Source organism: Bradyrhizobium sp. CSA112, assembly GCF_029051645.1.
Taxonomy (GTDB): Bacteria; Pseudomonadota; Alphaproteobacteria; order Rhizobiales; family Xanthobacteraceae; genus Bradyrhizobium.
On record NZ_JAACFS010000010.1, the window covers coordinates 113,726 to 200,283 of the forward strand.

The 86,558-nt window shown below is 61.7% G+C and carries 69 protein-coding genes, 1 tRNA gene and 1 other RNA gene; 35 read left to right on the forward strand and 36 right to left on the reverse strand.

The window, feature by feature from the left end:
* The first annotated feature begins 593 nt into the window (after window positions 1–593).
* Window positions 594–2,105 (forward strand): ABC transporter substrate-binding protein, encoded by a 1,512-nt coding sequence (locus tag GWE18_RS19265; RefSeq protein ID WP_275187284.1) that lies wholly within the window; start codon window positions 594–596, stop codon window positions 2,103–2,105.
* Window positions 2,106–2,773: 668 nt separating this feature from the next.
* Window positions 2,774–4,024, forward strand: coding sequence for an alpha/beta hydrolase (locus GWE18_RS19270; protein WP_275187285.1), 1,251 nt, complete (start codon window positions 2,774–2,776; stop codon window positions 4,022–4,024).
* Here GWE18_RS19270 and GWE18_RS19275 read toward each other — a convergent pair.
* On the reverse strand, window positions 3,988–7,263 hold the full coding sequence (locus GWE18_RS19275; RefSeq protein ID WP_275187286.1) for an adenylate/guanylate cyclase domain-containing protein: 3,276 nt from the start codon (window positions 7,261–7,263) through the stop codon (window positions 3,988–3,990). The two genes, GWE18_RS19270 and GWE18_RS19275, sit on opposite strands and share 37 nt — an antisense overlap.
* Before the next feature lie 273 nt (window positions 7,264–7,536).
* On the opposite strand from GWE18_RS19275, the gene GWE18_RS19280 reads away from it, so the two are divergent.
* Together GWE18_RS19280 and GWE18_RS19285 are read left to right on the forward strand one after the other, a co-directional pair.
* The gene (locus tag GWE18_RS19280) at window positions 7,537–7,788 is read left to right on the forward strand and encodes a hypothetical protein (RefSeq protein WP_275187287.1); all 252 of its coding nucleotides are present in this window, start codon (window positions 7,537–7,539) and stop codon (window positions 7,786–7,788) included.
* Window positions 7,789–7,812: 24 nt separating this feature from the next.
* On the forward strand, window positions 7,813–10,290 hold the full coding sequence (locus tag GWE18_RS19285; RefSeq protein WP_275187288.1) for a TOMM precursor leader peptide-binding protein: 2,478 nt from the start codon (window positions 7,813–7,815) through the stop codon (window positions 10,288–10,290).
* Between the two features lie 40 nt (window positions 10,291–10,330).
* Here the strand turns inward: GWE18_RS19285 and GWE18_RS19290 are convergent, their stop codons facing one another.
* The 7 genes from GWE18_RS19290 to zorA all read right to left on the reverse strand — a co-directional run bounded on the left by GWE18_RS19290 (window position 10,331) and on the right by zorA (window position 22,290).
* A complete protein-coding gene (locus GWE18_RS19290; protein WP_275187289.1) occupies window positions 10,331–11,320 on the reverse strand; it encodes an FAD-dependent monooxygenase in 990 nt (329 codons plus the stop codon).
* A gap of 2 nt (window positions 11,321–11,322) precedes the next feature.
* Entirely contained in the window at window positions 11,323–13,296 is a 1,974-nt protein-coding gene (locus GWE18_RS19295) for a LodA/GoxA family CTQ-dependent oxidase (protein ID WP_275187290.1), read from the reverse strand.
* Between the two features lie 474 nt (window positions 13,297–13,770).
* Window positions 13,771–14,028, reverse strand: coding sequence for a transposase (locus GWE18_RS42320; protein WP_342804275.1), 258 nt, complete (start codon window positions 14,026–14,028; stop codon window positions 13,771–13,773).
* Window positions 14,029–14,845: 817 nt separating this feature from the next.
* Window positions 14,846–17,758 (reverse strand): DEAD/DEAH box helicase, encoded by a 2,913-nt coding sequence (locus tag GWE18_RS19305; protein WP_275187291.1) that lies wholly within the window; start codon window positions 17,756–17,758, stop codon window positions 14,846–14,848.
* On the reverse strand, window positions 17,755–19,197 hold the full coding sequence (locus GWE18_RS19310; protein WP_275187292.1) for an EH signature domain-containing protein: 1,443 nt from the start codon (window positions 19,195–19,197) through the stop codon (window positions 17,755–17,757). The genes GWE18_RS19305 and GWE18_RS19310 overlap by 4 nt, the downstream gene beginning before the upstream one ends.
* Window positions 19,194–20,213: a hypothetical protein gene (locus GWE18_RS19315; protein ID WP_275187293.1), complete on the reverse strand. Its 1,020-nt coding sequence runs from the start codon at window positions 20,211–20,213 to the stop codon at window positions 19,194–19,196. The genes GWE18_RS19310 and GWE18_RS19315 overlap by 4 nt, the downstream gene beginning before the upstream one ends.
* A gap of 55 nt (window positions 20,214–20,268) precedes the next feature.
* The gene (gene zorA, locus GWE18_RS19320) at window positions 20,269–22,290 is read right to left on the reverse strand and encodes an anti-phage ZorAB system protein ZorA (protein ID WP_275187294.1); all 2,022 of its coding nucleotides are present in this window, start codon (window positions 22,288–22,290) and stop codon (window positions 20,269–20,271) included.
* Window positions 22,291–22,359: 69 nt separating this feature from the next.
* Here zorA and GWE18_RS19325 point away from each other — a divergent pair, with 69 nt between their 5' ends.
* Window positions 22,360–23,454: a hypothetical protein gene (locus tag GWE18_RS19325; protein WP_275187295.1), complete on the forward strand. Its 1,095-nt coding sequence runs from the start codon at window positions 22,360–22,362 to the stop codon at window positions 23,452–23,454.
* Window positions 23,455–23,459: 5 nt separating this feature from the next.
* On the opposite strand, the gene mcrC is transcribed toward GWE18_RS19325, so the two are convergent.
* From mcrC to GWE18_RS19365, 8 genes are all read right to left on the reverse strand, one after another.
* A complete protein-coding gene (gene mcrC / locus GWE18_RS19330) occupies window positions 23,460–24,563 on the reverse strand; it encodes a 5-methylcytosine-specific restriction endonuclease system specificity protein McrC (protein ID WP_275187297.1) in 1,104 nt (367 codons plus the stop codon).
* A complete protein-coding gene (locus GWE18_RS19335) occupies window positions 24,560–26,782 on the reverse strand; it encodes an AAA family ATPase (protein ID WP_275187298.1) in 2,223 nt (740 codons plus the stop codon). The genes mcrC and GWE18_RS19335 overlap by 4 nt, the downstream gene beginning before the upstream one ends.
* 105 nt (window positions 26,783–26,887) lie before the next feature.
* Window positions 26,888–28,342 carry a class I SAM-dependent DNA methyltransferase gene (locus GWE18_RS19340; protein WP_275187299.1) on the reverse strand — a complete coding sequence of 485 codons (1,455 nt, stop codon included), beginning with the start codon at window positions 28,340–28,342 and terminating at the stop codon, window positions 26,888–26,890.
* Window positions 28,339–29,286 carry a toll/interleukin-1 receptor domain-containing protein gene (locus GWE18_RS19345; protein WP_275187300.1) on the reverse strand — a complete coding sequence of 316 codons (948 nt, stop codon included), beginning with the start codon at window positions 29,284–29,286 and terminating at the stop codon, window positions 28,339–28,341. Before GWE18_RS19345 ends, GWE18_RS19340 begins: the two co-directional genes overlap by 4 nt.
* A 2-nt stretch (window positions 29,287–29,288) precedes the next feature.
* Entirely contained in the window at window positions 29,289–30,809 is a 1,521-nt protein-coding gene (locus GWE18_RS19350) for a restriction endonuclease subunit S (protein WP_275187301.1), read from the reverse strand.
* On the reverse strand, window positions 30,809–33,547 hold the full coding sequence (locus tag GWE18_RS19355; protein WP_275187302.1) for a DEAD/DEAH box helicase family protein: 2,739 nt from the start codon (window positions 33,545–33,547) through the stop codon (window positions 30,809–30,811). Before GWE18_RS19355 ends, GWE18_RS19350 begins: the two co-directional genes overlap by 1 nt.
* Window positions 33,548–33,940: 393 nt before the next feature.
* Window positions 33,941–34,017, reverse strand: a tRNA-Arg gene (locus tag GWE18_RS19360).
* Between the two features lie 263 nt (window positions 34,018–34,280).
* A complete protein-coding gene (locus tag GWE18_RS19365; protein WP_275187303.1) occupies window positions 34,281–35,753 on the reverse strand; it encodes a HAMP domain-containing sensor histidine kinase in 1,473 nt (490 codons plus the stop codon).
* 414 nt (window positions 35,754–36,167) lie between these two features.
* On the opposite strand from GWE18_RS19365, the gene rpmH reads away from it, so the two are divergent.
* The 11 genes from rpmH to dapE all read left to right on the forward strand — a co-directional run bounded on the left by rpmH (window position 36,168) and on the right by dapE (window position 45,987).
* A complete protein-coding gene (rpmH, locus tag GWE18_RS19370) occupies window positions 36,168–36,302 on the forward strand; it encodes a 50S ribosomal protein L34 (protein WP_008542748.1) in 135 nt (44 codons plus the stop codon).
* A gap of 25 nt (window positions 36,303–36,327) precedes the next feature.
* Window positions 36,328–36,672: a ribonuclease P protein component gene (rnpA, locus tag GWE18_RS19375; RefSeq protein ID WP_275187304.1), complete on the forward strand. Its 345-nt coding sequence runs from the start codon at window positions 36,328–36,330 to the stop codon at window positions 36,670–36,672.
* Window positions 36,673–36,692: 20 nt separating this feature from the next.
* The gene (gene yidC / locus GWE18_RS19380; protein WP_275187305.1) at window positions 36,693–38,570 is read left to right on the forward strand and encodes a membrane protein insertase YidC; all 1,878 of its coding nucleotides are present in this window, start codon (window positions 36,693–36,695) and stop codon (window positions 38,568–38,570) included.
* Window positions 38,571–38,708: 138 nt separating this feature from the next.
* Entirely contained in the window at window positions 38,709–39,359 is a 651-nt protein-coding gene (gene yihA, locus GWE18_RS19385) for a ribosome biogenesis GTP-binding protein YihA/YsxC (protein WP_275187306.1), read from the forward strand.
* The gene (locus GWE18_RS19390; RefSeq protein WP_275187307.1) at window positions 39,359–39,730 is read left to right on the forward strand and encodes a DUF423 domain-containing protein; all 372 of its coding nucleotides are present in this window, start codon (window positions 39,359–39,361) and stop codon (window positions 39,728–39,730) included. Before yihA ends, GWE18_RS19390 begins: the two co-directional genes overlap by 1 nt.
* Window positions 39,731–39,995: 265 nt before the next feature.
* On the forward strand, window positions 39,996–40,892 hold the full coding sequence (argB, locus tag GWE18_RS19395) for an acetylglutamate kinase (protein ID WP_057852525.1): 897 nt from the start codon (window positions 39,996–39,998) through the stop codon (window positions 40,890–40,892).
* Between the two features lie 203 nt (window positions 40,893–41,095).
* Window positions 41,096–42,082: a DUF1036 domain-containing protein gene (locus tag GWE18_RS19400; protein ID WP_275187347.1), complete on the forward strand. Its 987-nt coding sequence runs from the start codon at window positions 41,096–41,098 to the stop codon at window positions 42,080–42,082.
* A gap of 155 nt (window positions 42,083–42,237) precedes the next feature.
* The gene (locus tag GWE18_RS19405; RefSeq protein WP_275187308.1) at window positions 42,238–42,936 is read left to right on the forward strand and encodes a pyrimidine 5'-nucleotidase; all 699 of its coding nucleotides are present in this window, start codon (window positions 42,238–42,240) and stop codon (window positions 42,934–42,936) included.
* A 244-nt stretch (window positions 42,937–43,180) separates the two neighbouring features.
* Window positions 43,181–44,026, forward strand: a complete 846-nt coding sequence (gene dapD, locus GWE18_RS19410) for a 2,3,4,5-tetrahydropyridine-2,6-dicarboxylate N-succinyltransferase (RefSeq protein ID WP_275187309.1) — start codon at window positions 43,181–43,183, stop codon at window positions 44,024–44,026.
* 196 nt (window positions 44,027–44,222) lie between these two features.
* Window positions 44,223–44,840, forward strand: coding sequence for a DUF805 domain-containing protein (locus GWE18_RS19415; protein WP_275187310.1), 618 nt, complete (start codon window positions 44,223–44,225; stop codon window positions 44,838–44,840).
* Window positions 44,833–45,987, forward strand: a complete 1,155-nt coding sequence (gene dapE, locus GWE18_RS19420; RefSeq protein WP_275187311.1) for a succinyl-diaminopimelate desuccinylase — start codon at window positions 44,833–44,835, stop codon at window positions 45,985–45,987. Before GWE18_RS19415 ends, dapE begins: the two co-directional genes overlap by 8 nt.
* Window positions 45,988–46,143: 156 nt before the next feature.
* Here the strand turns inward: dapE and truA are convergent, their stop codons facing one another.
* The 3 genes from truA to def all read right to left on the reverse strand — a co-directional run bounded on the left by truA (window position 46,144) and on the right by def (window position 48,608).
* Window positions 46,144–46,881 carry a tRNA pseudouridine(38-40) synthase TruA gene (gene truA / locus GWE18_RS19425; protein WP_275187312.1) on the reverse strand — a complete coding sequence of 246 codons (738 nt, stop codon included), beginning with the start codon at window positions 46,879–46,881 and terminating at the stop codon, window positions 46,144–46,146.
* Window positions 46,882–47,002: 121 nt separating this feature from the next.
* Window positions 47,003–47,938 (reverse strand): methionyl-tRNA formyltransferase, encoded by a 936-nt coding sequence (gene fmt / locus GWE18_RS19430; protein WP_275187313.1) that lies wholly within the window; start codon window positions 47,936–47,938, stop codon window positions 47,003–47,005.
* 142 nt (window positions 47,939–48,080) lie between these two features.
* The gene (gene def, locus GWE18_RS19435; RefSeq protein ID WP_057852571.1) at window positions 48,081–48,608 is read right to left on the reverse strand and encodes a peptide deformylase; all 528 of its coding nucleotides are present in this window, start codon (window positions 48,606–48,608) and stop codon (window positions 48,081–48,083) included.
* Between the two features lie 280 nt (window positions 48,609–48,888).
* On the opposite strand from def, the gene rmuC reads away from it, so the two are divergent.
* Window positions 48,889–50,097, forward strand: a complete 1,209-nt coding sequence (gene rmuC / locus GWE18_RS19440; protein WP_275187314.1) for a DNA recombination protein RmuC — start codon at window positions 48,889–48,891, stop codon at window positions 50,095–50,097.
* Between the two features lie 175 nt (window positions 50,098–50,272).
* The gene (locus GWE18_RS19445; RefSeq protein ID WP_275187315.1) at window positions 50,273–51,634 is read left to right on the forward strand and encodes an MFS transporter; all 1,362 of its coding nucleotides are present in this window, start codon (window positions 50,273–50,275) and stop codon (window positions 51,632–51,634) included.
* Between the two features lie 153 nt (window positions 51,635–51,787).
* Here GWE18_RS19445 and GWE18_RS19450 read toward each other — a convergent pair whose 3' ends face one another.
* The 5 genes from GWE18_RS19450 to ffs all read right to left on the reverse strand — a co-directional run bounded on the left by GWE18_RS19450 (window position 51,788) and on the right by ffs (window position 55,240).
* Window positions 51,788–52,213: a hypothetical protein gene (locus GWE18_RS19450; RefSeq protein ID WP_275187316.1), complete on the reverse strand. Its 426-nt coding sequence runs from the start codon at window positions 52,211–52,213 to the stop codon at window positions 51,788–51,790.
* A 23-nt stretch (window positions 52,214–52,236) separates the two neighbouring features.
* Window positions 52,237–52,842 carry a recombination mediator RecR gene (recR, locus tag GWE18_RS19455; RefSeq protein ID WP_057852534.1) on the reverse strand — a complete coding sequence of 202 codons (606 nt, stop codon included), beginning with the start codon at window positions 52,840–52,842 and terminating at the stop codon, window positions 52,237–52,239.
* Window position 52,843: 1 nt separating this feature from the next.
* Window positions 52,844–53,164: a YbaB/EbfC family nucleoid-associated protein gene (locus GWE18_RS19460; RefSeq protein WP_275187317.1), complete on the reverse strand. Its 321-nt coding sequence runs from the start codon at window positions 53,162–53,164 to the stop codon at window positions 52,844–52,846.
* A 24-nt stretch (window positions 53,165–53,188) separates the two neighbouring features.
* Window positions 53,189–55,033, reverse strand: coding sequence for a DNA polymerase III subunit gamma/tau (locus GWE18_RS19465; RefSeq protein ID WP_275187318.1), 1,845 nt, complete (start codon window positions 55,031–55,033; stop codon window positions 53,189–53,191).
* A gap of 110 nt (window positions 55,034–55,143) precedes the next feature.
* Window positions 55,144–55,240, reverse strand: an RNA gene (gene ffs, locus GWE18_RS19470) — signal recognition particle sRNA small type.
* Between the two features lie 247 nt (window positions 55,241–55,487).
* Between ffs and GWE18_RS19475 the strand changes: the two genes are divergently transcribed.
* The 4 genes from GWE18_RS19475 (at window position 55,488) to GWE18_RS19490 (ending at window position 58,479) form a co-directional block, all read left to right on the forward strand.
* On the forward strand, window positions 55,488–55,913 hold the full coding sequence (locus tag GWE18_RS19475; RefSeq protein ID WP_057852536.1) for an HIT family protein: 426 nt from the start codon (window positions 55,488–55,490) through the stop codon (window positions 55,911–55,913).
* A 3-nt stretch (window positions 55,914–55,916) separates the two neighbouring features.
* Complete coding sequence (nudC, locus tag GWE18_RS19480; RefSeq protein WP_275187319.1) at window positions 55,917–56,867, forward strand: NAD(+) diphosphatase; 951 nt, start codon at window positions 55,917–55,919, stop codon at window positions 56,865–56,867.
* 80 nt (window positions 56,868–56,947) lie between these two features.
* Complete coding sequence (locus GWE18_RS19485) at window positions 56,948–57,910, forward strand: sugar kinase (RefSeq protein WP_275187320.1); 963 nt, start codon at window positions 56,948–56,950, stop codon at window positions 57,908–57,910.
* Between the two features lie 68 nt (window positions 57,911–57,978).
* The gene (locus tag GWE18_RS19490; protein ID WP_247834171.1) at window positions 57,979–58,479 is read left to right on the forward strand and encodes an Lrp/AsnC family transcriptional regulator; all 501 of its coding nucleotides are present in this window, start codon (window positions 57,979–57,981) and stop codon (window positions 58,477–58,479) included.
* Window positions 58,480–58,587: 108 nt separating this feature from the next.
* Here the strand turns inward: GWE18_RS19490 and GWE18_RS19495 are convergent, their stop codons facing one another.
* The 4 genes from GWE18_RS19495 to GWE18_RS19510 form a co-directional block, all read right to left on the reverse strand.
* Complete coding sequence (locus GWE18_RS19495) at window positions 58,588–60,087, reverse strand: phosphomannomutase/phosphoglucomutase (RefSeq protein WP_275187321.1); 1,500 nt, start codon at window positions 60,085–60,087, stop codon at window positions 58,588–58,590.
* A gap of 122 nt (window positions 60,088–60,209) precedes the next feature.
* Complete coding sequence (locus GWE18_RS19500) at window positions 60,210–60,716, reverse strand: TIGR02281 family clan AA aspartic protease (protein WP_275187348.1); 507 nt, start codon at window positions 60,714–60,716, stop codon at window positions 60,210–60,212.
* 237 nt (window positions 60,717–60,953) lie between these two features.
* Window positions 60,954–63,431 carry an ATP-dependent helicase HrpB gene (gene hrpB / locus GWE18_RS19505; RefSeq protein ID WP_275187322.1) on the reverse strand — a complete coding sequence of 826 codons (2,478 nt, stop codon included), beginning with the start codon at window positions 63,429–63,431 and terminating at the stop codon, window positions 60,954–60,956.
* A 173-nt stretch (window positions 63,432–63,604) separates the two neighbouring features.
* Window positions 63,605–64,915 (reverse strand): UDP-glucose/GDP-mannose dehydrogenase family protein, encoded by a 1,311-nt coding sequence (locus GWE18_RS19510; RefSeq protein ID WP_275187323.1) that lies wholly within the window; start codon window positions 64,913–64,915, stop codon window positions 63,605–63,607.
* 180 nt (window positions 64,916–65,095) lie between these two features.
* Here GWE18_RS19510 and GWE18_RS19515 point away from each other — a divergent pair, with 180 nt between their 5' ends.
* From GWE18_RS19515 to GWE18_RS19525, 3 genes are all read left to right on the forward strand, one after another.
* Window positions 65,096–66,148, forward strand: a complete 1,053-nt coding sequence (locus tag GWE18_RS19515; RefSeq protein WP_275187324.1) for an acyltransferase family protein — start codon at window positions 65,096–65,098, stop codon at window positions 66,146–66,148.
* 221 nt (window positions 66,149–66,369) lie between these two features.
* Window positions 66,370–69,441: a DNA polymerase I gene (gene polA, locus GWE18_RS19520; RefSeq protein WP_275187325.1), complete on the forward strand. Its 3,072-nt coding sequence runs from the start codon at window positions 66,370–66,372 to the stop codon at window positions 69,439–69,441.
* A 161-nt stretch (window positions 69,442–69,602) separates the two neighbouring features.
* Window positions 69,603–70,238 carry a LysE family translocator gene (locus GWE18_RS19525; protein ID WP_275187326.1) on the forward strand — a complete coding sequence of 212 codons (636 nt, stop codon included), beginning with the start codon at window positions 69,603–69,605 and terminating at the stop codon, window positions 70,236–70,238.
* 155 nt (window positions 70,239–70,393) lie between these two features.
* Here GWE18_RS19525 and GWE18_RS19530 read toward each other — a convergent pair whose 3' ends face one another.
* A complete protein-coding gene (locus GWE18_RS19530; protein WP_275187327.1) occupies window positions 70,394–71,020 on the reverse strand; it encodes a glutathione S-transferase family protein in 627 nt (208 codons plus the stop codon).
* Window positions 71,021–71,233: 213 nt separating this feature from the next.
* On the opposite strand from GWE18_RS19530, the gene pyrE reads away from it, so the two are divergent.
* Together pyrE and GWE18_RS19540 are read left to right on the forward strand one after the other, a co-directional pair.
* Window positions 71,234–71,797, forward strand: a complete 564-nt coding sequence (pyrE, locus tag GWE18_RS19535) for an orotate phosphoribosyltransferase (protein ID WP_275187328.1) — start codon at window positions 71,234–71,236, stop codon at window positions 71,795–71,797.
* 315 nt (window positions 71,798–72,112) lie between these two features.
* Window positions 72,113–72,922 carry a DUF2865 domain-containing protein gene (locus GWE18_RS19540; protein ID WP_275187329.1) on the forward strand — a complete coding sequence of 270 codons (810 nt, stop codon included), beginning with the start codon at window positions 72,113–72,115 and terminating at the stop codon, window positions 72,920–72,922.
* A gap of 105 nt (window positions 72,923–73,027) precedes the next feature.
* Here the strand turns inward: GWE18_RS19540 and GWE18_RS19545 are convergent, their stop codons facing one another.
* Together GWE18_RS19545 and GWE18_RS19550 are read right to left on the reverse strand one after the other, a co-directional pair.
* Window positions 73,028–73,459, reverse strand: a complete 432-nt coding sequence (locus GWE18_RS19545) for a hypothetical protein (RefSeq protein ID WP_108512329.1) — start codon at window positions 73,457–73,459, stop codon at window positions 73,028–73,030.
* A gap of 175 nt (window positions 73,460–73,634) precedes the next feature.
* Window positions 73,635–73,865, reverse strand: a complete 231-nt coding sequence (locus GWE18_RS19550) for a hypothetical protein (protein WP_275187330.1) — start codon at window positions 73,863–73,865, stop codon at window positions 73,635–73,637.
* A 243-nt stretch (window positions 73,866–74,108) separates the two neighbouring features.
* Between GWE18_RS19550 and GWE18_RS19555 the strand changes: the two genes are divergently transcribed.
* From GWE18_RS19555 to rocF, 3 genes are all read left to right on the forward strand, one after another.
* Complete coding sequence (locus GWE18_RS19555) at window positions 74,109–76,628, forward strand: glycogen/starch/alpha-glucan phosphorylase (RefSeq protein WP_275187331.1); 2,520 nt, start codon at window positions 74,109–74,111, stop codon at window positions 76,626–76,628.
* A gap of 177 nt (window positions 76,629–76,805) precedes the next feature.
* A complete protein-coding gene (locus GWE18_RS19560; protein WP_275187332.1) occupies window positions 76,806–77,621 on the forward strand; it encodes a thioesterase family protein in 816 nt (271 codons plus the stop codon).
* 107 nt (window positions 77,622–77,728) lie between these two features.
* Complete coding sequence (gene rocF, locus GWE18_RS19565; RefSeq protein WP_275187333.1) at window positions 77,729–78,703, forward strand: arginase; 975 nt, start codon at window positions 77,729–77,731, stop codon at window positions 78,701–78,703.
* Window positions 78,704–78,799: 96 nt separating this feature from the next.
* Here rocF and GWE18_RS19570 read toward each other — a convergent pair whose 3' ends face one another.
* The 5 genes from GWE18_RS19570 to GWE18_RS19590 form a co-directional block, all read right to left on the reverse strand.
* Window positions 78,800–80,416 carry a phosphoenolpyruvate carboxykinase gene (locus GWE18_RS19570; protein WP_275187334.1) on the reverse strand — a complete coding sequence of 539 codons (1,617 nt, stop codon included), beginning with the start codon at window positions 80,414–80,416 and terminating at the stop codon, window positions 78,800–78,802.
* Between the two features lie 282 nt (window positions 80,417–80,698).
* A complete protein-coding gene (locus GWE18_RS19575) occupies window positions 80,699–80,857 on the reverse strand; it encodes a hypothetical protein (protein ID WP_275187335.1) in 159 nt (52 codons plus the stop codon).
* Complete coding sequence (locus GWE18_RS19580; protein ID WP_275187336.1) at window positions 80,854–80,976, reverse strand: hypothetical protein; 123 nt, start codon at window positions 80,974–80,976, stop codon at window positions 80,854–80,856. Before GWE18_RS19580 ends, GWE18_RS19575 begins: the two co-directional genes overlap by 4 nt.
* A 42-nt stretch (window positions 80,977–81,018) precedes the next feature.
* Complete coding sequence (locus GWE18_RS19585; RefSeq protein WP_275187337.1) at window positions 81,019–81,168, reverse strand: hypothetical protein; 150 nt, start codon at window positions 81,166–81,168, stop codon at window positions 81,019–81,021.
* Between the two features lie 208 nt (window positions 81,169–81,376).
* A complete protein-coding gene (locus GWE18_RS19590) occupies window positions 81,377–82,111 on the reverse strand; it encodes a DUF2470 domain-containing protein (RefSeq protein ID WP_275187338.1) in 735 nt (244 codons plus the stop codon).
* Window positions 82,112–82,326: 215 nt separating this feature from the next.
* Between GWE18_RS19590 and GWE18_RS19595 the strand changes: the two genes are divergently transcribed.
* From GWE18_RS19595 to GWE18_RS19615, 5 genes are all read left to right on the forward strand, one after another.
* Entirely contained in the window at window positions 82,327–83,028 is a 702-nt protein-coding gene (locus tag GWE18_RS19595) for a response regulator transcription factor (RefSeq protein ID WP_027541437.1), read from the forward strand.
* A 100-nt stretch (window positions 83,029–83,128) separates the two neighbouring features.
* The gene (locus tag GWE18_RS19600) at window positions 83,129–84,946 is read left to right on the forward strand and encodes a sensor histidine kinase (RefSeq protein WP_275187339.1); all 1,818 of its coding nucleotides are present in this window, start codon (window positions 83,129–83,131) and stop codon (window positions 84,944–84,946) included.
* Entirely contained in the window at window positions 84,943–85,464 is a 522-nt protein-coding gene (locus GWE18_RS19605) for an HPr kinase/phosphatase C-terminal domain-containing protein (RefSeq protein ID WP_275187340.1), read from the forward strand. The genes GWE18_RS19600 and GWE18_RS19605 overlap by 4 nt, the downstream gene beginning before the upstream one ends.
* 132 nt (window positions 85,465–85,596) lie before the next feature.
* Window positions 85,597–85,998 carry a PTS sugar transporter subunit IIA gene (locus GWE18_RS19610; RefSeq protein ID WP_024339151.1) on the forward strand — a complete coding sequence of 134 codons (402 nt, stop codon included), beginning with the start codon at window positions 85,597–85,599 and terminating at the stop codon, window positions 85,996–85,998.
* Window positions 85,995–86,321 carry an HPr family phosphocarrier protein gene (locus tag GWE18_RS19615; protein ID WP_275187341.1) on the forward strand — a complete coding sequence of 109 codons (327 nt, stop codon included), beginning with the start codon at window positions 85,995–85,997 and terminating at the stop codon, window positions 86,319–86,321. The genes GWE18_RS19610 and GWE18_RS19615 overlap by 4 nt, the downstream gene beginning before the upstream one ends.
* The last annotated feature ends 237 nt before the right edge of the window (window positions 86,322–86,558 follow it).

An 86,558-nucleotide genomic window follows, 5' to 3' on the forward strand; every position in this document is an offset into this window, starting at 1 on the left:
AGTCCGCTGGGGTAGAGCGGACACGAGATAGACGATTAGCAACGCTCGCTGATGACCCATTGCGGGAGTTTGCCTTGGCCCAGAGCCGACCTATTCCGTCTACCTACTACCGCCATGGTCAAACGGACAAACCGAAGGTCATATGCCCTTAGGCTCGTCAGACGTCAAATGCGCGGCCGTGGCAAATGGATCTGCTTCAGGCCAGACTGATCGGCGCAGAATGACCGAGCTGCACCAAAAATTGTGTCAGTGCCAATTTTGCATGCCGAATGACAGCTACGGCCGGACCATGCATTAGCCGGCATTCGATTGCCAGATTGTAAAAGGAAGCCTTTCGAGCACAACTCAGCTTTATGTGCGCGGGCGTCTCGCAAGGAGGAAGGCCAGACCTCCTAGGACGCTCGATCCAGGCTTCGATGACTTTGGCTTGCCTACGCGGCAATTTAGAGTCGACTATAATTCTGTCTTCTTTTTTGCCCTTCGATTCCGGTCCGCCCGCCGAAGCAATGCAACCGCCTCCGAATGTTCCAGCCAAAGGTGGCTAGATGTGATATCATCTTCAGTACCTGCGGTGATCCGCGGAGGGACAGATCATGACACTGCTTCGGCTGGCAGCCATTGCCGCGACCGCCCTGCTCGCAACGAATGCCGCCTCGGCACAGACGACGCTGCGGATCGGACTTGCCGAGGACCCCGACATCCTCGATCCGACTCTCGCCCGCACCTATGTGGGCCGGATTGTATTTGCGTCTCTATGCGACAAGCTTTTCGACATCGACGAAAAGCTGAACATTGTTCCGCAACTCGCGCTTGGTCACGAGGTTTCCAGTGACGGCAAGACGGTCACCATCAAGCTACGGCCTGCAGTCAAGTTCCATGACGGCGAGCCGCTCGATGCAGAGGCCGTGAAGTTCTCACTAAACCGGCACCTGACCATGACGGGATCGTTCCGCAAACCTGAGATCTCCGTGATCGAGCGCATCGATGTCATCGAACCGCTCACGCTGCGCCTGACCCTCAAGGCTCCGTTCTCACCGTTGATCGCCCAACTGACCGATCGCGCCGGCATGATTGTGTCGCCCAAGGCAGCCAAAGCGGCCGGCGACAAGTTCGGGCTCAGGCCGGTCTGCGCCGGACCCTACAAGTTCGTCGAGCGCGTGCAGCTTGACCGCATAGTCGTGGAAAAATTTAAGGACTACTGGGACAAGGACAATGTCCATATCGATAGGATCGTCTACTTGCCAGTCATTGATTCCACGGCGCGGCTCGCCAACCTCAAGTCCGATGGGCTCGATCTGATCGAGCGCTTGCTTGCAACTGACATCAAGAATGTGCGCTCCGATTCTCGTCTCACGCTCACGGCTGTGCCGGACATCGGGTACCAGGGCATGACGATCAATGTCGCAAATGGTGAAAGAGCCAAGAATCCGCTTGGCGAATCGGCGAAGGTGCGACAGGCCCTGAGCCTCGCAATCGATCGTGAAGCCTTAACGCAGGTCGCATTCGACGGCGTGTACGTTCCAGGCAACCAATGGGTCAATCCGGAGCATCCCTATTTTCAGGAGAGCCTGCCGATACCCAAGCGCGACGTCGTCAAGGCCAAGGCGCTCCTCAAGGAGGCCGGCATCCGTGGACCTGTCGCGATCGACCTCATGGTGCCCCAGGGGCAAGCGGCACAGTCGGTCGCTGAAGTGATCCAGGCCATGGCGGGCGAGGCCGGCTTCGACATCAAGATCCGGATTGTTGAACTCGCGACATCGCTTAAGCAAGCTGAGGCTGGTGAATATCAAGCGTTCCTCCTGGGCTGGAGCGGCCGCATCGATCCGGATGGTAACCTTTACGTCTTCAACGCGTGCAAAGCGCCGCAGAACGTCAGCGGGTATTGCGACAAGGAGGTCGACAAACTGCTTGAAGAAGCTCGTGCTATCTCCGACCCGGCCGAGCGCAAGGCCATTTACCAGAAAGTGGCGCGGAGACTGCTGGACGAGGGTCCAATTCTCTATCTCTTCCATCGCCGGCTGCTAGTCGCGTATACCGTTCGGCTCGAGGGCTACAGGCAAATGCCCGACGGTCTTGTGCGGGTCGTGGGCTTGAGGCTGAAATGACGGCCGCCAAAGTTCGGCCGACTGCATACGCCGCCCATCGCCAGTCCCAATGTGTCTCTCCCTCCACAGCTCTTCTGTGCAGCCTAGCCGCCTTGTACGAGAGTTCTAGCGTTTCGAATCTTGCTCGCCCGGGCATATCCATAGCCGGAGTCGTGCGATGATTCCCACGTCACGATAGTGTCTCCTCTTGGCCCCGTCACGGACGTGTCGAGTACCTTGAGCAAGGTTTGGTATCGCGTGCAAACGAGCGAGCGCTTCGATAGCTTGCTGTAAGAAGATCTTCTGACTTCGGCGAGCTTGCGAGCACCGTCGCTCGCTGCCGCCCACGCTCGCACCGAGTTATCCAGGGCCGCCGCGTGCGCCAAAGTTTCCTGTGTGAGGCTGCGCGCCTTGCGATTGTTCGCCTTAGGCCTGACAATCATTTTTGAGCTATCTAAAGTGCGACCTGCGCCGACAGGATTCATCTGAAATTGTGAAGGCGAGGATTCGAAAATAACTTAAGGTTGAATGTGTGCGCTCTGGCGGAGAATTCAAAAATGCGAAAACTCACCAAAATTAGATCAGAGTCGATTTTCATTTCGCGCTTTTTTGACGTACATCTTCCCGATCGCTGCGCCACGATAGGCGAATCGCCGGTATTGCGATCGTTTAGGATGTGGGGGCCGTTGATGCGTGACCTTCTGCGCTGGCTGGTGGTCGGGCTAGTAATTCTGGCTGCGAAGGAAGCCTTTGCTGACCGCTACATCGATGGCGTGCCGATCCCTGACGACGCGGCGGTAATCGCTGCGGATCCACCCGCCGGGTTCTCTGCCGCATGGGTCGGTCGCTGGGGTGGCGAGCTTAAGCACATCCTGATCGTGGAGCGCATCAAAGACGGTGGTACGGCCGACGTGGTCTTCGCCTGGGGCGATGCCCCGCAACTGGGAATCAAGCGCGGCTGGGACCGGCCGAACGCCCGGATCGACGGCAATACGCTGACGCTCACCGGCAGCAACTACTCGGCCACCTATCGGAGGTCCGCGAGCTGGGTCGAGGCCTCCTACGAGCGCGGGCCACTGAACCGCCGCGCCGAATTGACTCGGATGAGCTTTGCCACGCTGCTCGCGCCCGACATGACGTTTGCCGCCGCCGGGGAGTCGATCATGATCGATTCCGGCCTGCTCGAGAATGGCCAGCCGATCCGGCTCCAAGTGGTCATCTCCAAGCCGGAAGGCGCGGGGCCGTTCCCGTTGCTGGTGTTCAATCACGCCTCGACCGGCAAAGGTACCAACTGCGAATCGTTCAAGCTGGTCACTTTCGACCGTGGGTTCGCAAAAATCTTCGTCAACAAGGGTTATCTCGTCGCCTTTCCGCAACGTCGCGGCCGCGGTAAATCGGACGGTCTCTATGATGAAGGCTTCTATGCTGACCGCACGCTGGGTTACACATGTGAACCGGAGCGCGCGCTCGCCGGTGCCGATCGGGCGCTTGTCGATATCGAGGCTGCTGTTGCGGCGTTGCGCCGGCGGCAGGACGTCAAGAACGAGCGGGTGCTGATGGCCGGGACTTCGCGCGGCGGTGCGCTTTCGATTGCTTACGCTGGGATGCATCCAAACGATGTCGCGGGCGTGATCAACTTCGTCGGCGGTTGGATCACCGAAGATTGTGGCTTGGCGGCAAGACAAATCAACAGCACGTTGCTGGCGCGCGGCGCGGCATTCCAGCGTTCGACGCTCTGGCTGTACGGACTTCATGATCGGTTTTACAGTCTTGGGCACAGCGGCCAGAATTTTGCGGTATTCCGGAGTGCGGGAGGGAAGGGCGTATTCCTCCCGTTCGACATGGACGGCAACGGTCATGAGGTGATCACTGAACCGGCGAAGTGGCGTTCCGATGTCAAACACTATCTCGATGAAATCGACGCGTCGGGCGGGAAGTAGCCGGGGTAGGACAGCGGAAGGCTGTCTCCATTGATCTCGAGCAAGGCTCGATCCGCGCGTTGCTTCCAGTACGGCATCTCATGGCTGACGTAGGTGACAAGCGCTTGCGCGATGTGTTCGCGCGCCTTTACGATGCAGCCGGTCCGTGCCAGCACCTCGCCCCACGACAGGTGACAATGGGCAATCTCCGGCGCCAGCTCGAGCTTTTCAGCCAGCTGGGCGGCTTCCGCGAGACTTTCCAGGGCGACTTCCGTATCGGCGGCATCCTGCAGGCCAACCGCCGCTCCGAGCAGTCGTAGCGCTCCGGGCTCCAGTGCCTTGAAGCGATGCGCGCGGGCCAAGTCGCGTGCCTCCCGGGCAAGCTGGATAGCTTCCGCGAAGGACCCATTTGCCAGACAGGCCCATCCGAGACTGATCGTCGACCAGGCGCTTGAGAACGCATTGTTATTCTGGCGTGCGAGCTGGACCGCTTGGTTTAGCAGCGTCAGAGCCTCAGCAACATTTCCATCCAGCGTGGCAACCTCGCCCATGTCGCGATAGAAGAATCCGGTCAGCGAGTTCAATTCATAGTCGCGGCAGATCTGGAATCCGTGCCGCAGCGAGCTGAGCGAAGCAGCACAGCTCCCGCGTTTGAGGTGGACAAATCCATGGTACCGGTAGGCGAAAGCGAGGTCATAGGCTCGCCTGGTTTCCTCGGCGATCTGGCACGCTTGCGTCGTGTGCGCCAGCGCGCTCTCGAACTCTCCCAACTGGGCCTCGCTGGACCCGAACATGCTGAGATAGATGGGTGAAAGGGTTCCCGTGGTTACCGGGGACCATTCATAGCGGAAGTCCTTGGTGAGCGTCTCGACGAACGGGGCGAACAACTCGACGCTCTTTTTGAGATTGCCCAAGGTGAAGTGGGCGAGCGCCATGTTGAATTGAGCGCCGATCATGACCGGCATATCGTTAGCCTCGCGGGCAATCTCGTAGGCCTGCTGGCATGATCGGAGCACTTGATCCATCGCACCCTGGTTCACCAGCGCGATGGCCTGCGACAGGTATACGTGGGCGAGCCTGGGGCGATCGTCGAGCGCACGCGCCAGCAGTTCGGCCGTCTTGAGATTGTCGTGCACTTCGCTCAGATTGCCCGTCACGACCAGCGCCGACCGCAGGCTCAACCGTATGTCCAGAAGTTGCGTCAGTTTGTCCGGCTCGTCCGGCAGTTCGCTCGCGACCGCCAAGGCCTTGCGGAAGTGCCGCAGCGCCGTCGCGTGTGCGGACTGATCGAGGGCTTTCTGCCCGGCTCTATGAAGATAGGTGACAGCCTGCTTCCACAACTTTCCCCTGATGGCGTGATGAGCCAGCGCTTCGACATGCGAGCTCATGTGGTCGCGGTGCATTTTCTCCAATTGGGTCACGATCTTTGAATGCAGCTTCTCACGTTCTGTCCGCAGCAAGGTCTCGTAGGCAACCTCCTGGATCAGCGCGTGCTTGAACGTCAGCGCACCGTCGGCCTGGCCGGGCGCGTCGCGCACGAAATCCGCGCCCCTCAACGTATCCATACGAGCCTGCAACTCCTGCTCGGCCAGTTGCGCAAGGGATGCCAACAGGTCCAGGGAAAACTCGTTCCCGATGACGCTTGCAATCTGCAGCAGCGACTTGTCCGCGCGCGAAAGCCGGTCGATGCGGGACGCGATGACGCCGTTGATCGTGGGAGGGACCTGTTGAGCGTAGTCCTCCGCAGTGCCCGAGGAGGCCTCGGTCTCCAGTAGGAAACGCGCCATTTCTTCCAGGAACAGCGGGGTTCCGGCAGAGCGCCGCACCAGCTCATTTTTGGCCGTATCGAGTGACGGATCGTTGCCTAGCAGAGCATTGAGTACCGCGTGGGCCGCAGCAGTATCGAGCGGCTCCACCACGATGCGCTGACGTTGCGGCCCGATACCAGCACCCTCCTCGTTGCGCGTGGTCCCGATGATGCAGATCCTGCCCGTACCGAGGTGGCTTGCCAGATCATCGAGGATTTCGCGCGACGCGTCGTCGATCCAGTGCAGGTCTTCGATGACAATTACCAGCGGTCGTGTGGATGCGATGGCCGACACGAAATCGCGGAACGCGTCCACAGCGCGCCGCCGCTTCGTTCTCGGCTCGAGATTGAGCCAATCCTCATCCGCGATGGTCGAGCCCAGAAGATAGGACAATGCAGCGAATGTGCTGGCGCCATTCTGGCTCAGCTCGGGTAGACGATGACGCAAGGCTGAAGCGAGGTCTGGATCTCCGCCTTGCGACATCCACTCGCGCAGCAGCTTACCGACCGCGAAATATTCCGAGTTTAGTTGGTTTGCCGCCGATCCTGTGCGTAGCGTGGTCCAGGTAGACATATCGATCGCCTGCAGCAGTTCGTGCAGCAGCCTCGATTTGCCGATGCCTGGCTCGCCGACGACCGTTACAATCTTGCTCGCGCCTGCGTTGGCCGCGTTGACCACTGCTTGCAACTGGGCTAGCTCTCGCTCGCGTCCGGTGAATGGGGTCAGGTGTCGGGCTACGCGCCCTTCCCATCGGGTCTCCGTGATCACGCTGATGAGCCGATGGACTACAACCGGCAACGGGGCTCCCTTAAAGGTCTGCCGGCCAAGCGGCTCTGTTTCGACGCAGCCTTCCACCTCGCGATAAGTGCTGTCGGAAATGATGGTGCTGCCCGGAGGCGCGAATTGCTCCATCCGGGCCGCCATGTGGACTGAAATGCCGATTGCGTCATAGTCCAGCGACAGGTCAAACCCGACCGATCGTACGAGCACCACCCCGGTGTTGATCCCAACGCGAATTTGGACTTGCCCCCGAGAGGCCGCGGCCACGGCGCCATGCATGGCCACGGCGGCGTTACAGGCCGCCAATGCATGCTCCTCACGTGCTTTTGGGGCTCCGAACAGGGCCATAATGCCGTCCCCTAGCACGCGCGTGATCGTTCCGTCGAACTGGCGGATCACCTCAACCATCGCCTTGATAGCGGGCTCGAGATATTGAAGCGCTTGCTCGGGGTCGATCTCTGCGATCATGCTGGTCGAGCTAACAATGTCGGCGAAGACGACTGTTACCCACTTGCGTTCCGGACGATAGGAGGCGGGCTCCTCCAGCGCCGAGGAAGCCTGCGCTGAAGGCGACTCTGCGTGGCTGGATGCTGGGACGGCGGTGGCACAGCCACCGCAGAATCGCGCCGCGACCAAATTTACGAAGCCGCACTTCGGGCAGACAATGGTCACGGGCTCACCGCACACGCGGCAGGAGCGCTCGCCGCTCGAAAATCTCGGATCCGCGCTACGTGCATGGCACCGCCTGCATTGCACCCGGGACGGAGATCGCCGCCTTTCCCATCGTGATTCCTGACACAAGAACGGGACCCTGTCACCACCGGCGTGCCGACTAGCCCTGGTACAGGAGGCGGTTGCCAGGGGCACGGGATTGTGTCACCGTGGACACATTGAACCGTGGCGGGCCTTGGAGACTTGGCTGTCTTGATGGGTGAGGAACCTTCGATGGCGGACGCGGACAACGAGGACAACGACAAGTTAAAGAAGGATTTTGAACTGCGGGCGTTTGCAGTGGAAAGGAAGATGAGGGGTAAGCGCGTATCCCCGTTGGATCTGACCGATGCGGACTATCTGGCTTGGGCTCGCGTAAAAAGGGCCGCCGAGACCTTGGGCGCCGGATGCACGCACAGCCCTTGTGACGAAGGTTGTGACGATGATGGGGAGGATGATGGGGACGAGCCGACGCCCGGGGGTTGAGAACCTAGGCAACAGAGATTCCTAGTGACCGTCGGCTCGGGACGATCCGCGGATCCCCGCTCGGTGTTTTTCTCAATTGCTCCTGACCTGGATTGGGTCGAACTGCGAGACGGCAGCGTTCTGTTTCGCGGCGACGGCCTGTCCGTTCGGGTTGACGGCGCTTCGGTGCGCGAGTTTGCAGGCTCGATTTTGCCCTTGCTCCGAACGCCGAAAGCCATATCCGAACTGACGAGTGCGCTGCCGCAATACGAGCCTGCCGGCCTGCTGTCGGCCCTTGATCGCTTCTCACAGCTCGGCGTGCTTCGACGCCACACGCAACCCGATAGCGACGCCATCGCACACAGCTCGGCTCCTTGGTTCGCGTTTCTCGAGCGATCAGGCGTCCCGGAATCGACGGCTAGGAAGTCACTCGCCGCACTCAGCATCGGGATCGTAGGACTCGAAGCGCACGGCGCGCACCTGGCCCTGCTGCTGGCGCATTGCGGGATCGGTACGCTGCATCTGATCGACCCCTATCCGTGTCGGACGGAACACATCGGGTGGTCGCCCGCACTGATCCCTGCGGCGCAGCCGTCGAGCCGGGCGGACGCTGTCGCGGCCGCGGTCACGCGGACCGCTCCATCGACGATGGTTGAGGTTCACGGCACCGGCGAGCTGACGAGCCGCGACATCGAAGCGATCGGTGCGCGCTGCACCATGCTAGTGGCATGCATGGATCGTGGCTTTTCCGCCGCGCACCACTGGGTCAATCAGACCGGCTTGTCGCGCAATATCCCGGCCATCTATTCAGACCTCAGCGGGGACGAGGCTGTGATCGGCCCGCTCGTCGTTCCCGGTAGGACGGGTTGCTTCATGTGCTATCGCATGCGGCGGTGGGCGTGCGAGCCCGATTTCGATGCAGCGATGAGCTTCGATAAGCATCTGGACGCGCTTAAGTGTCCCGCGTTGCATCAGCGTGCGCTGCTGCCGATGTTGCCATCGATGGCGGCTAATCTGCTCGGCTTGGAGATTCTCAAATTTTTCCTGCTGCCCGACGTGCCAGATTTGGCGGGCAGGATCCACGAATTCGATGCCCTCGGTCCCAAATTGGAAGGCCATGCATTCATGGAACGATCCGATTGTCCTGCCTGCGGGGGCAAGTTCGAACGCCGGCACCACGGCTATCGCCAGCTGGTCGCAGACTATGAGTTCCGCGGCAATCTGCAGAGCATTGCCGGCGAGCTGGTGAGCGCTCGCACGGGCTTGGTCGTCAGCTGCGAGCCGATCATGGAGGAGGACGCCGACCCGGGCTGGCCCCACCTGTATGCAGCACGCTTGAGCAATCACCGGTTCGGCCATCAACGCGATCGTGGGGGCACGACGACCGGGAAAGGACTTAGCGCCGCAGACGCTTTTCTGACTGCTCTGGGCGAGATTATCGAACGATACGCCGCGTCGGCTTGGAGAGCCGAGGACATCCGGTACGCGCGTCGCGGCGAGCTGGACTCACCTTCGCTCGACCCGCGCGACCTTGTTCTTTATGCGGCCGAACAGTACGGCCAAGTTCCGTACGCGCCCTACTCGGAAGATGCCGTGCTCGGCTGGACTGCCGGCCACTCGCTGGTACGGGACGCGCCAATCCTCGTGCCGGCCATTGCGACGTTCTTCAACTATCGAGCGCGGCGTCCTGACGAGCATCTGTGCCGAGCGACGTCCAACGGTCTCGCGGTGGGACCTTCGCTAATCGAGGCTATTCTCGCCGCCGCCTTCGAGGTGATCGAGCGCGACGCCTATATGATCGCGTGGTTCAACCGGCTCGCCGGTCAAGCCGTAAAGGTTCACGACCACCCGGACGATGGGATTGTGCATATGGCGCGACTGCTGCAGCGCCGCGGCGTCGAGCTGAGGTTGTTCCGCCTGCCCACCGACCAGCCGTGCCACGTCTTTCTCGCGCTCGGTCTCGGCAGTGACGCAAATGGTCCTGCCGCCGTGGTCGCCGTGGCCGCGGATCCTGATCCCGCCCAGGCCGCGCGCAAGGCCGTCCTCGAGCTGGGGCAGATCCGGCCGGGACTGTGCCGCCGATTGCGTGACGAGGCAGAACGCCAGCGTCTTGCCCACCTTCTGGCTACCCGGCGCCCGCAACATCTGTTGGACCACAACTTGCTCTATGCCAGTCACCAGATGCTTCCGGCCCTGGACTTCCTGCGGAAGCAGAGCCCGACGCCCTTCGACTGGTCGTCCGGGAGGCCGGTTGCACCGGCCGAACGCCTTGCATCGCTGCTGGGTTGGCTATCGGAAAACCGCATGGATCTGATCTACGTGAACCTTACGCCGCCCGAGCTGGAGCGCCGTCGCCTGTTTGCCGCGCGCGTGATCATCCCCGGCTGCCAGCCCATCGCTTTCGGTGCAGGCGAGCGGCGCTTTGGTGGAAGCAGGCTCTACGAGCTTCCGGTCAAGCTCAATCTCGCGAAACGTCCCCTGGAAGTCGCCGAGCTGAATCCAGACCCGCATCCGATGGCATGAGTATCCGCCGCCGCGAGCGCGGTGAAACTCCAGGGCTCGGCTACGCGCCGTTCTGGCCGACCGTTAGGGCCTGGTAGACCTCCCTGCGGCCCCGTTCAGAATTCTGCGCCGTCGCGGTCACAGATTGTGAGAAGGCGTCCGCCGTCTCCGCATCGAGTCCGCGCGAGGACATCACCGTGTCTCCCGCCGCAAGCGCGGTCGTGAAAGCGCTGACGAGCCCCTGAGAGGTTATCGGGTCGAACGACATTGCGGCGTCCCCGACAGCGATCCACCGGACACCGGCCGCGGGTGACAGGCGGACCGAAGATGCATTGATGGATCGCCCTACCGAACGTCGCGATCGATCCTCGCCGCGGCGTACGCTCCAGGTCTCGAGGCGCCCGTCGGGGCCGGAAACGCGGTAGGACCAATTGGGTCCGAGGCTCTCTACCTCGAGCCAGGTCGGCTCATCATCAGCATTGTTGGCGTGACTGTTTTCACTGCGTACGGCAACGAGTCGCTCCATGACGCGGCGCCTGGCACCCAGGCGGCGAGCCAGCACTGCGGGCCGTCCGGTTGCATCAACGGCCACGCCCGCCGCGAGGATCAAGTCGCCGGCGCAGGTCCTGATCGAGGCCCGAATCCTTTCGCCCTCGCATTGCGCAGCGACGACCCGGCCGCGCATAATGCGCACGCCGGCTTCACTCGCTGCGGCCCGCAGCCGCACGTCAAATCGCGCCCTGTCTACGACATAGCCGGCGCTGCCGGGGCGACGAAGGAAATCGTCAAACTCTGGCGCCATGGCACCCCAGCGGCGGCGGATGCCAAGGCATGGGCGTACAACCTGCGGATCATGGAGGATATCGACGAGATCCAGCGCCTGTAGTACGAGACAGCCGCTCGGCGGCAGGACCTCAAGCCGGTCGGTCGCGCAACTGCCGGGATCGACCAGCGTGACTTGGCGACCATGACGGGCCAGCAGTCTCGCTGCGATTGCTCCCGCCGGCCCGGCGCCGGCAACGAGCACGTCGGTTTCCTTGATATCGGCCATGATCAGATCTCACCATGGCGGTAGCCCCGCTTCGGCGGTGTGCGAATTGAGGCTTGCGGCTCAAGCGGCGACGGCGAGCTGGAAGGCGCATCGAGCCGCTCTACAGCTTCCACCAACTTCCTTTTCAGATCGGAGCCGGCTGCTTCCGAGGTTCGGCCCTGCTCGTATCGGATGTCTGCAGGAAGGTGCGGCGGTGGAGTCTTTGTCGGGAGGACCATCCCAAGATCAGACCACTCGTCGACCGAATTTCTAATTCGATTGTAGAAATCAAATCCGCGCAGATCGCGAAGCCAGTCGACTCGCAACATGAAGTGTTTGTGCATTTGCGCGGTCAATTTGTCTTTAGCCGGATCGAGCAATTTGGACGGATCAAGTGCCGCCGCGCGCTCGAAATTTGCTTCAGACAGAACCTGGTCGGGATAGCGGGCTCCCCAAAAAGTCGGCATCGAAAGAAAGGTTGCCGGAAAATAAATGTCCGAGGAATTGCAGGAGACGCCATCCGTCTGCCAGGGCAGGCCAAGAAAACGAGTCAGCGCCCCAGCCGCAACGCCGTCGAACGGGCCGCCAGCGCCGATGCATTCGGCCGGCGTAAGGACCGGACCGTAATTCTGCTCGGCCGCCCCGTTCGTCGAGAGGACCTTCAGCCGATACGGGCGTTCCCACACTGAAGCGAGCCGCATCACCCAGGTCATCTCGATTCCGGGATGGAATGGTCCACCCATGCAGTGGTGCAGCGGCGCGCGCTCCAGGTGAGTAACCTGCTGGGCGGGAGTGAGGCTCGAGAAGCTGGGCGGCTGCGGCGGGCCGGACCAGGCGTTCTCGAAGTCTCCCGCGGCCCAACGCTGCAGATGCGCGAATTGTGTCGGCGTGACGGTAAGATGTGCAGTCGCGTGCGGCGATTCGCTAAAGAGTGTGTCGATCCCGTCACCATAGATTTGTGGCAGAACAGGCTCGTTCAGGGTTCCGGGCAGGTTGGGCTCCCGAAACAGCTTGAAAACGTCATGCCGCCATGTCGCCCCCGCTGAGGTCTTGTCGCGCATCCGTTCGATGACGGCGGGGTCGCGTGCATCGAGCGGCGATCCGTGGCCGTGAATGATGAAGAACCCGTGATTGACCCATTGGTGACCTGTGAGCCGATCGAAGATCGGCCAGATGTCTTCGGCAAAGCGGGTCGAGTCTGGTGCCTTGATCCATTTCAGCTTCTGGTAAGTCTCGCGCACGGCGTCGTCCATCGTCACCAGCGCGGTCAGGCCCGGCGCAAAGTTGGGTGGAGCCACGACGACATAGCCCGCCTCGGCTTCCATGGGTGGTCCGTCGTTGAAGGTGACGGTCGCTAGCACCGGACCATCGGAGACATCGTCGTGCCAGCCCACATTATTTGCGTGGGTGATGGGCTTTGCTCCAGTCTGAAATGATTTCGACTTGCCGCACCCGCCGAGGAACAGCAGCCGCCCCTCGGAATCGGTACGCAGTTCTCCGAGATAGACCGGCTTTCCCCAGAAGGCACCAGTGTCGAATTTGACAGCAGCGGCACTCGGTCCCGCGATCTCTTGCGGTGCGGGGACGATATCGAGGCTCTGGCGGCCGGCGGGAACAAAAAGGTCTCTGTTGCGGCGCTTGGCGGGTTTGCTCAATCCGTTCGGCAGGTCCATAGCCTCCTGGAAGTCGTACCAACCGGCCTTGAGATTGGCGATTGCGACGCTCCACGTGACCCTTCCGTTCTTGGCTGTGATTTCCTTGACACTTCCATCTTTCAGGTGCGCGTAGACCCGAAATCGGGCGGCTTGCCGCTTAATGCGGCCATCTTTCGTGCGAAAATCGGCGACAAATCGCGCAAGGCTTCCGTCCGGCAGCATCGGTGGGCCGCCGATAACTTCAGGGCCTATGATGTAGTCATCGTCTCCGACCGCGTTCCCCACACGGGCAATCCCGATTGGAGGATACACCGAGAGTCTCTCTATCGATGCCGGGTCCATCACGTCCTCCCGCTTGTGTAATGCCTCACGCGGTGTGCCGTCCGGGGGGCCCACCTTGGTCTTTGGCGCGGACGTCTCATGTTTGCTGTCCGGCCGTCATGTCAGAACAAGAGGATAGTCGTCTTCGCGTGCCGACCGTTCAAACTAAGAGAATGAAGGAGACGCCGGCCGCTGGCACCAACACCACCCATTCAAAATGGCCGCGATCCGGCACGCCCCCCTGGCAGCTAGGATGCAAGGCTACCTTGGCTATCTATCGACGCGAAAGGGGGGCGATGTCGGTTATTGGCAGATTTTGTTGTAAAAGTCGGCTGCTACCGGTGGGCGGTCGGCCACGTCATTAAGAACAGCTGGCTTTGATCTGCCGGTCGCCTCTACGCAACTACGCAGGTCCCCAGCGGTGGCGGCGTGCGGCCAGCGAGGCGAGCCGTCGCAGGATTTGATCGATAGCGGCCAGAACTCATCCTGGGCGCTTCATGGACCGCGTAGTCGAAGCCGACCGAGCTTCAGGACACGCTTCAGGTGTGCGAACCGCATCTCAATCTTCTTGCGCTCGCGGCGTGACTGCTCGAAGGCTTCAGTGTCCGCAGGCGAGCAGGCAACGTCTCGGGCGCGTTCGTGGATGTCGCGCGGGATCTGGCGCGATGGGTCCTTCGGACAGCACTGGGGTTTGAGCGGTACGTAGCAGTCGAGCTTGCTGGCGCGATACAGAAGCGGCCTGCCTTCGTGCACGCGGAAGTCGCCACGCGAGAACGTGCCGTCGTCACTCTTCGATTTAAGGAATACAGGAATATGTGGCGAGATATCCTTCTCAGCGAATGAAGAGGAGGACTCGATGTCAACGATAACGCCGAACTTTACGTCGATAGGATAGTTGTCGCAATAAGCGAAGAATGCCGATCCCTTTGTGAGCGCCGGTCCGTGGAGCGGTCGCGTGGATGGTCGTTAAGAAGCGAGGATTGTGGGTTAAGTATAACGGCGGCTTATGTCTGCATATTGCTCGCTGCACTTGCTTCCGCGTAACGTCTCATAGTTAGCGCCGCTTCGCTTCCCGTTGCTTCTGCGCGACGGAAAATAGAGCCACCTAGCACATCTGCTACTAGGCCCCTGGTAGACATCTCAGACACGCACACTGACGACCGCTTTCGGAGCAAAAGCGGACGTCGACTATCGCACGATTGCGGTCGCCCTCACTTCCGATCGCTCCCCCGGTGCTCCCCTAAACAAATTCAAAGGCCAGTTTGGACCGTAATTCAACGACTATCCGTAGGCGGACTTAACCTTGAGAGGGTTGAGTTCTTTCACAAGAGTTCGCCAGAGCCCGCCCGAGATTGCGAACGCGAGGAGAACAGGAAGTCATCATTAGAAGTCATCATTATTCGTCCATCAGATGTTATGGAAGAAGCCGGCCAATGACCGACTAGAGCTTGTGGTGGCGACTGCGACGACTTTGCGGTGGTCGCCTCGAAGTTTGCGAAGCGGCGGATGTTCGCCGCTGCCTTGGACGGGTGAGCCTGGAGTTGCGGCTATGAGCTTACGTGCGGAGGGGTTAGATCTTCTGGTTAACGGTAGCCTGAAAAAGTTCGTTCCGATCCGCTTCCGTCGCACTAGGGGGCAAGAGCGCGTCTCTCATCAAGCGTCGCTTCCGCTCCAAGAGCGAATGCAAATTTTGATCGAACGATGCATTTCCTCGCGGCAACAAAGAGATAGGAATGTGAACCTCCACATCGCGCGTCTGACCAATACGCACCACTCGACCGGTGCATTGGTCTTCTACCGCTGGATTCCACCACCGAGACAAGTGAATTACGTGATTGGCGTGGGTAAGCGTCAGCCCTACCCCACCGGCACGGGGCGAAAGGATCATCGCGTCGAACACTTCCGGGCCAACCTGGAAACGATCAACTCGCGCCTGGCGAGTGACACCAGCGACACTGCCGTTGATAATCATCGGCGGAGCAGCCATGCCATATCGCCGCTGGATAATCCCCGCTATACGGGCCTGTAGATCTAGGTCGTCCAAAAACACCAATGCCCGCTCACGACGCGAAGCAATAGAATCGAGCGCATCAAATGCAATTTGCATTCTTGCGGAAGCAGCGATGAAGTCGCTATCCGACATCAGCGAATTTCCACCCGGATGAAGCGATATGGCCCTCATACGCTGAAGTATCTCTAGAACCGCTCCGGGTTTGTTGATTTTGCGCGCATCTTCGATAGTCGCTTCGTATTGAGCCAATTGCGCGCCTGACATGACTGCTTCGGACACACGTTGCACCGGTCGCGGCAAATCGGGAAGCTTATCTTCCTTGAGACGACGCAGCAAAAGGGGCGCCCTGCCGCCATGCCAAACATCAAGAAATGATTTTAAGAGACGGAGGCGCTCTAGATCAGGATCCTTCTCATACGACGCACTAAAGGTTTTCAGGTCACCTAGGCACGCTGGATGAACAGCGTCAGTAATGCACCAGAGATCGGCCAAACGATTCTCAACTGGTGTCCCAGTCATGGCAAGCCGAAACTCTGCGTTCATAGCCTTCGCAGCGTCGGTGACTCGAACTCCGGGCGTTTTGATCTTTTGAGCTTCATCTAATAGCAAGGCTGAAAATCGCACTTGGCCGAAATCGCGATCGTAATCTCGCAGTGTTTCATAGGTTGTGAGCACCCAATCAGTTTTTCGAAGTGCTTCAACATCGACACCAGGACGCCCGTCAGATGAAACCTTGCGGATACCCGCAAGCGCTCGTCCGTAGGCCTGAACACAATGACCGAGACCCGGCGCCGAGAGGTGACGATCGTGTTCCGCTCGCCAGTTCTCGAGAAGACCCGTAGGCGCTACGACAAGTATCGGCGCACGCTCGATGGCACCCGATGCCATCCCATCACGCAACCAGGCGAGAAACGCTAGACTCTGAAAGGTTTTTCCAAGGCCCATGTCGTCCGCGAGAAGAACTCCCGGGCGACCCGAGGCCCACGCCTTCTGAAGCCAGTCAAGGCCTTCAACTTGGTGATGCTTAAGTCGTGAGGCAAGGCCAGACGGCAATCCGAGAGGGGGAGAAGACCTTTTTGCAAAATTACCTTCAACCTGGATCTCTTGCTCGTTCGGCTTGATAACCAGAGCTTTTTTGTCGGGACTTGGCTTGGCAGCCTTTCCCGAACGTGAGGTAACATCATTCGATTGATCAGGCGACGATCGGGCCCTCTTTAGAGCTTCCAGCGATGCAAGCGCTTCGTAGGAAGCCGGGACGTCGATCGTTCGTCCCTCAATATCTATCGATACATTTTTTTGATCCGCACCGATCGCATTCTCGATACGCGTCTTGAGCTGATCCGCTTGGTCATCCGATAGAGGAATAGTCTCTGCGCCGATAATTATCCCGGCTGCGTTTTCTGGTGCGCTCGGCCGTTCTGTATCTCCGATGCGATCGATTTCAGGACCAAACCAGCTGGTTGTTCCTAACTTTATCCAAGGAAGAACACGAGGCTGCCAAAGCCCCAGTCCAATAACCCGTTCCGAATAGTTTGAGGTCTCGCGGAACACTGACTCAACAACCGTCTCGTCAGTTTCCTCTCCCAATGCCTCCCGCAAAAATGCCCTAGGAGACGCTAGAAGGGCTCGTTTTGTCGCGATTGGCGAAGATTGGACTCTCCGGACTTCCGCAAGCGCCTTCCGCAGCGGTGGGGAGAGAACAAGGTATTTGCCGTTACCGAGCGCGTAAACCGCTCGAGCTGTCCCAAAACGATTGAATTGATCTCGGCCAAAAGCAACTTGCTCGTCAGTCGACAAAAGCAGATCTTCGGGATTTCCACCCGCTCGATGAAGGATGGGCTCAAGCTTAGCGTCGTTTCCACTGCCTACCAAATCCAATGAAAATGCGTCTGCGACCGCGATGGTTATTTCGCCGATAAGTCCAGTCGTCTCGACTGAAGCCGATGAAATAGCAGCGGGAAGGACCTCGCGTAGCGAGGCGATCGCCTTAAGGCGCTCTCCCAAATCGTCATCAGCGAGCACATTCAGCCGATCTACCCCTTCAGCAATCTCAAATAGCGCATCGGGTAGACGCTGCCACTCATTGCCGACCCGTAGCCAAGCACCCGTTCGTTTGGCGCCTACTATTGGCTGCCGACCTCCACGCCGCCAATTTAGCTTGATACGAAAATCCGGACGAGCAATTATTCCTGTCATTTCGAGGTGAGCAACCACATCAGAAATCGGCGGCAGCCCTAGACTCTTGGCTTCGCTAACCGACAGAGATGAAACCGCTCGATGCTCAATAAAAACTGTGTCATCTTCCGATATCGCAGCGCCAGCAGCAATGAGACGCTGAGCGAGGTCGACGCCAGGCAGTAGAGACGATGGTGCTTCGATCGACCATGAATCCGCGGGAAGAATACCGCGAGGACTGCCCATGCGGAGTTCAGTCGCTTCGGGTGTCACCTGATACTCGAAACGACAGCTCATCGAGGCCGCCAGTCCGCAGGGGAAAGCACTATCTGCGTTCGTCGCGCAAGCAGTTCAGCGGCGCTCGCCTGCCATAGATTGCGGTCAGAGCCTATGTGACTGAGACCCATTCCATCAGTCGAACCGTTCGATCTAAACCTAGCGCTAGGCGGGAAAGGAAGGCCCTTTCCCGTCAATTCGGTGCGTGTGTATCTCGCATTGCCAAGACGGGGTGCGTTCGACCAATCAGCCGGCCAAGCGCGCAGTTTCCCGTTATGACTCCACTCGCAAAATACTAGATTTTTCACCCGCAGGAGCAATACGGCTTGATCACCACTCGCTCCATCAAGGCGAGCATATGCTCCTTTCAGATCTTCGACTGCACGGGCGGAGGCGTGAACCCGATTTCCCAACGCAAGCCATGCCTCGACGGTCGCGTCTTTCTCCAGGCACGCGGACCAAAACGCCTCTCGATATCGCCAATGAGTATCCAATGCGTGGTCAGATATGAGGCTAAAGAATGCCCTCAGTGACGCTCGAGTTAACCACCGGCGCATCAGATTGATCGCTGGCTCGCCTGCCTCCTGCCAGCGTTGCGGCTTCAAACGAGGATCATCGAGATGTTCTAGTAGGAAGTTTTGGATCTGAAAGCGAATTGATTCCTCTGGTTCATTTCCTGCCTCTAGCCATGGCCGCAACAATCCCCGCGCCATTTGACCGCGAGATTTTGGCTCCGCAAAGCGAAGGGCCCCTTTTGGCGCGAGAAACGCTAAGGTACGCTTCAGAGATCGATCAGCATCCGATCCCGTCAGAAAGCCTGAAGCCTTCATAACGATCTCTTGCTGCACCGTGCGCATATAGTTGCCGGCTGCGCGCAACGGATCGTGAAAACCGGCGGCGGATAATTCTGCATCGAGCGCTTCTGAACTCACAATTAGCCGGCTAGCAAGTTTTTGTGGTCCCTCATCGGCATTGAATATCTCGAATCTTCGATCGGTGGCTCGCCAAAACTCCAAGCGTGGATTTGGCCGCAAAATCAAAAGCTGTCGTATCGCCATTCCTGTGCGCTTAATAGTAGGATTGTCACGCGAGAACGCCCTTAGCCACGCTTCAATCAGAGCGCGCGCGGTCGCATTCGACTTGTAGGCTTGCGCCCAGACTGCTTGTAGCAGGCCGGGAAGATCTGCAAGAGGCTGCTTCTCGGTCCAAAGGAGCCACACCGAAGTGCGCAAATCACTCTGTAGATAGTGACCCGCACCTGCGGAGGAGGAGGATTTGATAAGGCGATTACGAACGACGTCCAAAATCGCATCCGCTGGCAGCGAGATTGCGGAATCAGACGCGTTCAGTGCATCAACCGCTTTTGCGCTCTCCGATTTTACCGGAAGCCTCGAAGAGGCCCGTGGAAGGAGCTTTGCGAACGCGTTCAATCGATCGATTGCCTGCAAGGCGTGTGTCATTGGCCATTGCCCAACGCATGTTGGATCTGTTCACGTAACCGCATCAATTCGTCAGATGTGCGGGAAGAAAGAACGAATCGAAGATCGATGCGACGATTTTTTTTAAAGTCGGCCTGCGAGGATCCCAAAGCATCGGGCAGCGGGCGGCGTTGCCCATAGCCCGAAAAACCCAACAGAGGCTGTTGGTCAGAATTTCGTAGTGTATCCAGGGCTGGCTGGGCCTGTCTAAGCTCCTTGAAGACATTCAGCGCTCTGTCCGTCGACAACCTATCGTTTCGGAGTTCGGAGTCTTTCGCAACAATGAATCGAGCCGGCGACGGCGGCACCGGCTGAGCGGGGAGCGTGCCCCCGGTTGGGGCTGGGGTAGCGGATGGGGCAACAGTGCTTTTGTACGCCTGTCGATCCGTGTGCCCTTCCACCAAGACAGTTTCTAGGATTGGCGCTACGGTGCCGCATACGGAGGCATCTCCTCCATGGACGTAGCAAGGTAGGGTGCTTGCCATTACCGCGGCGAGCGTTTGCAACTTCGAGAAGTTTTCCTTTCCGATTGTTGAATCTCCTGTCTTAAAAAGGAGGTCTTCGGGAAGGCGGAGAATGCCAGATGTCGGATCAATCGAAACCGAAACTCCTCTATTACTAAGGGACTGCTGCAATGAGATCAGCAGTTGACCGCGTGCGGTCTCGCGATCCCTTATGTCTTTCTCCAATTGAGCAACAGCAGCGAACAACAGCGTTCTGAATCGATCATTTTCGGCTTTGCTCGCTTCCGCGCGCGCCGCCTCCCGATGGGCGATCAATTTAGCTTCCGTGGCGAGTTCCTCGGCCACTGCGGCGCGTTTTTGCGCCTCAATTAAGTCCGCTAACTTAGCCTTTTGTTCTTGTTCAGCATCTCGGAAGTTTAATGCAAAGACCGTTAGCAAGAGCAGGAAGATAAAAAGGATGCCGACCATCATGTCGCTGACAGACGCGAAATAGCCCTCTCCGCCGCCTTCCTCGGCTATATCCATCACTGCCACTTGAATGCTCCGAAATTTGCCACTCGACCATCAATCACGGCCGGACCGAGCATAATCAGGCCCTCAATCTGTTGCCGACCGGATCGAAGTCATCGAGCGTGTCCTGGAGGCCCTTAACCAGATTTCCAAGTTGAGTTGCTGCCTTTGCAAGGTTCTCATCGGTTCCAGTCACAAATTCCTGTACCTCACGCGTGAAGCCCTGCAGCCCATTCTGCAAAGCGACTAGCGTCTTCGATAGCTCTTGATCGACGCCCTCGAACCGCTGAGACGCAGCCGCCAAACTTTCGATCAGACGCCCAGCGGCGGTGTGGGTGACATCCAGCCGTTGAGCTACGCCGGCAATTTGATCTACCGAACGGCCGATAATTTGAGCGACCTGGTTCAATGGCTCAGCAGCATTCCTCGCGGCTTGCCCCGCGAGTTTCATTTCGTTTGCTGTCGCGGCCAACGGGGTTACGGCCTCTTGCGTAGCGCGCTGTAGATCGGTCATTTTGTCGACCATCGCGTTGGTGGCGGCGCCTATATCAGAGACACGGCCCGCCAGACTTTCTGACGCGCTCACGATACGGAGAGCCGATTGTTCGGCCTCTCGCTCCCATGTCTTGCTTGTGTTGGTAGCGGCATCACCAAGTTCGCCCGCGACCCTTGAGGCGGTCGACTCGAACGTAGCCGCGGCGGCTCCAACTCGCTCCGCCAGAGCGGTCAAGGCTTCCGTGCCAGTAGTTCGACTATTTTCAGCGAGCAACCGCAGTTCTTCCACAACGGCTTCGAGCTGCGTAGAGAGGCGCGCGGAGCTCTGTGTTGCCTGCTCTCCGATACGCTCTTCCATGCCGACGGCAGCGGCAGTGAGGCTCTCGGAAACGCCTCGAGCAGCCTGCTCAAACATTTTGGCAGCTGCTTCGATTCGTTCCGACATATCACGACCGGCATTGGTCCCCGCCGCACTTGTTTGATCGACGATATTCCTTAGTCCATCCGCTAGTCCGCCAATCTGGTCCGTAATCCGCGAAAGCGCGGCTTCGGCACCTTCGCCCATCCGACTAGCCATCGCATCAGCGGATTGCGCCATTCGCTCGGCGGCATCTCCAAGGCCTGACTGAAGACCTTCGAGCCGTGAGCTTAGACCCCCGAGGCTTTCCGCAACCTCTTGCATCCGATCGCCGGTTCCGCCTTGGAGCCGTTGAACGAAGGTGTCCAGCATGGCTTTCAGCGCGTCTTCATTTTTTGAGCCGACGCTATCAGCAAGACGTTGCATGGCGCTTGTCAGGGGCGCGATGTGCTCGCCCAACCGATCATTGAACGCGCTATCAAAAGCTGCGCCAAGGTTGACCGCGAGATCGGTCGAAAAAGTCTCTAATTGGGTCGACTGGCGCTTGAGAAGTTCGTTCGCCTCTTGCTGCAGGGCGACAGGAGTTAGGAGAGGAACCCTCGTTTCTAAGACCGTCAAAAATCCATCGATCGCTCGCTCAATTCGCTTCAAACAGCCCTTGCGAAATAGCGCGTACCAAATGGAGAGCAGCAAGCCGATGAGTGACGTGATGAACTTGAAGGATGCTGTATCGAGTAAGACCTTCAAGGCATTATTTCTGCCTGCCTGATCTCCTCCTCCAATGATCCCCCCCGCTGTTCCAAGCGCGGCAGCCAAGCCGAGAAAGGTGAACAGCAGGCCGGCTCCAACCAAAAGATTCGGAAGGGCAGCATGATATCTTGCATCTACTCCAATAGCCGGAACCCGCAGAAGACCCGTGTCGAACCACGCTGCTGCCCGTGTAGTAGCGCGTATTGGCCGATTGCCTTCCTGAGGCAAGACTAGAGACTCGGTATACTCGCGCCAGCGCGAGCCCAGAACCGGGTCGGCGCCAATTTTGGGCGAGATGGCCTCGTAATTCTCGGCAAACTCCGTAGGATTACGGGCTTTTTCAATCACGCTTTTGGCGACGCCAAGCGCGCCAATTAATCGGTTCGTACCCCGCGAAAGTGACACCCCCGATGCGAAAGCCCATAGCACCAGCACTATGCCTACGCCGAAAACCGTCTCTCTATGAGAGACGAATTCGGCGACAACCTGCATTTCCATTGATATTCAGGCCCCAATAACTAACCCTAGGGCAACCGGTTTACGTCGGCTGACCTTTTCAAAATACGTGTGTTATCTAACAGCACAATCATGATGATAGCAATTTTTAATGGCAGCCAAGTTTTCGAGACTCGCGAGTGCGCGCTTGTCCGTCTTCCCGATGGAAGGGAAGGAGCAATCTGGCGCGGGCTAGCATATCCTTTGGAACTTCCGGATGGACGTATTGATATAGGTAGCGAAGCTTTTCCTCCGGGCGATTGCGTGCACCGGGAAGCAAGCATTGGAGCGACTCAGCCAAATTTCGCGGTAATCGAAGGGATCGAAGAAGCGTACGTATTGCTCTCAGGGCCCGGCATAGCTTGTGAAACTGCCGCGGGGACGCTTAAGGACTCCGGGTACGATGTTATCAGAACGGGAAGGTATCTCGGCGATCCGGTTGACGGCCTGGAGGCTGACTGGTTCATCCGCGTCACCAAGCCCAAAGGACAAGAATCACTGTCGGCGCTCCTTACAGAGGTGGCCGGCGGTCAACCTATTAACGTTCCGAGCCACGGGACTTTAGACGAATATCGCGTTCGGCTGATCACCGGTGAACTTGCTTCCGCTAAGGCGCGCGAGGCTGCGTTGCGGGCCGAGGTCACTCGCCTAAGACTGGAGCAAAGCAATGTTGGCCAAACACAAACAGAGATCGATGAGCTAAGGGCGGCAATCGAACTCGAACGAAGTTTGCGCCAGGAGGCCGACTTAGCCGCGCTTGCGGCTGCACAACTCGCAAATGAAACCCGTGTGGATCGGCCAATTGCTCCGCCAGGAAAACTAAAAAGCGAAATTGAGGTGGTGTTCGAAACTCTGCTTCCTGGGGTGCGATTGATACGCGACAGCCTCATCGTGATTGCTGCTGAATTCTCCAACCGAAGGGCACTTTATCGCGGTCTTTCTGAGTTACGCATCGCAAATGGCCGCCTCCCCCCGACTTGGAAGAAGCTCAAAGGCCTAGATGACTGGTGGGAGCGACATATGAGCGACGGCCAAGACGACGCTGGTAGAGTATACGCGCGCCTTGAACCTTCAGACCGTGTTTGGGACGTGCTGATTTCTCACAAGAGTGAGCAATCGCGCGACATTGCGTGGCTCGGTCGCCGGTGGACGACACACCTAGCCTAAACCAATTAATTCAAAGCCGGAACAGCGCGAAGAAGCGCCAGTATTTCAGACGATTGGCGTGCAAGATTGACCGTCAAAAACCGAATGCGATGTCCCTGGATTGTGATGTACTCGTCGACATCAACGTCGATGGCAGGGTGCAAGAGGATGCCTTCCGCGTTATCGCAAAGAGGATCGCCGATATTCTCCTGCGAACGCAGGTAGGCGTACATTTGATAGAGGTAGCCGCTCTTCAAGACGGTGTCCCGATAGGCTGTGCTTGAGAAGATAGACGTAAATTTGGTGTCGATCACAATGCGTCGCCCTGCCGACGGATTCTCAAGAATTATGTCGGTCTGCATATTTGGCAGGACCATATCGATCCCGGACGACGCGTCTTTGTATTGCCATTGGAATCTGCGTCCTTGCTGCACGCGCCACCCTGACGCTGCACCTAGCTCCACTGCGTAAAAATTCCCGATGGCCTTCTCGAACAGCTTCCAAATTATCATTTCATCACGATCTAGTTGTACTAGTGCATGATCTCCTTCATTTTCTAAAGGCAAGACGAGATCGAATACGATCCGGGCCAACGTAATCATAAGAAGGTCTTCGGCGTCGTTGCGTCCAAGCCGGTCGGCAGACATTGCCGCTCGTGATGGGCGGACGCCGGGCACACCAAGCCTGCCGAGATCGCCAGCGAGGCGACGACAGCGATGCGAGAGATCTGCGTCGCTGACGCGCCCAGCGACCGCGTCGAGCGCTGCACGGACGAAGCGGTTTCGCGGCGTGTCAATGGTGTGGTCGTCGAAGCGTACCGCCACTCGACCAACCGACAGCAGGTCGCGCGCATAGGTCTTCCGGATATCGATACGGCCTCGTATCCGGGAAAGGATGGCTTCCTTGCGCATATATCCGCGACTGAGGTTGCGCCGCAGTCGGCGTTCGACCGCAAATGCGAGTAGGCGCCCAATCAGACTCGGCAGATTCGGGGACTCTTCCACCATTCCGGTGAATTGCCCAACATAGCGGCCGAGGTCAGATGCATACAAAAGAAGAAGCCAAAGATTTCGAACGGGAATGCGTCCCGCAAGACGGACGGGTTCTTCCGCAATTGCAACGATGCTCAAAACAATCCCACCAACAGCCGCTTCTTGGCTTCGGCGGCCTTGTCCGGGGCGTCGAACCAGTATTCTTCGAGAAGCGGTGCTATTTCGGTTTGGACAATTTGGCTGAACCAGGCCTTCCCGTCCGAAATGACAACTCCCTCCTGGGGAGTTACATAGCTATGCCCGATGCGAAACTGAGGGCCAAGAGAACGATCGTCCGCTATCTCTTTGTTAAGATCGCCCATTTTTTGCTCGATCAAATCAATCGTCGATTGCTCTAGGTTCGCTTTTTCGGCGCACCATGTCCGCCAAAGCGGCCCAAGCTCGGGCCGCAGGGTGATGAAAGCAAACCTGCGCCGCAAAGCTAGGTCAACGAGAGCGAGGGACCGGTCGGCAACGTTCATTGTGCCGATAACGTGCAAATTGGCGGGGATGTAAACGCGCTCGCCATCACGACTATAGGCCAGCTCTAGGGCCTCGTCCTGCTTCCGCTTTGTATCCTCCAAAAGCGTGAGCATTTCCCCGAACACTTGCGCCGGGTTGCCGCGATTGATCTCCTCGATGATCAGTATGAACGGCTCTGGAACGGCCGATGCTGCCTGAACAAGCTTTAGAAAGAGGCCGTCGGCCAATTCGAGTTTCCCACCATCAGTCGGACGCCAGCCACGCACGAAATCCTCGTAGGACAAAGATGGATGAAACTGCACGATGCGAACGCGCGTACGCGTGACCGCTCTGTCCCTTGTCCCAATCAGCGCGTATGCGAGCCGCTTGGCTAGCCAGGTCTTCCCCGTTCCGGGTGGCCCCTGAAGAATGATGTTCTTCTTTTCCCTGAGCCGCTTCAGGGTCGCTTCGAGGGCTTCGCGCGGCTGGAAGCATCCTTCTTCGACAATATTGCTAACTTCATAAGCTTGGATTTCTGCGGGCTCGTCAGTCGCGTCAGGCTCCGCATCCTCCGGGTCCAGCAAAATGGCCGGAGGGCCTTCCCCACTCACGGAGAACTTCCGCGCAAAATAGGGAAGTTGTGTCCAGAAAAGATAATCCTGCGGAATACCGCCAAAAGCGAACAGTATGAGCCGACGGCTTAAATCGTCGCCAGGATCTGCCTGATGAAGCGTCGTACGATACGTGTAGAGAAACCAGTCGCGCGGGGGGTCAAGGGGCGTCCAATCAACCTGCACCGTTTTGCCATCTCCAGGATTTGCGGTGATGGTACCGATTGCTTTAATACGCATGCAGGAGACAGACTTGCCGCCTGCATTGAAAGGCAAGTTGTTCTTCTTGACAAATGAGGACTTGATCGCAATCCGATCGCCCTGTCGCATCGTGCGCACAAGCTCCGAGAATTTTGTCTCGTAGCCATTCTCCCAAATGCCTTCTCTTAGAAAGCGTTCGAGCTGGTCCCCTTCATCCCAAGCCGCCCCTGCAAACCAAAACTGGCGCGCGGGGTCATCAAACAGCTCCGTCGCAGTTCCCGTCGCTACCGGCGCGGGCTCGTCCTCTTCGCTGTCCTCCCATCCGACGGCCCTGACCTCCTTAAATATCGTAAGTGCCCCGGCATGATCGAGGTCAGTCTCCCGCCCCTCCTGTGTCAGCTTCCATATGCCACGACGCTTGTCATCGATGAGGCCCGCTTTCACAAGATAAAAGCGCGCCCAGCCAACCTTGTTCTCGAAGCTGGGATTACCACCCTTGGTGACTGTACCAACCACCTCTTTTGCAGCGGGTTCATGCTCCGCTATCCAGTCTACTACTTCCTTGGGCTTCCCCTCTCCGCCCATGGCGCGCAACGCACGTAGAACAGGCCCAAGAAAATGAAGGAAGCGTGGCCCCTTAAGATCTGTCTCGCCGTTACTTGGTAAGGGGTGCAGCCTTTCCGGCGACGTCGGGGCCCACGCAAAAACCTTTGCTTGCTGATCTTGCACAAACTGTTCGGGATCACCGACTGCGAGCCCTACGTCTTTTGCGGCCGCGATCAAACCATCCCGAGCCGTGCCTTCCAACTTGCCTGTAGCAACGTCGTCTCTGTTGACTACAATTGCACTGGGCATCGGCCAGCCGCGCTGATGAGCTAACAACACGAGCTGGCCGAGATGCTGCGGCATTCGACGAAAGGCCGCGTTCCAAGAGACCCCGCTTGCTTCTGCGAGATCGAGATAACTTACGAAGCGCCGCTCAAGCGCGGCCTTGCGGATAGTCTCGTATGACTTCTCTAGGTCGAGCCGCGGTTCCTCTGCCATGCCGTTCTCTCGGTCGCTTTTCAGGAAATTATTTGGGTACGCTGTGAGAACTGATGCCAACTTAGCGCGTCAATGCGCTACACCAACGCGGAAAGTTTGAGTCGCTTATATAGGTCCCTCGCCGAGCGCCTTGGCTACGTTACGGAAGCGGTCGAGAGCCGTCTCCAGACTTTCGACGATTTCGGCCGCCACCTCGTCGGGTGGTGGCAGCAGATCGGGATCGTCTAGCGCGTGATCCTTCACCCAGAAGATGTCGAGATTGACCTTGTCGCGCGCCAGCAAGGTGTCCAGCGGGAAGCGCTTGAACTTTTCAGACTCTTCGCGCTTGGAGCGGTGGCCAGACTGGTAGCAGTTGATGAAGTCATGGAGATCAGCCCGTACCATGGGACGCTCCTTCAATGTGAACCGCTGGTTGGTACGGAGGTCGTAAATCCAGAGATCCTTTGTTGCCGCGGTCTCAGAGGGCGGCTTCTTGTCGAAGAACAACACGTTGGCCTTGACGCCTTGCTTGTAGAAGATGCCTGTCGGCAGCCGCAACAGCGTGTGAAAATCGAAGTTCTTGAGCAGTCTGCGTCGGATCGTCTCGCCCGCACCGCCCTCGAACAGCACGTTGTCGGGCAGCACAACGGCGGCTTCACCATTCGGCGCCAGCACGGTCATGATGTGCTGCAGGAAGTTCAACTGCTTGTTTGATGTCGTGACGAAGAAGTCCTGCCGGTCGTAATCCTCGCGCTCGCTGTCGATCTCGCCGTCATCGCGGATGATTCGATAACTCTGCTTCTTACCGAAGGGCGGATTGGTGAGTATGACATCATAGCTCTTACCGCCCGCACCGAGTAGCGCGTCCTTGGCCTCGACAATTGAATCGACGCCGGTGATGCCGTGCAGGTACAGGTTCATCGCGGCCAAGCGGACGACCTCCGGTACGATATCAACGCCGGAAAATTTGTTCTTCAAGGCGGAATAGACGCCGCGATCCCTGGCCTTCGGGTGCTGCTTCATGTGTTGCCAGGCGGCGAGCAAGAAGCCTGCCGTGCCGCAGGCCGGATCATGGATCGTCTGATTCGGTTTGGGATCGACCACCTGCACCATCGCCTCGATCAGCGAGCGCGGCGTGAAGTATTGGCCCGCGCCCGATTTCACGTCCTCGGCGTTGCGGGCAAGCAGGCCCTCATAGATATCGCCCTTCACATCCACCGGCAGACCGAGCCAGACCTCACTTTCGATCAGGCCGACCAGACGTTTGAGTTTGGCCGGGTCCTGAATCTCGTTCTGCGCCTTGAGGAAGATCGCGCCAATGATACCGCCCTGCTTCGACAGCTTGTCGAGCAACTTTACATAGGTGGCATTCAGCGCCTCGCCGGAAAGGTCCTTGATGTCGCTCCAGCGCGCGCCGGCAGGAAGCATGGAGGCCTCGCCGATTTGCGTGACACGCTCTTCGTCCATCTTGAGGAAGAGGAGATAGGAAATCTGGCTGATATACGCCTGATAGGAGACGCCCTGATCGCGCAGCACATGTGCGAAGTTCCAGACCTTGGCGACGAGGGTTTGGGCGTTCATCTTACTCGGCTCCTCGCCTGATCCATGAGCATTTCAAATAGGAACTGTGCTGCGTCGAACGGCTCCATGCGGCTTGGCTGTTGACCTCGAAAGTGCATCGCCATGCCCATGGGTTTGAGATACGGCCCGCCTTCATCCGCCCCGACCGTCAAGGCCTCGTTCCAGCTGATGGCAGTTGAGATCAAGCCTTGCGAATAGTGGATTGTTCGCGGCTCCATCCCGCCACGGAAAATAGTACAGGAGGCCACCTCCTTTTCATCCAGATAGACTTGGCCGGTGAACCGATTCGCGTCGATTTGCCTGAACTCGCCTTTCCACGCTGGGTCACGCATCTCCAGCATGTCGAGTTCCTTTTGGAAGAATGTTCCGACATCCCGCATGGCATTCCGCGAGAAGCCGTCCATCTGAAGGTCTGTTGTGCGACGGGGGAGGCGAGGCCTTTCGGCTGCCAGTGTTGGACGGACGTCGGCTTCCAAGGTCGTGTGCGCCTGCGGCTCTTGCGCTGCGGTGGTCGCTTCCAGCGCCCGGCGGATTCCACGGACAACATCAACCCATGCCGCGTCGCGATCAGCCCATGACGAGACAGCCTTGGCATCGGTCGGGAGCATCACAAACCTGGCAAAGGGCAATCCGTGGAAATCACAGGGGCGGCAGACAATCGAGATCGCACGGGCAGCTTTCGCGTCATGACGCGCAAGCGCGCGGGTCATCTCGCGTGCGTAGCAATAGTCGGAGGCTACGAAATCGGCGCTGATCAACATCAGGATCAAGTCGGCACTTTCAAGATGCTCTGAGATGGCATCGTCAAGGGCGTCGCCCGCCGTGATCCGGCGGTCGTGCCAGACCGAGAGCAAACCTTGCCGCCGGAGCGGCGCAAGATGGGTCTCAAGCTCCTGTCGGAAGACTTCGTCGCGATGGGAATAGGAAATGAACGCTTTCGCCATCGTCAGGAACCGCCCTTCGTCCGCGCGCGCTTGGCGGTTGGATGGGAGATTAAACGGGCGAGGAGTGCGCTTGCGGATTCGTCGGCTGGGTCTTGCGGTACAAGGCGGCCCTCGAAGGCTGCCTTGAGAATGGATTGCTTCAGCCGGGCCACATCGGCCGCCTCGGCATCAAGCAGGGCAAGCGTGTCAGCGGAGGCCGATAGTGCATCCGAGACACGGCGGACGACTTCTTCGGCTTCGGCGGGGGGTGGGATAGGGATAGGTGTTGCCTTTAGCGACTCCCCTGAAAGCCCCTGCTGTCCAGCCGTGGTTTTGATGTTTGCGGCGATATGCTTTCGACTGACGCCAGTGTTTACGGCAAGCTCGACAAACTCCGCCAGCATGGAGAGAACAGGTTCAAGACGCACGCGGATGATCTTGTCAGGATAGAAACGTTTGGGCCCTCTATAGATCGCACCAACCCCGACGAGCTCGGCTGATCCATTGTATCGGGTAAAGAGCAGATCACCCGCCTCGACTGTCGCGGCGGCCGCGGCTTTGGCCTGATCGCTATCCAGAAAGCGGATCTGGGTTTCGTCGATCCGAAGAGGTCTTACCGCTGAAATGCGTAGGATCTCGTGATCGTTTGAGGCGGCGCGCGGAGCGGCCGACGTTCCATTCCTGACGCTCTCCGCAATCCCGTCCAAGGTTGCCCAGTTCCAACCACGGGGAAGCTGTGGCAGAGTGGACGTGTCGAGCCGTGCGGGCTCGGCGACGCGAGCACGGGCTCCTTGGTGCACGCGCTTTTTGCCGATGCGGGCGAAAAGGTCGGTCCCCGTCTCGGAGCCGGGGTTCGCTGCACGCCAGTCCTTCGTCAGTTCGCCAGTGACAGCGGATTTCAAAAGCGCGCGACGGAAGGTGCCAAGGCCCTCCTGCACCATCGCCAGCGCCGCCTCTCCATCGGCAATTTCCGCAAACAGCGCGTCCAGCCGCGCCACGATGCGGCACTGCTCGGCCGACGGCGGGAGTGGAATCAACAAATCTTCGACAAAAGATCGGGGGAGTTCTTGCTGGTTAGTCGACCCAACGTGCCCATCAATAACCAGATGTTGAACACGTAGCGTTTCGATAAAATAACCAAGATAGGAAGGCTCGACGGAAGTTGGTCTAACCAATGTGACATGCGAGTCGATGGTCAATTCAGGAATCGACCCGTCGTAGACTACTGCGCGCCCAATCGTGCCCGTGCCGGTGGAGTTCCAAAGGAGATCTCCAGCCCTGATGTGAAGTTCAGTTGCCAAGCGATCAAAGGCATCACGCGAGGTGAGCTTGAAATGCTTCGGTTCAAGGCGATGCCAACGAATGCACTTTTGATTGACGACAGGCACGCCGCCGCTTGCAACGTAGGTCGGCCCACGACCCCGCCCTATGAAGCTTGAGAGACGCTTTAGCGGCACCCACTCCCACCCATCTGGCAGCAACCAAGGCCCATCCGGCTTCTCTAAATCCTCTACTTTTTCCGCCACCGCAGCACCAACGACCATCAAGCCACCAACACATCTGAGAGTTCATCGAGGAGCGCCGGTAGCCTGGCGCCGAACAGCGCCCGCGCCCGCACAATGCCGCCGCGCCCGGCGAATTCCGGCGCATCCATCATGTCCTCCGGCCGGATTTCGATGTTGACCCCGAGGTGATCACGGATCGCCCTCAGCCAGGCACGCTGCTCCTCGCTATAGGAGCGCCCGGCCTTTTCCTCGCGGCCGAGCCACAAGTTGAAGCGTCCGGCAATTACCGAAGGCAAAGGCTCTAGGGACTCGCTGCTCGCGATCGCATAGCGCACCAGCATGACGATGTCAGCCAGCGTCCCCGCCGGGTTGCCGCGAACCTTGTCGGATGCGAGGCGCTTGTACGCGCGCCAGATGTCGACGGGTTCGAGAAGCCAGGGCGGGCGTTTCAGCGCCTCCTTGAGATCGTCCACCGCCTCGTAGGTCAGTCGCCGTTGCGCATAGGGCAGCCGGTAGAGGATTTGCAGGGCGGCGAGTTCGTCGCGCCGCTCCTCCAGAAAGCGCTTGAAGCGCTCAACCGTGTCGGTGGCCTTTTTCTCGTCCCACCCGGATGAGACGACGGCGTCGGTGGAGATCGTGTCGATGCGGATATCGGCAGAGGCCTTGACGTCCTTCAGCAGACGCCGCAGCGTCGGATCGTCAAAGATGGTTGCCGCCGCATCCTTCGCCGCCTCGCGCGCCTTCTTCTGCTCGGGTTCCGGCGCATCCTTCGGCACACGCTTCGCCAGTGCGTCCGGATCGACGGCGTCGAGCAGGCGCGAGGCGAGGCCAGAAAGATCGACGCCGCCCGAGGCCTTGACGATCGCCGCACGGTCTTTGTCGCCGATCCGCCGGTCGAGCGCGGCCAGGCGGGCCGCGAGCGTGGCGAAGGCGTCGTCGTCCCGCCGGCCGGCGGCAATGTCGTCGATCAGCCTGTCGAAGGAAATGACACGGTCGCGCTCTAGCGGTTGCGAAACAGTTTTCAGGCTTTCCGACACCCCGACCGCGTCGATCAGCACGAACCGGGTTTTTGCCTCGGCATCCGGCGTTACCTCGCGCAGCTTTTCCGCAGAGATGGTGCGCGCGCCCCGGCCTTTCATCTGCTCGAAATAGAGTTCGGACCTGACGTCACGCATGAAGATCAGCACTTCCAGCGGTTTGACGTCGGTGCCGGTGGCGATCATGTCGACGGTGACTGCGATGCGGGGGTTATAGTCGTTGCGGAACGACCGGATCAGCGACTCGGGGTCGGCGCCATCGGTCTTGTAGGTGATCTTCTTGGCAAAGTCGTTGCCCTTGCCGAACACCTCGCGGACGAGGGTTGTGATCTCCTCGGCGTGGTGATCATCCTTGGCAAATATCAGCGTTTTCGGCACCTCGGAGCGCCCGGGAAACAATTCGGTGAAAAGGGAATCCCGATAGGTTTCGAGAACGGTGCGGATCTGGTTCGGCACCAACACCGAACGGTCGATCTGATCCGGGGCGTAGCTGAAATCCGCTTCGAGAGTTTCGTAGCGCTCCGCCCGCGTGCGCTTGTCCCGCACCGGCAGGTCATAGCCGGCCTTTACCGTCGCGCCGCGCTCGCCGATCTCGGTGCGAATCCGGAACACCTCGAATCCGACGTTCACGCCGTCGACCACGGAACGCTCATAAGGATATTGCGCGACGAGGTTCTTGCCGAAGAAACCGAGCGTGTGCAGCGAGGGCGTTGCGGTCAGCCCCACCGTGAAGGCATCGAAATATTCAAGTACCTGACGCCAGGTGCCGTAGATCGAGCGATGGCATTCGTCTGTTATGACGAGGTCGAAACTCTCGATCGGGATCGACGGGTTGTAGGAAACGAGCCGCTCGGTGTCTGCCCGCGACAATTCAAACGACGATGCCTCTTCCTCTTCTTCCGACAATTCCTTGCCGGTGAGAACCGAGTAGACGCGCTGGATCGTGGCGATCACGATTTGCGCATCCTTGTCGAGGCCCGCCGCGCCGAGTTTCTGGACGTTGTAGATTTCGGAGAACGAGCGGCCGGTTCCGGGCGGCCGGTAGGCTAGATATTCGTCGCGTGTCTGGCGGACGAGGTTGGCGCGATCGGCCAGGAACAGGATTCGCTTGAATCCGGCGTGTGCCAGCAGCCGGTAACTCAAGGTGCAGGCAGTGAAGGTCTTGCCGGCGCCGGTCGCCATTTGTACCAGCGCACGGGGACGGTTTTGAGCCATGGAACCTTCGAGCGCTGACACGGCGTCAATCTGGCAGGCGCGCAGGCCGTCGGTGATGAATGGCGGCATGACCCGAAGCCGGCCGCGCAAAGTGAGAGGCTCCCTTAGCTCACGTTCCAACGTCTCCGGCCGATGAAAGGCAAAGACGCGGCGCGACACCGGATCAGGGTCGGCGTGGTCGCGAAACAGCGTCTCCGCGCCTGAGGCCACATATTCGAACCGGACCTGACCTTCCTCGCGGACGAGGTGCTTCGGCACATCCGCGATGTATCGCGCCGCCTGCTCGGAATAGCCCGAAAGCGTGGTGCCTTCCGGTTTGGCCTCGATCACGCCGCAGAGCTTCCGACCTACGAACAAGCCATAGTCCACGGGACCGGAAGACGTCTGGAACTCGCGCAGCGCCACGCCCAATCCAGCGCCAAGGTTCATTTCAGCCTTGGACTGGATCAGCCATCCGGACGCGACAAGCCGCCGGTCAATCAGGGACCGGGCCTTATCTTCTGGATGAAAGGCGAAATCGTTCATATTGCAATTTATGCGGGACGCACGACCGTGACGCAAATCTGATCCCAAGAACAGCAGTGGACACCAACCTCAGCCGCACCAACAAGAAGCTTGCCTGGACGTTTTCTCTCGTGGCGACTCGGCGGCGATTCTCAGAAAAAAAAGCGCCCCATCGGGGCGGCTTTCCAGTTACACTGATTAATCAGCATCTTATCTTGGTTGCGGGATAGGATTTGAACCTATGACCTTCAGGTTATGAGCCTGACAGGCTCGCACTAAGGGCCAGAACGAGCGACTAGAAAGTGCCAGCGAGAATTTCACTGTGTTTGCGGAATAGCCGTCGTGGGACTTTGGCTTCCTTGCAAATCCCGTAAAAGACCAATAATTTTTGCACGGTAAGTAGTGGCTAAGTGCTGGCGCGCCCGAAGAGATTCGAACTCCTGACCCCCAGATTCGTAGTCTGGTGCTCTATCCAGCTGAGCTACGGGCGCGTTTTCGCTTGGCATTTGGGCCTCAGGGGCCCGGATGCATCCGATAAAGGCTCGGACGGTCGCGAAAGAGCGCTTTAGCTACCCGCTCCGGCCTCGCTTTGCAAGGTCTCGAAAGCAGGTTCTGACCGGCAAGTCCGAGGCGGTTAACCTGCTGTCATTCCGTGGCGGACGGCAGCGGGAAGCTGGAATCTCCCTGCAATCACATCGGGATTCCGGGTTTAATGCTTCGCATCGCCCCGGAATGACGCGGAAATAGCCACGCCTTAGGCCCGCGCCCGCTCGTTGCGGACGCTCTGCAGTTCCACCGGGCGGTCCGGAATTGAGATCCGGAAGGTGGCGCCTATGGTGCCTTCGACCAGATGGATGTCGCCGCCATGGGCGCGGACCAGTTCGGCGGCGATCGCAAGGCCCAACCCGCTGCCGCCGGAGCGGTTGGAAGTCTGGAACGCCTCGAACAGATGCTCGCGCGCCTTCGCCGGCACGCCGGGACCGGTGTCGGAGACCTCGATAATGGCGACCGAGCCTTCGCGCCGACCGGTGATGCGGATCTGCAATGCCGTCGCGTCGCCCTTGGCGCTTTCCAGCGCCTGCGCGGCGTTGCGCACCAAATTGAGCAGCACGCGAAACAGTTGATCGGGATCGGCATCGATCGAGAGCCCGCGCTCGATTGCGCTGATCCAGGTAATCGAGGCATCGGCAGCAAGGCCTGCCGATTCGCGAACCTCTGCAACCGCAGGCTCGACCAGGATCATGCGGCGGTCGGGCTCGGCTTCCTGGGCGCGACCATAAGAGAGGGTCGACTGGCAGAAGTCGATGGCGCGCTCCAGCGAGCGCATCAGTTTCGGCGCAAAGCGCTGCACCCGCGGATCCGGCACGCTGGCGAGCTGGTCCGACAGCAGTTGCGAGGACGCCAGAAGATTGCGCAGATCGTGGTTGATCTTCGACACGGCAAGGCCGAGCGCGGCAAGCCGGCTCTTCTGGGAGAGCATCGAGACGAGGTCGCGCTGCATGTCGGACAATTCGCGTTCCACCACACCGATCTCGTCGCCGCGCTGGCTCGGAACGATGATGCGCGCCGCGCTTTCCGGGTTTTCGTGGAAGCCGACGAGATTTGCGGTCAGCCGTCGCATCGGCCGCACGAACAGATAATGCAGCGCGAGGTAGACCAGCCCCGCGGCGAGCATCGCGATTCCCAGCGAGACCAGCAGCAGATTGCCGGAGAAGCGGTACATCGCCTGCCGCAGCGGCTTTTCATCGACTACGACCTCGATGAATTGCGCGCCACCGGGCGCGGCCCCGACCACCCGAATGGTCTGGTTGCCGGTGTCCAGCATGGTCTCAAAGGATTCGACGATCGCGGACCACACCGTCAGGGTCCGCAGGTCGATATCGCGGTCGATCGCCGCCGGCAGGTCGGCGCTGGCGAGCAGCCGGCGCTGCTGCCCCATCTTGATGGCGACCGCGCGTGCGCCGACGCTGGTCAGGATCTGCCGTGCCAGCGAATCCGGCACCATGCCGAGCGGCGCGGCATCCAGCACCAATGCGGCGGTGTTGGCCGCCGCGAGGCGGTCGTTCAGCCGGTTGGTCCAGAAATTCGCGATCGAAGGCACGTAGATCATCAGGAGGGCGATCATCACGAGAGGGATGGTCAGCAGCAAAAGCTTGCCGGACAGGCCGAGCCGCCGCGGGCCCGAGGCCCGCGGCGCTTGAGGAGTCGGCTGGTCGGTCGCTGACACGATAGCTGCCTTGATCTCTCTGCTTTGGAGCCCGCCGGACCCAGGCCGCACCACCCCATGGGTGCGTTACCGTGATTCCAAGGATGCGTTTGGGCCACCGAGCGGTCAAATTACCGATCGCTAATGTCCGGTGGTTCCGATGGTCCGGGTACGCCGCCGTCTCGTCCCTAAAAACCCCGCGAAAACAGATATATTCGCCCCAATTGCGACGTTTCAAAGAACGGCTGACGCGGCCACCGCCGACATTGACGAAAACAGGTCGCTCCCGTATAAGCCGCGCCAACTGTCCGCGATGGCCCGGTTCCACCGGGGGCGGCTCGTTTGGGCCGTAAATGGCCCTTTTTCGGGCCGGCCCGCATCACCGGACGCATCTCAATCCAACAGGCACATTGCCCGGTCAGCGGAGAACTACCCGTGAAGCGGACTTATCAACCCAGCAAACTGGTGCGCAAGCGCCGTCACGGCTTCCGCGCCCGTCTCGCCACCGCCGGCGGCCGCAAGGTTCTCGCCGCTCGCCGTGCGCGTGGCCGCAAGCGTCTGAGCGCCTGAGCCGGATCTTCCGGAGATTTCATTCATGGATCGGCTGAGGCAGCGGGCGGACTTTCTCGCCGTTGCCAATGGCACACGGGCCAACAGCGCTGCCTTCGTGGTGCAGGGCCGCCGGCGCGACGATGACGGGCCGATCCGGATTGGTTTTACCGTTACCAAAAAAAACGGCACCGCCACCGAGCGCAATCGCATCCGGCGCAGGCTTCGCGAACTGGTGAAGCGGCTGGACGTCATATCCATGCGACCGCACCATGATTATGTGCTGGTAGGCCGCCGGGCCGCGCTCACCCGCGACTTCGCAACCATGCTCGACGATCTCCGCTCGGCGCTGCATCGCCTCGACCGGCAGCCGACCAAACATCAGAATTGAATGGCGAGACCTCAAAAACGATGACCGACAATCGCAACACCATCCTCGCCGTCATTCTGTCCGGCCTTGTGCTGATCGCCTGGCAGTATTTCTACAACGTGCCGCAGATGGAGCGGCAGCGCGCGCAAAGCCAGACCCAGGCCGAACTCTCCAAGCCGGCGCCGCAAACGGCGCCGGGATCGACCACGCCACAACCAGGCTCGGCGCCATCAGCCACGACGCCAGCCGGCCAGCCGGGCGCGCCCGCGCCCGTCGTCAGCCGCGATGCCGCGATCACTGCCTCGCCCCGCATCAAGATCGAGACACCGCGGGTTTCGGGCAGCATCTCGCTGAAGGGCGCGCGCGTTGACGACCTGTCGCTGGAGAAATTCCGCGATACCGTCGATCCCAAATCGCCCGCGATCGTGCTGTTCTCGCCATCGAACACGGCGCATCCCTATTATGCGGAGTTCGGCTGGGTCGCGGCCTCGGGCTCAACAGCGCGGCTTCCCGACCGCGAGACTGTGTGGCAGCAGGAGGGCTCCGGCAGCCTGACGCCCGACAAGCCGGTGACACTGAAATGGGACAATGGCGAAGGCCTTACGTTCCGCCGCACCATTGCGATCGACGACCGCTATCTCTTCACCGTCAAGGACGACGTCACCAATGTCGGCAGTGCGCCGGTGACGCTCTATCCGTTCGCCCTCATCTCTCGGCACGGCACGCCGGAAGTCTCCGGCTACTACATCCTGCATGAAGGCCTGATCGGCTATCTCGGCGAAAAGGGCCTGCAGGAACACGGTTACAAGGCCGTCGCCGAGGCGCCTGTTCTGGGCAATGGCGGGCGGGGCTTCGAGTTCAACATCACGAATGGCTGGCTCGGCATCACCGACAAATATTGGGCTGCGGCGCTATTGCCCGACACGTCGGCGCGCCTCAAGGCTCGCTTCCTCGCTGAACCGGGCGCCAAAGTTCGTTATCAAGCCGATTACCTGCAGGATCCGCAGACGATCGCGATCGGCGGCACCGGCAGCGCCAATGCGCGCCTGTTCGCCGGGGCCAAGGAAGCCGGTGTCGTCGGCATCAACTTCCCGCTCGCCGGTCATGGCGGCTACAACAAGCAGCTCGGGCTCAACCATTTCGATCTATTGATCGACTGGGGCTGGTTCTACTTCATCACCAAGCCGATGTTCCTGGCGCTCGATTACTTCTTCCACCTGGTCGGCAATTTCGGCGTCTCCATCCTGCTGGTGACGGTGCTGGTGAAGCTGTTGTTTTTCCCGCTCGCCAACAAGTCCTACGCCTCGATGGCGAAGATGAAGTCGGTGCAGCCGCAACTGGCCGCGCTCAAGGAGCGCTATCCCGACGACCGTCAGAAGCAGCAGCAGGAGATGATGGAGATCTATCGCAAGGAGAAGATCAACCCGATCGCCGGTTGCCTTCCTGTCGCGTTGCAGATCCCGGTGTTCTTCTCGCTCTACAAGGTGCTGTTCGTCACCATCGAAATGCGCCACGCGCCGTTCTATGGCTGGATCAAGGACCTCTCGGCGCCCGACCCGACCAACCTGTTCAACCTGTTCGGTCTGCTGCCCTTCGATCCGACGCACATACCGGTAATCGGATTTTACCTCGCGCTCGGCGTCTGGCCGATCATCATGGGCATCACGATGTGGTTCCAGATGAAGCTGAACCCGACGCCGCCGGATCCGACCCAGAAGATGATCTTCGACTGGATGCCGCTGATCTTCACCTTCATGCTGGCGGGCTTCCCGGCGGGTCTGGTGATCTACTGGGCCTGGAACAACCTGCTCTCGGTGCTGCAGCAGAGCTACATCATGCGCAAGAACGGCGTGAAGGTGGAGCTGTTCGACAACATCAAGGCGACGTTCGCGCCCAAGAAGGCCGTCGAGAAGACATGATGCCGTCATTCCGGGGCGATGCAAAGCATCGAACCCGGAATCTCGAGATTCCGGGTCTGGTGCTTACGCACCATCCCGGAATGACGGAAGAGGAAGCGCCGCGCTGTCCCGCAATGACGGCCAGGAAAGAACCTTCGCATGACCGCCGAGACTGATGCGAAGCTGATCGAAGAGGGACGAAAACTCTTCGCCGGCGAATGGAAGTTCGTTTGGGCCTCGCCTTCGATCGAAACGCTGCCGCCGATGGCAGGCATGGAAGTGGCGTTCGCCGGCCGCTCCAATGTCGGTAAATCGAGCCTGATCAACGCGCTCACCGGCCGCAATGCGCTGGCGCGCACCTCGCATACGCCGGGCCGCACCCAGGAACTGATCTTCTTCGAAGGGCCTGACAAGTCCGGGCTGCGGCTGGTCGACATGCCCGGCTATGGCTACGCCTCGGCGCCGAAAACCAAGGTCGCCTCCTGGACCAAGCTGATTCATCAGTTCCTCTTGGGACGTGCCACGCTGGCGCGGGTCTACGTCCTGATCGACGCGCGCCACGGCATCAAGGATGTCGACCAGGACGTGCTGAAGACGCTGGATAAATCCGCTGTGAGCTATCAGGTGGTGCTGACCAAGGCGGACCAGGTGAAGCCGCTCGAGCTGGAAAAGCACATCAGTGAGACCATGACGGCGCTCGCCAAGCACCCGGCCGCGTTTCCGGAAGTGCTGGTGACGTCCTCGCGCTCCGGCGCCGGCATGCCGGAATTGCGCGCCGCGATGGTGCGCCTGCTCGGCGAGCGCGCCTGATGGCCCGCGCCGGCCGCATCCTGATCGTGCTGGCCGCCATCATGGGCGCCGACGGCGTCATGCTGGCGGCGGCCTCGGCCCATGGCGCGGACGCGTCGCGGTTGGTGTCCGCGTCCTCGATGCTGCTGTTTCATGCTACCGCTGTTTTGGGCGCCGTCGCGTTGGCCGAGCGCGGCATCGTGCAAGCGAAAATCGGGATCGCAGCGGCTTTCGGCTTCGTTCTCGCGGCCAGCCTGTTTGCCGGTGACGTGACGCTGCGCCACTATGCGGGACATGGCCTCTTCCCAATGGCCGCACCCACCGGCGGGACGCTGTTGATCGCAAGCTGGCTGGCGCTGGCGGTAGCAGCCGCCTGGCCGAAGCGGGGGTAATCTCTTTCTTCCCCTCTCCCCTTGTGGGAGAGGGTGGATCGACGCCGCGAAGCGGCGGCGAGACGGGTGAGGGGTCTGTCTCCGCGGAAAGAACCCCTCATCCGGCGCCATAGCCGATGCGAAGCATCGGCGTTCTAAGAGACGGCGGCCAAGGGCCGCCTATGCCACCTTCTCCCACAGGGGGAGAAGGAAGAAAGCAACTTTGCGCCCTGCCCGCCAATCGGATAGAACCCGGCCCGACATCCGCAATGGCGAGACCCGCTTCATGACATCAGCGCAGAATATCAGCCCGCTCGATCAGGCCCGCATCCTGTCCGAGGCGCTGCCGCATATGCAGCAATATGACGAGGAAACCATCGTCATTAAATACGGCGGCCATGCCATGGGCGCGGAGGAGACCGCCAAGGCGTTCGCGCGCGACATCGTTCTGCTAGAGCAGACCGCGATCAATCCGGTAGTGGTGCATGGCGGCGGGCCGCAGATCGCGACCATGCTCAAGCGGCTCGGCATCCAGTCGGAATTCGCCGCCGGGCTTCGCATCACCGATGCCGCCACCATCGAGATCGTCGAGATGGTGCTGGCGGGCTCGGTCAACAAGCAGCTCGTCGGCTACATCAACGAAGCCGGCGGCAAGGCCGTCGGCCTCTCCGGCAAAGACGGCAATATGGTGAAGGCGTCGAAGACGTCGCGCACCATGGTCGATCCGGATTCCAACATCGAAAAGGCGATCGACCTCGGCTTCGTCGGCGATCCCGACAAGGTCGATCTCACGCTGTTGAACCAGTTGATCGGCTACGAGCTGATCCCGGTGCTGGCGCCGCTGGCGACCTCGCATGACGGCCACACGCTCAACGTCAACGCCGACACCTTTGCCGGCGCGGTGGCCGGTGCGCTCAAGGCCAAGCGGCTGCTGCTGTTGACCGACGTTCCCGGCGTGCTCGACAAGTCGAAGAAATTGATACCGGAATTGTCGGTGAAGGATGCGCGAAAACTGATCGCCGACGGCACCATTTCCGGCGGCATGATCCCGAAGGTCGAGACCTGCATCTACGCGCTGGAACAGGGCGTTCAGGGCGTCGTCATCATCGACGGCAAGATGCAGCACGCGGTGCTGCTCGAATTGTTCACCAATCAGGGCACCGGCACGCTGATCCACAAGTGATGAGCAAAGCGGCGAGGCGAACAGAGGCCGTCATGGCCGGGCATAGCCGTCCGAAGGACGGCGTCGCTTCCGCTAGCCTACGCCCGGCCATCCACGACTTGTTTGCTCCCGGCGGAAAGAAAGACGTGGATGCCCGGGTCAAGCCCGGGCATGACGAGCGGAGAACGAAGCCACAGCTTCGATCCGCCCTCACTCGCATTCTGATGTCACTGCCGGCCGCGGTGCTCTCGCTATTCGTCTCCTCCCTGCCCGCGTTTGCCGACCTAAAACTCTGCAACCGCATGAGCTATGTGGTCGAAGCCGCGATCGGCATCGACGACAAAGCGGCGACGGCGACGCGGGGCTGGTTCCGGATCGATCCGGCCGCCTGCCGCGTGGTGCTGCAGGGCGCGCTGACCGCCGACCGCATCCTGTTGAACGCGCGCGCGCTCAGTGTCTACGGCGCCTCTCCGATCCCGCAGAACGGCAACGATACGCTGTGCATCGCGCCGGAGAATTTCGTCATCGCCGCCGCGCGCCAGTGCCGCAGCGGGCAGACACCGGCGCCGTTCACGCAAATCACCCCGACGCGGACCGATGACGGCAACCTTGTCGCCTACCTCGCCGAGGACTCCGAATATGACGACGAGCAGGCGCGGCTGGCCGGCATCCAGCGGCTGCTGGTGATCGCGGGCTATGACGCCGCGCCGATCGACGGCGTCGACGGACCGAAGACGCAGGCCGCGCTTTTGGCGTTCCTGAAGAGCCGCGGGCTTTCGGCCGAAATCGTGCAGTCGCAGAATTTCTTCACCGCCATGATCGAGGCCGTGCAAAAGCCCTCCTCCACAGGGCTGACCTGGTGCAACGACACGCCGCACAAGATCATGGCGGCGGTCGCCACCGACGACGGCAAGGCAGTGACCAGCCGCGGCTGGTACCGCATCGATTCCGGCAAATGCCTGCATCCCGATGTGACCGGCCAGCCCAGGCAGGTCTACAGCTTTGCCGAAGCCGTCGATGGAGAAAACCGCGCTGTCAAATACCGGAACAGGCCGTTGAACTGGGGCGGCCCGAAAGAGCTCTGCACGCGCGAGAGCAAGTTCGAGATATCGGAACAGGGCGATTGCGGCACCCGCGGACTTGCGGCAATCGGCTTTGCGCCGGTCGACATGAGCAGCGGCGGCAAGACGCTGCGATTTGCGATGCCGTGATGAGTCACAATTCCATCGTCGTCCCTGCGAACGCAGGGACCCATAACCACCGAACTGAGTTACCCAAGACCAAAGGCAACACGCACCGTGTACACCAATAACCGCCGCGGAGTTTGGGTCCCTGCGTTCGCAGGGACGACCGGTTGAGATAGCAGATGAAAACCAACTCCCCCCGCGCCTTCAGCCATATCGACACCTGGGTGTTCGATCTCGACAACACGCTCTACCCGCATCACGTCAATCTTTGGCAGCAGGTCGACGCGCGGATCGGCGAATTCATCAGCGCGTTCCTGAAAATATCCGCGGAAGAAGCTCGCGTGATCCAGAAGGATTATTACCGCCGCTACGGCACCAGCATGCGCGGCATGATGACCGAGCACGGCGTGCGCGCCGACGATTATCTGGCTTACGTACACCGGATCGATCACTCGCCGCTGGAGCCGAACCCGGCGATGGGCGCGGCGATCGCAAAACTTCCGGGCCGCAAGCTGATCCTGACCAACGGCTCGACCGACCATGCCGGCGCGGTGCTGGAACGGCTCGGCATCGGCGAGCATTTCGAGGCGGTGTTCGACATCATTGCAGCCGAGCTGGAGCCGAAGCCGGCGCCGCAGACCTACGACAGATTCCTGCGCGTCCATGGCGTGGATCCCCTGAGGTCGGCGATGTTCGAGGACCTCGCCCGCAACCTCGTGGTGCCGCACCAGCTCGGCATGACAACGGTGCTGGTGGTGCCTGATGGCGCCAAGGAAGTGGTGCGCGAGGATTGGGAGATGGAAGGCCGGGATGCGGCCTACGTCGATCATGTGACGGATGATCTGACGGGGTTTTTGGAGAGGTTGAGCGTAAAGTAGATCCACTCTCTCCGTCGTCCTTGCGAACGCAGGGACCCATACGCCGCGGCCGTTGGTAAAGGGCTCTCTGGCAGACATCCCGTTCAACAACCGGTGCCTGTGGTTATGGGTCCCTGCGTTCGCAGGAACGACGAGGGAGGGGAGCTTTCGCAGGGACGACATCCCGCCTTGACTCTCTCTGCCCAAATACCGAAAAAGCCCTTCGACTTTGCCCGATAATCCGCTCTCCCCCGAGGAAATCCCGATGTCCCTGTCCGCGCTCGAATCCACCGTCAACTCCGCCTTCGATGCCCGAGACGGCATTTCGACTTCGACCAAGGGCGAGGTTCGCGAGGCCGTGGATCATGCGCTCGAACTGCTCGACAAGGGAGAGGCGCGGGTTGCCGAGCGCGAGGCTGATGGCAAGTGGAAGGTCAATCAGTGGCTGAAGAAGGCAGTGCTGCTGTCGTTCCGCCTCAACGATATGGGCCAAATTCCCGGCGGCCCCGGCAAGGCGTCGTGGTGGGACAAGGTGCCCTCGAAGTTCGAGGGCTGGGGCGAGAACCGTTTTCGCGACGCGGGCTTTCGCGCAGTCCCCGGCTCGATCGTGCGCCGGTCGGCCTTCATCGCCCGCAACGTCGTGCTGATGCCGTCCTTCATCAATCTCGGCGCCTATGTCGATGAAGCGACGATGATCGACACCTGGTCCACGGTCGGAAGCTGCGCGCAGATCGGCAAGCGCGTGCATATTTCCGGCGGCGTCGGCATCGGCGGCGTGCTGGAGCCGCTGCAGGCCGAGCCGGTGATCGTCGAGGACGACTGCTTCATCGGCGCGCGCAGCGAAGTGGCGGAAGGCGTGATCGTGCGCAAGGGTGCCGTGCTGGCGATGGGCGTATTCCTCGGCGCCTCCACCAAGATCGTCGACCGCGAGACGGGCGAAACCTTTATCGGCGAAGTTCCGGAGTACTCGGTCGTGGTTCCCGGTGCGCTGCCCGGCAAGCCGCTGAAGAACGGCCAGCCCGGCCCGTCCACCGCCTGCGCCGTGATCGTCAAGCGCGTCGACGAGCGCACCCGCGCCAAGACCAGCATCAACGAGCTGCTGCGGGACTAGAGCACGGCCACGTGGTTCGAGACGCGCGGCATTGCCGCGCTCCTCATCATGAGGGTCTGAGACCTCATTCTGAGGAGCGCGCTGGCGCGCTCAAAGGATGAAGCCCCGGCCGGCGAAAACAGCCGGTTCGAACCTTAGATCAGATATCAGCGACGAATGACCAGACCGCGGGCTGCCGCCCTCCGGAGCATTGCGCATGGACTGGACCTGGTACCTGTTTCGCTTCGACGGCCGTATCAATCGCGCCAAGCTGTGGCTCGCGGGGGTGGTCCTGCTGGGCTTGATGATGTTTGTGGGGGTGGTAATCGTTGCGATCCATAGCCTGTTCGGCGGCCCCGCATCCTTCCATTTCGGGGCCACGGACCTCTTCAAGCTGGTGGACCCCGACGCGTATCGATCCCCAACATTGGCCGACCTCCCCCGGCTCTTGATCAAACTGCTCGGCACGTCGCTGCTCATGTGGGTCTATTTCGCGACCTCCATCAAGCGGCTGCATGACCGCGACAAGAGCGGCTGGTGGATGGTGCCGTTCTTCGCGGTGCCCGGCCTGTACAATCAGTTTGCAGAGCGGCTTCCCGATTCCTATGCCGACCTGCCGCTAGCCATTGCCGCGTTCGTTCTCTGCCTGTGGGGCTTCGTTGAGATGTACTGTTTGAAGGGCTCGCGAAGGACTAACCGGTTCGGGCCTGACCCGCTGGCGCCGAAACCGCCACGCGATACGCGTCCGCCCTGGGACCAGCAGAGCGAGATCGAAATGGTGCCGCACAAGGCTGGTCCGCCGCCGGTTTGGCGTGTTAAGCCGGGCTATGAATGACGCCGTTTCCATCACCCGCGACCTCGTCCGCTGCCCGTCTGTCACCCCTGCCGATGCCGGCGCGCTCGGCGTCCTCGAGCGGCTCCTGAAAGACGCCGGCTTCGTGGTGCACCGGGTGACCTTCGGCGAGCCCGGCACATCAGACATCGACAACCTCTACGCCCGCATCGGCACTGAAGCGCCGCATATCACTTTTGCCGGTCACACCGACGTGGTGCCGGCGGGCGATGAGGCCGCATGGAGCCACGGCGCATTTTCCGGCGACATCAAGGATGGCTTCCTCTACGGCCGCGGCGCGGTCGACATGAAGGGCGGCATCGCCTGCAGCGTCGCCGCGGTGCTGCAATATCTCGCCGACGTCAGCGGCAAGCCGAAAGGCTCGATCTCGTTTTTGATCACCGGGGACGAGGAAGACATTTCCGTCAACGGCACCATCAAGCTTCTGAAGTGGTGCGCCGAGCGCGGCGAGAAGTTCGATCATTGCGTGCTTGGCGAGCCCTCGAATGTCGAAGTGCTCGGCGACTGCATCAAGATCGGCCGCCGCGGCTCTCAATCCGGCACGCTCTATGTCGATGGCGTGCAGGGCCATGTCGCCTATCCGCACCGCGCGTCGAACCCGGTGCCGGACATTTCACGGCTGATCGTGGCGCTCTCCGACGAGCCGCTCGATCACGGCAGCGCGCAGTTCCAGGCCTCCAATCTCGAATTCACGTCCGTCGACGTCGGCAACGCTGCGAGCAATGTGATCCCGGGCCAGGCGCGCGCAAAGTTCAACATCCGCTTCAACGACAATCATACGCAGGAGACGTTGCGCGCGCTGGTCGAGGAACGGCTGGCGAAGGCCTGCGGCAACCGCATCCGCGCCCGCATTGTGTGGGAATATTCCAACTCCAACGTGTTCGTGACCAAGCCCGGCGCCTTCACCGACCTCGCTGTCAGTGCGATCGAGGAAGTGACGGGCCGCAAGCCGGAGCTTTCGACAAGCGGCGGTACCTCCGACGCGCGCTTCATCTCTAGCTATTGCCCGGTCATCGAGTTCGGCCTGGTCGGCCAGACCATGCACCAGATCGACGAGCGCACGCCGGTGTCCGATCTGGAGAAGCTGACGCAGATTTATCGGGGCGTGCTGGAACGGTATTTTGCCTAGCTCTTCTCCCTCGCCCCGCTCTTGCGGGGAGAGGGTCGGGGTGAGGGGCTCTCTCAGCGAGTCGTGTGCGGTTGGTGGACCTGTACCCCTCACCCGGATCGCAAGAGCGATCCGACCTCTCCCCGCAAGCGGGGCGAGGTTAAGGGAAGCTGCCGCCTAATACTCCACCCGCACCAGATATAATCCTTCCGGCGGGGCGACGGGGCCGCAGGCGGCGCGGTTGCGGGCGGCGAGCGCGGCGGCGAGGTCATCGGCGCTCCAGCGGCCTTCGCCGACCCATACCAGCGAGCCCACCATCGAGCGCACCTGGCTGTGCAGAAACGAGCGCGCGGAAGTGAGGATCGAAACCGCGTCGCCATTTCTTATGACATCGAGCTGGTCGAGCGTCTTCTCCGGCGATTTCGCCTGGCATTCGGTGTCGCGAAAGGTCGTGAAATCGTGCTTGCCGAGCAGTCTTTTGGCCGCGGCGTCCATCGCATCGGTATCGAGATGGCGCGGCACGCGCCAACTCCGCTTGATATCCAGCGCGAGGTTGGCGCGGTGGTTGGTGATGCGGTAGCGATAATGCCGCCTGATGGCGGAGAAGCGCGCTTCGAAATCATCGGGCACGATTTCCGCACTGAGCACGCCGATCGGGTGCGGCCGCAGATGCGCGTTCAGCCCGTCGCGCAGGCGTCCCGGCGGAAACGGCTTCTGTATATCGCAATGCGCGACCTGTCCCAGCGCGTGCACGCCGGCGTCGGTGCGGCCCGAGCCATGCACCCGCGCGGACTCGCCGCAGATGGCCTTCACCGCCGTTTCCAGCGCGCCCTGCACCGTCGGCGCGTTGTCCTGGATCTGCCAGCCGGAGAACGGCGTGCCGTCATATTCGATGATGAGCTTGTAGCGGGGCATCTCAATCCAATCCGGCTGTCATCATCCGCGAAAGCGGATGATCCAGTACGCCGCGGCGTTTCGGTTCAACTTCAAACGCCGCGGCGTACTGGATACCCCGCCTTCGCGGGGTATGACAGTGTCAAGAAAGGAGCGCGCCAGTCTTCAGCGGCGTACCGCGCAGGAAGTCCGCGGCCTTCATCCGCGCCTTGCCTTCGCGCTGCAGTTCCAGAATCCGGATCGCGCCGCCGCCGCAGGCAATGGTCAGGCGGTCGTCGAGCACCTCGCCCGGCGCGCCAGAACCATCAGCCGGTTCGCAGCGCAGGACCTTGATCCGCGCCGGCTCGTTCTCGCCGGCGATCTCGCACCAGGCGCCGGGAAACGGCGACAGGCCGTGAATATGCCGCAGCACTTCTCGTGCGGGCCGCTTCCAGTCGATCCGCGCCTCGGCCTTGTCGATCTTGGCGGCGTAGGTCACGCCTTGCTCGCTTTGCTTGGTGAGTTGCAGCCCGCCGCGCTCAAGCCCGCCCATCGCGCGCACCATCAGGTCGGCGCCGAGCGGCGCCAGCGCGTCGTGCAGGTCGGCCGCCGTCATGCTGTCCGTGATCGCCAGGCGTTCCGCCATCGCGACATCGCCGGTGTCGAGGCCGACATCCATCTTCATCACCATCACGCCGCTCTCGGCGTCGCCGGCCATGATGGCCCGATTGATCGGCGCGGCGCCGCGCCAGCGCGGCAGCAGCGAGGCGTGCAGGTTGAAGCAGCCGTAGCGCGGCGCGTCGAGAATCGCTTGCGGCAGGATCATGCCATAGGCGACCACGACGGCCGCATCGGCATTGTGCGCACGGAATTCGGCGAGCGCTTCCGACGTCTTCAAGGTCGCGGGCGTCAGCACGGGAATGCCGAGCTGGCGCGCCTCATGCTCGACCGGGGTCGGCTGCAATTGCAGTCCACGACGGCCACCGGGCTTCGGCGCGCGGGTATAGACGGCCACAACCTCGTGGCCGTGGGCGACGAGCTCCAGCAGCGTCGGCACCGCGAAATCTGGCGTGCCCATGAAGATCAGGCGAAGTGGCATGACGAGAGATTACCTGCGTTAGCCGGAGTTTAATCGTCATGGCCGGGCGTGTCCCGGCCATCCACGTCTTTGGCGCAGCGAGAAAGGAAGGCGTGGATGCCGGGGACAAGCCCGAGCATGACGGCTGAGAGAATTTGCGAATTTACTCCGCCGCGCGCTTGGCGGCCTTGGTAAACTTCTTCAACACGCGGTCGCGCTTCAGCTTCGACAGATAGTCGACGAACAGCACGCCGTTGAGATGGTCGATCTCGTGCTGGATGCAGGTGGCGAACAGCCCGTCGGCGTCTTCCTCGTGCACCTTGCCGTCGAGATCGGTGAAGCGGATACGCACCCGCGCCGGACGCTCGACTTCCTCATAATATTCGGGAATCGAGAGACAGCCCTCCTCGTAGACCGACAATTCCTCGGAGGAGGAGATGATCTCCGGGTTGATGAAGACACGGGGCTTCGGCTTGGTTTCGCCGTTCTCGTCTTTCTTGGCGAGGTCCATGGTGATCAGCCGCAAGGGTTGCGCGACCTGGATCGCCGCCAGCCCGATGCCGGGCGCGTCGTACATGGTCTCGAACATGTCGTCGGCGAGCTTGCGGATTTCCGTCGTCACCTTTTCGACGGGTTTGGAAACGAGCCGCAACTGCTTGTCCGGCAGGATGATGATTTCTCTGATGGCCATGATTTTTCCGAACCATGATCCGATGCGAACCGGATCAAGATTCATCTCTTTGTTTGAGCATGATCTTTCGGAAAACCGGCTTCCGCTTTTCCGGATCACGCTGGTGTCCTGCGCGCGATTTAAGCCGCTGATTTGCCGGGGTCAATGCGCCCAGGAGCCCGTTAAGGCGGCCTTAACCATGATTTTTAAGGCCGCGTTAACCACGAAAATTAGTCCATCATTTACCATAAATGTTCCCTCTTCGTTCGCGAATGGCACCGAATCGGGCTACAAGGCTGACATGAACGAAATCCTTTTCATCGTCGGCGATCTGCCGATTCACGCCGGCGAAGCGCTGGCAGGCTTCGGCGCGCTGGCGCTCGTGCTGCTGCTTGCCATTGCCATCGTTATCGCCCGCTCGGGGCGCCGCGGCGCGGAACTGGCGATGGCGCAGGCGATCCGCGCCGACGAACTGGAAGAGCGGCTGAGCGAAATGCTGCGGGCGCAGAGCGAATCGACCGGCCGGGTCGATGCGATGGCGCAGGCGCTCGCCGGCCGCCAGGCCGAGATGGCGCGCGCGGTCAATGAGCGGCTGGATTCGGTGACGCACCGTGTCGGCCAGTCGATGGAAGCGACCACGCGCCATACCATGGATAGCCTACGCGTACTGCATGAGCGGCTCGGCATCATCGACAATGCGCACAAGAACCTCACCGACCTGACGTCGCAGGTCACAACGCTGCGCGACGTGCTCGCCAACAAGCAGTCGCGCGGCGCGTTCGGCCAGGCGCGGATGGAAGCGATCGTGCAGGACGGCATGCCGCAGGGCTCTTACGAGTTCCAGTACACGCTCTCGACCGGAAAACGGCCGGACTGCGTGGTGTTCCTGCCCGATCAGCGCCCGCTTTGTATCGATGCGAAATTTCCGCTGGAAGCGATGACCGCGCTGCACGACGCGCGCACCGACGAGGAGCGCAGATTCGCCAGCCAGCGCCTGCGCAACGACGTGATGAAGCATGTCAGCGACATTGCGGAAAAATACCTGATCACCGGCGAGACCCAGGATACCGCGCTGATGTTCGTGCCGTCGGAATCGGTCTATGCCGAAATCCATGACGGCTTTGACGACGTGATCCAGAAGGCCTATCGCGCCCGCGTGGTGCTGGTGTCGCCCTCGCTGTTGATGCTGGCAATCCAGGTGATGCAGCAGATCCTCAAAGACGCGCGGATGCGCGATGCCGCCGACCAGATCCGCACCGAAGTGCTCAATCTCGGCGACGATCTCGGCCGCCTGCGCGAGCGCGTGCTCAAGCTGCAAAAGCATTTTGGCGACGTCAACGAGGATGTGCGACAGATTTTGATCTCCGCCGACAAGATCGAAAAGCGCGCCGGGCGGATCGAGGAACTCGATTTCAGCAAGACGGATGCGCCGGTGGAAGCTCCGCGTGTGGTGAAGGGCGGAACAGCCGAGTTGTTCCCGGTGCCACGCAAGCTGCAGGCGGGGGAATAGTTTCTTCCCTTCTCCCCTTGTGGGAGAAGGTGCCTTCCCGAAGGGAAGGCGGATGAGGGGTTCTTTCCGCGGAGACAGACCCCTCACCCGTCTCGAATGAGCTACGCTCATCCGATCCACCCTCTCCCACAAGGGGAGAGGGGAAGTGGCACCGAATCTCTGCTAACACCCCTGCATGACCGCACCTGAAACCACATCCTCCGCAACAGCAACGCCTGCCCCCTCTTGGCGCGATGCTTGGGCAGTGTACCTCCAGCCGCGCGTGCTGATCGTGCTGATGCTCGGGTTTTCGTCCGGCCTGCCGCTGGCACTGTCAGGATCGACGCTGCTGGTATGGATGCGGGAATCCGGCGTGGATCTCGGCACCATCGGGCTGTTCGCGCTGGTCGGCACGCCCTACACGTTGAAATTTGTCTGGGCGCCGCTGGTCGATGCGCTGCATGTGCCGGTCTTCACGCGCGCTTTCGGCCGACGGCGCGGCTGGCTGGTGTTCTCACAATTGCTCCTGATCGGCGCGATCCTGCTGCTGGCGCTGACCGACCCGGCGCGCTCGCCGCTGTTCGTGGCGCTCGGCGCGCTGCTGGTCGCGACGATGTCCTCCACGCAGGACATCGTGGTCGATGCGTTCCGCGTCGAAAGCCTGCCCGAGAGCGAACAGGCCGCCGGCATGGCCTCCTATGTCGCGGCGTACCGGATCGGCCTGCTGGTATCGACCGCCGGCGTACTGTTCCTGGTGAGTGCGTTCGAGGACACCGGCATCGGCCGCAACGCGGCGTGGATGTGGGGCTATGTTGTCATGGCCGCGCTGGTGCTGATCGGCACCATCACCGCGCTGGCCGCCACCGAGCCCGAACAATCGGTGCGCGCGGAGGCCAAGACCCGCGGCGAGGCAGCTTTCTCGCGCGTCATGCATGCGGCCGTCGGCGCGTTCTCTGAATTTCTGGCCCGCAAGTATGCCTGGGTGACGCTGGCCTTCGTGGTGCTGTTCAAATTCACCGACGCATTTTCCGGCACGATGACCGCGCCGTTCGTGATCGACCTCGGCTTCACGCGCAACGACTACGCCGCCATCGTCAAGGGCGTCGGCCTTGTCGCGACCTTGATCGGCGGATTTGCCGGCGGCTATCTGGCGCGGCGCTATTCGCTGGTCGCAAGCCTGTGGATCGGCGGCGTGCTGCAGGCGATCTCCAACCTGGTGTTCGCGTGGCTTGCCTATGTCGGCGTCAATCAATGGGCGCTGGCGGCCGCCATCTCGGCGGAAAATTTAACTGGCGCGATCGGCACCGTAATCTTCGTCGCCTATCTCTCGGCGTTGTGCCAGAACCCGCTGCACACCGCGACCCAGTACGCGCTGCTCACCGCCCTGGCCGCCGTCGGACGCACCTATTTGTCCTCCGGCGCCGGCTATGTGGCGGAGACGACGGGCTGGCCGCTGTTCTTCGTGATCTCCGTCCTGGTCGCGGTGCCGAGCCTGATCCTGTTGGCCTGGCTGCAGCGGCGGGGGCATTTTGAGGCAGTGGGGACGGTAAGGGTTTAATTCTCTGTCGTCCCGGCCTTGAGCCGGGACCCATACCCACCGATCCCGATTGTTGAACTCCAATGGAGCTCCAGCGCATTCTAACCACACACATTCGTGGTTATGGGTCCCTGCGTTCGCAGGGACGACCAAAAGATTCCAGCGCAGACTAACTCAATGCTTCGTAACCACGCTCCACTTGGTGATGACGGCTTCGCTCATCTGCCCGGCGTCCTGCGCGCAGGCGACTTCGTCGACCTTCACGGAAATTTCCTTGCCGATGAAATTTTTCAGTTGCGCGGCCTGGGCGTCGCTGCTGGTGACGAGCTGGAAAGTCTCAGGTCCGGTTTCGAGATTGCAGAGCCCGTTCGGCGGCGGCAGCCGGCGCGGTTCGCTGGTGATCTGGTAGGTCGCGGCGCGCTTGCTCTTCTTGCCGCCCTTCATGGCGTTGAGCTCGCCGGACAGGACGTCGCCGGCATTGATCGGCTTGCCGGGCTTCGGCGCCGGCTCGGCCTGTTGCGCCCACGCGGAAGGGGCAGCCAGGGCCACCGCCATCATGAACACAAAACAAGAGCGCTTGCCGAATCGTGGTTTCGTCATGTCGGTCAGTTCCGTTATGTTGGCTAGAATAGCGTTCGCTGCCGCATGGCAGCCGATAGCGTACCTTCGTCGAGATAATCAAGCTCGCCGCCGACAGGTACGCCGTGGGCAAGCCGGGTTACCTTGACGTTGGCGTCCTGCAGGAGATCGGTGATGTAATGGGCGGTGGTCTGGCCATCAACGGTCGCGTTCAGCGCCAGAACGATTTCGCCGACTTGTGATTCGTGCGCGCGGGCCACCAGCGCGTCGATGGTGAGATCCTGCGGACCGACGCCGTCGAGCGGCGACAATGTGGCGCCGAGCACATGATAGCGGCCGTTGGTCGCGTTCGCCCGTTCCAGCGCCCAGAGATCAGCGACGTCGGCGACCACGACGATGGTCGAGGGATCGCGCCGCGGGTCGGTGCACACCGTGCAGGGATTTTGCGTGTCGATATTGCCGCAGGTCTTGCAGACCTGAATCTTGTCGATCGCGACCTGCAGCGCGCCGGCAAGCGGCGTCATCAGCGCCTCGCGCTTCTTGATCAGGTGCAGCGCCGCGCGCCGCGCCGAGCGCGGGCCGAGGCCCGGCAGGCGTGCCAGGAGCTGGATCAGGCGTTCGATTTCAGGGCCGGCAACACTTGCTGCCATTTCAGCCGAGACCAAGTCCGGGCGGCAGGCCGAGCCCGCCGGTCAGCGTCTGCATCTTTTCCATCGCCGCGGTTTCCGCCTTGCGCCGCGCGTCGTTGTGCGCGGTCACCAGCAGATCCTCGAGCACCTCGCGCTCCTCGGCCTTCATCAGCGACGGATCGATCCTCACGCCCTTCACTTCCATTTTCGCGGTCATGCGCACGGCAACCAACCCGCCGCCGGAAATGCCCTCGACCTCGAGATTGCCGAGCTCTTCCTGCATCGCCTGCATCTTGGATTGCAGCTCCGCTGCCTGCTTCATCATGCCGAGAAAATCAGCCATTTATCCGTCCTCTCGAGAGTCCGATCAGTCGTCGTCGCCGTCGGAAGTCTCGTTCAAGTCTTCAGCGATAATATCCGATTCCGGCGGCTCGGCGGCAAGCCGGCGCACCTCGACCACCTTGGCGCCGGGAAATCGCGTCAGCACCTCCTGCACGCGCGGATCGGCCTCCGCGGCACGTGCGTGCTCGTTCCTTGCCTGCTCGTTCTGCGAGCGCAGCGTCGGCTGGCCGGCCTCGTTGGAGACGATCACGGTCCAGCGCCGCCCGGTCCATAGTTCCAGCTTGCGGGAGAGTTCGTTGACCATCCCCCGCGCGGCGTTGCGCTCCAGCGCAACCTCCAGCCGCCCGTCCTCGAAACGAACGAGGCGCATATCGGATTCCAGTGCCGTCTTGGTCAGGATATCGCGTTTCTCGCCGGCCAGCGCCACGAGCTGCGGAAAGGTGGTGATCCGCAGGACCGGCGCGGACTCGGTTTGGGCCGACGGCGCCGCCATTTGCGGGCGCGCGGACGCTTCCGCGCCGGAGCGGGGCGATGCAGGCGTCCGCATCGGCGAAGCGGCAGAGATTGAAGATACCGGTGTGGTGGGCGCGGCACGCGCCGGCGCTACGCCGCCGGAGGCAATCTGCGCTCCCCCGCCGTTCTGGTCGAGCATCCTGATCGCTTCGTCCGGCGTTGGCAGGTCGGCGACATAGGCGATGCGCACCAGCACCATTTCGGCAGCCGCCGCCGGCCGGGTCGCGGCCTGCACCTCGGTGATGCCCTTGAGCAGCATCTGCCACATCCGCGACAGCACCCGCATCGAAAGTTTCGCGGCGAATTCGCGGGCGCGCACGCGCTCGGTTTCGCCGAACGCAACATTGTCGGCGGTGGCGGGGACGATCTTCACGCGGGTGACGAAATTGACGAATTCGGCGAGATCGGACAGCACCACCACAGGATCCGCGCCGACGTCGTATTGGCTGCGGAATTCACCAAAGGCGCTGGCGATATCACCGCGCGCCAGATGCTCGAACAGGTCGATCACCCGGGTGCGGTCGGCCAGACCCAGCATCTGCCGGACGGCGTCAGCCCGCACGGGGCCGGCGGCATGGGCAATCGCCTGGTCGAATAGGGAGAGCGAATCGCGCACCGAGCCTTCCGCGGCGCGCGCGATGATGCCGAGCGCCTCGGACTCGACCTCGACGCCTTCCTTTTTCGCGATGTTGGAAAGGTGGCCCATCAGCACATCGGCCTCGACGCGGCGCAGGTCGAACCGCTGGCAGCGCGACAGCACCGTAACCGGGACTTTGCGGATTTCCGTGGTGGCGAACACGAATTTGGCGTGCTCGGGGGGCTCTTCCAGCGTCTTCAGGAACGCGTTGAAAGCCGCCGTCGACAGCATGTGGACTTCGTCGACGATGTAGACCTTGTAGCGGGCGCTGGCCGGCGCATAGCGCACGCTGTCATTGATCTGGCGGACGTCGTCGACGCCGGTATGGGATGCGGCGTCCATTTCCAGCACGTCCATGTGCCGGCTTTCCATGATCGCCTGGCAGTGCACGCCGAGATCAGGCATGTGGATGGTCGGCCCCTTCACCGACCCATCAGGCTTTTCGTAGTTGAGCGCGCGGGCAAGAATCCGCGCTGTGGTTGTTTTGCCGACGCCGCGGACGCCGGTCAGGATCCAGGCCTGCGGAATTCGCCCGGTTTCGAACGCATTCGAAACGGTGCGGACCATCGCCTCCTGGCCGATCAGGTCGTCGAAACTGGAAGGGCGGTATTTGCGTGCCAGCACCCGGTAAGGCTTGGCCGTCTCGTCCTGGCCGCCGAGCTCGAAACCGCTCTGGCCGGCGCCGTCTGACTTGTCGGGGGGAGCGCCAGCATCACTCATCGGTCGATCCGCAATTGATTGTCTCTCGGGGCCGGCTTGCGGAAAGGAACGAAATCAGCCGCAAGGCGCGGACCTTTCCGCCCTCCTTGCGCGATTCGCTCGAAAAACAGGTAGGAGACTGACGAGCGACCCGATCCGAACCTCGTTAGGGCTGCTTCCTTCCGGACCTGACCCGGTTGGCGAGTGGCTCGTCCACCGCCAATCTCCCGGTCCTTATTTGGGGCCAAAAGGGCCGGAAAGCAAGCGGGGCTTTCCCTGTAATACTCCGCGTTTCCCTGTCATACCCCGCGAAGGCGGGGTATCCAGTACGCCGCGGCCTAACAGTAAAAACGGAAGGGGCTGCAACGTACTGGATCATCCGTTTTCGCGGATGATGACACCTTGGTATGAAACCTGAAGTGCCCACAGAAGGCACTTTTATCGGCCCGACATGGATCGGGCATGGGAACTCTTGATGCCCTCTGACGCCTCCGCCTGGTCGCTGCATTCCCAGCTCAAAAAGGACACGATCGACATCGGCGACCTGCCGCTGTGCAAGGTGCTGGTCATCAAGGACGCGCACTATCCCTGGCTGCTGCTGGTGCCGCGCCGGGAGGGTGCGGTGGAAATCATCGACCTCGACGAGGTCGCGCAGGCGCAGCTGATGGCCGAAATCTCCCGGGTTTCGCGCGCCCTGAAGGAAATCACCAAATGCGACAAGCTCAATGTCGCGGCGCTCGGCAATCTGGTGCCGCAGTTGCATGTCCACGTCATCGCGCGGCGCACTAGCGATGCGGCCTGGCCGCGCCCGGTCTGGGGCGTGATGCCGCCGCTGGCGCATGACGCCGAGGAAGTACAGAATTTCATCAACGCGCTTCGCCGCAAGATCTGGTTGGGTTGAAAGATGTCCGCATTCGACAAGTATCCACTGGGGAAGCCCGCTTTCGTCACTCATATTCTGGATCGCGCCGCGCATCTGCGTACCAATGACGAAAAACTGTTCGCGCTGGAGGGCCAGCGCAACGCCGGCGCCTATGTGATCTACCGCGACTCGCTTCTGGTGAGGCAGGAGGCGAATGGGCCGCGCGCGCTGCTCAGCGTCGAAGAGGCCGTGAAGCTCGGCGCCAATCCAGGCACGATCTTTTTGGGCTTGCGCGACGGCGCGCCGATTTTCGGCATGGGCATTTCGGCCACGGCCGTCGAGAAGCTCATGACGCGCGACGACGTCGCCGTCACCGAACTGCGCGGCATGGCGATGCAGGGCACGGTGCCGCCCGAACAACTCTCCGCCATCGCCATGGCGAAATCGATGGTGACCTGGCATCAGCGCCACGGCTTCTGCGCCAATTGCGGCACGCGCACGGCGATGAAGGAAGGTGGCTGGAAGCGCGAGTGCCCGAGCTGCAAGGCCGAGCATTTCCCGCGGACCGATCCGGTCGTGATCATGCTGGTCACACACGGCGATCGATGCCTGCTCGGCCGGCAGAAACAGTTCATGGCCGGGATGTGGTCGTGTCTGGCCGGCTTCGTCGAAGCGGCCGAAACCATCGAGGATGCGGTCTGCCGGGAGATTTTCGAGGAATCCGGCATCCGTTGCACCGATGTCAGCTATTACATGACGCAGCCATGGCCGTATCCGTCATCGCTGATGATCGGGTGCTCCGCGCGTGCGCTCAACGAGGATATCGTGGTGGACCGCGCCGAACTCGAGGACGCGCGCTGGTTCAGCCGGGACGAGGTCGCATTGATGCACCGGCGCGAACATCCTGACGGCTTATTTGCGGCGCATCCGTTCGCGATTGCGCACCATCTGATCGGACGCTGGGTGCATGGGGGAAAAGACATCGGCGCATAGCGGGAACCGTCCATGGACCAGTCGATTAACTCGGGACCTTGGTTCCGGCTGAGGGCGGAGCCAACATGACGGATCCCCAAATGAACTTTCAAGACAATGCGCCCAAAATCCCGCCGCGGATTCTCTGCATTGGCATGCCGGTGCGCGACCTTACCTTCAACACACCCGGTGTCCCCGGCCGTGGTTCCAAGGAGAATGCGACAGGTTTCGACGAAATCTGCGGCGGCAACGCGTTGAATGGCGCGATTGGCATCGTGAGGCTCGGCGGCCGAGCCTCGATCTGTGGGCCGATGGGTGATTCCAAGGAGATGTCCAGTCGTTTCATCTTCGAGCAGATGGCGCATGAGGGCATCGAAACAAAACACCTCATTCACATGCCGGGGCTGGTGACGCCGATATCAGCGGTTATGATCGACCCTTCCGGCGAGCGCACGATCGTTACGTTCCGCGATCCGAACTTGTGGCATGTGAAATTGCCTGATTTCGATACGCTGCTGCACGATTGCGCCGCCATTCTCACCGAGAGCCGTTGCGCGGAATTCTGCACCGAGCTTTGCGCCGAGGCCGTCCGCCGCGGCATTCCCGTGGTCGTGGACGTCGATCGGGCGATGTCGCTCCGCGAAGGCCTGCTGAACGCCTCCACGCACCTCGTGTTCTCCAGCGAGCCGCTGCAGGAAACCGCCGATGTTACCGACGATGCCCAGGCCTTGAAGAAAATCGCCAAACTGACCCCGTCCTTCCTGGCGGGAACCCGGGGCCCGAGGGGCACGATCTGGCTCGACGAGAACGGGGAGATCCAGGAAACCCCGGCCTTCCCGGTGCATACGGTGGACACCCTCGGTGCCGGCGATGTGTTCCACGGCGCATTCGCCCTGGCCATCACCGAAAAACAGGAGTTGCGGCAGGCGCTTCGATTCGCCTCCGCCGCCGCAGCGCTGAAATGCACCCGTTTCGGCGGCGCCTTCGCAGCCCCCCAACGTGCTGAAGTTGAAGAGTTTTTGAGCCATGGTCAGCCCGCAGACCAGACTTCGGCCGGTTACTAGCGGGGCTTGCTATAGAAGAATTTTCTATATATGAGGGGATAGAACCTTTTATATGGAACATTCTTCTCATGACCGATCTAGCCGTTCAGCTCCCTGAAGCCAACCGCCGCCTTGATGCCATCGACCGCAAGATCCTGACCGTGCTGCAGGAGGATGCCTCCCTGTCCGTTGCCGAGATCGGGGACAGGGTCGGTCTGTCGTCGACGCCGTGCTGGAAGCGGATCCAGCGGCTGGAGGCCGACGGCGTGATCCTGCGCCGGGTAGCGCTGGTCGATCAGAACAAGATCGGGCTCGGCATTTCGGTGTTCGTCTCGGTCGAAAGCAATGATCACTCCGAAGCCTGGCTAAAAACCTTCGCTAGCGCGGTCAGCGCCATGCCCGAGGTGATGGAATTCTACCGGATGGCCGGCGATGTCGATTACATGCTGCGCGTCGTGGTCGCCGACATGGCGAGCTACGACGTGTTCTACAAAAAGCTGATCAGCGCCGTGCCGCTGAAGAACGTCACCTCGCGCTTTGCGATGGAGAAGATCAAGTCGGTGACGGCGCTGCCGGTGCCGGCGGCGTAGGGCAGATTCAGCGATAATGGCCGTCATTCCGGGGCGATGCGCAGCATCGAACCCGGAATCTCGAGATTCCGGGTCTGGCGCTTCGCACCATCCCGGAATGACACTCCCTCAAATCTTCTGATTGTACTCGCCGACTTCGGGATGCGTGCGCAGCACGGAATCCATTGCCTCGAACATGTCGCGCATGCGCGCTTCGCTCACCGGGCTCTCGACCACCACCACCAGCTCAGGCTTGTTCGATGACGCCCGCACCAGGCCCCAGCTTCCGTCCTCGACGGTCACGCGCACGCCGTTGACGGTGACGAGATCGCGGATCTTCTGGCCCGCAACCGTATCGCCCTTCTTCTGCAGCGTCTCAAAGTGCTTCACCACGGCGTCGGCGACGCCGTATTTCGCCTCGTCGGCGCAATGCGGCGACATCGTCGGCGATGACCAGGTTTTCGGCAACGCGTCTTTCAGATCGGCCATAGACTTGTCCGGCGCACGATCGAGCATCTCGCAGATCGCAATCGCCGACACGAGACCATCGTCATAGCCGCGGCCGAACGGCTTGTTGAAGAAGAAGTGGCCGGATTTTTCGAAGCCTGCCAGCGCGCCCATCTCATTGGTGCGGCGCTTCATGTAGGAATGGCCGGTCTTCCAGTAGGCCGTCTTCGCGCCCTGCTTCTGCAATATCGGATCGGTCACGAACAGGCCGGTCGATTTCACGTCGACGACGAACTGCGCATCCTTGTGGATCGCCGACATGTCCCGCGCCAGCATCACGCCGACTTTGTCGGCGAAGATCTCCTCGCCGGTATTGTCGACCACGCCGCAGCGGTCGCCGTCCCCGTCGAAACCTAAGCCGACATCGGCCTTATGCTTGAGCACCGCATCGCGGATCGCGTGCAGCATCTCCATGTCTTCGGGATTCGGATTGTATTTCGGAAAGGTATGGTCGAGCTCGGTATCGAGCGGAATCACTTCGCAGCCGATCGCTTCCATCACGCCAGGCGCGAACGCGCCGGCCGTGCCGTTGCCGCAGGCGACCACGACCTTCAGCTTGCGCTTGAGTTTTGATCGCTTGGTGAGATCGGCAATGTAGCGCGCCGGAAAGTTCTCGTGGAATTGATAGGAGCCGCCGGCCTTGTTCTTGAAATCGGCGTTGAGCACGATTTGCTTCAGCCGTGTCATTTCGTCGGGACCGAAGGTCAGCGGACGGTTGGCGCCCATCTTGACGCCGGTCCAGCCATTGTCGTTATGCGACGCCGTCACCATCGCGACACAGGGCACGTCGAGATCGAACTGCGCGAAATAGGCCATCGGCGTCACCGCAAGTCCGATGTCATGCACCTTGCATCCCGCCGCCATCAGGCCGGAAATCAGCGCGTATTTGATCGAGGCCGAATAGCCGCGGAAATCGTGACCGGTAACGATTTCTTGTTTGACGCCGAGTTCCGTAATCAGTGCGCCGAGCCCCATGCCCAGCGCCTGAATACCCATCAGGTTGATTTCCTTCTCGAACAGCCAGCGTGCGTCGTATTCGCGAAAGCCGGTTGCCTTCACCATCGGCCCGGATTCGAACTCATATGTATTCGGAACCAGCATGGATTTGGGCTTCGGGAACATGGGGAGGCCTTGTCAAATAAAATGCGAGGGAACACCGCAGCCTTAGCGAATGCGCCGGCCCGGCGATAGACGGGACCGCGCTTTGTGGCGGCTAATTGCGGCGGATTGGTAACCGAGAAACCTTACTGTTCCAGCACCAGCCTGCCGTTGGCGTATTCGAAGCGCTTCAGCTTCGACAGGAACGACAGGCCGAGCAGGTTCTCCGATAGCGCCTCATCCGGCAGCACCACGGCGTCGACGTCGCGCACCACGAGACCGCCAAGCTCGATCATGGCAAGCCGCGTGCGCGCGGCCTTGATGGTGCCGTTGGCGGTGGTGACGGTCGCGTTGTAGTCGCTGCGCGAGGGACGCAGGCCAAAGCGCGCCGCGGACTTTTCGTTCAGCGCCACCAGCGAGGCGCCGGTGTCGATCATGAAGTTGACGCGCTGGCCGTCGATATGGCCGTCGGTCTGGAAATGGCCTCGCGCGTCGCGGGGAATGTTAAGACTACGACCAGAGGAGGCTTGCGCGACCGTTTGCGTAGGAGCCGTTTTCGGCGATGCGCTGGCGGACGCCGGCGCTGGCGACATCTGGTCCGCCATCTGCGCCATGTAGGTGCCGAGGCCGGCCAGAGCGGCGGCAAGGATCATCAGGTTACGCATTACGCCACACTCGCTTACCAGACCGCCGATATCACCACGCCGGCCGCCAAGCCGCGACTAACGGAGGCGGCCAAGGCCGCCATTTTCGCGAAAAGGATGAGTGAAGCGTTAACGCGAGGCCGTCATACGCGGGCTCGACCCGCGTATCCGTCAATCTTCGATAGATGACTTTCTCAGAGGGGATGGATTGCCGGGTCAAGCCCGGCAATGACGACTCTAGTGCCCTCACGTCCCCCGTGGCTTGACCCGCCGGGTCGGCAGCGCGGTCGCCGGGTCTTCCGGCCAGGGGTGGCGGGGATAGCGGCCGCGCAGGTCGGAGCGCACGGCCGCATAGCTGCCGCGCCAGAAGCCCGGAAGATCGCGCGTCACCTGCACCGGGCGCTGCGCCGGGGACAGCAACTCCAGCACCAGCGGCACGGCGCCTTTGGCGATCGAGGGATGGGTGTTGAGCCCGAACAGTTCCTGCAGGCGCACGGCGATGGTCGGACCCTGCTCGGCCTCGTAGTCGATCGCCAGCATTGTGCCGGTCGGAGCTTCGAAATGCGTCGGCGCTTCGCGCTCCAGCCGCGCACGCAACTCCCACGGCAATAGCGCCATCAGCGCGTCGGAGAGATCACCGGGGGAAAGCTCCTTCAGCGAGGTCTTGTCGTATAGCGCCGGCACCAGCCAGTTCTCGCCGTCGGCGGCGAGTACCGCATCCGACAGATCGGGCCAGCTATCGCCTTCCGCCTTGCGCAGGAACATCACGCGGTCGCGCCATTGCTTCAGGGATTTCGACCACGGCAGCTTGTCGAGTCCTGCGGCAATCAAACCCGCGGCGAAGATGCGCGCGGTCTCTGCCGAGGGCGATAGCGCAACCGGTACCTCCGACAGCGTGATCGCATGCAGCGTCCGCTTGCGGCGCCCGCGCAATGCCATGGCGCTGCGATCGAACGAAATCTCCTCCGTGTCCTCGATCTGGTCCGCAAAGCGCGTTTCGATATCTTCTTGCGCGATCGGCGCCGCCAGCAGAATGCGCCCCTGGGCTGCAGTGCCGGTCAGTTCGGCGACCGCGATATAGGGCGTGCGCGCCAGCGACGAGGTCTGCTCGACGGCGGCGCCACGGCCATTGGCGAGCACGAAACTGCCATTGCCGCGATTGCGCGCGACGCGGTCGGGGAAAGCGAGCGCCAGCATGGTGCCGGTGGAGGGCGAGGTATCCTCGCCGGACGGCCCTTCCGTCGCCGCCACCTGCTGTGCCAAGCGCTGCGCGAGACTGCGGGCGCTACTGGCGCGCGGCGAGCGGTCGCGGCGGAACTGGTCGAGCCTGTGGTCGAGATCGACGCTGTCGCCGCCGAGGCCGCGTTCGGTCAGGATGGCGGCGATTTCGGCGGCCTCCTCGCCCGTCCCCAGCCGGTGCGAATCCACGATCATGCGCGCCAGCCGCGGCGGCAGCGCCAGCGCACGCAAGCTTTGGCCTTCCGCGGTGATCCGGCCGTCCGAATCGAGCGCGCCGAGTTCGTGCAGCAGGCTATTGGCTTCCTTCAAGGCCGGCGCCGGTGGCGAATCGAGAAACGCCAGCGTCGCGGGATCGCTGACGCCCCATTCCGCGAGATCGAGCACCAGCGAGGAGAGATCGGCCGAGAGAATTTCGGGCTGGGTGTAGGCCGCGAGCGAAGCGGTCTGCGGTTCGTCCCACAGCCGGTAGCACACGCCGGGCTCAGTACGGCCCGCGCGGCCGCGGCGCTGATCGACCGCGGCGCGCGAGGCGCGCACCGTCTCCAGCCGCGTCAGGCCGATGTCTGGCTCATAACGCGGCACCCGCGCGAGACCGGAATCGACGACGATGCGGACGCCCTCGATGGTCAGCGAGGTCTCGGCGATCGAGGTCGCCAGCACGACCTTGCGTTGGCCCTTCGGCGCCGGCGCGATGGCGCGGTCCTGCACGGCGGCGTCGAGCGCGCCGAACAGCGGTACGATCTCGACGCTCGCATCATGAACCCGCTCGCTGAGAAAATTCTGCGTGCGGCGGATTTCGGCAGCGCCCGGCAGGAAGGCCAGCACCGAGCCGGGATCGGCGCGCAGCGCGGTTGCGATTGCATCAGCCATCTGCCGCTCGATGGGCGCATCCGCCTTGCGGCCGAGATAGCGCGTCTCGACCGGAAAGGCGCGGCCCTCGCTGGCAACCACCGGCGCGTCGCCGAGCAATTTGCCGACCCGCGCGCCGTCCAGCGTCGCCGACATCACCAGGATGCGCAAATCCTCGCGCAGGCCGGTCTGCGCATCGCGGGCCAGCGCTAAGCCCAGATCGGCATCGAGCGACCGCTCGTGAAACTCGTCGAACAGCACCGCGGCGACGCCGGATAGTTCGGGATCGTCGAGAATCTGGCGCGAGAAGATTCCCTCGGTGACCACCTCGATCCGCGTCGCGCGCGATATCTTCGAGCCGAAGCGAACGCGATAGCCGACGGTCTCGCCGGCGCGCTCGCCAAGCGTCCGCGCCATGCGCTCGGCGCTGGCCCGCGCCGCGATCCGCCGCGGCTCCAGCATGATGATCTTCTTGTTTCTCAGCCAGGGCGCGTCGAGCAGCGCCAACGGCACCCGGGTGGTCTTGCCGGCGCCGGGAGGGGCCACCAGCACCGCGGCATTGGTTGCCGCCAGTGTGCGCCCGAGTTCATCGAGCACGGCGTCGATCGGGAGGGGCGTAGCGAAGCTGCGGGGCAATTACGGCTCGCATCATTGGCGCTTTCCCCTCTCCCCTTGTGGGAGAGGGTGGATCAATCGCGCGGACAGCGCGATTGAGACGGGTGAGGGGTCTTTCTCCGCGGATAGAGACCCCTCATCCGCCTTGCCTTCGGCAAGGCACCTTCTCCCACAAGGGGAGAAGGGAAGGAAGATCAAGTCGTCACGCGCCCCACACTCTCATAGATAAACCCGTGCGCGGCCATGTCCTCGGGCCGGTAGATGTTGCGCAAATCCACCACGACGGGCTGCGCCATCACGCTCTTGATCCGGTCCAGATCGAGCGCGCGGTATTGCACCCACTCGGTGACGATCACCATGGCGTCCGCCCCCTTCACGCATTCATAGGGGTCGGCGCAATATTCGATCTCGGGCAGTTCCTTCTTCGCCGGCTCCATGCCGACCGGATCGTGTGCGCGCACTTTTGCGCCCATGTCGAGCAACCCCGTGACCAGTGGGATTGACGGCGCCTCTCGCATGTCGTCGGTATCCGGCTTGAACGTCAGGCCGAGCACCGCCACGGTCTTGCCGCGCAGGCTGCCGCCGGCTGCATTGGAAACCTTGCGCGCCATCGCCCGCTTCCTGATGTCGTTGACGCCGAGCACGGCCTCGACGATGCGGAGTTGCACATCATGGTCCTGTGCGATCTTGACCAGCGCACGGGTATCCTTTGGAAAGCACGAGCCGCCGAAGCCCGGGCCGGCATGCAGGAACTTCGAGCCGATGCGGTTGTCGAGACCGATGCCGCGCGCGACCTCCTGCACGTCTGCACCAACTTTTTCGGAGAGATCCGCCATTTCGTTGATGAAGGTGATCTTGGTGGCGAGGAACGCGTTCGCCGCGTATTTGATCAACTCCGCGGTGCGCCGCGCCGTGAACATCAGCGGCGCCTGGTTGAGCGAAAGCGGCCGGTAAACGTCGCCGAGCACCTTGCGCCCGCGCTCGTCCGAGGTGCCGACCACGATACGATCGGGGAATTTGAAGTCGCGGATCGCGGCGCCCTCGCGCAAAAACTCCGGATTGGAGGCGACCACCACGTCGGCCGACGGATTGGCTTCGCGGATCAGCCGCTCGACCTCATCGCCGGTGCCGACCGGCACGGTCGATTTTGTCACCACGACCGTGAAGCCCGACAGCGCAGCCGCGATCTCGCGCGCGGCGCTGTACACGTAAGTGAGGTCGGCATGACCATCGCCGCGCCGTGACGGCGTGCCGACCGCGATAAACACCGCGTCGGCTTCCGCAACCGGCGCAGTCAGGTCGGTGGTGAAATCCAGCCGCTTGGCCTTGACGTTGGACGCCACCAGCGCGTCGAGCCCGGGCTCGAAGATCGGGATTTCGCCTCTGCGCAGGGCTTCGATCTTGCCGGCATCCTTGTCCACGCAGGTGACCTGGTGGCCGAAATCGGCAAAGCAGGCGCCGGATACCAGCCCCACATAGCCCGTGCCAATCATGGCGATTCGCATGAAATCAATCCGTGTTTGATGGTTAACGCCAATCCCGATTTTGCGGGCGTCTTAGAGCATTTTTCGAAAAAGGGGAAACCGGAAAAAGTACAGAAAGCCGGCATGTCATTTGTATGAATAAAGGAGAAAGCAACGGATCGGGCCGAAGATGCGGCCACGTCGCGCCGAAAAGGGACACCGATGACTTTAAACGGGACATCCGCCGTCACCCAACGTTCCACCCGCATCGACTGGGTGGACTACGCCAAGGGTATCTGCATCGTCATGGTGGTGATGATGCATTCGGTGCTCGGCGTGGAAAAGGCGGCCGGCGACACCGGTTTCATGCATGCGTTCGTCATGTTCGCCCAGCCGTTCCGGATGCCGGATTTCTTCCTGATCTCAGGCCTGTTTCTCGCCGTCGTGATTGACCGCGACTGGCGCACCTATCTCGACCGCAAAGTCCTGCACTTCGCCTATTTCTATGTGGTGTGGATGACGATCCAGTTCGGCTTCAAGGCACCCAGCTTCGCCGCCGAAAGCGGCTGGCGTCATGTCGGCTTGCTGTATCTGGAATCCTTCATCGAGCCGTTCGGCACGCTGTGGTTCATTTATTTGTTGCCGGTGCTCTTCGTCGTCACAAAACTGTCACGCGGCATCCCTCCGCTCGCGATCTGGCTCGCGGCCGCGGCGCTGGAGATGGCGCACACCACGACCGGCTGGACGGCGGTCGACGAATTCTGTGCGCGCTTCGTCTATTTCTATTCCGGCTATCTGTTTGCTTCTTATGTGTTCGCGCTGTCGGATCGTTCACGGGAGAAGCCGGCGCTGGCGCTCATTGGATTGGCGCTGTGGGCGCTCGTCAATGGCGGCCTCGTGATCGCGGACTTCAGCCATTGGCCGCTCATCTCGCTGGCGCTCGGGTTCGCCGGCGCCGGCGCCATCATCGTGATGGGTACGCTGCTGGCGCGCATGCAGTGGCTCAACTTCCTGCGCTATTGCGGCGAGCATTCCATCGTCATCTATCTCGCCTTCTTCCTGCCGATGGCGGTGACCCGAACGTTGCTGCTGAAGACCGGCCTGATCGCCGATATCGGGACGATTTCACTGATCGTGACCGTTGCCGGCGTCGCGGGCGCGGTGGTGATCTGGCGGCTGGCGCTGGCGCTGCGCGCCGACTTCCTGTTCGAGCGCCCCGAGGCCTTCTGGATCGCGCCGAAGAAGGCCGCCCCGGCGTTGCAGCCCGCGGAGTAGGATTCGCCGCATCGTTGTCGTCCCTGCGAACGCAGGGACCCATACCGCGTGATCCATCGATAAGGCAGAGCGGCAGACGCCTTTTCACAAAACATCCGTCTGTGGCTATGGGTCCCGGCTCGCGCTTCGCTTGGCCGGGACGACGATAAATGGTGGGCGACAACCCCAAATTACTACCTCCCGAGGCTGTCAATCCGCGCAAAAATCCCTAAATTTCGGCCATGCCGAAATCAGCCCCCAAAGCCGCCACCAAACCCGCTCCCGCCGCCAAAGCCCCTGCCAAGGCGCCCGCCAAACAGCCTGGCAAGGGCGACCACGTATTCCTGGTCGACGGTTCCGGCTACATCTTCCGCGCCTATCACGCGCTGCCGCCCCTAAACCGCAGATCCGACGGGCTGCAGGTCAATGCGGTGCTCGGCTTCTGCAATATGCTGTGGAAGCTGCTCCGCGAAATGCCGGAGGATAACCGGCCGACGCATCTGGCGGTCGTGTTCGACAAGTCGGAGATCACGTTCCGCAACAAGCTCTATCCCGATTACAAGGCGCACCGGACAGCGGCGCCGGACGATCTGATTCCGCAATTTGCATTGATCCGCGAAGCCGTGCGCGCATTCGACCTGCCCTGCCTGGAGCAGGTCGGCTTCGAGGCCGACGATCTGATCGCGACCTATGTGCGTATCGCCTGCGAGCGCGGCGCCACCGCCACGATCGTGTCCTCCGATAAGGACCTGATGCAACTCGTGACCGATTGCGTCACCATGTACGACACCATGAAGGACCGCCGCATCGGCATCCCTGAGGTGATCGAGAAATTCGGTGTGCCGCCTGCGAAAGTCGTCGAGGTGCAGGCGCTGGCCGGCGATTCCACCGACAACGTTCCCGGCGTGCCGGGCATCGGCGTAAAGACCGCCGCGCAACTGATCATCGAGTATGGCGACCTCGAACAATTGTTGTTTCGAGCCGGCGAGATCAAACAGCCGAAGCGGCGCGAGGCACTGATCGAGAACGCCGAGAAGGCGCGGATCTCGCGGCAATTGGTGCTGCTCGACGACAAGGTCGATCTCGAAGTGCCGCTCGATGACCTCACCGTGCACGAGCCCGACGCACGCAAGCTGATCGCCTTCCTCAAGGCGATGGAATTCTCCACCCTCACCCGCCGCGTCGCCGAATATTCGCAAGTTGATCCCGCCGATATCGAACCGGACGCAGGCAACAAGAGCGGCGCCAGCGTTTTCGCGGTCCCGCCATCAGGCAAGAAGCCGGAGGGTTATGAAGGCGCGACGCTGTTCGATGCCCCCGGCTCCTCTTCCGCGGCCCCCTCAAGCAAGGGAGCGACCGCACCGGCTAAGGGCGCCGACAAGCAGGACAAGGCCGCGAGCCCCAAGGGAGCGCCGATCTCGCTCGCCGCAGCGCGCGCCGAAGCCCTCCGGAAACTGCCGGTCGATCGGACCAGGTACCAGACCATCCGCACGTTCGATGAGCTCAATGCCTGGGTTGCGCGGGCCTATGACGCCGGCACGTTTGCGATCGTCGCCAAGGCAAGCTCGGACGATCCAATGCAGGCCGACATCTGCGGCATCGCGCTGGCGCTGGCGCCAAACGACGCCTGCTATATTCCGCTTACGCACAAGCAATCCGGCGGCGGCGCAGGCCTGTTCGACGCCGGCCTCGCGCCGGACCAGATCACGGCCGCCGAGGCGCTGGCGGCGCTGCAGCCGCTGTTGGAATCGCCGGGCATTCTCAAGATCGGCTTCGACATCAAGTTCAGCGCCGTGATGCTGGCGCAGCACGGCGTCACTCTGGGCAACGTCGACGACGCCCAATTGATGTCGTACGCGCTCGACGCCGGACGCAATTCACATGCGCTGGGGTCGCTCGCCGAACGTTGGTTTGGCCATGCCGTCACGAGCGAAAGCGAGCTAATCGGCAACGGCAAGAACAAGCTGACCTTCGACCAGGTCGCGATCGACAAGGCGACCGCCTATTCGGCCGAAAGTGCCGACGTGATCCTGCGGCTGCATCGTGTGCTGAAGCCGCGCCTGATCGCCGAGCACATGACGACGGTCTATGAGACGCTTGAGCGACCGCTGGTCAGCGTGCTGGCGCGGATGGAACGGCGCGGCATCTCGATCGATCGGCAGGTGCTGTCGCGGCTGTCCGGCGATTTCGCCCAGACCGCGGCGCGCGTCGAGGCCGAGCTTCAGGAGATCGCGGGCGAGCCGATCAATGTCGGCAGCCCCAAGCAGATCGGCGACATCATCTTCGGCAAGATGGGAATACCCGGCGGCACCAAGACCAAGACCGGCGCGTGGTCGACCTCGGCACAGATACTCGACGAACTCGCCGAGCAGGGCCATGAGTTTCCAAAGAAGATCCTGGAATGGCGGCAGGTGTCGAAGCTGAAGTCGACCTATACCGACGCGCTGCCGGCATACGTACATCCGCAGACCCACCGCGTGCATACGACCTACGCGCTGGCCGCGACCACCACGGGGCGGCTATCGTCGAACGAACCGAACCTGCAGAACATTCCGGTTCGTACCGAGGACGGCCGCAAGATCCGCCGTGCCTTCATTGCGACGCCCGGACACAAGCTGGTGTCGGCGGATTACTCGCAGATCGAACTACGGCTGCTGGCCGAGATCGCCGACATCCCCGTGCTGAAGCAGGCGTTCCGCGACGGGCTCGACATTCACGCCATGACGGCGTCTGAGATGTTCGGCGTGCCGATCAAGGACATGCCGGGCGAGGTGCGCCGCCGCGCGAAAGCGATCAATTTCGGCATCATCTACGGCATCTCGGCGTTCGGTCTCGCCAACCAGCTCGGCATCGCCCGCGAAGAAGCCTCCGCCTATATCAAGAAGTATTTCGAGCGCTTTCCGGGCATCCGCGCCTATATGGACGAGACGCGGGATTTCTGCCGCACCAACGGCTATGTCACGACGCTGTTCGGGCGGAAGATGTACTACCCGGACATCAAGGCATCCAACGCGTCGGTCCGCTCCTTCAACGAACGCGCCGCGATCAACGCGCGCCTGCAAGGCTCCGCCGCCGACATCATCCGCCGCGCCATGATCCGCATGGAAGATGCGCTGGCGGAAAAGAAGCTCTCGGCGCAGATGCTTCTACAAGTTCATGACGAACTGATCTTCGAGGTGCCCGACGACGAGGTGGCGGCGACGCTGCCGGTGGTGCAGCACGTCATGCAGGACGCGCCGTTCCCGGCGGTGGTGCTGTCGCTGCCGCTGCAGGTGGACGCGCGAGCGGCGAATAATTGGGACGAGGCGCATTGAGAGCTGCCTCACGCGGCGCTCCTTAACCTCTCCCCGCAAGAGCGGGGCGAGGGAGCGCACCGCCGATGCAGCCTTATGCAAATGTCCTCGGAGCAATATACGAAATGACATCGCGGGTCCCCGCACGTTAGAAACGTGCACACCCCTCCCGCGAGTCCCCCATGCCTCACATCACAACTCTACTCGGCTTCGCCCTGGTCTCGCTCGGCATGGTGCTGACGCCCGGGCCGAACATGATCTACTTGATCTCGCGCTCGATCACGCAAGGGCCGGCAGCGGGGATCGTGTCGCTCGGCGGCGTCGCCCTCGGCTTCGTGTTCTACGTGCTGTGCGCGGCATTCGGTATCACGGCGCTGTTGTTCGCCGTGCCTTACGCCTACGACGCGCTGCGCTTCGCGGGCGCCGCCTATCTGCTGTGGCTGGCGTGGCAGGCGCTGAAGCCCAACGGGCGCTCGCCGTTTCAGGTGAAGAAGCTCGCGGTCGACGGCCCGCGCAAATTGTTCGCGATGGGGTTCGTGACCAATCTGCTCAATCCGAAGATCGCGATGCTGTACCTGGCGCTGCTGCCGCAGTTCATCGATCCCGCTGTGGGCAGCGTGCTGACGCAGTCACTGGCGCTGGGAGCGATCCAGATCGTCATCAGCGTCAGTGTTAACGCCATGATCGCGCTCGCCGCCGGATCGATCGCGCGCTTTCTCGGCAGGCGGCCGAGCTGGCTCTTGGTGCAGCGCTGGCTGATGGGCACCGTGCTGGCAGGGCTTGCGGTGAAGATGGCGTTCGAGGCGAAACGGGCGTGATCTTTCTTCCTTCTCCCCTTGTGGGAGAAGGTGGCGCGCGAAGCGCGCCGGATGAGGGGTCTGCATCCGCGGAAAGAACCCCTCACCCGTCTCGAATGAGCTGACGCTCATTCGATCCACCCTCTCCCACAAGGGGAGAGGGGAAGTGTGGCCAGCTAATCCAGCTTGGCTTCCATGCCGCGCTTGGTGGCCGGGCGGGCCATCAGCGCGTTGTACCAGCGCTCGACGTTCGGAAAATCCTTCAGCTCCACCTTGTGGCGCGGGTGGCGCCAGGCCCAGCCGAGAATGGCGAAGTCGGCGACCGACAGGGCGTCGGCGACGAATTCGCGCCCCTGCAGCCGCCGGTCCAGCACGCCATAGAGCCGGCGCGTCTCGGCCATGAAGCGCTTCAGGCCGTAGGCGCGGTCGGTTTCATTCTCCAGCGCGATGAAATGGTGCACCTGGCCGGGCATCGGCCCGAAGCCGCCCATCTGCCACATCAGCCATTCATAGACCGGGATACGCTCGGCAAGCGGCTTGGGGAGGAACTTGCCGGTCTTCTCGCCGAGATAGAGCAGGATCGCGCCGGATTCGAAGATGCTGACCGGCTTGCCGCCGGGGCCATCGGGATCGACGATCGCGGGGATCTTGTTGTTCGGGCTCAGCTTGAGAAAACCGGGCGCCATCTGCTCGCCCTTGGTGATGTTCACCGGGATCACCTTGTAGGGCAGTCCCATTTCCTCCAGCGCGACCGAAATCTTGCGGCCGTTCGGCGTGTTCCAGGTGTGCAGCTCGATCGTCATTTACGGTTTCCCCAAAGAGAACTTCGCCGAAGCTTTGGCCCTCCCGTAGCGCGGAACCAAAGGCCGTTACAACCGGTCTTTCCGTATGTCGTCCCTGCGTTGTCCGGGGCCGACGCGGGACATCGTGCCCTGTTGACGACGCCGAATCGGCGCTGGAATGTGCCCGCGAGCGCCGATAGATTGCGGCCCGCCTCAAACCCCGGGATAATCGTCTTGTCGAAATCAGCCTCCCGCGCCCGCCTCGCCGACATCATCCGCAAGCGTTCGTTCGGCCGCGGCGAGATCACGCTGGCTTCGGGCCGCAAGAGCGACTTCTATTTCAACCTCAAGCCGACCATGCTCGACCCCGAGGGTGCGGCGCTCCTGGCCGAACTGACCTATGAGGCGCTAAAGGACGACAGGCTCGATTATGTCGGCGGGCTGGAGATGGGCGCAGTGCCGCTGGCGGGCGCGATCGCGCAGCTCTCCTGGATCAAGGGTCACCCGATCGCCGCCTTCTTCGTGCGCAAGAAGCCGAAGGAGCATGGCGCCCGCCTCGCGGTGGAGGGGCTCGCCACGGGCGAAACCCTGCAAGGCAAGCGCATCGTGATCGTCGAGGACGTCACCACGACCGGCGGCTCGGCATTGAAAGCCGTCGAAGCCGTGCGCGACGCTGGCGGCGAGATCGTGCTGGTGTTGACCATGGTCGACCGCGAGGAAGGCGCCACCGAAACCTTTGCCGAGGCCGGGCTCGAGTTTCGCTCGCTCTACAAGGCCGGCGAATTTTTGAAGGGGTGAGGAGCGCCCTCTACTCCCTCGCCCCGCCCTTGCGGGGTCGAGACGAGCAAAGCTCGCTCTTAGAGGGTTGGGGTGAGGGGCTGCCTCCGCGCGACGCGCATTATCGAGAGACCTGTACGCCCTCACCCGGATCGCAAGGGCGATCCGACCTCTCCCCGCAAGCGGGGCGAGGTAAAGATGGCAGCGCTTCTCGTTCGCAATTCTTTTCAGCCTCTCCAGCCGCGAACACCACTCATTTACCATCCGCCATTAAGGTTACTCCCGACTGAAGCCTATCGCGCTTCAGCGCGTTTGTTGCGTTGGGTGGAGTTGGCGTTGCGTACAGAGTTGGCTTTTTCGCGCGTGCGGCGCCGCGCGGCGTTTGTGGCCGCAGCGACCCTTGCGGGCGCGCTCACGCTGACGCCCGGCAGCGTTTCCGCCGAGGGTCTGTTCGATTTCCTGTTCGGCGGCTTCCAGAAGCAGCAGGCGCGGCAAGCGCCAGCGCAGGCGAACTTCTTCGCCGATCCGTTCGGCATTAATCAACCGGCCCAACCTGCACCGGCGCCGCGTGTCGCAGGCTCCGGGCCTGCCTTCTGCGTGCGAAGCTGCGACGGCAAGTATTTTCCGCTGACCATGCGCGGCAACGCCTCGCCGGTTCAGACCTGCCAGGCCTTCTGCCCGGCGAGCGTCACCAGGGTGTTTTACGGCAGCAACATCGATCATGCGACCGCGAGCAATGGCGAGCGTTATGCCGACAGCGAGAACGCCTACGCCTATCGCAAGGCGCTGAGCGCCGACTGCACCTGCAACGGCAGAAGCCCGTCCGGACTGGCGCCGGTCGATCTCACGCTCGACACCTCGCTGCGCTCGGGCGACGTCGTCGCCACCACCGACGGCCTGGTGGCCTATACCGGCGTTCGCTTAGGGGCCGACCAGACGGCGGAATTCACTCCCGTCGCCTCCTATCCCGGCCTCACGGCAGATGTCCGCGCCCGGCTCGGCGAAATGAAGGTCGCGCCCGTCAGCGCCGAGATGGTCGCCGGCACCGCGCCGCTGCCCGAAGCACGGCGCGACGACGAACTGCCGACCGCCTCGATACCGAAGATCGCTGCGCCGAAGCCGGCGAAGCGGGCGGAAGCGCCATAGGGCACCCGCAGTACGCCGCAGGGCCCAAACACAAAAATTGCGAAAACAACCCCATGCAAAGTAGCGTGGGCCGGCCTCGCAGCATTCACATAGCTGACGCCAGCACTACCGCCCGACGATGACGCCGATCACGTTCGGCGCTGACAGATATTTCTCTTCGATCGCCGCACGCGCCGCGGCGCGGTTTTCCGGTGTCAGCAAGCCGCGCTTCTCGGCCAGGATCATCCAGCAATAGCCCCACCAGTCCGTCAGCATGCCCTGATCGTCGACCAAGTCGTAGCCCTGCTCGGCGGCAAAGATTCGCGCCTGCGCTTCGTCCAGCGCGTCGAGAAAGGCGTGGTCCTCGACCGAAAACAGTTCGTCGCTGAAATCATCCGTGGTGTAGCCCCACACCGACATGCAGACCGCGTTGAATTCGCGGTCGATCGCGTCGTCGTCGACGAGCCGGCGGCGCGAGGCCTGATGCAGGCGCGACAGCGAGCGCGCGAAATCGGCGATGCGGGTGAGAGCGAACTGATCGAAGGCGATGGTGGACATGTAGTCCTCGCAAGCTCGGATAGACCATAAATGTTGTGTCGGCGATGCACCGAATCACAATGATATATCAGACACTTGCTAAAGTGTTCTTAATTCGTTCCCCTGCGTCTCAAATGATGTTTTGCGCTCATGCCAGCTCAGACGTCGTCCCGGCCTTCGCCGGGATAACCGTGGCTCACATCGCCGACAACAGCTTGTCGCCGCAGTAATTGGCGTAGAACTTTCCGCCGCACTGCCGCTTCATCGCCGCACAGCGTGCGGCGGGCGACGCGCCCTTCGCGGTAGAGAAGGAGCAGCTCAGGCCATCGGCGCTCTTGCCGGCCTTGCCCGCGGCGTAGCCTGCACTGGTCGCGCTGATGCAGACGACCAGGAGTGTCGCGGCGGCAATCTCGATCGTCAATCTCATGGCAGGCCCTCCCTTTTTTGAGGACGCCTCCTTCACGCGAACCGGCATCCACCAGCCAGGTTCCGGCGATCCCGCAGCTTTCGTATAAAATTATAGCACCAAAAGCGGCCGCCGCGGTGCCGTGAAATCGGCCCGGTCCTTGCATAAATTCATGGCAGCGCAGTGCACAACTTACTCAGGCGTTTCGATTGCCAGGCAAGGCGCGTATCTTCGTTGTGAGTCTCAACAGCAGGGATCGACGTGTTGCAGGAACAAATCCCAGTAAATTATCCGGCGCCGGGCCAGCCGATTGACGAGTTGGCGCTGGCGGAGATCAAGGGCGCGATCCTCGCCAAGCTCCGCCTTGCGATCGGCAAGGACGCCGCTATGGCGACCCGGCGCGACTGGTACAAGGCGGCGGCGCTGGCGCTGCGCGACCGCATCGTGCACCGCTGGCTGACGGCCGAGAAAGAGAGCTACGATGCCGGCAGCAAGCGGGTCTATTACCTCTCGCTCGAGTTCCTGATCGGCCGTCTGTTCACCGACGGACTGAACAATATGGGCCTGCTGCCGGTGTTCGAGGCGGCGCTCGGCGATCTCGGCGTCGGGCTTGACGACCTGCGCAAATGCGAACCGGATGCGGCGCTCGGCAATGGCGGCCTCGGGCGGCTCGCGGCGTGCTTCATGGAGAGCATGGCGACACTCGCCATTCCCGCCATCGGCTACGGCATCCGCTACGATTTCGGCCTGTTCCGCCAGATCATTTCGCATGGCTGGCAGCAGGAATATCCCGACGAATGGCTGGGCTTCGGCAACCCCTGGGAATTCCTGCGGGCGGAGGTGGTCTATCACGTTCATTTCGGCGGCCATGTCGACCATGTCGATGACCGCGGGCGTGACCGCGCGACGTGGCGGCCGGCGGAAACCGTTCAGGCCGTCGCCTATGACACGCCGATCGTGGGTTGGCGCGGCCAGCACGTCAACGCGCTGCGGCTGTGGTCGGCGCGCTCGCCCGATCCGCTGCGGCTCGACGTCTTCAACACCGGCGACTACCTCGGCGCCGTCGCCGAGGAGGCGCGCGCGGAATCGATCTGCAAATTCCTCTATCCGAATGACGAGAGCTCGGCCGGCCGGGAACTCCGGCTGCGGCAGGAATATTTCTTCGTCTCGGCCTCATTGCAGGACCTGGTCAAGCGCCACCTTGCCTCCGACGGGCAGTTGCGCAGTCTCGCGTCGAAGGTCGCAGTGCAGCTCAATGATACCCACCCGAGCCTCGCCGTCACCGAGCTGATGCGCATCCTAGTCGACCTGCACAATTTCCGCTGGGACGAGGCGTGGAAGATCACGGTGGCGACGCTGTCCTACACCAATCACACGCTGCTGCCGGAAGCGCTGGAGACCTGGCCGGTCGAGCTGTTCGAGCGGCTGTTGCCGCGGCATCTCGAAATCATCTACCGCATCAATGCCGCGCATCTGGCGCTGGCGGATCAGCGTTGCCCGGGCGACATCGACTACCGTGCCTCGGTGTCGTTGATCGACGAGAAGTCCGGGCGGCGGGTGCGGATGGGACAGCTCGCCTTCGTCGGCTCGCACCGCATCAACGGCGTCTCGGCGATGCATTCCGATCTGATGAAAGAGACCGTGTTCCACGATCTCAACCATCTCTACCCCGGCCGCATCACCAACAAGACCAACGGCATCACCTTCCGCCGCTGGTTGATGCTGGCCAACCCAAAACTGACGGAGCTGCTGCGCGAGGCCTGCGGCGAGGCCGTACTCGACGACTTCTCGCTGTTCGAGCGCCTTGAGGCGCGCGCCAGCGACAACGCGTTCCAGCAGCGTTTTCGCGACGTCAAGCATCAGAACAAGCTGGCGCTGGCGCGGCTGATCAACGAGCGGCTCGGCATCAAGGTCGATCCGTCGGCGCTGTTCGATATCCAGATCAAGCGCATCCACGAGTACAAGCGGCAATTGCTCAACATCGTCGAGACCGTCGCACTGTATCAGGCAATCAAGGACGAGCCGCAGCGCGACTGGGTGCCACGGGTGAAGATCTTCGCCGGCAAGGCGGCGGCGAGCTATCGATACGCCAAGCTGATCATCAAGCTGATCAACGACGTCGCCGAAGTCGTCAACAAAGACCCCGACATTGCCGGCCGGCTGAAGGTCGTGTTCCTTGCCGATTACAATGTCAGCCTTGCCGAGGTGATCATTCCGGCCGCCGATCTCTCCGAGCAGATTTCCACCGCCGGCATGGAGGCTTCCGGCACCGGCAACATGAAGCTGGCGCTCAATGGCGCGCTGACCATCGGCACGCTCGACGGCGCCAATATCGAGATCCGCGACCATGTCGGCGCGGAGAACATCGCGATCTTCGGCATGGAGGCCGGCGACGTCATGGTCCGGCGCAAACAGGGGCTGGATGCGACCGACGTGATCAACCGCTCGCCGCGGCTGGCGCGGGCCATCACCGCGATCGAGAGCGGCGCGCTCTCGCCCGACGATCCTGCCCGCTTCGCCTCCATCGGTCATGCGCTGCGCTATCTCGACCACTACATGGTCTCAGCCGATTTCGATTCCTATTATGAGGCGCAGCGCGGCATCGACGCGCGCTGGCAGGTGGTGCCGGCCTGGACCCGCGCCTCGATCCTCAACGTCGCGCGGATGCCGTGGTTCTCCTCCGACCGCACCATCCGGGAGTATGCCGAGGATATCTGGCACGTGCCGGTGCGCGGGGCCGCACCGGTGATCGAGCCAAGCGCCCAGCGCGGGGCGACGCGGTAAGCCCGGTGGGCGGGGTATCCATTACCTCAGACGTCATTGAATTCGGCGGAGTTGCGGTGATACTGCATTTGACGTTCACGACGTCATTGCGAGCGAAGCGAAGCAATCCATGTCGCGACGCAAAGAAAAGATGGATTGCTTCGTCGCTTTGCTCCTCGCAATGACGGGAAATATGGAATGCTCACCAAAGGCCCACACCTCTTCGACGACGCCACGAAAGTCACCGCCGGCGATAGCTGCTGGCAAGGCAAGACCAGCCCGGACTACTGGGCTTTTGTCGGCCCGTTCGGCGGCTGCACCGCTGCGACCATCCTGCGCGCGCTGATCGACCATCCGCAGCGGGCGGGCGATCCGCTGTCGATGACCGTGAATTTCTGCGCACCGATCGTGGAAGGCGCCTTCGATCTCGACGTGCGCCTGGTCAAGGCCAACCGCTCGAGCCAGCACTGGTGTGTGGAGATGACGCAAGCCGGCGAGGTGACGACGCTGGCGACCGCCGTGTTCGCCGAGCGCCGCCCGTCCTGGTCGCACCAGCAGGCGGCTTTTCCGCACTCAGTGCCGTTTGAGCAGGCGCGGTCCTTTCCGCGCACGCCGATGATATGGACGCACCAGTATGATTTCCGCTTTGTCGAGGGCGAGCCGAGCTTCTACGGCTCGCCTGCCGCGTCGCCGCTCGATGCGTATTCGAAGCAATGGATCGGCGATCACGTGCCGCGGAAGATCGACATGCTGTCGCTGATGTCGATGTCGGACGCCTTCTTCGGCCGGATTTTTCTGGCGCGCCGGGAACTGGTTCCATTCGGCACGGTTTCGATCACGACGTATTTTCATACGGCGTCGGATGAACTGGAAGCCGAGGATATCACCCATGTGCTGGCGGTGGCCGACGCCCGAATTTTCCACAGGAGTTACGGCGACCAGCACGGCGAATTGTGGTCACCTTCGGGGCGCCTGCTCGCAACCACGACGCAAATCGCTTATTTCAAGGCATGAGCACTGGGGGTGCTTGTTGCAACCATTAGACCCTCATGGTGAGGACTGACAGAAGGTGAGCAGGCGAGAAGGCGCGTGCGCCCTGCGATCGATCGAAAGGCGGCCTGATGTCCGAACCCGAAGCTAGCCAGCCTCGCATCGCCTTGCTCGGCGTCCCCATCGAGATCGGAGCCTCGCAACTCGGCACCTTGATGGGACCGGACGCGCTTCGCACCGCCGGCATCGGCCGCATCCTCGATCAGCTCGGCTTTGCCGTGGAGGACCATGGCAACTTGGCAAAGCCCGGCGTAGCTGCCGACGAGGGCCCGCCGCCGGCGAACGCAAAGTATTATGATACGATCAAGGGCTGGATCCGCGCGCTCAGCGAGCGTTCCTATGCGCTGGCGCGGTCCGGCGCGGTGCCGATCTTCATGGGCGGCGATCATTCGCTGTCAATGGGATCGGTGAACGGTGTCGCACGCCACTGGCAGGAGCAGGGCCGGCCGCTCTTCGTGCTCTGGGTCGATGCCCATGCCGACTACAACACGCCGCAGACGACGGAGACCGGCAACATGCACGGCATGGCGGCCGCTTTTCTATGCGGTGAACCCGGCCTCGACGGCCTGCTCGGCGGCGCACCACGCGCTTCGATCGGACCTGATCAGCTTGATCTGTTCGGCATCCGCTCGATTGATCCGCTGGAAAAGAAACTGGTGTTCGAACGCCGCGTCGCAATCGCCGACATGCGCGCCATTGATGAGTTCGGCGTTGGCGTGCTGATACGAAAGGTCATTGAGCGCGTGCGGGCGCGCAACGGCGTGCTTCATGTCTCCTTCGACGTCGACTTTCTCGACCCCACGGTCGCGCCCGGCGTCGGCACCACGGTGCCGGGCGGCGCGACCTACCGCGAAGCGCATCTCATCATGGAGCTGCTGCACGATTCCGGCCTGGTGCGCTCGGTCGATATCGTCGAGCTCAACCCGTTTCTCGACGAACGCGGCCGCACCGCGCGCGTTGCCGTCGAACTGATCGGCAGCCTGTTCGGCCTGCAGATCACCGATCGGCGAACGCCGAGCAACGCGGTGTTGCCTGGCAACGGCTAGCAGGGACGACAACACAGAGCGCCGCATGAAAACCAAAGGGCGGCCTTGCGGCCGCCCTTTGTCCGTCTCGAATGGTCCCTCGTTCGACCCGCGCGGCTACTCGGCCGCGAGCTTGGTGTCCGGCGCGGCCGCAAGGACTTCGGCGTCGACCAGGGCTTCGAATTTGGCAAAATTCTTCTGGAACATGCCGACCAGGCTACGGGCGGTCTTGTCGAACTCGACCTTGTCCTTCCAGGTATTGACGGGATTGAGAATCTCGCTCGGAACGCCCGGCAGCGCGGTCGGCACCGCAAAACCGAAATATTTGTCGGTGCGGAATTCGACGTTGCGCAGGCTGCCGTCGAGCGCGGCGGTGAGGAGTGCCCGCGTCACCTTGATCGGCATCCGGCTGCCGGTGCCGTATTTGCCTCCGGTCCAGCCGGTGTTGACCAGCCAGCAGTCGACATTGTGCTTGGCGATCAGCTCGCGCAGCATGTTGCCGTAGACGGAGGGATCGAGCGGCAGGAACGGCGAGCCGAAGCAAGTAGAGAATTCCGGCTGCGGCTCGTTGCCGAGACCGCGCTCGGTGCCCGCGACCTTGGCGGTATAGCCGGACAGGAAGTGATACATCGCCTGCGCCGGCGAAAGCTTTGCGATCGGCGGCAATACGCCGAAGGCATCGGCCGCCAGCATCACGACGTTCTTCGGCTGGCCGGCACGGCCGGTGCGCGAAGCGTTCGGGATGAAGTCGAGCGGATATGCCGAACGGGTGTTTTCGGTTTTCGAACCGTCGTCGAAATCCGGGACTCGCGTGCGCTCGTCGAGCACCACGTTCTCCAGCACGGCGCCGAAGCGGCTGCTGGCCGCGAAGATCTGCGGCTCGGCTTCCTGCGACAGCTTGATGCACTTGGCGTAGCAGCCGCCCTCGAAATTGAAGACGCCGTCACTGCCCCAGCCGTGCTCGTCGTCGCCGATCAAGGTGCGGTTCGGATCGGCCGACAGTGTGGTCTTGCCGGTGCCGGACAGGCCGAAGAAGATCGCGGTGTCGCCCTTGGGCCCGACATTGGCCGAGCAGTGCATCGGCAGCACGCCCTTGGCGGGCAGATAATAGTTCAGCGTGGTGAAAACTGACTTCTTCATCTCGCCGGCATAATAAGACCCGCCGATCAGGACAATCTTGCGGGCGAAATCGATCGCGACGACGTTCTCCGAGCGCACACCGTGACGTTTAGGGTCGGCGCGGAAGCTCGGCAGGGAGATGATGGTGAGTTCGGGAACGAAATCCTTCAGCGCGGACGCCTCGGGGCGGATCAGCAGCGTGCGGATGAACAGCGAATGCCATGCGAGCTCGGTGAAGACGCGAGTCTTGATCTGGAAGCTCGGATCGGCGCCGCCGTAGAGATCCTGCGCGAACAGCGTCATGCCTTCGGCATGCTTGAGGAAGTCGGCGTGAAGCGCCGCGAACTGGTCGGATGTAATCGACTGGTTGCCGGCCCACCACATGTTCTTGTCGGTGGTAGCATCCCGAACCGTGAACTTGTCCTTCGGGCTGCGGCCGGTGAACTCACCGGTATCCGCACACAATGCGCCGTCCGCCGACAGTACGGCTTCACCCGCGGAGAGCGAATATTGATACAGCTGCGGCGCACCGAGATTCCAGTGCACCGTCTTGAGATTTTTTAAGCCGAATTTGTCGGCGCCGAAGGCACCGTTGCGTAGACCCGTCTCTTGCACGAAGACTCCTCCTCGAACCCGCGTTACTCGAAATCGCGCGCATGTCGCTTAACGCGCTCTGTCGCGGTGACCTGTTGAATTATAGCCTTCCGGCTTCGGTCCGGCGACCTAATACTGATGAACGCCGGGCTTGCCAAGCCGATCCACGCGATTTGGTTTATTCGTGCCGCATCCCTGATCTGGATCAAATACTTGCTGCGGCGCTTTTCATTCGTTTACAGTCGTGGTTGCGCGACCATCGGCCAATAATCAGCCAATTATTGCATCGCACAACAAGAAGAGTCAGTGCGCAGCGCCTTCCCCGACCCGCGCAAACGGCCCCCAGAACGCCGGATAGGCATCGCGTGGTGAAGAGGCATCGTTGAGGTAGGCCAGCGTGGCTTGCCGCAGCGCTTCGGCGCGACCGATCTTCGGATCGGCCTTCAGGCGATCGAAGGTCAATATCGCGTGGTGATCAAGGCATCGACCGGCGCAAGCATCGTCCCGTGCAGTTCATGTGCGAGCGCCAGGCTCGCCTTGCCGAGATCGAGCCCGCGGCGAAACACGGCGATCTTCTGCATCAATATTTCCGCGACACGTGGGATCGGCTTCCAGTCAAGCTCTCACGGGGTGATCGCAATGACGTAGCTTTCTACCTCTGTGACCGCGAACAGCACCATCGCCTCGTCACCCGACCACAGCGACTGAATTTCTTTCACCGTTAGCGGCGACGGATTCGACAACGCGGCACAGTCGGGAAATTCTGCAGACAACGTTTTTGCAGCGTACCCGCTCGGTCGAAATGGCGGCGAGCCGCGAGCGAGCGCGTCCGCTCGGACGCTGAGTCGCGCTGCGGCCGTTCCTTCGAAACGGCCGCGACAATCGACTTGTCCGGCGCGTCCGCTTCGCTACGAGATCCTGATCGCGTTGCACCAGTTCGGCGAGCGATCGCTTCCTGCGGCCGGCCGATGTTAACCCTTGTTAGCCCTTGGCCCGCGCCTCGCCCGCCAACCGCACCAGCATCTTGCGCAGCGCCATGGCGCTGGTGACCCGTTCCGGGAAATCGAGCCGCAGCGTCGCCGTGCCGGCCTGCATGTCCATGCCATCGGGGTCGCAGCCGGTGCAGCGCCAGTCCGCGGTGTCGGCGCCCAGCAGTTTGGTCGCGTAGAGGTTCATCGCCTCGCGGTGGTCCTCATTCATGTGCTCCACCGCGCCCTGCTCGGCTTCCAGCAGATCGGCGGCATCGCCGATCTCGGTCAGAAACTTCTCAGGCTTGAGGTCGATGATGCGGCCAAACCCGGCAACCAGGTGGAGGCCTGACGGCGCGATCCGAAAGAACGAAAAGTCCTTAAAATCCACAAAAGCTTCCGCGGATGGGTGGGCCTGGAGGTAGCGCCTGCGCAGGATTTTCGTGGTTTCGCCTGTGGCCTCCTCGGCCCTGCCCGCCAGCATGATCCGCGCGCCCTCCAGGGGATCGCCGGCGGCGCGCTCGTCCAGCATCAGCGATATCCTGCTGTCGCCGAGAATATTTTTCGTATGCAGCGCCAGCCGCGAAATCAGCAGAATCGGTGATCCGTCAGCGTGGCTGGCGACGTTCACCAGCGAGCAATAGGGATCGCCGCTTTGGGGCATAAGGGTGGCCAGCGCGCCTTGCCGGCTGCGCCGCAGCAGCGAACGGGCAAGTTTGGAAGCATCAAAATCTGCGGTCGGCTGCATGGTTCCTTTCCGGCCATCTTACTGCAAAAAGGGCCTTTTCTGGGCCCGACAGGGTGCTATATGGGTGATAGCGTATCCCGCAGGAGCGTTTTGCGGAACTCGGTCACACTTCAGCCCAGCTTGCATTGCTCGTTGGCCGTGTACAAAGCCCATTTATGCGGCGTCTGGCTGATTTGCCCGCCGTTTAAGCCACTCTCTTATTCGAAAGCAGGCTCATGCCCACAATCGCCCTGGTCGATGATGACCGCAACATTCTCACTTCCGTGTCGATCGCGCTCGAAGCCGAAGGCTATCGCATCATGACCTACACGGATGGTGCATCGGCGCTCGATGGCTTCCGCACGTCGCCGCCGGATCTCGCGATCCTCGACATCAAGATGCCGCGCATGGACGGCATGGAAACGCTACGCCGGCTGCGGCAGAAGTCCGATCTGCCGGTGATCTTCCTGACCTCCAAGGATGAAGAAATCGACGAATTGTTCGGCCTCAAGATGGGCGCCGACGATTTCATCCGCAAGCCATTCTCGCAGCGCCTTCTGGTCGAGCGCGTAAAGGCCGTGCTCCGCCGCGGCCAGCCCAAGGATCCGACCGCCGTTCCGAAGGAACCGGATGCGCGCGCTCTCGACCGCGGCCTGCTGCGGATGGATCCGGAACGTCACACCTGCACCTGGAAGAACGAGCCGGTGACGCTGACGGTGACCGAATTCCTGATCCTGCAGGCGCTGGCGACGCGGCCCGGTGTGGTGAAAAGCCGCAATGCGCTGATGGACGCTGCCTATGACGATCAGGTCTATGTCGACGATCGCACCATCGACAGCCACATCAAGCGGCTGCGCAAGAAATTCAAGGTGGTCGACGACGATTTCGAGATGATCGAAACGCTGTACGGGGTCGGCTATCGCTTCAAGGAAGCCTGATCTGCGTTTTCCGGGCGGGTGTGCCGACTGACACATCCGTCCGTTCGGCGTAGAAGCGTAGAACTACAAAGCGGCGCATCACAACCGGCAGTCTCAGCCATTGCTAGATCGAACGCAGCCCGATCCCAGCCTGAACCACGAGGAAGCTTCGGAGCTCCTCGAAGCGAATCGCGTTGCCGACGATAATGCGGGCGAGAAGGGCTGGCGGCGGCCGCTCGGCTGGCTGCGCCGGGCTGGTCAATTCTTCTTCGCGCTCTCGTTCTCCAGCCTCACGCGCCGCATCGTCTCGCTCAATCTGGCGGGCCTCGTGGCGCTGGTGGCGAGCATTCTCTACCTCTCGCAATTCCGCGCCGGCCTGATCGACGCGCGTGCGCAGAGCCTTCTGGTGCAGGCCGAAATCATTGCCGGCGCGATCGCCGCCTCGGCCACCGTCGAAACCAACACCATCACCATCGATCCGGACCGCCTGCTCGACCTGAAGCCCGGCGAAAGCTACGGGGCGCCGGACGAATCCTCCGGGCTGGATTTTCCGATCAATCCGGAGCGGGTCGCGCCGGTGCTGCGGCGGCTGATCTCGCCGACCAAGACCCGCGCGCGCATCTATGGCGGCGACGGCGGCATGATCCTCGACAGCCGCAGTCTCTATGGCCGCGGCGACGTGTTGCGTTTCGAATTACCGCCGCCCTCAACGGAGAAGGCGGGCTTCGTCGAGCGCGCCTTGATCGCGATCCGCACCTGGCTCAATCGCGGCGACCTGCCGCTCTATCGCGAACTCGGCCCGGAAAACGGCAAGGGCTACCAGGAGATCGTGCAGGCGCTCGACGGCGTCAAGAGCAGCATGGTGCGCGTCAACGACCGCGGCGAGGTGATCGTCTCGGTCGCGGTGCCGGTGCAGCGGTTCCGCGCCGTGCATGGCGCACTGATGCTCTCGACGCAGGGCGACGACATCGACCAGATGGTGACCGCCGAGCGGCTGGCGATCCTGAAGGTCGGCGGCGTCGCCTCCGCGGTCATGATCATGCTGTCGCTACTCCTGGCGAGCACGATCGCGGGTCCTGTGCGGCGGCTGGCCGACGGCGCCGAGCGCGTCCGCCGGCGCATCCAGACCCGCGTCGAGATTCCCGATTTCACCCGCCGCCGCGACGAGATCGGCCATCTGTCCGGCGCGCTGCGCGACATGACGAATGCGCTGTATAGCCGCATCGAGGCGATCGAGATGTTCGCCGCCGACGTCGCCCATGAATTGAAGAACCCGCTGACCTCGCTGCGGTCGGCGGTGGAAACGCTGCCGCTGGCGCGCAACGACACCAGCCGCGCGCGCCTGCTCGAGGTGATCGAGCACGACGTCAAGCGGCTCGACCGGCTGATCTCGGATATTTCCGATGCCAGCCGCCTCGACGCGGAATTGCAGCGCCAGGACATGGCGCCGGTCGATCTGCGCCGGCTCTTGACGACGCTGACCTCGGTCGCCAACGAAACCCGGCTCGGTCACGACGTCGCGGTTGAGGCTCGCTTCGAGGGCCGCGGCGCAACCGACACCTTCTCGGTGCCGGGCCATGATTCTCGGCTCGGGCAGGTGATCTCCAACCTGCTGTCCAACGCGCAGTCCTTCTCCGATCCCGGCGGCAAGGTGCGCGTCACCTGCCGCCGCGTGCGGTCGGAAATCGAAATCACCGTCGATGACGACGGGCCCGGCATCGGCGAGGACGCGCTGGAACGGATCTTCGAGCGCTTCTACACCGACCGGCCGCATCAGGGCTTCGGCCAGAACTCGGGTCTGGGATTGTCGATCTCCAAGCAGATCATCGAAGCGCATAACGGGCGGATCTGGGCGGAAAATCGCCATGGCCCGGCGGACGCCGACGGCAAGCCGACGGTGGCCGGCGCACGGTTCGTGGTCAGGCTGCCCGCGCCATGACGCCGGTTGCGAGCGTGCATGCCTCCGCCGTGCTGGTGGGCAATCGCGCCGTGCTAATCCGCGGGCCGTCGGGCGCCGGCAAGTCCCGGCTGGCCTTCGACCTGATTCTCGCCGGACGGGCCGGACAGGTTCCGCCGGCCGTTCTGGTCGGCGATGACCGTGTCCATCTCGACACAGTCGCCGAACAATTGTGGGTCCGTCCGGCTCCGGAACTGGCCGGCTTGATCGAAATCCGGGGCCTCGGAATCCGCCGCTGCGACTTCGTCAGAGAGGCGGTGGTCGGCCTCATCGCCGATCTCGCGGCCAGCGATGCGGAGCGGCTGCCGCCGCCAGAATCGCTCGCAATCAGCTTAAATGGTGTCTTATTGCCGCGAATCCCGGTTGGAATCGGCTATGACCCACTCCGATTGATTGTAGCCGCACTGACGACAACCAATGGTTCAAGTTCCATCCAACCTTCGGATGATTGTTCGAAGGGGATTGGTAACCATATAAGCCCCAATATCGCCACTGATTAAACCGGCACAGGCCTCACTGTTTACCGCCAAATACCGGAACAATAGCCAAGATGCCCTCTTGCGCGGGGCCTCTGGATGGTCAAAGTGGCGCGTTCGTGCGGTGCACCAAAAAGCACCCGCGAGGAGTTTCCGATGATTGGTCTAGTGCTTGTGACCCATGGGCGCCTTGCCGACGAGTTCAAGGCGGCGCTCGAACATGTCATGGGTCCGCAAAAACAAATTGAAGCCATCACGATTGGAGCCGAAGACGACTCCGATCTGTGTCGAAGCGATATCATCGAAGCGGTGAATCGCGTTGACAGCGGCGATGGTGTCGCCATCCTCACCGACATGTTCGGCGGCACACCCTCAAACCTTGCGATTTCCTGCATGAGCCGTCCCAAGGTGGAAGTGCTCGCGGGCATCAATCTTCCCATGCTGGTTAAGCTTGCCAAGGTGCGTGAAGAGCGCTCGCTTCCCGACGCCATCGCCATGGCCCAGGAAGCCGGCCGCAAATACGTCACCATCGCCAGCCGTGTGCTCGCCGGCAAATGAGCGACGAGGCCGCGCCCGACAAGGAACTCGGGCCGAGCGTGCCTGCGGGCGCCATTTCGCGGGAACTTCAAATCATCAACAAGCGCGGCCTGCATGCGCGGGCATCGGCGAAGTTCGTCCAGATGGTCGAAAAGTTCAACGCCGAGGTCTGGGTGACGCGCGGCAGTGAGACCGTCGGCGGCACCTCGATCATGGGTCTGATGATGCTGGCGGCGGGACCGGGAACCTCGGTCGTGGTCTCCGCGATCGGCCCCGAGGCGCAGCAAGCGGTCGATGCGATCGCCGCGCTGGTCGCCGACAAGTTCAACGAAGAAGGCGTGTGAGGCGCTCGCCTTCTCTCGAACCCTCATGGTGAGGAGGCGCGAAGCGCCGTCTCGAACCATGTGGCCCCGCTCGTGCCATTCATCCTTCAGACGGCGCTTCGCGCCTCCTCAGAGCCTGACCGAAAAAGAAAGTTGAGTGATTTCAGCCCGTTGTGATTCCTTCGTGTTTGCGAAGACTCGAGGGGAGCACAACATGTGTTGGACCGAAATCACCCGCGAACAATATCGGCGTGACGG

Bases quoted from the DNA above. Each gene is read 5' to 3' on its own strand.
- dapE (WP_275187311.1), top strand. From the start codon at position 44,833: ATGAATGACGCCGTTTCCATCACCCGCGACCTCGTCCGCTGCCCGTCT.
- GWE18_RS19305 (WP_275187291.1), bottom strand. From the start codon at position 17,758: ATGAGCTGTCGTTTCGAGTATCAGGTGACACCCGAAGCGACTGAACTC.
- GWE18_RS19490 (WP_247834171.1), top strand. From the start codon at position 57,979: ATGACCGATCTAGCCGTTCAGCTCCCTGAAGCCAACCGCCGCCTTGAT.
- GWE18_RS19270 (WP_275187285.1), top strand. From the start codon at position 2,774: ATGCGTGACCTTCTGCGCTGGCTGGTGGTCGGGCTAGTAATTCTGGCT.
- GWE18_RS19590 (WP_275187338.1), bottom strand. From the start codon at position 82,111: ATGCAGCCGACCGCAGATTTTGATGCTTCCAAACTTGCCCGTTCGCTG.
- rnpA (WP_275187304.1), top strand. From the start codon at position 36,328: ATGGATCGGCTGAGGCAGCGGGCGGACTTTCTCGCCGTTGCCAATGGC.
- def (WP_057852571.1), bottom strand. From the start codon at position 48,608: ATGGCCATCAGAGAAATCATCATCCTGCCGGACAAGCAGTTGCGGCTC.
- GWE18_RS19445 (WP_275187315.1), top strand. From the start codon at position 50,273: ATGACCGCACCTGAAACCACATCCTCCGCAACAGCAACGCCTGCCCCC.
- yihA (WP_275187306.1), top strand. From the start codon at position 38,709: ATGACCGCCGAGACTGATGCGAAGCTGATCGAAGAGGGACGAAAACTC.
- yidC (WP_275187305.1), top strand. From the start codon at position 36,693: ATGACCGACAATCGCAACACCATCCTCGCCGTCATTCTGTCCGGCCTT.
- GWE18_RS19525 (WP_275187326.1), top strand. From the start codon at position 69,603: ATGCCTCACATCACAACTCTACTCGGCTTCGCCCTGGTCTCGCTCGGC.
- GWE18_RS19515 (WP_275187324.1), top strand. From the start codon at position 65,096: ATGACTTTAAACGGGACATCCGCCGTCACCCAACGTTCCACCCGCATC.
- GWE18_RS19465 (WP_275187318.1), bottom strand. From the start codon at position 55,033: ATGAGTGATGCTGGCGCTCCCCCCGACAAGTCAGACGGCGCCGGCCAG.
- GWE18_RS19460 (WP_275187317.1), bottom strand. From the start codon at position 53,164: ATGGCTGATTTTCTCGGCATGATGAAGCAGGCAGCGGAGCTGCAATCC.
- GWE18_RS19550 (WP_275187330.1), bottom strand. From the start codon at position 73,865: ATGAGATTGACGATCGAGATTGCCGCCGCGACACTCCTGGTCGTCTGC.
- GWE18_RS19415 (WP_275187310.1), top strand. From the start codon at position 44,223: ATGGACTGGACCTGGTACCTGTTTCGCTTCGACGGCCGTATCAATCGC.
- GWE18_RS19350 (WP_275187301.1), bottom strand. From the start codon at position 30,809: ATGGTCGTTGGTGCTGCGGTGGCGGAAAAAGTAGAGGATTTAGAGAAG.
- GWE18_RS19280 (WP_275187287.1), top strand. From the start codon at position 7,537: ATGGCGGACGCGGACAACGAGGACAACGACAAGTTAAAGAAGGATTTT.
- GWE18_RS19295 (WP_275187290.1), bottom strand. From the start codon at position 13,296: ATGGACCCGGCATCGATAGAGAGACTCTCGGTGTATCCTCCAATCGGG.
- GWE18_RS19485 (WP_275187320.1), top strand. From the start codon at position 56,948: ATGAACTTTCAAGACAATGCGCCCAAAATCCCGCCGCGGATTCTCTGC.
- rocF (WP_275187333.1), top strand. From the start codon at position 77,729: ATGTCCGAACCCGAAGCTAGCCAGCCTCGCATCGCCTTGCTCGGCGTC.
- GWE18_RS19500 (WP_275187348.1), bottom strand. From the start codon at position 60,716: ATGATCCTTGCCGCCGCTCTGGCCGGCCTCGGCACCTACATGGCGCAG.
- GWE18_RS19495 (WP_275187321.1), bottom strand. From the start codon at position 60,087: ATGTTCCCGAAGCCCAAATCCATGCTGGTTCCGAATACATATGAGTTC.
- GWE18_RS19400 (WP_275187347.1), top strand. From the start codon at position 41,096: ATGTCACTGCCGGCCGCGGTGCTCTCGCTATTCGTCTCCTCCCTGCCC.
- GWE18_RS19610 (WP_024339151.1), top strand. From the start codon at position 85,597: ATGATTGGTCTAGTGCTTGTGACCCATGGGCGCCTTGCCGACGAGTTC.
- zorA (WP_275187294.1), bottom strand. From the start codon at position 22,290: ATGGAAATGCAGGTTGTCGCCGAATTCGTCTCTCATAGAGAGACGGTT.
- GWE18_RS19595 (WP_027541437.1), top strand. From the start codon at position 82,327: ATGCCCACAATCGCCCTGGTCGATGATGACCGCAACATTCTCACTTCC.
- rmuC (WP_275187314.1), top strand. From the start codon at position 48,889: ATGAACGAAATCCTTTTCATCGTCGGCGATCTGCCGATTCACGCCGGC.
- GWE18_RS19265 (WP_275187284.1), top strand. From the start codon at position 594: ATGACACTGCTTCGGCTGGCAGCCATTGCCGCGACCGCCCTGCTCGCA.
- GWE18_RS19510 (WP_275187323.1), bottom strand. From the start codon at position 64,915: ATGCGAATCGCCATGATTGGCACGGGCTATGTGGGGCTGGTATCCGGC.
- GWE18_RS19450 (WP_275187316.1), bottom strand. From the start codon at position 52,213: ATGACGAAACCACGATTCGGCAAGCGCTCTTGTTTTGTGTTCATGATG.
- GWE18_RS19290 (WP_275187289.1), bottom strand. From the start codon at position 11,320: ATGGCCGATATCAAGGAAACCGACGTGCTCGTTGCCGGCGCCGGGCCG.
- GWE18_RS19580 (WP_275187336.1), bottom strand. From the start codon at position 80,976: ATGCAGAAGATCGCCGTGTTTCGCCGCGGGCTCGATCTCGGCAAGGCG.
- polA (WP_275187325.1), top strand. From the start codon at position 66,370: ATGCCGAAATCAGCCCCCAAAGCCGCCACCAAACCCGCTCCCGCCGCC.
- GWE18_RS19345 (WP_275187300.1), bottom strand. From the start codon at position 29,286: ATGGCGAAAGCGTTCATTTCCTATTCCCATCGCGACGAAGTCTTCCGA.
- GWE18_RS19615 (WP_275187341.1), top strand. From the start codon at position 85,995: ATGAGCGACGAGGCCGCGCCCGACAAGGAACTCGGGCCGAGCGTGCCT.
- GWE18_RS19340 (WP_275187299.1), bottom strand. From the start codon at position 28,342: ATGAACGCCCAAACCCTCGTCGCCAAGGTCTGGAACTTCGCACATGTG.
- GWE18_RS19605 (WP_275187340.1), top strand. From the start codon at position 84,943: ATGACGCCGGTTGCGAGCGTGCATGCCTCCGCCGTGCTGGTGGGCAAT.
- GWE18_RS19405 (WP_275187308.1), top strand. From the start codon at position 42,238: ATGAAAACCAACTCCCCCCGCGCCTTCAGCCATATCGACACCTGGGTG.
- GWE18_RS19390 (WP_275187307.1), top strand. From the start codon at position 39,359: ATGGCCCGCGCCGGCCGCATCCTGATCGTGCTGGCCGCCATCATGGGC.
- nudC (WP_275187319.1), top strand. From the start codon at position 55,917: ATGTCCGCATTCGACAAGTATCCACTGGGGAAGCCCGCTTTCGTCACT.
- GWE18_RS19310 (WP_275187292.1), bottom strand. From the start codon at position 19,197: ATGACACACGCCTTGCAGGCAATCGATCGATTGAACGCGTTCGCAAAG.
- GWE18_RS19475 (WP_057852536.1), top strand. From the start codon at position 55,488: ATGCCCTCTGACGCCTCCGCCTGGTCGCTGCATTCCCAGCTCAAAAAG.
- argB (WP_057852525.1), top strand. From the start codon at position 39,996: ATGACATCAGCGCAGAATATCAGCCCGCTCGATCAGGCCCGCATCCTG.
- dapD (WP_275187309.1), top strand. From the start codon at position 43,181: ATGTCCCTGTCCGCGCTCGAATCCACCGTCAACTCCGCCTTCGATGCC.
- GWE18_RS19560 (WP_275187332.1), top strand. From the start codon at position 76,806: ATGCTCACCAAAGGCCCACACCTCTTCGACGACGCCACGAAAGTCACC.
- fmt (WP_275187313.1), bottom strand. From the start codon at position 47,938: ATGCCACTTCGCCTGATCTTCATGGGCACGCCAGATTTCGCGGTGCCG.
- truA (WP_275187312.1), bottom strand. From the start codon at position 46,881: ATGCCCCGCTACAAGCTCATCATCGAATATGACGGCACGCCGTTCTCC.
- GWE18_RS19530 (WP_275187327.1), bottom strand. From the start codon at position 71,020: ATGACGATCGAGCTGCACACCTGGAACACGCCGAACGGCCGCAAGATT.
- recR (WP_057852534.1), bottom strand. From the start codon at position 52,842: ATGGCAGCAAGTGTTGCCGGCCCTGAAATCGAACGCCTGATCCAGCTC.
- GWE18_RS19335 (WP_275187298.1), bottom strand. From the start codon at position 26,782: ATGGCAGAGGAACCGCGGCTCGACCTAGAGAAGTCATACGAGACTATC.
- GWE18_RS19355 (WP_275187302.1), bottom strand. From the start codon at position 33,547: ATGAACGATTTCGCCTTTCATCCAGAAGATAAGGCCCGGTCCCTGATT.
- GWE18_RS19545 (WP_108512329.1), bottom strand. From the start codon at position 73,459: ATGTCCACCATCGCCTTCGATCAGTTCGCTCTCACCCGCATCGCCGAT.